Source organism: Marinobacter piscis (genome assembly GCF_007671655.1).
GTDB lineage: Bacteria > Pseudomonadota > Gammaproteobacteria > Pseudomonadales > Oleiphilaceae > Marinobacter > Marinobacter piscensis.
The window spans coordinates 459,041-574,383 of record NZ_VCGX01000002.1 but is presented as its reverse complement, the minus strand read 5'-3'; the positions used below and the strand labels follow the sequence as shown (position 1 = coordinate 574,383).

Genomic DNA, 115,343 nt, shown 5'->3' with positions numbered 1-115,343 from the left:
TCAAGTACCGAGCAGATTGCTGTGGAGTATCCGATTGGCCATCGCAGGCGCAGAGAGGAAAGCATCCCGCTGCTTGCAGACAAGTTCCGGGCCAATCTGGAATCACGCTTTCCGGAGCAACAGTGCGATCAGATAATATCTGTGTGTGACAGCCAGAAAAAACTGGAAAAAATGCCGGTTCATGATTTCGTGAGTATGTTTGTCATTTGATCCGGCAAACACAGACTTACTTGCCCCCGGGGGACAGTGGCTTAACATTGTCCCCCGCACCTACGCTTTTTCTTCGGGCTGACTGCCCAGCCGGAAAAATCGTCGCCAGCCGGTTATCAATGCGCTCAAGTGCTTCTGCCATGCGCAGCAGGGCACTGGTTGCAGCGCCGAAATCGTCCGGGTCGGGCGTGTTTTTTACCACGGGCACCTCGTCCCCATCCCCCAACAAATCCCTGCTGATATCCTTCAGATCATGGGGGTCAATGAACGGCCTGTCCTCGGCGTAGGCGCACATCATCATGCCATCGCACAGTTTGTTGATCAGCCGTGGAATACCCCGGCTGAGTTTGTGTATCTGGCGGACCGTATCAGCATCAAACAGCTTGTTACTGCCGTGACCGGAAACCAGAAGCCGATGCTCAATATACTCGGTGGTTTCTTCAAGTGTGAGGCCTTCGAGATGGAAAAAAAGTTTCACTCTCTGGGCTAGCTGAGGAATACTCAGAACAGCCTGCTTCAACTCTGGTTGCCCAAGCAGAATGACCCTCATGGATGGACCACTCATACTTTCCATCCCGGCCAGCATCCGGATGTCCTCCAGGTTTTCCCGGGTAAGGTTCTGTGCTTCATCAATTGTCAGGACAACCGGTGTACCGGCGGCCGCCATTTTCTCCAGGTAATCTGTCACCTGGAACAGCATAGAAACCTTGCTTTCTGTAGTCGCTTTTATACCCGCCTTGTGCAGAATCAGACCAAACAAGTCTCTGGATTCGAGGTTGGTGTAGGCGATATTGATTAACTTCAGGTTGCCATCGAGATTGCGAAGGGTTTTCTTCAACAGGGTTGTCTTGCCGGACCCTATTTCGCCACTGACAACCACAAAACCTTCCGAGCTCCAGATTGCGGACGACATGTACACATACGCACGTGAGTGCTGCTTGCTCATGTAGATGAAGTCGTCTTCCGGAGTGATGCGGAACGGATGTCTGTGAAGACCAAAAAACTCGAGATACATAGTCAGTTCCTGTTTCCTGGATCAGGCAAGGCGAACCATCTGATCGCTGCGCAGCAGAGTTTTGTCCGGATCATAAGTATTGTAGCTGTCGCTGACAGTTCCGAACCTGAAATCTCCCAGCAAGCGCTCAAGGCGCCCATAACATCGATCCAGGTTAGTGTAGTGGCGAAAACGGGAAAACCAGCTTGCGTTAGTGTAACGGGGCTGCCCCGGGTCAATCTCCCAGGGGTGCAGATAGAACATCTGCGGCCGGGCGCCAGACCCTGAAGCATTATAAAACAAGTAGCGAAACAGCGGGTAGGGAAACTGGCGAAAATAACCGCCCCCGGCCGCAGGTATTGAAAGCCCCATAATATGAGCGGTGGTCAGTGGAAACTCACGAATAACGGCACCGCTGGCGGTTTCAATTGAATAGGGTGCAGACGGCGAGTCCGGTATGCCATAGCGGTCGTGGCGTATAGGGAAAATGCTTGAATCCCAGGTAAAACCCGCTTCGCTGAGAATATCCAGAGCCCAGAGAGAGCGTCGGGTTATAGAATAACTTGCTGCACGGTAACCCTCCACGGCCGTGCCAGTGATGTCTTCAAGCAGGGCTTTGGAGCGAAGTGTCTCCTGCCGGAATTCTTCAGGGGGCTGGTTGTAAATCAACTGGTGACTGTATCCATGAGACGCGATTTCATGACCATGATCGGATAATTTTCGCACAAGCGCGGGAAATCGCTCGGCTACCCACCCCAACACAAAAAAGGTCGCCTTAACCTGGTGCTTATCAAACAGCATGAGCAGGCGTTCGGTATTCTGCTCTACCCGGGAAGGGAGGCTGTCCCACTGGTGTGGCCGGATCACATTGGAAAGTGCAGCAACGTGGAAATAATCCTCCACGTCTATACTCATCGCGTGCAGGGGGGATTGTCCTGTATTTCTTGGTCGTGCGTCCGAGCCTGGCATGGGTACTCCTTCCCAGTCATTCCATTTGGTTAAGTTTTGCTCACACAGCGCATAAATACAATTATTGTGGTCTGTGATTCGCACTCACTGTCAATCTAGTGTAAGTTTATGTTACAGCAAGATACAATATGTTGAGTTTAAGTTTTTATCGGTACAGAATAGGCCATAAATAAAAAAAAGAACCGGTGGTTAGGGGTCGTTCAGCAGAAGTCTGAACGTGGGCTGCCGGAACATTTGCAGTTGGTCTGGCGCAGGTATCTGTGCGGACGACAAGGAAGTTCGACGTGTCGTATATACGGTTCAGAACGCATTACCTTCATACTCCCTATCTGGTGCTGGCGGCGCTGGAGTTTCTCGTATTATTTGCCATTTTTTCCTTTCTTGCGCTGCTGCTCACGCTGGCAGGCGTGGGTTATCCCTCCGTTGATACCAATTTTCTGTCCGCCATTCTGTTTGCGCTCATTCTGAGTTGTGGAACCCTTGCCATGGGCGGCTATCTGGTCATGGTTTATGAAAGCACTTCAGCACTTTTCTTCCGCACCCTGGTTGCCTACTGCTTTGTTGGCGGAATAGGGCTCAAGCTGCTTTATCTGGTTTTTCCCTCTGCCAATCCCGGCAGCACAAATCTGTTCTGGGCGGTTATTGCCGCCTCCATCATCGTGATTGTGATGCGGCTTCTGTTTCTTCGGGTCGTCGACTCGGAACAGCTGGTCCGGCGTGTGGTAATTTTTGGTGCCGGTGACTTTGCCGCCAATCTGCTGGATGAGTACGAGCAAAACATGCGGGCTCTGGGGGTTCGCATTATAGGCTGTATTGCAGAGAAACCGGAGGGAGCGGTTGCTGCGGACAACTTGCTGCCTACACCCAGTAATTTGTACAGGTTTTGCCGCCAGAACCGGATTTCCGAAATTGTGATTGCGCAGCAGGAGCGCCGTCGCAAAGAAGGTGGGTGGCTGCCGGTTCCGGATCTGATGGAGTGCAAGTTGCGAGGAATTGCAGTAACCAGCGGCGTAGATTTCTATGAGCGGGAACTGAAAAAAGCCAAACTGGATATGGTCCATCCCTCATGGATTGTTTTTTCTGACGGGTTTAAAGCTTCAAAGACCCGGGCTTTGGCCAAACGTGCCCTTGATCTGTTAATCAGCCTTACGCTTTTGCTGATCACGTTCCCGTTCATCATTCTCACCGCACTTGCGGTATATCTGGAAACCGGGCGGCCCATACTTTACAGCCAGACCCGGGTTGGTGTGCTTGGCAAAGAGTTTCGCATCTATAAATTCCGCAGCATGCGGCAGGATGCTGAAAAAGATGGCAAAGCCCGCTGGGCCTCTGCGAATGACATCCGGGTGACCCGGGTCGGCGCTTTCATACGCAACACCCGGTTAGACGAGTTACCACAGCTTTATAACGTAATTAAAGGCGAAATGAGCATTGTAGGACCGCGCCCGGAACGGCCCGAGTTTGTTGCGGAGCTGAAAGAAAAGATTCCTTTTTATGATACCCGACATTATGTGAAACCTGGCTTAATGGGCTGGGCGCAGCTTAAATACCCTTATGGGGCATCTGTTGAAGACGCCCGGGGGAAGCTGGAATACGATCTTTATTACTCTAAAAATCACAGCCTGTTGATGGATTTCCTGATAATGATTCAGACAGTGGAAGTCATTCTTCTGGGCAAAGGCGTTCGGTAACCGAAAACAAAGAACAAAAAGGCGGAGAGTGTTTATGAGTATCACCAAGCTTATTCAGGCTGTAGTAGTCGCTTGCATTACATTGCTAATGGTTGCCTGCTCCGGGTTGCCATCGTCTGCCCAGATGCCTCCGGTATCCGAGCTGGAGAGTGAGCCTTATGAAATCGGAGTGGGGGATACCATTGCTATCCATGTATGGCGTAACCCTGAACTGGGACAGTCTATCGTGGTACGGCCGGACGGTTTTATTTCCATGCCTTTAATGGGTGATGTCAAAGCTGAAGGTAAAGAGCCGGAGCAGCTGGCATCGGAAATCAGCGACACGCTGGGCGAGTTTATCCGCACCCCGGAGGTAACGGTGATGGTCACCAGCCCCCTGAGCAAGGAGTTCAGAAACCGTATCCGTATTACCGGGCAGGTTGCATCACCCCAGTCTGTGGCCTTTCAGCCGGGAATGACTGTTCTGGACATTGTGCTCATGGCCGGAGGTGTTACAGATTTTGCCGCTGATAACCGCGCTGTACTTCACCGCCAACTGGATGGTGAGTACCAGAGTTTTGGTCTGGATCTGGACGCCATTCTCAGTGATGGCGACATGATGACCAATCATGCTCTGCAGCCGGGTGACGTGATCAGCGTTCCACGTAAGCAACTGTTCCGGGGCGAACTCTGATGGATATACAGTTCATTCTTGATACCCTCCGGGCGGTAAAGCTAGAGCTTTACCGGTACAGGTTGGCAGCGGTCATCATATTTATGGTGGTGACGGCCGGGGTGTTGACGCTGGGCTATGTAACACCAAAAAGCTACACCTCCCAGGCTGTTTTATACGCCGACCAGTCGAATATTCTTGAGCCACTGCTCCGGGGTAAAGCAGAGCTGACACAGCTTGACCGCATAAACGAAGCTCGAGAGATGATGCAGAGCCGGTCCTTTCTGGAGCAGATATCGCTGGATACAGGGCTGCTCAAAGGCGGCGAGACAGACGCCGCCCGCAATGAAAAAATCAGCAGTCTGCGTAAACAGATCGGGATTCGGGTATCAAACCGGAACTTTCTCGAGCTGAGTTATACCAGTGACAACCCTGACACATCCTTTCAGGTACTCAGTGCCGTACTCAACCGGTTTGTTGAGCGCACAGTACGTAAAAAGCGCTCCGAGAGCCAGGGCGCGTTTGCGTTCATCGACTCACAGGTAAAAACCTATCAACGCCAGCTTGAAGAAGCGGAGCAACGCCTGAAAGAGTTTAAGTCCGGTAACCAGGACGGTACGGAAGGCAATGTCCTGTCCAGAATCGAGAACCTGCGGCGCAATATTGAAAACCTGAAGCTGGAAATTCAGCAGACCGAGTCGGAAGTTGAGCTTACGCAGAAACAGCTCGCTCAGGAGCAGCCGGTACGCCGCATTACTGTAGACCCAGGGAAGTCTTCCGCTGAACGGCGACTGTTTGCGATGCGTCAGGAGCTGGACTCTTTATTGCTGCGTTACCACGAGCGGCATCCGGACATTATAAGCATCAAGGGTCAGATTGCCGATCTTGAAGAGCGTGTCCGGACCCGGCCTGATGACGCAAGAGAAGGCGGTGTGACCGAGGTGATGGAAAACCCGGTTTACGAAAACCTGAAAATCCAGTTATCTGAAAAGACAACCCAGCTTGCAGTGCAAAAAAATCGCCTGGCCTCGCTGGAGCGATTGCTTGATGAAGCGTTTGAGCGTTCTCAGCGTGTTGCGGAAAACCAGGCAGAACTATCAGAGCTTACACGGGATTATGATGTTACCCGTGGGGTATACGAGGACATGCTGCAGCGCCGGGAGAAAGCACGGTTATCCATGACGCTGGATGTGCAGGGTGAGGGGGTAAGCTACAAAATCCAGGAGCCAGCCTCATACCCGACTCAATGGGACGGCCTCCAGCTTTATCAGGTTGGACTTGCAGGACCGTTCCTGGGCAGTGCCATGGTGCTGGGCTTGCTCGTTTTGCTGGTCATGTTTGATCAGCGTGTCCGCTCACCACGCACACTGCAGCTGGCATTGCCTGCTGGCATTTCTGTATTAACCACGATTCCCCATTACCGAAGTACCTGGAAAGACCGGCTGTTGCGCAAGGATGTCTGGTTGATTCTGGTTGTACTTACCGTCTTCATGACCGCTTACCTTGCTATTCTGGTGTTCAGTGTCCTGGGCATTACCCCGGAGCAGCTGGTTAATAAAGCCGGTGAAATAACCGGGCTTGGGGGTAATTGATGGACGATAACAAACTATACAACGCGCTTCTCAAAAGCCAGGGCGAGCGCAGTCGTTCCGGGAGTGAACGGGGTGAAGCCAGCGTTGAGGACAACTTTCGCAAGGAGCGTCCTTATGCCGATTCGGAGCAGGGCCGGCCGAACTGGATCCGGGTGGACAGCAACGATAATGAGCATCCCCCTACGCTATACGATTCGTCTGTCTCCCTGTCACTGATTGCCAACCCCAGACCATGGAGTCGGGAGCAACTGCGTGAACGGAAGATCATTTATTCCGGCATGCCGGACAAGAAGGTGATGGATGCGTATCGGGAGTTACGCATTCAGTTGCGAAACCTGGCTCACGGCGACCGCTTTACGGTGATGTTCAGTAGTCTGGGCAGTAACGGTTCGGAAGGCGTGTTGACAGCGTTTAATCTGGCCACGGCACTTGCACTGGACTCTCACACCTCCGCTTTGCTGGTGGATTGCGACCCATATAACGATGAGCTCGACAGCCTGGTTTCCAGCCCGATGGACAAAGGCGTTACGGATTTTGTGTCCGATCACACCCTGAGCATCCGCTCGATCCTCTATCCAAGCGGTATTGAGCGGCTGTCAGTGGTTCCTGCGGGCACCCAGGCATCGTCGGCGGTTGAACTGTTTGCGTCGGTTCGCATGCGTGAGCTGATCACTGAGTTGCAGACCCGTTATCCGGATCGTTGCATTGTGCTGAACGTGCCGCCTTTCCGGGAAAATACGGAAGCCAGGATTATTGAACGATTTGCCGATCAGGTCGTCTTCGGTGTCCCGTTCGGGGAAGTGACCGGAGAAACCATAGCAGAGTCAGTGGATGCACTGGATTCTGATAAATTCTCCGGCCTGATTTTTCAGGAGTAACCAATGGACTGCACAGCAGGGAATGCCAAAAAGTACAGCCTGATTACCTTATGTCTTGGTGTAACGTGTGCAGCCTGGTCGCTGGCGGCCAGCGCTCAGGGGCTGAGTGACGATGTAAAAACACTTTCCGGATCAGCCTCGGTATTCACCGGCATCACCCACACCCGGACCGACCGGGGTACTGGCACTGATACCAATACAGAGCCCAGTATCGGCGTTTCTGGTCGCATTGGCGGATCGCTGGAGCGAGGCGCTAACGCCCTTGCTCTGCAGTATGGAGGCACGCTGGAAACCAGTCGCGATACAGCAGACGGAGGCCAAACAGATAACAGCTCTATTACTGGTGCGTCCCGCTATGACTATTTCGATCCTGGTAGTCGCTTTGATTTTAATCTGGGGCATACGGTCCGTTCGGTGCGTGACGATACCGGTTTTGTGGTGAACCCGTCCAGTTACGAGACCCGAAACACACTGAGTGCGGGCGCTGGGGTAAGGTTTTATCCAGGGGAGCTTTCAACACTGAGATTTTTCGGGCAAGCGGGCCGTAGCTTCGGTGAAGGCGACCTGAATGACCAGGAATCCTACACGGTAGGTAGCGAGTTCTCACGAAGGCTGAGTACACGCTCTACAGCTGGGTTGAACGTAAGTCGAAGCTGGTCTGATGAACGTGACACCGACATTACCATTGATTCTGCGCAACTGGTGTACAACCTGCTGCTGGAAAACGGAAGCTTCAGCATAGGCGCCGGAGGCAGCTGGGCTGAAACCGACTATGGCGGCGGCAGCACAAGCGATTATGACGCAGTTACCGGGTTTGTGGAGCGCAGCTGGGAGACGACTGACTGGAGTACCGCTGTGAAATACAACCGGAGCATGTCTGACAGCGCCACCGATTTGTCGCTGAATATGCCGCCGGCTTTTTCCTTTATGCCAGACAGCATCCGGTTACGGGAACTTGTGGTCAAAGACTCTGTAAGGATCAGCCACCAGAACCGGCGGCTTTGTAATGGCTGCAGTCTGGGGTTGTATGCAGAGGGTTCGCTTCTGGAATCTCAGAGGACAGGCAATACCCGCCATGAGTATCGTGGCGGCGTCAACCTGGGCTATCAGTTGACCAACCTTCAGAGATTGAACTTTGGTTATAGCTGGCAAGGTGATGCCGATGACGATGCCGACGTAATTGTTGAACAGATCCATCGGATTAGTACCGGCTGGATGCGGCAGCTTGATGAGAATACGAGCTTTGGAGTGCAACTGATTCAGTCTTACCTGCGTTCGGATTCAACCAGAGACGATCAGGACCAGTTCGAGTTGCGCTTTATTCTGAGTCGTGGCTTCTCCATGAGCGGACAGCGTTGAGAACCGGACAGAAAGGACTGCGTAGTAATAATAAAACCAGGAATGGAAGCATGTTTGAGCAAAGGAAGGAAATAAGGCTGCCACCGGAAACCCCGCCACAGCTGATCGTGGTTATCGATACCGAAGAGGAGTTCGACTGGAACGCTGAACCGGATGCGAAAGCCAACCGGGTTTCTGCGATGGCCCATATTGACCGGGTCCAGACGATTTTTAACGAGTATGGCATCCGCCCCTGCTATGTGATTGATTATCCCGTGGCAAGCCAGCCACGGGGTTATGGATTACTGAAGCAGTTTGCAGAGAAGGGGCAGTGTGAAATCGGCGCCCACCTGCATCCCTGGGTAAACCCGCCTCAGGAGGAGGTACTGTCGCGTTCCAATATGTACCCGGGCAACCTTCCCAAAAGCCTCGAGCACGAAAAACTGCGTGTATTAAGCAACACGATTCAACAGAACTTCGGCCAGGCGCCGATTGCCTACAAGGCAGGGCGCTATGGCTTCGGTCCCAATACCACCGACATCCTCCAGGATCTGGGGTTCAGTATAGATTTGTCTGTGTGCCCGCCACTGGATGCCCGGAGTGATGGCGGACCGGACTACCGCCGGTTTGATGCACACCCATTCTGGTTTGGCGGCACTGATGCCCCTATTCTGGAGATCCCTTGCACAGGCGGTTTCATTGGCTGGGGGCAGCCTGTCGCGATCCCACTGTTTGAAGCTGCACAGAAACTGCGCCGGCTCAGGGCACCGGGCATTCTGGCCCGGGCCGGGGCTGTTGACCGGCTTATGTTATCGCCGGAGGGGTTCACGCCTGCAGAACACATAAAACTGACTAACGCGCTTTATAAACAGGGTGTACGCACGTTTACCTGGAGCTTCCACAGCCCCAGCGTGGTGCCTGGAAACACCTCGTATGTGCAGAACGAGGCGCAGCTAAAGGCGTTTCTGGACAGCTTCCGGCAATTCTTTGATTTTTTCTTCAATAAATTAGGTGGGCAAGCGTCATCGCCTGCGTCTATTCGCACGTATATGGAGAGTATGGCATGAAGGTGCTCGGGATATCCCCTCTGGACAAGGATTCAACCGTCTCGATTGCGGAAGATGGACACATACTGTTTGCAGCAGGTGAGGAACGCTTTACCAGAACCAAACAGCAAACAGGCTTTCCAAGACACGCCCTGGAAAAAGCACTGTCATACACAGGGCTTTCCATGAGCGATTTTGACCAGGTCTGCTATCCGTTTCTTACCTGGGAAAACGAACACAAACTGTTCACAAAAAATCTGGAAGACGAAAAGACTTTTATAAAAGAATTTCAGCCTGCAGACCTTGGCCCACAGATCAGGGAAGCGCTGAGTCGGGTGCCTGACCGGAACCAGCCAATCCATGGCCTTGAGCATCCGAATGCGATTATGGAAAAGGGCTTTTTGCACAATTCCTACTACAACATGGCAGGGGTCCAGAAACTGTCGTCCAATAATGCCGCACTGAAATCCTCCAGGCATTGGGGCGAAAGTGCCACAGAGTCTTTCCGCCAGTGGGAGAATGAACTGGTTCAGGGGTTGAGTGAAAGGGGCTGGACCGGGCCTGTTAAACGCATGGAGCATCATTTGTCCCATGCCGCCAACAGCTTTCTGTGCAGTGGGTATGAGCGCGCCTTATGTGTAACTCTGGATGGTTATGGCTCGGGGCTGGCCGGCTCGGTCAGTGAAGCCCGTGATGGCAAAATTCACCGCCTGCATGGGCTCCCATACCCGAACTCCCTTGGCACTCTGTATGAGCATGTAACCTCCAGCCTCGGGTTCAAACCCAGCAGGCATGAAGGCAAAATTGTGGGTCTGGCCTCTTACGGCGATCCGCAGATTCTTGGCGACGTACTGCTCTCCCGCATACAGCAGACACCGGGAGATTTCAGAATCTATGAAGCGAACAATGTGTTTTTCTCCCGCTATCTGGCTTCAAAGTTTCCCAAAATCGACGTTGCTGCAGCTTACCAGTATGTGCTGGAGGAAGTGGCAACCAACTACATACGCTACTGGGTACAAAAGACTGGCATTGATACGATTGTGCTCTCTGGCGGTGTTACTGCGAACGTAAAGCTGAACCAGCGCATATTTGAGATAGAGGGTGTGAATCACATCTTTGTGTACCCGAATATGGGCGATGGTGGCTGCGGCACGGGTGCTGCGCTTTATCACAGCTGGCCGGGGGGTGTGAAACCGTCCATTACCAACGCTTATATGGGGCCAGACTATTCTGAAACAGAGCTTGAAGCAGCACTGAAAGCTCAGAACCTCCAATATCGCCGGCCTGAACATCTGGCAGCAGAAGTGGCTGCACTGATTCATGGGGGCGAAGTGGTCGCCCGATTCGACGGACGCATGGAGTATGGCCCCAGAGCTCTGGGTAATCGCTCCATTCTTTATCATGCCCGCGAACCTGAAGTGAACCAGTGGCTTAATAACCGCCTGGGTCGTACGGAGTTTATGCCATTTGCTCCGGTAACTCTCTACGAGGCCCGGGAAAAGTGCTATCACAATATTAAAGGCGCAGAGCACGCCGCTGAATTCATGACGATTACCTTTGATTGTACTGAGTTTATGCGGGAGAACTGCCCGGCCGCGGTACATGTGGATGGCACGGCACGACCACAGCTGATACGCCGGGAAGCGAATCCGGGCTATTACGACATACTGGTTGAATACGAAAAACTTAGCGGTATACCCAGCCTGATCAACACCAGCTTCAACATGCATGAAGAACCCATTGTGAATTCACCGGACGATGCGGTGAGGGCCTTTATGCAGGGAGCTCTGGATTATCTGGCGATAGGCCCGTTTCTGGTAAAACACCCCAATCCAGTCCACTGATCTGGCAAGGATGTAACGCCATGACAGCAGGAATGCTGGCAGTGACAACAGAACCCGCCGCCGCGTGCGCAGTACTGCGTGACGAATGGCTGGATCTTGAGCAGCGTGCAGAGCCCACGGTGTTTCTTTCCTGGCAATGGCTCGGGCACTGGCTGCGAGTTTACCGCCCGGATGCGTTGGTGCTTCGGGTCAGGGAAGAAGGCCGGCTGGTCGGGCTGGGCCTGATAGTGGAAACCGAGGAGCGTCGCCACGGCGTTCTGAAGTCCCGTTGTCTTCGCCTGCACCAGACGGGCCACAAGATGCTTGATCAGATCTGGATTGAGTACAACGGCTTCCTGGCTGAGCGAGGCAAGGAAGATGTTGTCGCCAAAGCCTGTCTGAATCACCTGTGCCGGAACATGCCGGGCTGGGATGAGTTTATCCTTGGCGCCATTGATGCCGACGAAGCGGATCAGTATGCCCGGATTACCGGGCTGTACAAACACCTGCGCTGGGAAGCGCCTTGCTTTGGTGTGGACCTTGAGGGCCTGCGTCGTAATGGGGAAGGGTATCTTGAGACACTTTCCCGCAATACCCGATACCAGATTAACCGCGCTCACCGGCGGTATTGCAAGCGTGGCACAGTCAGGCTTGTACGGCCTGATTCAGTGGAAGAAGCTGTAGCAACGTTTGATCAGATCGGCCCGAGGCACCTTGAACGCTGGGGCAGCGGTCCTGACCAAAGCGGGTTTGCCAACCCGGATTTTGTGCGCTTCCACCGGGAGTTGATTCGCTCTGAGTGGAAGCAGGGTGGCGTTGATCTGGTTCGTGTGATGGTGGGAGATGAACAGATCGCCTGCTTTTACAACCTGCTACATAATCAGGTTGTGTATTTTTACCTGGGCGGCATGGCTGTGGAAGCTGATAATCGCCTGAAACCCGGTTTGCTGGGGCACAGCCTGTGTATTGAGGACTACCGGGAACGCGGTTTCAAGTATTACGACTTTATGGGCGGAGACGAGCGTTATAAATCCAACCTTGGTCAGTTCCACCGCAATCTGGTGCAGGTTGCCTTACAGCGCCCGCGGTTCAAGCTCAAGCTTGAGGACGTTGCCCGCCGGGCAAGAAACCGTTGGCTTGGGGAGGTAAGTGTCAGTAATGAACGCTGAACTGCAAGCCCGGTCTTCCAGGTTTAACCTGTTTCCGGCGTCGGAATACGATAACTATGTGGCCGGCCACCCTGAAGCAACGCCATACCACAGCAGTGCCTGGCTGCAGGCTGCCGAATCCTCGTATGGCCACCCGGGCTGGCTGGTTACCGTAAACCGTAACGGACATCTTTGCGGTGTGCTGCCCCTGCTTGAAGTAAAGCGCCCATTCGGCGCGAAAAGCCTCGTGTCCCTGCCGTTCTGTGATCTGGGTGGTGTGCTGGCAGATAACGAAGAAATCAAGGAATGGCTGATTGCCGAGGCCTGGGTGCTGGCTGACGAAAAGCGTATTAACACTCTGGAAATTCGTGAAGGTGGCTCTGTCGTCGAGGGTCCGCAGCAGTCACTGCCTGTCGGTACAAAAGTGCGGATGCTGTGCGACTTGCCCGATACCAGTGAAGCATTATTTAAAAGCTACAAACCCAAGCTACGCAGCCAGATACGGAAGGCAGAAAAGAATGGGCTTCGGGCGGAATTGCGTACAGACGCAGACGCCGTCAACCTGTTTTATCAGGTGTTCACCCGGAACATGCGCAGACTTGGCTCTCCGGTTCACAGTGCACAGTGGTTTCAAGAGCTGAAAGCGGCCTATGGAGACAGCCTGCTGGTAGGTCTTGTCTTTCACAACGGGCAACCTGTAGCCGCCGGTATTGTGCTGCTGGCTGGCAAGGAAGCCTGTATTCCCTGGGCCTCCACATTAGAAGCATTTAACCGGCTTGCGCCTAATATGCTGCTGTACTGGACTCTGTTGAGCCATGTTTGTGATGCAGGCTGCTCCCGGTTCGACTTTGGTCGCTCCACTATCGGAGAGGGCACTTACCGCTTTAAAAAGCAATGGGGCGCTGAACCCCATGGATTGAACTGGGCGGAATACCGCGGTGGTATAACAACCCCCGCTGTTGTATCAGATGGCGGTAATAACGCAGCGATAGCTTCGCGGCTCAGGCCATTCATTGAAGGAGCCTGGCGACAGTTACCACTGCCAATTGCCAACTGGCTTGGCCCTAAACTCCGACGGTATATAACCTTATGACACTTTTATTGCTGCTAACACTGTCGTGTCTTGCCATGCCTGTATATGTGTACCTGGGGTACCCGGCCATATTGTGGTTACTCACTAGAGGACTGCCGGAGATTACTCACCGGCGGGGTGAGATGAAACCGGATGTTGCGATGATTATTTCCTGCTATAACGAAGCAGAGGTGATCTCAAAAAAACTAGAAAACACCCTGGAGCTGGATTATCCGCAGGAGCGGTTTCAGATCATCGTGGTGTCAGACGGCTCGGATGATGGTACCGATGAAGCGGTAAAAGCGTTTAAAGATGAAAGGATTCAGTTGATCCGGCAAGAGGGCCGGCTGGGTAAGACTATGGGGATCAATCTGGCCATGGAACAGGTCAGGGCCGACATCACAGTATTCAGTGATGCCAACGCGATGTACGCCCCGGATGCCATTAGCAAACTGGTACGGAACTTTGCGGATCTGGATGTGGGTTACGTAGTGGGAGCCGCTCTTTATACCGACGCTGATCTGGGTGCCAGCGCCCGCAATGAAAACCTCTACTGGCGTTATGAGCTGGCCATTAAAGCCATGGAATCCCGTCTGCATTCCGTGGTGGGCGGAGACGGCGCTATTTACGCCATTCGCACCAGACTTTGGGAGCCGTTGCAGCAGCAGGATATCAATGATTTTGTAAACCCACTGCAAATCATCGCCAAAGGCTACCGGGGTGTGTTCGATGCAGATGCAAAGTGCTTTGAAGAAACCGCCGGCGACTTTGGCCGGGAAGCCGCACGCAAGGAGCGCATCGTTAACAGAAGCATTCGCGGTCTCATGCGGGTAGGGCGAGTAGTAAACCCGGCCGCAACTGGCGTGTTCGCGTTTGAAGTTATTTCCCACAAACTACTGCGCTGGCTGATCCCGCTGTTCCTGCTTCTGGGAGCGGCGGGCAGCTTCATTCTGGCGTTTGCGGGCGTCACGCTGTTCAAACTTATAGCGGCAGGCATGTTGCTGGTTTTGCTGCTAACACTTGTAGGACACCTGTCCTCAGACCGAAACCAGCTGCCCGCCTGGGTAGCCACACCTTATTACTTTGTGATGGTGAACGGCTACGCAGTGCGGGGCATAGTGAAAGCGCTTCAGGGACGGACTCAGGTAACCTGGAACAGCGCCAGAAACACCCAGAAAAGGAATTCGGGAGTATCCAGTCGATGAGCACATTACGCGTACTTCAGTTCATAACCCCTGCCGGCTTTTACGGTGCAGAGCGCTGGGTACTGGCTCTGGCAAATAACATGAACCGGGATAGTGTTATCTGCGACCTGGCCGTAACCCGAGAATCGCCGGAGCAGGACCTGTCAGTAGCTGAATACTACCCCCGCAGTGAGGACCAACAGATTCACTACCTCGACATGCGTGGACGTTTTGATATCCGGGTGGTAAAGCGGTTGTGTGACGTTATTCGTAATAACGGCATTGATGTAATTCATACCCACGGCTATAAGTCGGACATCCTTGGGCTTCTGGCGGCGAAGCGAACGGGTATTGTCTGCGTGAGCACACCGCACGGTTTTTCCGGCAACGTCAGTTTCAAGCTTGCGACCTTTATCCGCATGGGTACCCATATGCTGCGCTACTTTGATCGGGTTGTTCCTCTTTCTGAGGAGCTGATGGAAGACATGAAGCGATTTAAAGTGCCGGCACACAAAACAGTGTTTATCCGCAACGGTGTCGACCTCACTGAAATTGACGCCGTTATGAAAAAGCTTCCGCCAGACCAGAAGGCCGATTCAGATTCACGAGTTATCGGCTTTATCGGTCAGATGATACCGAGAAAGAACATAGCTGACCTTATAGATGCATTTGATCGCCTTTATAAACAAAACCCGGATCTTCGCTTACAGCTTCTTGGGGATGGCAGTCAACGATCGGAGCTGGAAAGTCAGGCTGCGGAGTCGGGCTGCGCAAATGCAGTGGAATTTCTCGGGTTTCGCAGCGACCGTCTGGAACTGCTATCCAGGTTCAGCCTGTTTGTTATGACCTCCTCCTTAGAAGGCATTCCCCGTTGTATGATGGAGGCCATGGCGGTGGGTGTGCCCGTCGTTGCCTACGATATTCCAGGGGTTGATCAGTTGGTGGAGCATGGCAAGACCGGAATGCTTGCGCCGTTTGGAGATAAAGCCGCACTGGCAGAGTGCTGTAACCAGGTTCTTGGTGATCCGGCACTGGCAGACCGCCTGAGCCATAATGCCCGGGAGTTGGTCAATGCGCGTTTCTCCGCTGCCCGGATGGCCGATGAGTATGAATCGCTTTTCCGAAAGCTGGTGGGTGAGCCGACAGCGGCGTCCCTGAAGAAAAAGGAGGCCAGCTGATGTGTGGTCTGGCGGGCTTCCTGCGTACTGCAACAACGCCTGACCGGGGCAGTCATCAGCGTTGGCTTGAGGCTATGGGGCAGGCCATTGTTCATCGGGGGCCGGACGCGGGTTCAACCTGGATTGACGAGAACGCAGGTCTTGCGCATCGCAGGCTGAGTGTTCTTGACCTCAGTGATGCTGGCAGCCAGCCAATGGTATCGAACTCCGGACGTTACGTTATTGCCTATAACGGTGAAATTTATAATTTCAAAAAGTTGCGTGGTGAGCTTATGAGCCAGGGGCAGAGCTTTAGAACGCGCACCGATACCGAAGTCTTGCTGGCACTGTACGAAGTGCATGGACCCGCTTGTCTGAAGATGCTCAACGGCATGTTTGCTCTGGCCATCTGGGATCGTACGGCCCGAAAGCTGTTTCTGGCGAGAGACCGCCTTGGGAAAAAACCACTGTATTACTATGCAGCCAATGGTCAGTTCGCATTCGCGTCGGAACTGAAAGCCTTAACTCCGGCACCGTTCGTTAAAACCGAATTGCGCCATGATGCCATCAAAGACTTTTTTGCCTACCAGTATGTACCGGATCCCAAAACCATCTATAAAAATATCCATAAGCTGGCGCCAGGTCACTGGTTAGTTACAGATGGCAAGCATACCCATCAGGAACAGTACTGGGATGTGTCTTTCGGATCACCATCGACCGCCAGTGCTGAGGAACTGGCAGACGGTCTTTATAATTTGATTGATGATGCCGTTCAACTGCGTATGGTCAGTGATGTCCCTCTTGGAGCCTTTCTCAGTGGCGGCATTGACTCCAGTGCCGTGGTTGGCCTCATGACTGATCACGCCAGCAAACCCGTGACAACCTGTGCTATCGGGTTTGATTCCGAACGCTTTGACGAGGTGCACTGGGCTAAAAAAGTTGCAGATCAGTTCTTAACAGATCACCACGAGTTCACCGTTAAAGACAATGTTGCGGATCAGCTCGGCAATATCGCCCGCTTCTTTGATGAGCCTTTTGCCGACCCTTCCTTTGTACCCACCTATTTTGTATCACAGCTGGCGCGGCAGAAAGTCACTGTGGCTCTTGCAGGCGACGGTGGCGATGAAAATTTTGCCGGCTATAACAAATACGAGACAGATCAGCTGGAGAACCGTTTGCGGGGTCAGTTTCCTGCTGTGTTGCGCCGCATGTTTTTCCCGGGCCTGGCCAATCTTGCAGGACTGATGAACACCCGGCCAACGAGGAGGGCCAGATCACTGCTGGCAACTCTGGCTATGGACCCGGATGAAGCATTTTATGTCACCAACAGCTTTTTCCGCATCGATGTGTGGAACAGCCTGGTTACGGGTGAACTGAAGCGCGAAACCCGCGGTTACAACCCTGCAGACATTACCCGCGCCCATTACCAGAACGCCGATACCGACGACCATCTCTCCCGCATACTTTACACCGACCTTAAAACCTACCTGCCGGGCGACATTCTGGTGAAGGTCGACCGGATGAGTATGGCTAATTCGCTGGAGACCCGCGCTCCACTTCTTGATTACCGGGTGGTGGAATACGCAGCACAGATACCGGGCGCACTGAAGCTGAACGGTAAAGAAAAAAAGTACATCCTGAAAAAAGCCTTTGAAAGAATGTTGCCCCAGGATGTTTTGTACAGAAAGAAAATGGGTTTTTCTGTGCCGTTGGCTCACTGGCTGCGCAATGAGTTAAAGCCTGTTGTTGAGCAGACAGTGCTCTCAGAAGACAGCGGGCTGGCTAACTTCTTTGAGCCAGCAAAGGTAAGAAAACTCTGGGAAAAGCACCTTGCAGGTGACGATCAGTTTACCCAGGAACTCTGGTCTTTACTGGCGTTTGAACTCTGGTGGCAACAATATCAGGTGAGCGTATGACAGCCGGGCACGCTAAATCAACAACATTGCCACGCCAGAAGCCACTGAAGGTACTTCATATTACCTTCAATATGGGCATTGGCGGAACAGAACAGGTTATCCGGCAGCTGGTCCAGGGAATGGCCCGGAACGGTGTCGAATCGGAAATTCTGTGTATTGATGGCCATACAGGACCTGTCGGCGAAGCCCTAAGGGAGCAGGGAGTAGCCGTTCATACGGTGGCACGTAAACAAGGATTTGACCGCTCACTGATTACCGCCATTCGGGAGCGACTGAAAGCAGGGCGTTTTGATGTGCTGCACTGTCATCAATACACCCCCTGGCTCTATGGGCGGCTGGCATCCCCGGGAACAGGAGCCAGAGTTGTCTTCACTGAGCACGGCCGCTTCTATCCGGACAGATACCGTTATAAAGCCATGCTCGTCAATCCGGTTATGGCAATGATGACCCCCGCTATTGTTGCGATTTCCGGGGCGACCAGAGATGCCCTTGTACAATACGAGTTCCTGCCAAGGCGCAAAATTCAGGTTGTTTATAATGGGATTGCACCTATAGAGCGGGATGACTCCGAAGCTCAAAAAGTGCGTCGCAGCCTGGGAATTCCCCAGGATGCGTTCGTAGTCGGAACCGTATCGCGTCTGGATCCGGTAAAAAATCAGGAGATGATGCTCAGGGCTTTTAAAGAATTCACCGATCGTAACCCGAATACTTTTTTGCTGATGGTGGGCGATGGGCCTGACAAGAACAAGCTGGTTTCACTGGCAACTGAGTGCGGGATTAGAAAAGAGACGATCTTTGCCGGTTTTATTAATAATCCCGTACACTATCTCTCAGCTATGGATGTGTTTCTGTTGTCCTCACATACAGAAGGCACATCAATGACTTTGTTAGAAGCCATGAGCCTCGAAGTACCCGCAGTGGCCACTCGGGTAGGGGGAACCCCGGAGATTGTTGAAGATGGGGTGACCGGCCTGCTAACCGATCCCGGAAAGGCGTCATCTTTCTCAGCCGCCATCGCCACCCTGTATAAAAGTGACACCCTCCGGAAACGTATGGGTAAGGCTGCGCGGGGGCGCTTTGATGCACGCTTCAGTGCAGGCGCCATGCTTGCCGGCTACAATCAAATTTACGCGGCGCAAAAAACGGCTCCACACCCCTCATTCTCTGCACGGATTGATTAGAGTATGGGTAAGTTTGCGCTTCTCTTCCTGTTTTTATTTACCGCTGGAATCTTTGCGGCACTGATGATTACGCCTGTCTCGTCCGTGCTGGTTTATCAGCTTGTGTACTTTGTAAATCCGGATACCCGCTGGTGGGCGGCCAGCATCCCCGGTCTCCCATACTCCTTTATCGCAGCTCTGGTCATGCTGTTTACGCTGACCGTACGCTATAAACAGCTGTCCCCTCTGGCCCCATGGAAGCAGCAGCCGGTCTTCAAATGGATGCTGGCTTTGCTGGCAATGTACGGGTTGATGATTGTTTTCGCGGTTGTTCCTGCTGCCCACAAATCCTTTACCTATGACTTCGCTAAGCTCGTAATTATTATCCTGGCGGCGTATAAATTAGTCTCCACAGAAAAAGCCCTGGATGCCTGCCTGTGGGCCTATACTGCCGGCGCTACCTATATTGGTTATATCGCCTATTCCGTCGGCAGAGATGGTCAGGGGCGGGTAGAAGGTATTGGAATGGTAGATACTGGCGGTGACGGAAACATGACGGCCGCAGCCATGGTGCCTGCCTTAATCCTTCTCCTCTACAAAGCCTGGATGGGTAACAAAAAGATTCGGGTTCTGGCCATCTTTTGCGGCGCATTTATCGCTAACGGTGTGGTGCTTATTAACAGCCGGGGCGCGTTTCTGGGAGCGGCATGTGGCGCCGTATTTTTTCTGTTTTACATGATTTTCTCCCGATACCAGAGAAAAGGACAAAAGGGCACAGCCGTCCTGATTATTCTGATAGGGCTTGCCGGTACTGCCTATGTTGCTGACGAAGCCTTTTGGTCGCGGATGGAAACAATAAAAGAGGTTGAGGATGGCGGGAAAAGCGGTTCCCATCGTATCGATTTCTGGATGGCCACATTTGATGTGCTTGAGGATTATCCTATGGGGGTTGGCATCCAGGGGTTTATTGAGTTGAGCCCAGGCTATTTGCCCGAGCGTTACTTTGAAAGGCGTAAAACAGGCAAGGCAACTCACTCTACCTGGTTTCAGGTTTTATCAGAAATTGGGTGGGTCGGCTTTTTCTTTCTTGTAGCGCTTCTTGTTTCAACCTTCAAATTGTCCAGAAAAACAAAAAGCTATTTGCTCGCGACCGAAAATTACGATGCCTATTTCAAAATGCTTGCGCTGGAAGGAGCTCTGTTGAGCTTCCTGGTTGCTGCCAGCTTTATTGATCGGGCGCGAGCAGAGATGCTCTATTGGCTTGTTTTGTTTATTGCTATTGCGTCTAACCTTTACTACCTGCGCTATGTTGACCAGGCAAATACAAACACTCCTTATAAAAGGGGTATACGCAAACAATGAAACCATTAGTGTCCGTTATTGTTCCTGTATATAACCGTGCTCACCTCGTCTCGGAAACGATTGAGAGTATTCTTGCGCAAACCTGGGAACCCCTCGAAATCATCCTGATCAACGATGGTTCTACCGATGAGTCCCTGGCGATACTTCGGGATTACGAGCAGCGCTTTCCAGAAAAGGTCCGGGTTTGTGATCAGCCAAACCAGGGTCAGATTGTCGCCAGGAACAATGGCATCAACGCAGCTACAGGCGACTACGTCGCATTTTTAGACAGTGATGATCTGTGGGTTGAAGACAAACTGGAACGTCAGATGCCTTTGTTTAAAGACGGGGTGGGGCTGGTGTATTCAGGTACGGAGGTCATGGACGAAGAAGGCAGAACAATTCGGGTGGAGCCAGCCGACAAAACCATATCGGGTGACATATACGCACTGCTACTCGTAAAAAACCGAATGACTGGCGGTACCGTTGTGGTAAGCGCACAAGCCTTGAACCGCGTAGGTGTTTTCTCCACCGACTTCAAGGCAGCGGAGAACTGGGATCTTTGGCTGCGAATATGCACAGAGTACAGCGCACGAGTTGTGCCTGAGCCATTGACCAGATACAGGCTGCATGACAGCAACATGTCAGGAAACGCACAGTTGATGTTGGATGCGAAGTTGCAGATTATAGAAAAACACTGTGATCTCCAGTCGGATGATGCCGCTATAGCGCGGTGTTCACGCCTGGCCTGGGCTGATTATCACTACCGTCTGGGGATACATTATTTTTCAGCCGGTGATTACAAGTCGGCCCGAGAGTCTTTCCTCTCTGTATACCGGTTTGCCTATCGATATGAGGATGTCTGGGTTCGTCTGCTGCGAAGCTTTCTTGGCCGCAGCGGTAACGATTTTCTCCGCGCACTTAAGAGGAGTTAGCCACCACCTGGTGAACACACAGTCAATAACAAAGCAGACAACCTAACCCAATAAACCGAAGAACCGTTTATGTCTGAAGTAAGAGCCGCATTAATTTATTCGTCGCTGGGTCGTTATATTCTTATGGGGCTGGGACTTGCCAGCACCGTCATCGTTGCGCGCTTATTAACCCCCGAAGAAGTTGGTACATTCGCTATCGCCAGCTCCATTGTTATGGTGATGGCTGAGTTTCGTATTCTTGGAGCCAACACCTACCTTGTTCGCGAGGCAGAGCTAACCGAGGATAAAATCCGGTCAGCTTATGGTTTAACCATATTGATATCATGGAGTCTGGGGTTAGCTGTAATGGTAGCCGCAGTACCTTTGTCAATATTTTTTGATATTGACAGCCTGAAGTATATATTTTCCATACTGGCTATAAGCTTTATTTTTGCGCCTTATATAAGTATTCCCCATGCATTTTTGAGTCGTAATTATGATTTTAAGAAAATAACTATTGTACGGATAGCCTCTGGGCTAGCTGGTATTTTCGCAACGGTAGTTTTTATAAATCTGAGATTTAGTTATTATTCGCTTGCAATTGCTAATGTTTTATCGGTTGTCGTTCAGTTCGCTCTATATCTTTATTTTACTAATGATATAAGAGTCTATCGACCTCAATTCAGAAACCTAAAACCTATAGCGAAGCTTGGTATCTTTACTTCTGTAAGCCATGTCTTGCGTAAAATGCAGTACACAGCCCCTGATATGGTGATTGGTAAAATGGGCACCGCAGGCCAGGTGGGGATATTTTCTCGGGGTTTGGGGTTAATGGTATTTGCATCGGAAGCGCTTCTCTCAGGAATATCTCCGGTTGCTTTACCTTATCTAGCTGACGTCCGGAAAAAAAAGGGCAATATTGCCAGTGCATACAATCGGGCCGCACAGCTGATTACGGGGTTCGCCTGGCCTGTCTTGGCTGTTATAAGTATAGCCAGCTTGCCTGCTATCCGTTTTATGTTTGGTGACCAATGGGATCAGGCTGCGCCAGTTGCTACGATAGTAGCTTACTGGGCGATGTTGCGTGCAGCCAATATATTAGCGCCACATGCTCTTATTGCGGTTGGTAAAGAATCTTCTATGCTGATTAAAGAAATAATTGTGTTTTTGTTTTTTGTTTGTTCAATTGTGATTGGATATTTTGGATGGGGGTTGAGTGGTGCTGGGTACGCATTTGTTTTTTCGGGGTTAGTTGACTTTATCGCATCTGTTTATTTTCTTAAATACAAAGTAGGGGTAATGGTTATGCCTTACTGTTTTTCCCTTTTACCCTCAGCAATTATAGCCGTTATATGCTGGATAACAACTTGGTTGGTTTCTGTAGTCTCGCCATTTTCTACTACAAACCCAGGTTTTACCATCTTACAGATTACACTTGTTTTACCTGTAGTCTGGCTAGTTAGTGTATTTATAGTAAAAAATCCAATAAGAGTAGAAATTATAAGAGCTTATAATGACAGCTTTGGAAGAAAAAGTATGGTTACTAAGAAGTGATGGGGGAGATAATTGAAAAATTTAATAAAAACAAATCTAGTTAAATACCCAAGACTTTATGAAGTATGTAGGAGGTCTTATCACTTTGCAAACTTTCGCTCTATTGCAAAAAATAAAATTAAGATTGCGGAAAGAAATTTGCGACTGTACAAGTATTTTGAATATGTTTACAGTAATGAACTAGATTACTTGAGGCAGCACTGCAAAGACTTGGAAAAAAGTTTTGAAGAGTCAAAATCTATCACACATAAGTGTCTATACTTTCCAAAAGTCGACTTTGAAAAGTCAACTCCTTACAGCGAGTTCTGTTCAGGATCGGAGAACAGCTACATCAAGCATTATCTCACAAAGAATCGCTGGGCTGGCTTATCTTCAGATCAAGCATTCTACCTGGAAGCGACTAGTTTAAAGAGGCTATGGGACATAAGGGAAATCAGTCGGCTACCACATTTCCCTTTTCCCGTCCTACATGGAGTTTCTGAGCAAGAATTTATAGTAAAGATGAGCTATTGTGGATGGTCACTTGATCAGTTACCAATTCCTCGTAAACCGATAAAGGTTAATAACCATATCCAGCAAATTGAAAATATAGTAAATATGCTGATCAAAGCAAAGATTATGCATCTGGACCTGCGTTCTGATGGTAAAAACTTATGCATCGAACCATCTGGTAAATTATCACTTATAGATTTTGACATTGTAGTAATAAATAATGAGTGCCCTTTGAGTTGGCAGATCGCACGGCGGAAGGCGATTGTGAAGCGGTTTCCTGAAGGATATTACAATTGGGCGTTTAACAAGATTAATCGGGCATTGTTAAAACACAAAGATAAGCTCGAGTTGTTGTAGTCAGGTTTAAGGAAATGGGTCATTAGTGTAGTTTTTTAGTTGTTGATCAATAAATTCATCCAATACTTTATTGAGCCACGCACGATAGCGTGTACGCTTACCCCCAGCACTCCAAGGGCCAAGACGAAGTAGTAGATGATGGAAAAAATGCCAGCGTATAGTTGCCTCCGCTACTCCATAGTGCTTAACAATACTAATAATTTTCGGGTGAGTAAATGCCTGAGCTGCATTGCTTACTGAGTTATCGAATGAGGGTAGTGTAAGGGTGAGGGTAAATGCATCGTACAATGGCATTCGTGTTATTTCGAAATCTTCAAAGTCTATCACTGTAATGTGGCATTTATCGATGATGAGGTTATTCAGGCAGAAATCGCCGTGTTGTGGTATAGATAAGCACGTTGGCGTGTAAAGCAGCTCTTTAAAAGCTCTGTCTGCAATGCTTCGAAGCTTCTGTGGTGACCTTTCTCCAGCACTCTCGTACGCGGCTATCGACTTTTGCAACTCAATATGGGGTACGACCCTCACCTCGCTATTGGCCTGTGCTCTGCGCACAGCTGCGTGAAAATCATATAATGACTGCCACATTCTATTTTCAATGCTTACGCGCGCCTTATGAGTCCGTACCTTGGATTTCAACTGAAACCATGGATAACCGCCGACGCCACGCTGAATATCATAGGTTTCGCCATTGAGCTTATAAACACCCAATGGAGTAGGTACTAGGTCGCCAGCTATTTGATGCATATACCTATCTACCTGACTGGCCTTCACCTCGTCGGCGCCATTGACTTTTCGAATAATAAGCAGCGGCTGGTGTTGGTTGTGTCCAAACACAAGGTAAATAGGCCTAGTGGTATTGATACAGGCAACTGACGGCTTGGTCAAAAGTTCATTTTCTAGCCCAGAAGAGTCAAGTAAATGTTTGACAAACAACATGTTAATCCTTATAGATGCTGAGTGCGACACTGCCGACGGCTGGATGAACGCCAACAAACTTGCCGATTATCATCTTGACTATTCTTTTGAACCAGCCTGGATCAACTGGAAGAACATTAGTAGTTACGTAGGAGTCCGCGTTAGTACCAATCTCATATACACATATGGGTTCATTTATTGATGGATAAATTGCAATAATAGCTACGGTTAAATTAGGATTGTCCTCGTAAATAAAATGTTTTAATACTTCGAGAGTCTTTAATCTGCGCCTTAACGAAATCAATTTTGAAACTTTATTTCCGTATGAATTTCTTGAATAAATAATAGTGCAGCATCCAAATTTTTCGAGCATAGCCTTCGCTGCCGACCGTGCCGACAATGGAGCTGAAAGGTCTAACTCTATTAACGGTGTCTTTAAAATGTGTGCTAACTGCACAAGACTCGTTCGAATCGGAATAAAGTCATCCATTATTGATACCTATGAAGGGCCTGTAATGGCTCGCCGGTCCCTGTACCCTCTTACAGGACTTAGGTCGGACGTGCTACGGATATTGCATTGTTTAGAGGCTGATCCGTACGTCTGCTAGTCTAGTGCCCCGCGTTTTTCAACTCAATGATCAATTGCTAAGCTAGTTTAGCTCATAGATCCAAAATGAGGAAGTTAGATACAACTTTCCATTAATAAGAGCAAGAAGTGATCGATAATTCGTGTTTTTCGTTAGATAAGGTGGTGTATGTATTTGCGTCAAGCCATAAGCCTTCACCGTGCCTGTGTAGTGGTCGCTTTTAAAATCTTACAGCTGCCATTATTTATTTATCGTTAGCCCGCGTACAAACGTTAATAATTACCGCAGATAATTCGTCAGAAGGTGACGTGACTAATGACATACTTTTAGCACGAGGTTCTAAGCCCAATGGCTGCATACTGACATGTTATTAAAGGTAGTGCATTAGATAACTTTTAGTTATACTTCAACTTGCCTGCCCCATCAACTGCATAGTTTGATGCAACAACGTAAATCGATTTTGAAGTGCTATAAAGCGTGCTAAATCCTCACGGGATCTTGTGGATGAAAGTAACCGAATCAATTCTGGCCATAGATCGGTTACAGGTATTTTTTCAGAGTGCAATCTCAGTGCCTTCAATACCGTAAATATATTGTTAAGATGTTCTTTCATACTGGGTAGGTTGGTGATTTTATTGCCGGCATATGGCAAATGGGAGTAATGAGGATAACGATCCGAAATTGTTTTTGTGTGAAGGTTTCGTGCTTCATGGATTTCAGCAGGAAAAGATACAAGGAGTCGATGTAGATCTGCAGCTATAAATGGTGTAACTACATGGTTTTTGTGACCAAAAAGATTCCAGCAGCTTGGTGCAATGCATCTTCTTGTGCGGTTTCTTAGATAGAATTCGATAATTGGATTGTTGAAGTCTTGATACTCTTTGAGCTTATTGGAAACTTTTTTAAGTGCGATGTCGTAGGTTAGTCGATGCCTGAGATTGGGCGTAAGAGTTTTTTGCAAATAATCACTGCTCCCCAGCATAAGTCTGGCCAGATCGGTGAACCGTCCCTGTCTGTATAATTTATAGAAATCCTTATCTAACTTTGATTCAGAAAGCCGGTCTCCACCCAGGCCATCCAATATAATATTGCCACCTTGTGCCGACAAATATTCCACCGTTGGGATGATCCACCCGTGGGATTGGCTCTCGTAGTTCAGAAGAGTATTTTTATTTTTCTCATCGCCTAAAATGTCAGATGATTTGTTTAGTATTTCATGGTTGAAACCTAGGGATTTACACAGGGTTTTGGCACAGATATAGTCGTCGTCGGGAGTAGGCGGTAAATGTCTTTGGGTGATGCAAAGTTTTGGTTGGATATTTAACCGATCCAACGCCAAAAGAATATGACGTGAATCTCGGCCGCCAGAAGCAGGAACGATAAGATGGTCAGGATTATTGTAGAACAGGTTTTCCATTAACTCATCAAACTGCTCGCCGTATAATTTTATTGCTTCCTCGACCCTGATGTTGAGCATTGGATTTGGAGCTTCTGTTCGGAATGTTGTTTCCAGCCCGTTTCCAGTGAATTTAAGGATAGCATTGGCTGGAAGCCGCTTGATGTCTGTAAACGCAGTATCATCCCCAAGAAAGTGACCCAAGCGAAGTTGTACCGATAAAGCAGCGTAATCAAGCTGGAAGTTATGACTTGGCAAGCTGTCCAAAACTTCGTGAATGTTGTCGCTGATGACTATTCGGTTTGGTTTATAAAAAATAAAATAGGGAAGCATCCCCAGACGATCTGTTGAAATAGTTACGGAGTCGCCGTCTGCCAGCCACTCAACAAATACTCCGTCCCCTGGCACGCCGGATTCAATTTTGTAACCGTGAAAATGTTTCTTCGGCCCCTTAAACGCAAGGTTTCCATTACTGAATGTGGCGCTAAAAAAACCTCCCTGGTGGCTACCGAGATTCAACATTAAAAGCCTCCTTGGCATTGAGCTTCACTCTTCCGATAAAGATTGCACTGATTCTCGAGAATGTCACAATTTTTGGTTGAAACGCTCTTATTATCCGTGGTCGGGACAAACTGGAAGCTGTAGCTAGGCATGTTTCAGCGTGTGAAGTTATGCACATTTTTTAATTGCTTATGCTTTTCTGCTAACCGAGCCAAAATATTGGCCAGTGTCTGGCTGATTTTCTCAATAAGGAACCGTTTGCGGTTAGGGTACTCTTCGGTAATAAGTTCTCCACGGGCTAACTCAGTGGCTTTCGAAGAGAGGTAGTTCTCAAGCTCTTCCGTGGATTCGAATTCGATGCAGGTACCCAGTTGGTACCTCTCCACTAACCGCCCCAATGCACCTGTTTTCGGGGTGAGGTGTAAAATAGGTCGGTTGATTGCCAGGTAATCGTATAGTTTTGATGGAATCTGGGTTTTTGTGCCCGATTGGATATTGATGACTATATCGGCAGCAGCAAGTAATTGAAGGCAGGCCTGGTAGGGCTTGGCTGGCTCAAGTACTAAAAGCCCTTTTTCGATCAAGTCGGAGTAAGTGTGCCGGATGTCATAGTCTAGGGATACATCACCAATCTGAGTAAAGGTGATTCTCTGGCCTTTTCCTTCAAGAGCCTTGTTTATTTTGCGCAAGGCATCCAGTAAGGGCGCGGGATCTCTTACGCCGTAAAGAAATCCTGCATGGCACAGGGAAAGGGTGTTTTTATCCCGTTCTTGGTGGGTTTGTTGCCTGACGTGTTCAAAATCACGTTGATCAATACCATTAGGCATCACGAAAAACTTATCGCTCTCCAACTCTGGGTAACGCTGAACGAATTCCTCCATTAATGGCTCGGTATTCAGCGAAACAGCTGCTGCATGATTTACTACCTTTTTCTCAAGGGCCGCCCCCCAGCGATCCAGAAGTTTGCCCTTCGATTGATGAAAGGGATTGTTCACCCATGGGTCTCTGAAGTCCACAACCAGGGGTTTGCCGGTGGTTTTACTGATCAGGTAGCCTGTGATCAAGCCAGACCAGGGAGAACCGGTGGCAAAGATCACATCCAGGTTGTGCTGGCGAACAAGTTTTCGGCCTTTCAAGAAAGCCGGAACAATCCAGGGGCCGGCCTGGTCAGGGAAGTAAGACAAGTCGTAGACAAAATCCTTTAACTTCTGGCTCCGGCTGATTTCAGCGGAATCAGCACTGCTTTTAAATGTGGATTTGGCCGGGGTATCTCTACCCTGAGTCTTTCCAGACTGCTTCCCTTTGCCAATCAGGCGGCGCAAGCCGCTGCGAATAGAAAGTAGCAACCGAAAAATGTCCCAAGCGGCGACTCTGTGCACCTTCTCACCGTTTACAGGTAAAGACATGTGGGCCAGTGCATCTGCCTCCTGCGTCACTCTTTCCGGGGTTGTCAGCACATGGCGTTCGCCGTTCTCAAGGTTGCGAATAAACTTAACGGTGCGCATGCTTCCAGGAACACCCGTACTTTCTGTGGGTGGGTAGAAATAGGCAATGAACAAGACCTTTGTTCCTTGAAGGTCTGCGGGGGTGGTTGCCATGTGCTTGTATTCTCCTTGAGTCAGAATAACTGTGCTGGACAAGTCAGCCTGTGAGTCCGACGGTATCGATCAGATGACTGGCTCCCATGAAGCGTTCTCTATGCTTATTAAACGGACTATGTCGCACGAGCACACAAACCACATCGGCATTCTTAAGTGCTTCATTGATGGATACATGTCGGATGTTGTCAGCAGTCAGGCTCTCGGGAAGTTCCTTGGCATTAGGTTCAACCACCAGCACTTGGCAGCCCAGATCTGCAATACTGCGTGTGATTTTCAGAGCAGGGCTTTCGCGAAGGTCATCAATATTGGGTTTGAAGGCAACACCAAAGCAGGCCACACGGATGTCGCGCCTGGTTCTACCTGGGAGCTCTGCATGTAGGGTATCTACTGCCTGACGGACTTTATTCAATACCCACTCGGGCTTAAAATCGTTGACTTCTCGAGCAAGCTTAATGAGTTTTGCTTGCTCTGGTGCACTATCGACGATAAACCAGGGGTCAACCGCAATGCAGTGGCCGCCTACACCCGGGCCGGGAGTAAGGATATTGACTCGTGGGTGGCGGTTAGCCAGTTCGATCATTTCCCAGGCATTAATACCAAGATGGTCACAGACCAATGACAACTCATTAGCAAATGCAATATTCACATCACGGAAACTGTTTTCTGTCAGCTTTGCCATCTCTGCTGTGCGAGCTGTTGTAGTGATACAGTCGCCTTGTACCACTCGTTTATAGAGCTGTCTCGCTGACTCTGAGCATTGAGGCGTCATTCCGCCGATTATTCGGTCATTCTCTACCAGTTCACGAATAACTTGCCCGGGCAATACTCGTTCAGGGCAGTGGGCTATACGAATATCTGAATTCTCTCCAGCCGTATGGGGGAAGGTGAGGTCGGGCCGCTCTTCTGCAAGACAGCCAGATACGAATTCGGTGGTGCCGACAGGCGAGGTGGATTCAAGTACTACAAGGTTGCCGGGTTTTAGCACTACAGCAATGGCACGTGCCGCCGCCTCAACACATGCAAGATCTGGTACTTTGCCATCCTTGAATGGTGTTGGTACAGCGATCAGGAAAGCATCGGCGGGTTCAGGGCGGGTGGCGGCCCTCAGATAACCCTCGGTAACCGCTGCCCGGACCACAATGTCCAGGGAGGGCTCGACAATATGAATGTTGCCTTGATTAATAATATCCACTGCTCGTTGGTTGACATCAACGCCAAGCACGTGAATTCGTCTGGACGCAAAGACAGCGGCCGTAGGAAGGCCTACATAGCCGAGGCCCATGACAACAATCGCCGGTTCGTTCATGCTGAAATTCCTTTTTCTCGGGTTTTCATGCTGAGGTGTTCTGTGGTGAGCTTAATAGAGTCTCAATGATTCGCTCACATGCTTTTCCGTCTCCATAAGGGTTATGTGCAAGGCTCATCGCCTTATAAGCCGAATCGCTGGACAGGAGCTCACTGACCGCATTAGTAATCGCGTCTATATTGGTACCCACCAGGCGAACAGTGCCGGCGCTTACAGCCTCAGGTCGCTCGGTTGTATCTCGCATGACGAGCACTGGTTTGCCCAGTGAAGGCGCCTCCTCTTGAATACCTCCCGAATCTGTCAGTATTAAGCAAGCTCGCTGCATAAGATAGACAAATGGTAAGTAGTCCTGTGGCTCTATCAGATGAATATTGCTTTTATTGCTCAAAAGGCGCTTTACTGGTTCTTGCACCTTTGGGTTAAGGTGCACAGGATAAAGGATTTCACAGTCCGGGTAGTTCAGAGAAATGCGGGCCAATGCCTCACAGATACGTTCAAATCCGCCACCGAAGCTTTCCCGTCGATGCCCTGTAACGAGTATGAGTCGCTTTTGGTCATCCAGAAAACGGAAACGTTCCGCCTGCTCAAGGCGCAGGCCTTCGTTCTTATCAAGTTGTTGGGCGACGGCAAGAAGTGCATCTACAACCGTGTTTCCAGTGACGGTGATTGATTCACCGGGTATACCTTCGTCCAAAAGGTTTTGACGAGAAGATTTGGTTGGAGCGAAGTGCAGGGCGGTCACTGCGGTTGTTAGTTTGCGGTTGCCTTCTTCCGGCCAGGGGGAGTAAAGGTTACCTGTTCGCAACCCTGCCTCGACATGGCCCACTGGTACTTGCTGATAATAGGATGCAAGGCTGGCAGCTAGTGTTGTGGATGTATCGCCATGAACCAGAACGATATCTGGACGAAAATCCTGAATCACGGATTCGATTCCGGTCAGAATTCGGCTGGTGATTTCTGAGAGAGTTTGACCGGGTGTCATGATGTCAAGGTCGTAATCAGGGCAGAGTTGAAACAGACTGAGCACCTGATCCAGCATTTCCCGATGTTGAGCGGTTACGCACACCCGAGACTCAAATCGCGAATCATTCGCTAAAAGTACGGCAAGCGGGGCCATTTTGATAGCCTCGGGACGGGTGCCGAAAATTGTGAGCACTTTCATTATTATTTTTCTCCCTTCCATGGATAGCGAAAGCTTAGCATATTTTTAACAAAACAAATGACTATAGAAATCAATTTATCTGTGTAGAGCATCACTGGGTGTAAAGCATGGTTCAATAATTTTTCTATCAGATTGGTTCAAACAGACTGCCCTGAGAAGGTGGGCCTCCTTTGGTTGTGGTGAAATACACACCGTCGGGCATATGGCGCCATGAGATTTCCCTGCTACCATTACAGTAGCTAACCTGAGCCTCTTTGCATGACTGAAGGCAGAAATGCCTATTGCTTTGGCTGGAGGAACTCTGCGATTCATATCAAGTGAAGGACTACGCCATGTGTTTGAGAAAAAAAATAATTATAAATAGCATCTTAGCCACTTTTTTATGTTTAGGAACAGCGTTATCGCATGCAGAATTGATCTTCTCCGAGAACTTTGACGAACAGCCTGACTGGGACAAAACAATGGACTCCAGCCCGAGTTCCAAAAGTGCCCGGGTGGGTGCTAAGGGAGACTTGATCCCAGAGGGGTGGGACCTTGTTCGTTCTGAGGCCACATGGGCCCCATCACGAGGCCATATGGATCGTCATGAATCCTTTGAGATCAAGGCTGCCGATTCTGATAAGGCCCGTGGCGGTAAAGGCAAGGCGATGGTGAATTGGCGTGATAGTCATGATCCAGGATGGAAGCGCTGGAACTCTGACAGCATATTGTTAAAAAAAATCGGTAACCAGAAACAGGTTTACGTTGAGTTTTATATCGCCTTCTCCCCGGAAATGTATCAAACTTTCGTAAATGGCGGATTAGGTACCTCCAAGATATTCCGCATATACGGTTTCACAGGTGACTGGAGCGATCCGTTTAATTACTTTGCCGGCGCTACGCACCCAAGTCTTATATGGTCAGTCAGCGGTGCAATGAGGTACGGAATTCGCAACAAACTGTCCTTGTATGGAATGAATAACGATCCCGAAAATTACCCGGATATGCCCGGCGGCTCCCACCAGGGCGACCACTCTCTTAGCTATGTATCAAACCTTAAGGGTATGGGGCCTGGCGGAAAGGATGCCAAGCTACCGGATAAACAAAACGGGGGCTATATTATTCCCGGAAGTGGCGCTGCAACGATGGAGCGTGTGTTTGGCTCTCCCGGCAGTTATACAAAAATGGCTTTTTTTGTAAAGCTCAATTCAGAGAAGGGAGTGCATGATGGTGTGATTACACAATGGGTTGATGATGTGCAAATTTTACATGCAGACACGCTGAACTGGGTACCCGTTAACAAGGACGCGACTGGCTGGAACGTGGTTGGGTTCGGCGGTAACGACTACTTCCAAGGATACCCAAATTCAGAGCGTCATGAAGAGTGGTATGCAATTGATGACATCAAGATACTGACTGAAGTACCGGACTATCTTAAGGCCGATGCAGAAGCAAAAGATGCACCGAAACCGCCTGCGGATTTGTCTGTAGAATAGCTACGCCGCTCTGTTATCAGTAGCGGGAATACCACAGAGAGCTACTTAGGCTTCAGCTCAACTCTTATACATTCCAGGGAAGGAGAAATAAATGGTCCGTCGTACCCAACAGGTGGTTTGGAACTATTTTCGTCCCCACTTACGCTCCTGTGTCCATTTCTTTCGATTTTGGTTGGCATTTACCTTAACTCCGAGAAGGAAGAGCGTGTGTTTTGTTGGTATAACCGGAAGCGCGGGCAAAACCACAACGAAGGATCTCTCTGCGAGTATTTTGAGCACAGCAGGTAGAAGTTTCAGCACCCCTGAGACTCAAAACTATTCCCATAGCGTAGCCCGGCATGTGCTCAGGATTGGAGTCCGGCACCGGTTCGCCGTTCTCGAGTTATCAGGGGGAGAGCCCGGCGAGTTGGACACCCCTCTAAAGTTATTTGTCCCCAATATCGCCGTTTTGACATTGGTGGCGAGGGATCACTTCAAAGCATTCGGAAGCCTGGATGCGATTGCAAAGGAAAAAGCGAAGCTCATTTCCGCCCTTCCTGCTGACGGTGTGGCGATCCTGAACATTGACGATCCGCTTGTGAAAGCTATAGGAGAAACATGCAGCAGGAAGGTGATTTGGGTAGGAGAAAGAGAAGGGGCGACTTTAAAGCTTCTTGCTGCTCGATCCAGGTGGCCAGAACCTTTAAAACTTGACGTTCAATATGAAGGCGAAGTTTATCAGGTGAAGACTGGTTTTCATGGCAAACACCTGGCCCTACCTGTTCTTTCCGCTTTGGGGGTTGGTTTAGCCGCAGGGGTACCGTTAACTATCGCAATCTCTGCTGTCACTGACGTGAAACCGGCACAGGGAAGAATGCAAGTCGAATCCAATCGACATGGTATTACGTTTGTTCGTGATGACTGGAAAGCGCCGCACTGGTCCCTATACGCCCCACTCGAATTTATGGCCGAAGCAAAGGCACGCAGAAAGATCATTATAATCGGAACGCTTTCCGATTATTCTTTGTCCGCATCCAAGCTTTATCCCAAGGTAGCCAGGCAGGCAATGGAAGTGAGTGATATTGTCATTTTTGTTGGTCCTAACGCACCGAGGGCAGCGAAAGTAAAATGTGATGATAGCAGCGCTAAAAACCTTTATACATTTAAAAATATTCAGGCAGCATCGGAGGTATTGAATTCTCTACTAGAACCAGGTGATCTCGTTCTTCTGAAGGGGTCAAATAAAGCGGACCACCTCGTCAGACTAATGTATAACACAGAAAAGCCTGTGCGTTGTTGGGTTGGTCGGTGCGGCGTTAACAATTTTTGTGGTGGTTGCCCAATGTTATACGAGGCTTAGCGCTGAAAGTGCTATTTGAGTTCCGTTAGTAACTTAAGAACCAGTGGGCCGGACACAGGCATAATGCTCTATTTTCGCTACTGATGATTAGGAGAGGATAATAGAGAACCAAGCACTGCTCGCGACAGGCTTTTCGCCAAACCCGCGGTTCGCCCGACCAGATATACTAAATCCAGAAAGTATATCGCGGGCAGGTAAGTAATATTTTCTAAGGCGTTTTCAGATCTTAATAGCCTTTTTGCAGTGAGGGCAGTAGGTATGATGAGTGTGATTGTCAAAAAAATAAGAGCTAATGCTGACGAACGAGAAAGAACGCAGGCTATAAATGAAGTGGTGCTTAGAATAAACATCAACAAAAGATAAAAAGTTGGGTCCTTTATTGTGTCAGGCCAGTTTTGAAAATAATTTTCAGAATGCCATACTTGCCGGTAAAAAAAATGTTTTAATGTAACTGGGTTTCCCAAATGAATAATGTTGAGATCTGATATAATTTTAACGTCGTAATTGTTTTCCCTTAATGTTTGGGAAAGTTTTGTATCCTCTCCTGAAGTAATCGTTTCATCAAAGCCAGATATGTCAAAAAATACCGTTTTCTTTATAAAAATGCAGCCGCCTAAAAGCTCCTTTGGTAGAACTCTGGGTTCTAATAGCCACGCTTTTTCGATCCAATACGGAGAGTTCCTGATAGAATAACCTCCACCGTAAGTAGCATTTTCCGTTTCCATTGCATTAACGGCTAACGACAACCAGTTAGGCTGAACAATGCAGTCTGCATCGATAAAAGCCAGATACTGACCTCTCGCCGATTTAGCACCAGCATTTCTTACGGCACCTACGGTACCAATAGGTTGATTTATGACATTCACATTAAATTGTTTGGCAATTTCAGTGCTTTTGTCAGTTGAATTGTTATCAACTGCAATAACTTCAAACAGCTCTCTGGGATAGTCTTGGGCTTCGAGTGCCGATAGGCACTGTCCAATAAATTGCTCTTCATTATAAAAAGGTATAATAACGCTTACTTTTATAGTATCCATAGCACGTCCACGATATCCATATGCGACCCTTTCCCTGAAAGGGGATTAGTTAAATCTTATCACAGAGCGAAACTTTCCATTGCTGCTTCTGGGAATATAACTTGTGTATTGTATTTCAATACCGAATTCTTCACCAGCCCTGTTTCGAAGATTATTTATAAGCTGTTCTTCATTTATCGCTTCAAACCCATTCGCGACAATTTTAATTGTAGCTTTTCCAGGAGAGTGTTGTTGGATTTGTGCTTCTTGAACCCCACTCACACCTTTAAAAATGTGATCAACGCGCCCGATCAGCCGGCCATCGCTTGTCTCGATATAGTCGTCAACTCTACCGTTGATAGATTTTAATCCGGGCGTGCCGGTTGTTGGTAAGGCACAGTCTGCTAATGTTGCTGTGTCGCCGAGATTGTATCTGAGCAATGGCATTTGTTTATTTGTTAATGTTGTGGCGATTAGTTTGCCTGCATCAACTGAGTCTGCACTTGTCTCAACTTCTGTTATACCAATTATCGGATTGGGATTGTAGATCCCTGTTGAGTCTTGGCCGGCAAAGAGCACATATTCAGCAGTACCGTAATAGTCATAAACCTGGCAACCAAATACTGATTCAATCTTTTCTCGTTGCCACTGAAGGAGTGTCTCGGAATTCGTAATAATAGTTTTTGGCTGAAATCCAGGCCTTGTATTAGATTTCTGGTACTGAGTGGCAAGATCATAGATTGCTGATGGATAGCCGATAAGCTCTAGAGGCTGGAATTGATTTAGTTCTTTCTGGTAGTAAGGAAACGTTTTTTCGCTGAGGTGGTAACTTGAAAAAAGCCTCTGGTTTTCAGCTCGGTTGAAACGGGAAAAGGGTGGTTTCATGTCGTTAGCAGATTTGAGCATTCTTCCTGCGAAGGTAGCTCGTTTCGCTCCAAAGGGAACACCATGATGTTCTTCGTGATCAACCAATAACGCCATAGCCAACTTGTAAGTGCACTCATCAACTTCAAGTGCTAGAGGGGTGCCGGTGCTGCCGCTTGTATGCTGAACCATAAAAGGTTTTGGTGCATTTTTTGGTCGAAAATTATGGCCCTGCTCCAGCAGTGCCTGTTTATTCAGGACAGGCAGTTTTTTGAGGTCTTGAATCTGGGTGATGTCTTTTGGGCGTAGGCCAAGCTCGGCAAAGAGTTTTTGGTAGTAGGGGATCTGGCTTGCACAGTAGGCCACCATATGGTGCAGGTGTTCATCCTGGTATTCTTTTATTTTTCGATCACTGAACCCTTTTATATCTTCAATTTCTTTTCGTATTTCATGATATAAACCTGTGTATCGCTTTTGATAAAGCTTATAACCATACGCAGATATCAGAAAAGTCTGCAGCATTGGGGGGCTACGAAAGTACAGCTCTTCAGCGAGATTCATTGTTAGTGGTATCCCTTTCCCTTATCGCATTTTAACGGGTGGCCGTAATCGACGGTTTTTATCTAACTCACCCCTCTTTCAGACTGACTGGCCCCCGACTCGATGCTAAACTCTCAAGGAAGCGAAGCCATGCCAAGAGACCTCCATGACCCGTTCATCAGAACCAGGGCCACAGAGGCAAGGGTGTCTCGCAAAACTATCACGTTGTACTCTAATTATACTGGGTAGCGCAGCGGCAGAACAATGGAAGGTTGACTTGGTTTAGCGAGCCTACAGACCTGCATGAATTAGCTGTGGAGATTTGGGATGCGATTGTCTTAAAAAATTAGTTATAACGCACTTTCACTAATGAACAAACAAAATATTTGAACGGTGGCTTTATGATAAACTACCAATGCTAAACCTAAGTTAAGGACAAGTATGGCTAATTTTAAAGTAAGTTCTGGTCTTGGTTTTATAGCGGGTACGTTGATGGCGACAACTGGCGCATGGGCTGACGTAATCTTTGAAGAAAATTTTGATAGTCAGCCAGATTGGACAAGCGCTATGCACTCTACAGACACTGTGCAGCGTGCGGCTACGCATATTATTCCAAAGGGTTGGTACTCTATAAGGCAAGCACCGCAATGGGCACCCTCAAAAGGGTACGCCAAGAAGCACGAAGCCATTGAGATACTGGCTTCAAACGCAGACAAAAGTCGCAATGGGTCAGGCAAAAGTTTTGTTAGTTATCGAGACTCTTACGATGCTGGATGGAACTATTGGGCCTCTGAATCCATATTGCTCAAATATCTGCCGGAAGGTTATGATCAACTTTATGTTGAGTTCTGGATACGTTTTGGCCCAAATTGGACGCGCACTAAAGTAGAAGGTTTAGCCAGTGCTACATCCAAGATTTTCAGAGTATCCAGCTGGAGTGGTGATGGCTCTGAATATGGTGCGTTCTCAGATGGTAATATCGGACCTATCGCGCTATGGGATCACAAGCTCAATAATTACGGCATGCGAGTCGGCCTTGCTCTCAGAGGCGGCCCCCACAGTGACAACTACAAGTTCACTAAAGAAGATATATCTGATCTAGGGCGTTTCATTACGGCAGGCAGCCTCGGCGATTTGAATATGAGCTATAAGAGCAGTTTGGCAGGGCTAGGGAAGGATGGTAGTGATCCCAAAATCGTTGATCGTGTAAATGGAGGTTATATTACAAAGAACTCAGAAAAAATTGAGCACGATAATATTTTTGGTCCAGATGATTCTTGGACAAAGTTAGGTTTTTTCGTGAAAATGAACTCAGCTCCTAATGTAAAAGATGGTGAGTTTCGGATGTTTTTGAGCGATCAGCAGATCGTTGTCAGTACTAAAGTGCCCTGGATTCGCTCATCAATGAGCCGCGACGAAGATGCTAAATGGAACCTTGTAGCTATAGGTGGTAACGACTTCTTCCAAACGTATCCGAACGAGAGTCGTCACGAGGAATGGTACTCTATCGATGACATAGTTATTCGTACTGATATTCCAGATTATGTGAATTCAGACGTCAGTGCAGGTGACGTAAAACCTGCATCGCCTAACTCCCCTATTAAACTGCAGGTTAGGTGACATTAAATCTCTTTAATTGTATAGGGTTTTGTTACTAAATATTGATGCTAGTGCCGAAAGAAATATGTGTCTTTTAAATATTTAATTAATATTTCTTTGGAGCGTTTAAACTATTTATTGATCAAGCTTTTAACCGCCTTAAATTTACCGTTTTTGCTTTTTTTTATATAGTCCAGGTAGCTCAACTTAAAGTAAATTTCGGCTCCAAACTTGCTTTTGAGCTTCTCTATAATCTGCCTTTCAGGAAAGTTTGAATATTTTTTATCCTGCACGATAAGTACTTCGCAATAGTCAGCTCTATGTTGAATTATTTGTGCTTCTTTAATATTTTCAAAAAAACCAAAAACTTCTCCGGTTCTTCCGATTCTTCGGCCATCTGGTGTATGTATTTGGTCATCTATTCGTCCAGTAAAATTTTTTATAGAAAAGTCGCTAAGCGCCTCAGCGGTATCGCCAATTTCATAGCGAAGCAGCGGCATAACAGTGTTTGTCAACGATGATCCTATCAACCGGCCTGAGGTTGAAGCTAGACCTTGGTCATCTATAATCTCATGGACACCAAGAATTGGGTTAACGGAGTAGGACCGGTTTTTCTCTTGCCCGGCAAACAGTATGTACTCTGCCGTTCCGTAATAATCGTAAATAGTACAGCCAAATACACGCTCTATAGCGTTTCTTTGCCAACTAAATAATGTTTCAGAGTTTGTAACGATAATTTTTGGTTTGAAGGATGGGCTTCTTTTAGATTCAAGATACAGCGTTGCTAAGTTATAAATAGCAGAGGGGTAGCCAATTAACTCCTCGGGGTCAAAGACCGCGAGCTCACTATCGTAATGCCTGAGTGTGCTATGACTTAAATGATACGTAGAAAAAATAGCTTGATTTTCTGATTTATTAAATCGATAAAAAGGAGGCTTGTTGTCAGAATACTTTTTTATCAGCCGCCCGGCGAAGGTGGCTCTTCTTGATCCGAAGCAGACTCCATGCTTATTTTCATGAGCGACAAGCAGAGCCATTGCTAACTGGTAGGTACCTTTATCCATGTGGATGGTAAATGGCGTGCCTGTTGTTCCGCTGGTTTTCTGTGTAATGTATTTTTTTGACGCAGGGTTCATTAAACTATCAATATTTTTTATCACGGTTCTTTTTGTAAGCAGGGGTAGTTTTCTTAGGTCTCTCTTAGAGGAAATTTGTTTGTAATTGATGCCGTAATTGGCAAAAAGCTTCTGATAGAATGGGATATAGTCACCACAGAAGCGGATCATTTTCTCGATGTTTTCATTTTGAGAGTCTGTTTTTTTTCTTTCGCTAAGAGCATTAATTTGGTCAATTTCTATAATTTGTGAATGAAGGTTTTGATAGCGCTTTGAATACTGTATTTTTCCAGCGAGGCTAACGAGAAAATTTTGAATAGTGGCTGGAGACGAGTAGTATATACGCTCTTTTAAGTTCACTGTATTGCCTCTTTGACCTTTGCCATATTTCTACTGTTTCTTGATAAGTAGTAATCTATAGTTTTTATTTTAGTGATCATGTCCATAGTAGAACCGGCATCTATATTATTATTTTGATTGGAGGCAATGGTTCTTAACATCCGATCCTTAGACCAGATGTCAGATTTTAAGGAGTGAATGATTGTTTTGAAGAAATCTCCAGTATAAAGGTGTTCATAATTAAACCATCCAAGGCTAGGGCGGTTATGTTTCAGTCGATAAAAGGATTTTTCATATATTATACGGGCAACTCTTGAAAGCTCCTGGATGACGATCGGGTGCTTTGCTTTAATAAGCGTTGCTGCCATCGGAAAATGCAGTAAGGTATTGTTTAAGTTTTTAATAACTTCTTTTGTTAAACGATTTTGTAACCTCTGCTTAAAGGGGGTGGCGTAGACTATTTTTAAAAGATCAGGATGACTTAAAGGTGAGTAATATCCGTGGAATGGTTTCGCCATGCTGGGCTGTTTCATCATATATTGTCGGCTCGTATGCTCGTAATTAAACATTTCGATGCCGAAAGAGAAATCTTCCGCCTGGACAATAAAATTGTCTAACTGTTCATGAAGACATATCTCCAAATTAGTTCCTGAGTTTTGAAAAATAGCGGCACCTTTGTTGCTGGTAAACCAAAATTGTTGAGGGGGGCTTAAGGTTCTTTTGAAGTCCTTAACGATCTTACGCTCTGAAATAAGTCTTGGGCTGAAGAAATGTAACGAATTGATGGATTTATTAAAGCGGCTTCCGGTGCTTGAAAACCCGTTATGCCCCCCTAGTCGAGCACCAATAACCCCTCCTGATATGGGTAAATAAAACTGCTCAGAGATCAATTTGCTGGATAAGTGCCAGATTGGGAAAAGGCAGTGCCCATGCTTCTCAAGCATAATATCAAGAAGTTCGTTGTTGATAAGTAGCGACTTAACGTCTTTAAAGTAGTGATCGGTTCGGACAGCGCCCGAAAGCCGCTTTGCAATTGTGCATTCGCGACTGGAGGTGTCTCCGTGGGTGTAAGTCAGACAGACGGGGGAATCAGCTGGAGCCAGCAGGGTTCTTGAATCCCAGCCTGCGGACATCATTAAAGCCATTGGCTCGTACTGTTGCATGATATTGGTTAGCTGGTGGGCGAACTGCTTGCCTTTGTTTTCAGGGCTGTTCGTGGCTTGGTTATGTTCCGAGATATCGCTAATGTGCTTCGTGACACTCAGTGTTCGAGTATCAATTTTGATGGTCTGATTTGATAGGGTTTGGAAAACGTCTTTAAAAAATGTGCTTTCTCCTGGTGTGTAGCCGAAGGTAAGGTAGCAATGTATCCCACTCCAGTCGGGCTCGTCGCTGGTACCAATCAGGTTTTCCAAGCGGTTTGAGAACAGCATGCCGCTGTTAGTAGAGCGGTAGAAAAGGGGCTCAGCCCCTGCCATGTCTGAAGTAACAGTCAGTGCGTGGTCTGCTGTTGTGTAGATCACGGAGGTTCCGTTGACAGGCGTCAAAAAATCGAAAGTTTTTGCATCTTTCCTTTCTCCAAAAAATAGCTCGAAGCGCCCGTCATCATAGGTTTTGTGTCGTATATAGTAAGGGTTAGCTTGTTGTATTTTCAGAGTTGTATCTGCACCGGCGTTCATTTGACCGTTTGAGTAATTATCCGGCACACTTATCGTTACAAGAAATGAGTTAGGCTTTAACATGCGCTAGTTTTCCTTCATCCGTGAATTAATTCTAGTGACAGGGTTTCCTGCCCAGATAGCCCCTGAGGTCTCAATGGGCCGTGTGACCACTGAAGCAGCTGCAACGATGGATCTGTTGTTGACATCTGCCATAACAACCGCATTGTTTCCGATCCAGCAATCCTCTCCAACGCGTATCTTTGTGAAGGTTCCGCCTTGATCCTGTATGGGTTTGGACAGATCGTTGAAGTTATGTTGTTGCTTCCCGCTCAGAATGTGTACGCCGCTGCCCAGGAGTGTATTTTTTTCAATCAGACATTTTCCGATATTACTTTGTGGCCCGATATAAACCCCTTGGTGAATAGTTGTATCACGGTGAGAAAGTACGGTTAAAAAGCCGATCAAAATATCATCTGAAGTGTTAGGGCAGGCAAGGCGGTAAAAGGCAGCCCGGGTATAAGCTCCCGTTCGTCCGGGAATAAGGCTTAGCCCCTGGGAAAATGACTGAAATGTACCGTCTGGAGAACTCAAAAAGCTCAAGAACCTGTACAGTACGTAGATAGGCATGACGAGTAAAAGGAAGATTTTTTTGATGATTTTTTTTATTAACTTACGCATATCATGACCTATCCAGCCGGGTACGCAGCCATCGCAGTTCCCGCATCGGGCGGAAACTCAGCAGACCTTTTAACATCCGGGTGCCTATGCGCACAGTAAGCAAGCGCCATGTCATAACAGGTAGTGCCTTGTGATTAGAGAGTACGGCCGGGCAGCTATCCGCCAAAGGTTCTGAAAGAATAGACTGAGGTCCGTAATTCTGCATTAAAATTACGAGAATCCGGGTGAAGTGGGCCTCCTGGCTAGCCAGTAGTGCTGTGGTTACGTTATCAAGCCACTGCTGGCCGGCTTGCAAATATTCATTTGAGTTTTCAGAGTCAAGTTCAGAGGCTTGGAATAGGATCATGGCTTTGCGTACGTCCTGAGCAACCCAGGTATCGTTTGCGAATTCAAGCCCGGCTTTGCTCACTAAAAAAGGGCGTTCGTTTAGGTGTATCCACTGTGTATAGTGAAGTACAGATGCTCTGGCATATTGGTACGCTTCATCTTGAGTATCCATCTGTCGCTTGAGCCAGAGATATCGTAAAAGGCTACTGAGCAGAATTAGATAAGACCAGCCAGTTTCAATATTTAGCAGGTTCCGGTATTGGATTTGGTCTTCAGGATGAATAGTGTCCTTGATGACCGCTTCTGCTTGCTCAAGCCATGCTCTGTCACCATCGACCAGCCAGGCATCCAGAAGCGTATTAAGGTAATTACCAGTCCCGCGAGTAAACGGGTATCGGTGGGTTGTTGTGTGTTCGCCTTTGATCATTTTCCTGAGTAATGGAATTTCTCGTTTCTTCAGCTTCAGCATTTGTGAAAGCAGACCACTCTGGCCTTCATACAGTCCGGTAATCCACCGAGCTAAGCCAAGAACCGCCTCCCGAGAGTTTTGATTGCCTGTGAGATAGTAGTGGTAAAGAAGGCCGGTCGAATAACAATGCTCTTCAGCCGGTCCACCGCCGGTTTGTCCCGGCGTAGAGCTTGTATCGTTGTGTTTTGAGAAGGTTCTGTGTGTTGCTGTGTGGGCATCCAGATAATGGTCTGTGTGCCAAAATAAGCCGTTGTTGTATTCGGCCCGGTCCTCATCGGTATGGTAAATGTCGATGTCTACAACATGTCGGGCCAAGTCGTCCATTAACTGAAACCAACGTCTATCCCCAGTCAGGGCAAACTGCCTTGCAAAGCCGTATATGGGATCGTATTGGTTATTGTAGTGGGAAATGTAGGGCGGTTCTTCCGGGCTCTGGTAAAGGGTTTCGTGATCCGCGAAAATATCACCAAAATTGCGCCAGCCAAATTCATCAATTATTTCTCTTTTGGCGAAGAAGTTTGAGTTCCCGTGCAAACCTTCCGCGATGAGTTCGTCGAGAGCGCCGGTCTGACTATCAGCTTTGAACCACGGAAAAGAATCTGCGCGCTCATAACACTCTGGGGCAATTACTGGTATCAGGGGTGTATAAGCCGTTGCATGGATACTGTTGTTCCTCTGATAGGCCATCAAGCATTTTAAAGTCTTGCTTTCGCCACCCTGTAGCTCATAGGGGAACTTGGCATCTTGAGGGAACAAGCCGATTATTACCTGATTTTTTTCCTTACGCAGGCAGGTTGGGAAGTTCTGCCAAAAGTCGGGTACTGCCAAGTTGAGCTGTCCGCACTCATGTTTAATATTAACAAGTGGGTTAGCGCGTTTACCGTCTTGCTGCGGTTCGGTCAAGCTGGTTAGCTTATAACCGCAAAACTGGGTCGTTATTTGGCCAGTAGCACCGATGTGGTTCCGGCTTTGCCAGTTCTCGCCGCCGCTGGAATCTTGGTAAAGGTTGAAGTCGGTAACATGAAAAATGCTCGGGTTTTCATCTGTAGCTTGTGGCGTAACCTGGGCATTGCTCGAGTCTGGCAGGGTTGTTACTACAGAGAGTTCGCGGAAGTAAACCGAGCCAGGGTCTCCTAAATCCCACAAACCACCAGGATGACGGGCTCGTTTGGGGTTGTGGGTTGTCAGCTCTACTTGAACGAGTCCGGTTTCTGGAAAAATACGCAAGCCACACTCAAATCGGGCCAGAAGTACGTTGTTTTGATTAATCCAACGACCTTTTAAAACCGCTGTAATAAACACTGGCCCCTTGTGTGTGATAACCCAATCTGAATCTGCCTTATCTAAACCGCGGGACTTGTTACTATCACTGAGCGTTATAACAGAAGTCAGTTTGTCATTGGTTGAGTGACACATCTGCCAGGCAAGCTTGTTTGATTGTAGAGTAATGTGGCCTGTAGATATGTTAATCATCTGCCCGGCATTGGTTCGATTGATGACCCATTCATCATGTATGGGTGAAGGCGCTTCCTGGTACGTTAATATCAGGTCTTTGGTGCTGTTTGGCTCGATGGTAACCAGGGCAGTCGCATGAACCCACCGAAGGCTTCCATCTGGCCACTGGGCCAAGGGTTCCAGTTGCATAGCCAGTGGTTTGTTGCCATCCATCAGTGCTAACTGCTGGGCTTTATGTACAGCCCCCCTTGGTAATGGAATGCCCAAATCAACAGGTTCACTGGTACGCTCAAAACCTTCATGCTCTTGAACCCTGATGGCCACTGTATACATATATTTCCCTACTGGCTGTTTTTCTGAAGATGCCTGAAATAACTCACCGGCGTTTTACCATGCCGCAGTTCTCAAGTACTTTATGCAACACAAGCCTGCTCACTCCACTGTTAGGTTTCCTGGCTGCAGTGGAGGATTATGAGCGCGCTCAAGTGGACCTATGGAAGAAGAGCCCAGTCTGAGATTCCCATAAACATCCCTTGATTGTCTTTTGATCGTGGTGCTTGGCACCTCACTCATGGCCTCGCTGACTGTAGTAAAAGCAGGGGAGCCTATAGTCAGAGAAATTCTGGCGTTGTGAATGCTAATACCGGGGTCGCTGGTAATTGCACTATTGTCCCAGGCTGGAGCCATAGCAGAGACTGGGTTGTTACCGGAGTAATACCAGATGTTGTGCTGACCAATAACATTATCCAGCTTATTTTTTGCCTGGTAGCCATGACCAACAAAGGCAAAGTCTTTGTGTGTGAAGCAGATATTCTTATCCCATATCACGCTTATGCTATCGCCACTACCCTGGAAATTCAGGCACCCACGGGTACTGGAGTTTCGGTCTTCGGAATACCGGTAGATGAGATTGTTACGAATGAAGTAACTACCGGTCAGGCCTTGTGAACCATTGTCTCTCAGCGAAATTCCACCACCTTCCGGGCCGTTAGAAGTTGCTGGATTTATACCATCCCAGTCGGCTGCAAGGCCTACGTTTATCAATACATTATTTTCTATCACAACATCCATTGACCAGTTGCAGGATGCCCCAACGCTAATGCCTGCACCACCCTGATCGGTAATGACATTATTATGTATTTTCAAAACCCCCTTAAGATCTCCGCAATCGGCACCTTCATCGTAATTATGAATACCAAATTTGGCTTTATTGCCATGCAGATAGTTGTATCCCCATTCCCAGGCATCGACAATAAGGTTGGTTTTGCTACGAACGCTTAGATAGGTCGTGTGATGCAGTTTTGAAGCACCATTGCAGCCATAATCATAGATTTCATTGCCAAAGATTTTAACGCCATGGGCTCGTTCCTGCGCGCCACTTATTGCCCCTGCCCATTTGCTTGCACAGCCTCCGGGCAGGTCGCCAATGCGGTTAGCAATAACACGTCCGTGTTTGCTGGTCTGTACACCAAATGTGTCTCCCGGCGAGGTTTCAATAACCGGGCCCTGCGGTTGCCCGTAGGTATCCACTTTTTGGTAGTTGGATGCATAGATATCTAACTTGGAGACTACCATGCCGGTTACCCGGTAATTTTCAATGGCTTTCTGCGCAATAGCTTTGGGCTGGTGTCCGGGGTAGGCCACAAGGGCAAACTGTGACTGCAGGTCGCCAGAGGCTTCGGAGTTATTCCAGTAGATAGCGCGGGGTTTGGGGTTTGAAAAACGACCGGTGTCTACATCGTGAATAAATAAGGTACTCCCCTTAGGTGCACGCTTCAGTGCATGCGGTACGGATGGCCAGGGTGCACTCCAGGATCCGGCATTATTGACGCTACCGTTTGATTTTACGTGGTAAATTGAGCCTTTTCGCACGTTAAATGGGAGAGAATTTGAACGCTCACCGTTTACAGAAATATAAAAATAACCTGGTCCTTTAGGGGCTTTAGGAATTGAAAACGCGATTTCTCTCATTTTGTGCGAGGCGTAAAGGTTAGCCGGGCCTGAGGGTAGGTCACCGTCGGCTAATTTCCAGTAATACACGGTAGGCTCATGGGCTTTGCCTTTTGAATCTACAAAAGTCAGTTTTCTTCTATCTGAATCACTTCCAGTATTTTGAGCCCAAGCAGTAACAATCACACCGCTACCTTTGCCATCACCAAGACCTGTAGAGGGTCCGGAAATTAAATCAGAAAATGCTAGAAAGGGCTGAGCCTGAGCTGACATTGACAGCAAGGTGAATAGGGTGCCTATTAAAAGATTTCTCATTATTATATACATCCCTTTAATATACAAAACAATTATCAAGTTTCGGGTGTTGCAGTTTTATTGTCTGGTAAACATTGGGGGTGCCAGAGCGCCAGGGTACGGCTAAATAGGTAAACCTGAATAACCACAAGCTGTGCTGGTAAGTGTATTAGGTGATAAGGGCCATCCAGTTTCATAAAAATAAAGCAGAGAGAGAGTGTGAAAATGGCCAGCACGGCTATGTAAGCGATGCTAGAACCGAATAAGAGAGCGACCACTAATAAAACAAAAAATAATGAGTTAACAATAGCGGCATTAGCCGTTCTGGATGTGATAAAATGTCTAAAGGACTGAAAATCTTCACTTCCGTGCCATATTTCCCGTTTTGCAAATTGAGTGAGCGTTTTGGGATAATTATGATGAAATGCTTGAATTGAGGGGTCATTAAAAACTTTAATGTCTTGCTTTATCGCACGCTGACAAAAATCATGATCTTCGCCACTGTGCAGCGTTTCACTGAATCCGAAAACCTTCTTAAAAGCACATTTGGTGGTTATGCAGTGTGCGCTGTTTATATAGGTGTTTTTAGTTCTTTTTAGGTTCGAGAACCAGACAGTTTCAAGGTAACTTGCATCTGGCGGGCTTTCAACTTTACTGCCGGTAATTATCAAACTGGTCTTGGGCCAGTTGTTTGAAGCGCTGCGAAGTTGGTCAAGCCAGTCTGGTGATAGCGTTACGTCGGCGTCTAAAAACACTAACAGGTCGCCTTCAGCATGTTGAACTCCCAGGTTTCTGAGTGCTCCGATGGTGGCGTGGGGCGCTATATAGGCTTTAGCCCCGGCACTTCGAGCGAGGCTCAGGCTGCTGTCAGTTGAACCGTTATCAACAATAATGATCTCGTGAGGCTCATCACCCATGGCAGAATGGATGGAGGCAATCAGGTTTTCAATATTCTTTTCTTCATTAAAACAGGGAGTAATAAACGAAATTTTAGTAAAATCAAAACTCACGGTGAATGCCTCCATGCCTGGTACACACTAATCCAATCGTTTTTCAAGCGCCTGACAGGCTAGAAAACGTGGCTTGACCGAAATTCAAAGATTAAGTGTTAATAAGACGCATAGTCAGTGCTCCCATATTTTAATCGCTTTAAAAATCTATGGAGTTCAGGGTGAGAAATAATTAATTTTTTTATCTCATACCTCGCTATGGCTAATCTGGAAAAACGATACTTTAAGCCTTCCTCCAAAGTAGAAATGCAGGGGTTACATGATCCGCAAGGCTCATCGAATAGCGGTTGGTGACAAAACCACGTCATATTCAGGATTTCTGCAACCCCCATATTTTCGGATTCTTTTAACATATCCAGTTTAGTTAAGTGGAGGACAGGAAAAGAAAACTGGTTAAACAAACATAAAAGATCTTCGTCTGAACCCTCCGCGATCACTCGACGGTTTTCACTATCTATTTCAGTTTTTCTCAGACAAGGCATAACGTTTCGCTGAGAGTCACTTATCTTCTCTATAGAAAGCTCCAAACTGTGTAGGTTTTTCTGTTTGCAGTAGGATGCTATGTATATATATTGAGATCCAACCCACTCCTTTGACAACAATCTTTTATGTGATTGAGTGAATTCTGGGAAGACGATAATTTCAGACTGGTTGATCAACTCAACTTCATGAACGAACGATCCAGGAAATTTTTCATTTACTTTTTGCCTGATTTTGTTCATTGCTTGCATTTCTTTTTGCAAAGAGTCTCTGGTTTTTTCTTGTATATAATGAGGTTGTATTTCAGTACCTTCGTAAGCAAGCTGAAGTAACCTGAAGGTCGAGTCCCAGCCCCCAGTCCAAAGCAAGTGAATCATTGCCATCCTACCTGTTTTTATTCATCGTGAGAGTCCTTTCCAGCACAGCATAGCAAAGATCCTAAACTGCCATAGCATTCTTTGGAAGCTTCATTTTCAGGTGTCAGCATACTTTACGCACACTATGGTCAGCACCTCGTGAACGGATACGTTTAGTCCAAAAGCAGCTATAAACTGAGTTCTTTAAGAAAATTCGTTCTATCTAGTGCCGTTAAATAAATCGTGCAAAAGCACATGCCGTTTCAGACGATGCATTTGCGTTGTTTCAGTGTCGAAGATACTTACATTCCAACGGTAGTCTCATTAGAGGAAAGCTCTAACGATATTTTATGTTGATGAAATAAAAGCAGAATTTTGACGTGGCATGAAAGGTGCAGCCTATGTTTTTGCGGGCATGCTGATTTGAATTCCAGTTGCCAGCGCCTATATTCAAGGAGAGAGAACAATGAATAAATCCTTTAAGAAAACGCTGTTAGCATCAGCTCTCGTACCATTGGCATTCGGTGCACAGATTGCCAGTGCAGACCCGATTGCTGAGTGGGGGTACAAGGTTGATAGTACGTTCACAAATGCATTATCTGAATCGAATGGACCTATTTCGGGAAATAATACTGACACCTTGATCTGGGGTAAAGGTCCGGAGTCCTCCGTCACAATCGGCCAGGTCGACGAGGCGAGTGGTCTCGAAACCGGCGGCGGCTTTGTTAATGGAGGAGTATTCACCCATATCAATAATGCAATACCGGCCTCAGATGACTCTCTGAGTAGCTTTGATCTGGTCTCCACGTTAACACTGACCCCATTCGACCCGAATGGTCCTTCGTTGTCTCCATCAGCAACTACTTTCGAGAGTTTCTTTATAGAAACGGGCAACAGTGCCCCCTGTGTCGAGACGGCTGGCGATCCCTGCGCGGATATATTCACCATTGGTGATGTCTCTGGTGCAGAGCTGAATGAGTTTGGTAACTACCAGTTCAACACATCCTTCGACCACACGGACGGCTACACATATACTGTGTTTCTTGAGCTTGATGGCCTGACTGGTTTGGCCGATGCCAGTTGTTCGGAAGCTGGTGCGCCCAACGGCTGTATAGGTCTGGTCACTAAAGAGAACAGCACAAACGATTTCCAGACACGTTTCCGCATAACGGCTGCAGAAACAGTACCTGAACCAGGCACCCTGGCACTGCTGGGCCTGGGCCTCGCGGGTCTTGGTCTGTCACGCAGAAAAAAAGCCGCAAAGGCGTAATATCTGAATAATCAGATTGTTAAGTAACTGAAGCTGTAAAACAAAGCCCCCGCTCTCAGAAGCGGGGGCTTTGTTTTGGGGAGGAGTCAGGCAACTTCCTGTTCGCCAGTCTTAAGTACTGTACTGGTTCTTTCTGGTAAGTAGCGTCCATTTTCTGTAATTAACGACCAGACATCCGGTCGGCACTGTTTTATTCGATCAATCAACGATGCGGCTTCAGTGAATGCCGGGCGTCGGCGGCCGTGGTAGTTCATCAGGGGGCCCACATGGTCAAACTCCACGCCGAAGCGCTTCAGCAGGCGCAGTTGGGCGGGCTCCATAACCGCCATCCAGTGAGTGATTCGGTGTTTAACCGACATTTGCAGAATGGCGGCAAAAAGCCCGAGGCTGATGTAGGGCATGGCTCTTTTGCCATTTTCCGAATCACTGTAATACGCGGGCTCGCTGATGCCTGAGACTGCTTTTTCTTCATTCAGGCGCCGCCGAAACTCCCGGCTGACGGCCATTCTCGATATCTCGGCGACCCGGGTTCGAAGCGGGCCTGCGACGGCATCCTGAATCTCTCTTCCCAGCCGACGAAGACAGGGGCCTTCCATGGGAAATGCACATTGTGTGGCGTCGTCGCCTGCCATTACGAGGCGGACCGCGGCCACGCTGTCTTTGGTAAGGCGGTGCTGAATTAAAGCGTGTGCAGAGTGCGGGTCGAACTCATCGTGCTCACGTTTGTCGGCAAAGCAGTTAGGGTCTTCAAACGGGCGGTCGATGCAGTAAACCTGGTATCTGACTGCAAACACTTCGTCGGTCAGTTCGGGCGTGGTTGCCAGCTTAACAGTGAAGACCGAGTTGAATATATTGCTGACATTTATGTGCTGTTGCTGGAGTGGGTACATTTCAGGTCCTCTTAAGCGTCGGAACGTGCGTTTTGGGAGGGCACGTAACGGCCCGGCGACAGAATAAAGTTGGGGTCTATTGCAGCCTTGAGGTGGCTGGAAAGCCGGGAATAGGTGGTCCCACTGGTGTTGAGGATGTCCATCGCGTTGACGTTGAGGCGATAAGGCAAAAAGCCTTCTTCCTGGCCCGCCTGGTAAAGCGTGCGATAGCATTCGTTAGCCTTTGCAGTGGCATCCGGATCATTTCGATCAAAGAGTAGGGGAACGGTTGAGTCGAAGCACCGGTCATTGATGGTCGTCAGGGTAATGAGCGGGTTAACGCCATATTGGGGACAAATACGTTCAATCATCTCAGTGTAGCGACGTGCGTCTGTGCCACGGATCGGAACCAGCGGAGCAAACCATATAAGGCCGCAACCATCCTTTGCCGGATTCTTGGCCTGCCCGGGTACGGGTAAGGCTCCTGAACGCCAATACGCCAAAGCAAGGGCAACATCGTTGGGCGCACCATTCATGATTTGCAGTGCGCCCGATAGTGTGTCTGCCATGCCCTGGATACGCGTGGCCAGGCTGCCGGGCAGTACGCGGGCAACAGACCGAGCCATTTCAACTTTGCGCTGATTGATAAAGATGAGACGGTCGGTTACCGGGCCAAGAAGCCGTCGCAGGGTGCGGCGAGCCGCGCGGGCAACTTCCTTTGATGCGTAAATGGCGCCCACACCGCTCCATGCGGGAACGCCATGTCGATGAGCGATGTGCTCAGCTTCGGCAGCCGGGAGAAAGCCATCTACAGCCTTGTCTTCAGGAAAAGGGATCATCATTGAGAGCATGCGCTGGCTGTTAAGCAGGTTAATGGCAACAACCGTACCGCCAAGGGATCTCAGTACTTCTCTGACCGTTGGCACCAGTGCTTCCAGTTTGGCGTCGTCTTTTGTAGAGAAAAAGAACGCCGTCACGGTTTCTGGCGCGGGAGCCAGGGCAATGGTCATGTTTACCACCACGCCAAAATTGCCCTGACTGAACAGTCCGTCCATGTAAGGGCCCAGGCCCCACTTGAAGAGCCCGTCTATCTCTTTACCCCCAAGCTCGCTGAGCGGTGTCCGATAGAGGGAGCCATCGGGCAGGATCGCTTCAATTTTTGTAACGGCCGCGAAGTGATCGGTGATGGGCGTGATGCCGTAGCCTCTTTCAAGGGCATTACCCAACAGACTGCAATTAGGGCCGGCGCCGGTTACCGGAACCAGGTAGTCACCCTCCTGTTGGTCAAGGAACTCTCTTAATTCGCCCTGGGTTACCCCGGGCTGGACGGTGACAACGCCCATTTCAGGGTCAAAATCTGATATCTGGTTAAGCTGGCTGAGATCAAGAACAACACAGTCATCCTCAACCGGGTTGGCACTGCCATAACCCCAGTTGTTGCCCGTAGACACGGGATAAACAGGAACCTTCCAACGTTGCGCAGTTTCCAGGATTTTGGCGACCTGCTCTTGACTCCAGGGGTGAAGGGCGGCAGGAATAGAGCGCTTGACACCAATGGTGGAGGCGCCCAGCTCCCCACTTTCGGCCAGAGTTACCCCGGAATCCCCCAAAAGGGCAGTCCACTCGGCGATTGCCGAGTTAATAGAATCAAAATTCACAGGTGTTTCCACAATTGATTTATGAGTGGTGCTGACCAGCAGCTGGTATCAGCTGCCGGGACCTTTTCAGGAACTGTAAAAATTATAGGCCAGTTGAGATTGTCAAAATATGTCGTTTCGTTAGGGATTCCGGCAGGGTAAAAATTAATATTAATGAATAAAAACAGAGTTCTGCGAGGATTTTTTGAGAGGTAAGGTGAGTGTCGATTTGTTAAATAATGTTAAATCGGTCAGTTTTTGTACAGATTGATCTTGTTTGCAATATGATGCGCAGGCATCAGATTTGCTTTTCGATATCGGTAACCGTGCTGAGCATCCGGGGGATTACTTGCGTGCAATCCCGGGAGTTACAGGGTGTCTGTATTGTAATCAGGGCAAACTGTGTTTCGCCGGTAAGTACGGCTGGCACCTGTAACAGTTTGGCGTTTCGGTAGTTCCAGCTTTTTCGCGACCCGACCTGGAACCATTGCGCGACCAGCACCTTATTTCTTGTCAGTATGTTCCGGTAAACCTTAAGGCCCGCTTTTGGCTGTGCCTCAACATGCCAGACGGAGGTGTTAAACAGAGGTGGCAGGTAGGGGACAAGCTTTTGCTGGGCGTTTTTTTTCTGGCTCTGTGCTAATGAGATCCAGCTGGAATCCGAACGCCAGACCTGTTCCCGAAGGCTTGTGGGAAGAGAGAGAGGCAGGGGCAGTTGGCCAGTGTGCGTCTGCCGGAATTCCGGAAGGTTAATCACCCATTCCGTTTGTTCGTTAGCCGTGTGGTGTGCAGCTAACAGAGCAACAGGGCCCAGGATAAGCGCTGCGCTGATCGCAATGAAACCTTTTCTGTAAATGGCGTTGGCCCGCGTATGCAAGGCGTCTTTCCGGGCACGTCTGCGAACCGGCGAAAAATACAGCGCCGGAATAATGAATGCACCGAACACCATCCAGCCCATCGTTTCGTGATCGGATAGCAGGTCACTTTGCATATCCGTCTCATAGGCCACCACGACCAGAATGGTAATTCGCACCCAGTTGGCCAGAAGGCCGAGTGCTGCGGCGGCCAATAGAGTGATAAGCCAGCCCCGCCAACGGTAGTCGTTGAGTATTGCGGTCATCATTGCCAGTAAAATGGAAATCGCAAAATAACGGATACCAGAGCAGCCATCTGCGATAAGCAGTCGCCCGTAGGGCAGAGTGATGCTGTTGCCTTCAATGAGAGCGGTCATCCCGAACCAGCCTACCCAGGTTCCGACAACGATGCTTGCCAGCTCCACCAACGCTGGAACCAGGTCAGCCCAGATGGGCAATGAAAGCGCTAACAGGATAACGTAGGGGGCGAATGAGAGTGTTCGCGAAAGCCCCAGCAGTGCCCAGGCTGTTGTGATGATTCCGGCAGGAAGCAACAGGTACGCCAGAGTGTCAATACGCACCAGCTCCAGCAGGGTCCAGGCCAGGGTGGTGGTGATCAGCAGGACAGCACCGGCCAGCTGGTGTTGTTTGCGCTCAGGTCCAGGCGCCACCTTGGCAGGCGGATGAATCAACAACAGCCCAATGAAAATAACCGCAGTGGCCAGGCCGTGTGCCAGAACCTGCGAAAACTCTAGCCAGGCCCCCGCCAGCCGGGCCCAGGTCGGGTAGTAAATGACAACGGCAATGCCGGTAGCCACCAGATAAGGCTGGGCATCGGGCAGGTTTTTAAATGTCTTCCTTAACATTTCAGTCCCGCCTTACCGGTCACAGTCTTTTTTTCACGGTTTCAAGGTGCGCTTCTATGTCGCTATTCTCAGGTGACAAGGCCAGAGCTTTTTCGATCATCGCCTTGGCTTCCGCGTGATTTCCATGCAGGTGCAGAATCCACCCATAGGTATCCAGCACGGCAGAGTTGTCAGGTGCAATTTGGTTTGCTTGTCTGGCCAGTTGCAGTGCACGCTCCGGATTATCTTTGCGAAGTGCCCAGGCCAGGTTGTTCAGGGCGGCAATGTTTCGGGGTTGTTGTGTGAGAATCTGCTCATAGAGGGGAACAGCCGCCACTTCCTGATTATTGCTCATCAGCCACCCGGCTCTTGCCATGTGAGCCGCCGGGCTCTGCGGGGCAGCGTCCAGCCAGTTTTGTGTAAGGTGATCCTGAGCTTCCGGGTCTTCTTTTGCTGCCAGCCTGGTCAGTGTGGGCATGAGCTCGGGATTTTTGGTGGCATCCCACCGGGCAGAGAGATATTCATACGCAGGCACCGCCCCCTTTTGATGGTTGAGCAGTTTCGCCCGGGTCAGCATGGTAACCGCCACCTCTCCATACGTTTCTTCCACTGCATCCAGTGCAGAAAGCGCTGCTTCAGGCTTGCCTTCCATTTGAGCAATCTCAACCGGCAAGAGTGCAAGCCGGAGGCTTTCCGGCTCAAGGGCAATGGCTTCAGCAGCTTTCGCACGCGCCTCCGCCCATTGCTTGTTGTTTATCGCAGCCTGGGTTTCAGCCAGTAATAGTTGGCCATAAGCACGTATTGCAGTAGGTGATTCAGAATTGGCACCCTGAGAAAGAAGGGGTCTGGCTTCTGCCAGATCTCCCTGGTTAATAGCAATAACCGCTCTAAGCGTATCCGTATCCGTTTTCAGTTCAGGATGGCGCTCGGCAAGATCATCGAGCCAGAGCTTTGCCTCGTCTACACTATGATCTTGCACGTAGATTCTGCCAGCCTGTTGTAGTGGGCGTATCGAGCCGGGGGCGAGGGTGGCTGCATCAACCAGCAGGTCTATCGCTTTTTCCCGTTCTCCGGACTGGGCATAAAGGCTGGCGAGGGCAACCTTTGGGGCCTGCCACTGAGGGGTTTCTTCAACAAGGGTTTCAAGTCGCTTTGTTGCTTCATTCTGGTTGCCAAGCCGGACATCAGTCAGGCTTGCTAGCAGAACTGCGCGTGGCTGATCGCCATAACCGTTCAGTAGTGAGTCGCGGATCTCAACGGCTTCCTGCTTTTCATCCTGCTGAAACAGCACACTCAGATAGGCACTGGTTGTCTCCCAGTCTGCCGGGTTAGAGGTAAAGGCCATTCGAAGCTGGCCGAGTGCCTGCTCAGGCTTGTCGGTACGTATGTAATGTCTTGCCAGGGCCAGCCGGAATCGCACGCGGTCGGGTTCGTTGCTGATCGCTTTACTAAGACTGGCAACGCCGCTGGCCTGATGCTCGGGAAGGCTTAATGCAAGAATGCCGTGCATTGCCAGTAGCTCGTTATCGTTCGGCCGGGCTTTTACAGCACGTTCCAGAGTTTCAAGGGCCGCTTCCCGCTCACCGGCGTCTATCTGCGCCATGGTGGCGGCTCTGATGAACTGGGTCGAGGTTGTTTCCGGGTCCAGGTTTTCGGTGAGCAGCTGGGTTCCTTCTTCCAGTTGCCCCGTACCTGCAGAAATGGCGCCCAACAGCATGGCCGCCTGTTCGTTTTCAGGGTCGGTCTTCAGCGTGTCTCGTAATATAGACTTGGCCTCGTCGAAGTTGCCATCTTTCAGTGCGGCAATCGCCGCTTCAGCCTGTTCCCTTGCGTTTGTGTCTGTGTTTTCGGCCAGAACCCGGTTATAAATCTGGGCTTCGGTGATTTTACCTTGCTCAGTCAGTACCCGGGACAGGGCAGACAGCACACTGCGGCGTATTGGCAGGAAAATATCCGATGTTGGCAACACGCCAACAGCATCTGTAAGGGTGTCTGAAGACGCCTCAAGCTGGTTCTGGCGATACTGTGCCACGCCTTTCCAGTACAGGACTTCTGCCGCCTGCTCGTTTGCCGCTAACCATTGGTCTGCAGTCTCTATCACTTGTTCGGGCTTTCCCATGCTTATCTGGGTTTGCAGAAGGCCGGTAATTGCCTCAGTACTGGAGGAATTGCTGGTCACCAAGTTGTTGTATAATGCCAGTGCTTCAGCCAGCTCTCCGGATGTACGCAGAATTTCCGCACGGATCAAGGAAGCTTCAAGCTGTTCTTCGGGCGACGCTGGCGTATGCAGGGCAAGAGTTTCTGTAGCGGAGAGGTGTTTTCTCTGCTCTACATAGGCGCGGGCCAGCAGGAGAGCGACCGCATCGGGCTGTTCGCTTAACCAGGGCTCCAGCAGTTCGGTTGCCTGTTTCGCAGCACCGACCTGTAAGTAGAGATTGGCCAGACGAACCGTATTTTCCACCTGGTCCGGGTCTTTCTGAATGGCATTTTTAACTTCCAGCACAGCAGAGCGGTACTGCCCCTGATCTTTGTACGTCTCCGCGCGGGTAAGGTGAGACATGGCTTCAGATGAATTGGTGTTATTATTGCACCCCCCCAGTAGGGGCAGAGTAGCCAGCAGACTGTAAGTCAGTACTAATCCCGGAAGTGACTTGTGTGTTGTTTTTCTTGTAGTCATCTGCATCTACTCCTTGTGTCAGCCTGTGCCATTCATTGCCTGGGAGGGTTCAGGCTTCCGTGGCATTTGCTGAGGTATCAATTTTATATTTGTCGGTAAGGTTATAAAGGGTGGGGCGGGTGATCCCCAACAATCGTGAAGCCTGAGCCATATTGAACCCACTGGTTCGAAGCGCCTGCAAAATTGCTTTGCTTTCAGCGTATTCGCGAACCTGTCGCAGGTTCAGATGATTCACTTCCGGCCGGTCACTGCCAGGCAGTTCCAGGTCTTCACTGGTAATACGCTTGCCATCAGCCATGATGGTGGCGCGCTTTACCTTGTTGATCATCTCCCGCACGTTCCCCGGCCATGAGTAATTATTAATGGCATTGATGGCGTCTTCTGAAAAGAACAGGTTGGGCCTGTCCATCTGTTTGCCCAGGGATTTCAGCAGCGACTGAGCCACAACAAGGGCGTCTCCATCGCGCTCACGAAGCGCGGGTACATCAAGGGTTATCTCGCTGATGCGATAATAAAGATCTTCACGGAAGTCGCCGTTTGCAATCAACTGGCCGATCGTTCTGTGGGTGGCGCACACAACGCGTACATCTACCGGGATGGGTTTTACCGAGCCGACTCTGTCGACAACCCGCTCTTGCAGAAAGCGCAAAAGCTTTGCCTGAAGCGCCATGGGCATGTCGCCAATTTCGTCCAGAAAAAGGGTGCCACCGTCAGCACTTTCAATTTTGCCTTTCTTTGCCTGGGTAGCGCCGGTAAATGAACCTTTCTCAAAGCCGAACAGTTCGCTTTCAAGGAGGTTCTCGGGGATAGCAGCACAGTTGATGGCGGCAAAGGCGTTCTTTGCCCTGGGGCTCAGGTCGTGCACAGCGCGGGCCAGGAGTTCTTTCCCGGTGCCGGTTTCGCCGGTAATCAGTGTGGTTATGTCTGTAGGTGCAACCTTTTCCAGCGTTCGGCAAACCGCTGTCATCTGCGGGCTTGCGGCCACAATGCCTTTAATGTTCGTGCCGTTTCCCTGATGCACCAGACACTGGTTTTCTTGTTCAAGCTCCGCCAGACGAAAGGCACGGTTGACCACAAACCTGAGGATATCGGCATCCAATGGCTTCTGGTAGAAATCGGAGGCGCCCATACCTATCGCCTTTACCGCATGCTCTTTATCTTCCCGCCCGGTTACGACAATGACTTTGGTTGCAGGTGCAAGCTTCAGGATCTCTGAAAGCAAAGCAAAGCCCTCTGTTGAGCCGCCCGGATCGGGTGGAAGGCCAAGGTCCAGTGTTATCACGGTGGGTTCGTCGCGCCGCAGTGTGGCAAGGGCAGTATCCCTGTCCGACGCAACCGTTACTTCCAGGTTTTCGCTGAAGCACCAGCGCATCTGACTTTGCAGGCCTGGATCATCCTCTACGATTAACAGTCGTCTAGTCACAACAGCCACAATTCCTTTGTTTTTGTATTCCGGTAACCCTGATTCTTAACTGAATGTTGCCAATTTGCAACAAAACGTTACATTTCGATGGGTGCCGGTCTGTCAGTTGATGGCCTTTGGTCGTGCTCCTGCTTCTCCGCAACCGGAATGCGGATAGAAAAGCAGGAGCCGGTTCCTGGCTCACTTGTGGCATCAATGGTGCCGCCCAGCTGCTGGATATATTCCCGCGCCTGATACGCGCCAATTCCCATGCCGGTGAGGCCTTTTGTGCTTTCAAAGGGTTTAAAGAGCCGGTTGTTGAGGAAGTCGTCCGTCATGCCGGATCCTGAATCCTGGATGAACAGCACAGCATGATCTTTAGCTTTTTTCAGGGACAGGGATACCTCGCCGTCCGGCGGCGTTGCATCCAGCGCGTTCTGAATGAGATGGCCAAGTACGCTTTTCAGTTGCTCCTCATCTGCGTTCACGGTTATAGGGGGTGCCTCACCTTCCTGGCGCGGTACCGGGCGCTGGTTTTCGTATTGTTCCAGAAGGTTGGCGACGAGGTTGTTCAGATTCAGGGGGGTTGTGCCTGCCTTCTTGGGTGGCTTGCGGATATGCTCCAGCAAGTTGGTCATTTTGCGAACCGCATGCTCAGTGGTGTTGATCATGTCATCAACAAACGCAGGGTTGTGTTTGTGTGTTTGTGCGTTGTTGACGAGAAGAGACAGTTGCGCGATGACCGTTTTCAGATCGTGAGCCATAAAAGCGGAGGCTTTACTGACTGCCTCAAACTGCATCGCACGGGATAGTCTGTTTTGCGCATCGGCTTGCGCCAGCAGGTTACAGGTCTGGCGTGCCACAACCTTGATCAGGTCAAAGTTCTCCCAGTTCAGCTCAATGCGGGCGAGGGGGCGGCCTGTGATCGCGATGCCGTAAAGCTCATTATCTAGGAATAGGGGAATAATCAGCCAGGTATCGGGCGTTTTGGCGATGGCCTCCGGAATTTCGAGCAAATCATAAGCCAGTGGGTCAGCCTGGTATTCATCCAGGTTAATGATCCATTCCTTGCTTTTGAAAAAGGTGACCAGTTCGGCGTCCTCATCGATCACCGTGTATTTAGGGACAGCAAGATTGGAAGTGTCTTTCAGCGTGTAGGTGCCGGTGTCGCTCCGCAGCCAGATGGCGCCAGCGTTGCTTTCAACCAGGTTAGCCAGAATACGGATGACACGTTGGGCAAGGGGCGGATCCTGGCTCAGATCCGACAGCTCTTTGGTCATCTTGAGCCATTCGTCCCGATAATCGTATTTATAATCAAAGAAGTTCTGGCTGATGCGAACCATTAACCGCGCCCGGACGCGCCTTGAGGCGATCAGTGTGGTGAGAAAAACAAGTGCCACAGCCGACAGTATGACCTGTAACGATTGTCCCCATTCTCCGCCGAGTGTGCGCACGTAGTAACCCGTGATTGAGAGGATCACCAGATAAATGCCAGCCAGAATAAACGTGCCGGCGTGAAACGCAGCAGAGCGGGACAGATGGAAGCTGACAGGCTGCCGGCGTGCATTGATGACGTTGACGGCAAACAGAGGCACAAGTGCCGCATTGACCAGCCCGCGGGCATTCCAGAAAGCGTTGGAGATCTCGCCGAACAGCAGGGCATCGGCATACATCAGGAAATCAAATACGAAGACTGTGGCGATGCCAATGCACAGGTACTTCATGCTTGCGCGGCCAAAAGCCGGGGCATTACGCCAGATCTGTTCTACCAGGGAAAGCCCCAGAAGAGACAGCGCCAGCTGGCCGATGACTTTGGTTTTTCCGCCCAGAAGCGCAACCCCGAAAACAAATTCCAGGCTGCCGAGGGTGATCAGCGTAACCAACAGGCCAACGGCCCCAACACCCATAAACTTTTTGATTTGCCCGCTCAGGTGCCCCTGGCGGAGGGTGTTGCGCAGCATGGCGAACAGCAGGAAAATCCAGGCGGTGTAGCGAAGGAGCTCCAGCAGGTATCGGACAAAAAATCCGGGAGTGCCCCACACACTCTGGGTAACCAGGGTTGATGCCCAGACCAGGGTGACCAGCGACGCGAGCAGTAAGGCACGGTCAACGTTACGCCGTATATGGTGGGTGCCTAAAAGCACGGCAAGTATGGCGTATACAGCGGCCGCGGCACCGTAGCTGATCACACTCAGATCTGAAAGCATGCAATATCCCCATTCCCTGGACAGATCTTAGTGTGGGTCGGGTTCTCAGCTTGTGCAACGTCAGACAGGTGTTTTGTTGTCCTTATAGAAGCGAAAAATCTCTTTTAAAGGCCGCCTGGGCGTGAAATTAAATTCCCTGGCAAACGTTCGGCCATCAATAACAACGGGGTATTTAAAAAAGGCGATGAGGTAGGCCGGAAAACGTTTCAGGCGCAGTGTGCGCAGTATTACCCGTGGCAGGACCGGAGGGATAGAGGGCACTGGAACGCGTGCACAACCGGAGAGCGCCAAGGCGTGCTGATAGGATACCCAGTCCTCCGGCGCCACATTGAACACTCCGCAAACCGGCTTTTTGTACGCCAGCACCACGGCATCCGCCATGTCATCAACGTGGATGAACTGCATCATGGGAGAGAAACCGGCCAGCACCGGAGAACGGTGACTGGCAAGAAGCGTACTCATGGTATTGCGGACCCCCGGGCCTACGATGTTGCAGGGGCGCAAAATACAGATGTTCAGCTCCGGGTAGCGCCACTGGTAAATATTTGCCAGGTTTTCAAGTTCGACTGAGTCCACCAGGTCTGAGCTTAACCCGGCACTTTTCATTGCCGTAGACTCGTTGATCAGGGCGGGGTTGTATGCCATTGCCCCATACACGTGGTAGGTGGACAGCACGACTACCCGGCGGATGCCGTATTTATGGCTCAGGTCGAGCAGTTTTTGTGTTCCGAGAACGTTCGCGTTGTATCGCCGCAGGCGTGTGAGCTGGCTGGAGCGGATACGGCCAAGGTGAATTACGCCGTCAAAATGGTAACGGCGGAACAGGTCTTCAAAACTGCGCTGATTGAAATCGATGCAGTAGCTGGGGATTGTATCCCCAAGGTCTGCCGGCTCGCGGCTATCGACAGCCACCAGGTTGCAGGAATCCTGGAGCCGCTGGATAACCTGTCGGGCAAGCGTTCCGGCTGCACCGGTTACCAGAATGCAGGGTTTGTGTTGTTTTGTTTGTTGTTCAGTCATCAGAACACACTCTCGCGTTCTTGCAGGCCTTTGGCAATAAGGCGGTTTATTTCGGCTTTTACTTCTTCAGTCTGTTCTTCTATCCGGGTTTCTGATGTGTCCGTTCCAGTGAAATACATGGGCGAGCCAAAGTTAAGGTGCACCTTGCTGGGAAGTACAACCGGAAGCGCAACAGGCACGTAGGGAAGACCCAATAGTTTCGCCAGAGGTTTAATATTGGCAATAGCCGGAATGGATTCCTCACAGCCAACAACGCCAACCGGCACGATCGCTGCGTTGTACTTCATTGCCAGGTGCATGAACCCGGTACCGAACCGCTGGAGTTTATAGCGATCCCGGTACAGTTTGCCGGAGCCACGCACGCCCTCGGGGAAAACAATGATAGCTTCGTTATTGGCAAGCATGCGGGCGCAATTGACCGGGTCGCCCAGCGTACCGCCTACTTCATTCAGAAGGTTGCCAAGCCAGGGAACCGTCGGGAAAAACCGTTCAATCATGGCTCGGGGAAAACGTGGGCTTTTCTCTCGGGAGGCCAGGGCATAACCAACCAGCAAGCCGTCAATCGGGAGCTGACCGCTGTGGTTTCCCACTATAAGTACCGGCCCTTCAGCGGGAATATTGTCGACCCCCGAGGCTTCCACACGAAAGTATTTTTCATAAATGGGCTTTGCCAGCGAGAGGCCGTACCTGGCGGTTTCATTATTATAGCCCCAGGGGTCGTACCCCAGTGTCCCTATAAGCTTTTGCATGTGGTGGATATGTTTTTCCTGCTCCGTGGAAACCAGCCGGGATTTCAAAAAGGATACCAGGCCCATGTGCACTCCCTCTCTAGCGTATTTGCGGCTACGCCCGATAGTACCCTGTGGGGCGTTCGTCCGTATTAAAGACTGAGTAATGCCCGGTTGCATTGGCACAGCCGACACATTGCGTTGTCTGTAAGGCAGCACGCAATGCCTGTTGTTCTCAGTGTAGTCAGAGTTTGGCGTTGTACTCTGTAAATCCTTTTGTTAGTATTCGCGCCGCTTCCGGAGATATTGTCCCGGAACGCCGTTATGGTGGCCCTGTTGGTGCCTCCGCAACATGAAGCCGCAAACCCGGTCAGGCCCGGAAGGGAGCAGCCGTAGTGGTGGAATTGTGTGCCGGAGTGTCGCTGATGGGGCCACCCCCAGTATTCTCCCTTCCCCTCTGAAAAGCCCCCTGAATCTGTTGCGGCCCTTATGGCTTCTTACAAACCCCTGTCCGTGCTAAAGTTACAGCCGTTTTTCTCAGCATTTGGCGGATCATGAGCTATCAGGTACTTGCCCGTAAATGGCGCCCTCGCACCTTTGAAGATATGGTGGGCCAGGAGCACGTTCTCCAGGCACTGATTCACGCACTGGAAAACCAGCGCCTGCACCATGCCTATTTGTTTACCGGCACCCGGGGTGTAGGTAAAACCAGCATCGGCCGGTTGCTGGCCCGTTGCCTGAACTGCGAAACCGGTGTTACACCGCGCCCTTGCGGAACCTGTTCCAGTTGCGTGGAAATCCAGGAAGGCCGGTTTGTTGACCTGATCGAAATTGACGCTGCCTCCCGCACCGGTGTGGACGATATGCGGGAGCTGACGGATAACGTTCAGTATGCGCCCAGCCGCGGCCGCTACAAGGTGTACCTTATTGACGAGGTACACATGCTCACAACCCAGTCCTTTAACGCGTTTCTCAAAACCCTCGAGGAGCCGCCGGATCATGTCAAGTTTCTGCTGGCGACGACGGACCCTCAAAAGCTGCCGGTCACTGTGCTGTCGCGCTGTCTGCAGTTTAATCTGAAGCGCATGACGCCGGAGCACATAGCAGGGCACTTGCAAAACGTGCTGACGGCTGAAGAAATTCCCTTTGAAGAGCCGGCTCTCTGGCTGTTGGCCCGCGCTGCTGATGGCAGTATGCGTGATGCCCTGAGCCTTACAGATCAGGCAATTGCCTTCGGTGACCAGAAGCTGTCGGCCAGCGACGTCAGCAGTATGCTGGGGACGATTGATCAGGGGGATGTCGAGCGCATTGTGAACGCCCTGGTAGACCGCGATGGCCCGGGGTTGCTGGCGGAGACAAGCCGGATAGCCGACTTTGCACCGGACTACAGCATCATACTTGCGGACTTGTTGTCGCTGTTCCATCGGGTAACGATGGAGCAGGTGGTGCCAGGCAGTGCCGACAACGCTCTGGGTGATGCCACTCAGGTGCAAACACTGGCTCGCAAGCTTAGCGCCGAAGACGCGCAGCTGTTCTATCAGGCCGCGCTCATGGGCCGTAAAGATCTTGCAATAACGCCCGATGCCCGGATGGGCTTCGAGATGACACTGCTTCGCATGCTGGCCTTTCGCCCGGGGGCCGGCCGTTCTGCTCCGCCTGCAGTCAATACGCCCGCAAGCAGCACTGGCAGTGGTGAAGAAGAGGGGCGGGATGAACCCGGGCCAGCCGCCGCCCCGGAATCGACAGAACCGGAGCTTGCAGCGCCAGAGGCAGCAGAGCCAGAGCCTTCCCGGATGCCACACCCGCAGGAAGAGGTCAGCCAGCCTGAAGTCAGCTCGCCGCCTGTCGATGACTCCTGGCTAGCAAGCCTGGATGCTCAGGCCGAATCTGTGCCTGACACTATTCCAGAACCAGAACCAGAACCAGAACCAGAACCAGAACCAGAACCAGAACCAGAACCAGAGCCAGAGCCAGAGCCAGAGCCAGAGCCAGAGCCAGAAGCGCCTGCTGAACCTGACACGGAAGCTGCGCTGCCAGAGGGCGAATTTGTGTGGGAGCGGGATTTCCGCACGCTGGGCATTGTTGGCATGGCAGGGAACCTTGCCAGTCACGGCGCCATGTCCCGATCCGGCGACACCATTACGTTGCTGATCGACGAAGGTCACGCCCGGTTACTGAACGCCCGTCACGAAGAAAAAATTCTGGCGGCCTTGAGAAATTACTTTGGCGACGCCATTCAGTTAACTATAACGCAGGGTAATCCAGGCTCCGGAACACCGGCCGCGTTTGAAGAACGTCGGCGCCGGGAGCGCCAGAGTGCTGCAGTTGATTCTATACGCAATGACCCGTTGGTGCGGTCTATTGTTGAACGATTTGAGGCAAGGGTAGTCGAAGACAGTATCCGGCCCACAGAGACGCGCAGGAGAGAATAGTATGCTGAACGATATGGGCGGCCTGATGAAAAAGGCCCAGAAAATGCAGGAAGAAATGCAGAAAGCGCAGGAAGAGGCAGCCAAGGCTGAAGTGACCGGTGAAGCCGGTGCCGGCCTTGTGAAGGTCACCATGAATGGCCGTCACGATGTCCGCAAGGTAGACATTGACCCTAGCCTGCTAAGTGAAGAGAAAGAAGTGCTGGAAGACTTGCTGGCTGCGGCTGTGAATGATGCCGTGCGGCGTGTCGAGGCCGAACAGAAAGAAAAGATGTCGGGAATGATGTCCGGCATGGGGATGCCCCCCGGCTTCAAGATGCCGTTTTAATCGCTTTTTAAATGTTCAGCCTGAGGAAGTTTCATGGCCTTCAGCCCTCTAGTTGATGAGCTTGTCGAATCTCTCCGGTGCTTGCCGGGAGTGGGCCAGAAAACAGCGCAGCGCATGGCGTTCCACCTGCTTGAGCGGGCCCGTTCCGGCGGGGTCCGGCTGGCAGATGCGTTGAGTAACGCCATGGACGGCGTTCGTCGTTGTGAAAGCTGCCAGAACTTTTCCGACACCGAAGTGTGCGGGATCTGTGAAAACCCGGAGCGCAGTAACGGCACTCTGTGTGTGGTTGAAAGCCCTTCCGACCTGCTGGCTATTGAGCAGACAAGTGATTACAAAGGAAGCTACTTCGTTCTTATGGGGCATCTATCACCCATAGACGGTGTCGGGCCCGATGATATTGGAATTGAGCGGCTTCTGCGTCGGGTGCGGTCGGAAGGTGTTACCGAACTGATTCTGGCCACCAACCCCACGGTGGAAGGCGAGGCTACGGCTCATTATATTTCTGACCGGCTCGATGGCTCCGGCATTCTCATTACCCGACTGGCCCATGGTATACCGGTTGGTGGCGAGCTGGGTTACGTTGACGGCTTTACTCTCACCCACGCGTTCCGCGGCAGAAAACCACTGCTGGACTGACTGCGCCCAGGCGCCGGCAGGCGCCTCAACTGATTTTTTGTGCTTCTATGACTGCTTCTGTAACTGAGATTCATATACCGCCTGCACCTGAGCGTATTGACTGGATGTCTACGCCCGATGAGCTGGACGAGTGGCTGAACAACACGCCGGGCGAACCACTGGCACTGGATACCGAGTTTGAACGAACAACCACCTTTTACCCTGTTCCCGGGCTGGTTCAGCTTGGTCTGGGTGAGCGCTTCTGCCTTGTCGATCCGGATATTGCAGAGCAGTCCTCCCGCTTTCGTGAGATTCTTGCAGATCCATCCGTGACCAAGCTGCTCTACGCCATGAGTGAGGATCTTGAGCTGTTTCGTGACTGGCTGGGAATCAGCCCGAAGGGGGTGATTGATTTGCAGGTGGGCGTCGCGCTTGCGGGCGCCGGCTTCTCCGTTGGCTATGCCCGGCAGGTTGAAGCCCTGTTTGGTGAAGAGCTGGACAAGTCCGTTACCCGGTCTGACTGGATCTCGCGGCCCTTAAGTGACGCGCAGCAGCGGTACGCGATTGATGATATCCGGTTTCTGGCTCCGATGTACCAGTGGGTAACAGTGCGTCTGCGAGAGCGGAAACTGGAGGCGGCCCTTGCAGAGGAGTCCCAGCGGTTTGCAGATGAGCTCGCAGGGCAGGACGATCCGGACCAGTATTATCTGCGAATACGGGGTGGCTGGGCGCTAACCATGCAGCAGCAGGTTGTACTCAAAAAGCTGGTTGCCTGGCGGGAGCAGACCAGTCGACAGCTTGACCGCCCCCGGGGCCGGGTGCTGGCCGACCCGCTCCTGATTTCGATCGCAGAGCGTCTGCCGAAAAATCTCAACGAGCTGGCGGATATTCAGGGCGTGCCAAGTGGCGCAGTGCGCCGGTACGGAGAGGAGCTGCTGGCGCTTATCAAAGAGGGTGTCAGTGCCGATACAGCAGGGCATCAACCCATTATGCCACCGCTGACCCGTGATCAGCAGGCGGCCTTTAAAGACTTGAAAAAGCTGTTTAGAAGAGCAGCGGAACTGGCTGATATACCGGTAGAATTGCTGGCTCCCCGGAAGCGGGTTGAAAAGGTTATGCAGGACCAGACGCTTGCTGACAGTGCCTTTTTTCAAGGTTGGCGTGCCGAGGTTCTGGCGCCGGTAATAAATGATATTGAGGGCTACCTGAAATCATGAATGAGCGGGAGTTTGTGTCTGTTTTCCGAAGCAGCAAAAAGAGCGATACTTATATTTTCGTCCGGCGTGGCCAGGATTGGGATGAGCTGCCCGAGAGCCTGAAGCAGGTTTTCGGTCGTCCGGTGCACTCCATGGACCTGATTATGACCCCGGAACGCAAACTGGCCCGAACCACGGGTGAGGAAGTGCTGAGCGCCATTGCTGACAAAGACTTTTATCTGCAGATGCCCGAAGAGCAGGATGCCTACGTTATCAACTTTCGCACAAAGCCAGGACTGAGACACTCGTGATTGCTCAGATTCCTTTCTGGCAACGCAAGCGCCTGAGTGAAATGACACCACAGGAGTGGGAGTCTCTCTGCGACGGCTGTGGCAAGTGCTGCCTGAACAAGCTTGAGGATATTGACACCGGCGAGGTGTACCATACCGATCTGGTCTGTCGCTATATGGATGAAAACACCTGTCAGTGCACGGTTTACCCTGAGCGGCTGGAAAAAGTACCGGGATGCACCGTACTGACACCGGACACTGTGTCCGACTATGGCTGGCTGCCGCACACCTGTGCCTACCGAACACTGGCAGAAGGCAGGCCGCTTCCCGACTGGCATCCGTTACGCAGCGGGTCTCCCGACACGGTACACGAGGCAGGCGTTTCCATACGCCACAAAGTGATCCGGGAAGACGCAGTGGCAGAAGAAGACTGGGAAGAACACATCATTCACTGGGTTTTGTAATGATCGATACTGACGCACATCTTGCTTACGGCATTTTCTGGGCCGCCTACGCCATCGCTTTCGTCGTGTTTTTTTATATGATGAAGGCGCTGTTCCGGTTTTTGCCGCTTTACGGTTTACGCACCCTGCTGCTGGCCGCACTGGTTGCCTTGCTGTTGACACCTGTAGAGTCTCCCGAACTGGCCGGGTGGTGGATTCCCGCCTGGCTGTTCGGCGGATACGAACTGATCCTGGGTGATGCAACCGATGCGGGCAGGGCAATGTTCAATCTTGCGCTTGGCGGAGCTGTTATGCTGCTGGTCTGGATTCTTGATATGGTCCGCTATCGGCTTTCAAGGCGCTGACGTTTACTGACAGACCCGGAATTGCGGGTTCAAAGACAAAGTAACCAACAGGAATTATGCACATGAAGTTTACCGGTACCGAGAAGTACGTAGCCACCGATGACCTGCAAATGGCCGTAAATGCGGCTATTACGCTGCAACGTCCACTGTTGATCAAGGGTGAACCCGGCACCGGCAAAACCCTGCTGGCCGAAGAGATGGCAAGCTCCCTTGGTATGCGCCTGATCCCGTGGCATATCAAATCCACCACCAAAGCGCAGCAGGGGCTGTATGAGTACGACGCGGTGTCGCGTCTGCGAGACTCTCAGCTGGGTGATGAGAAGGTTCATGACATCAGCAATTACATTGTCAAAGGCAAGCTCTGGGAAGCGTTCGAGGCGGACGAGCAGGTTGTACTGCTGATTGATGAAATCGACAAAGCAGACATTGAGTTTCCAAACGACCTCCTGCAGGAGCTGGATCGTATGGAGTTCTTTGTCTATGAGACTCAAAAGTTTGTTAAAGCAAAGCATCGTCCGATTGTGGTGATTACCAGTAACAACGAAAAAGAGCTTCCGGACGCGTTTTTGCGTCGCTGCTTCTTTCACTACATCAACTTTCCTGATCATGACACCATGCAGGAAATTGTGGATGTTCACTTCCCCGGCATTCAGCAGCAGCTGGTCAGGGACGCACTGGACGTATTTTTTGATGTGCGGAAAGTGCCCGGCCTGAAGAAAAAGCCTTCTACCTCGGAACTGATTGACTGGCTTAAGCTACTGATGGCAGATGAGCTGACCGCCAAGATGCTGCATGAGAAAGACAACAGTTCTGCGCTGCCACCTTTGTACGGTGCCCTTGTAAAAAACGAGCAGGATGTACACTTGTTGCAGAAGCTGGCGTTCATGATGCGTCGTCGCGGCTGAAATTCAGCAAGGGTGCGATTTTATGTTGATTGATTTTTTTCTCGAAGTGCGGCGGGCCGGAGTGCCTGCCAGCCTGCGTGAATTTCTGGATCTGCTGGAGGCGTTGCAACAGCGGCTGGCGTTCGCCGACATGGAAGAGTTTTATTACCTGTCACGGTTGTGTCTGGTAAAAGACGAGCGTCATTTCGATAAATTTGACCGGGCATTCAAGGTTTATTTTGATGGAATCGAACACCTTGATGATCTTCTGGAAGCGCTGATTCCCGACGAATGGCTGCGCGCCGAGTTCGAGAAAAACCTGAGCGAAGAAGAGAAGGCCAAAATTGACTCGCTGGGTGGTCTGGAAGAGCTGATTGAAACCTTTAAAAAACGCATGGAAGAGCAGAAGGAGCGCCATGCGGGCGGGAACAAGTGGATCGGCACCGGCGGTACGTCCCCGTTTGGCGCTGATGGCTATAATCCCGAAGGCTTTCGTATTGGCCAGAAAAAAGGTCGCCACGGACGAGCCATCAAGGTCTGGGAGAAGCGCGAGTTCAAGGATCTGGATGACAGCGTGACTCTGGGCATCCGTAACATCAAGGTTGCCTTAAGACGCTTGCGCAAGTTTGCGCGACAGGGGGCTGCGGAAAAACTGGATATGGACGACACTATCCGGTCGACCGCCCGTAACGCAGGGTACCTGGATCTGAAAATGGTCCCCGAGCGCCACAACGCGGTAAAAGTGCTCATCTTTTTTGATGTGGGTGGCTCAATGGACCCGCACGTTCGCGTCTGTGAAGAGCTGTTTTCCGCCGCGCGCCTGGAATTCAAGCACATGGAGTATTTTTACTTCCATAACTTCATTTACGAAAGCGTCTGGAAAAACAACATCCGGCGCATGAACGAAACCACCAGTACCTGGGATATTCTTCATAAGTACTCGCCGGACTATAAGGTCATCTTTGTAGGCGATGCCACAATGGCACCGTATGAAATTTCTCATCCCGGCGGTTCCATTGAACACTGGAACGAGGAGGCCGGTGCCACCTGGTTCCAGCGGATCACCGATCATTTCGATCGGGTTGCCTGGATAAACCCGCTTCCGGAAGCCTATTGGGGAACCGGAGGCTCTCTCGGTATGACCCGCCAACTGGTTGAAGATCACATGTACCCGCTGACCGTAGAAGGCCTGGAGTCGGCGATGAAGTTCCTGAGTAAATAAAAAAAGGCTGGTGCGAGAAGCGCCGGCCTCTTGTCTTTAGGGCGACGGCGCTACCTCATCGTTGCTAAAACTGCTATTCTCTCCCCTCTTTTGAGACTGAGACTTATGTCGGGTTGATTTTTTGCCCGCCCGGCGTTTGTGCATCATTACAAATAGAAGCGCCAGACAGGAGATGGTGATGGATTTTGAGACGTTCTATCAAGACAAATACCCTGCCAGTGTTCCCCGCGACGTTGACCTGGATAAGTACAGCAGCATGGTGGAGGTATTTGAACAGGCGGTTAAGAAGTACTCAGACCGCCCCGCCTTCAGTGCGGTTGGTGTAACCCTCACCTATCGTGAACTGGATACTCAGACCCGGAACTTTGCGGCTTGGCTGCAGAATAAAACGGACCTTCAGCCCGGCGACCGCATTGCGGTACAGATGCCGAACCTGACTCAGTATCCCGTGGTTGTGTTTGGCGCTATGCGTGCTGGCCTGATTGTGGTCAACACCAACCCCTTGTACACCATCCGTGAAATGGAGCACCAGTTTAACGATTCCGGTGCGAAAGCCCTGGTTGTGCTCGCCAATATGGCTGAAAATGCTGAAAAAGTGTTGCCCCACACCAGCATTGAGCATGTCATTGTGACCGAAATTGCAGACATGCACTCGCCAATCAAGCGGACGCTGATGAATGCCGCGGTTAAGCACATCAAAAAGATGGTGCCGCCTTTCAATATACCTCAGGCCCATAAACTACCTGCCGTACTGAGTGCAGGTGCCCGCGAGAAGTTTACGCCGGGTGAGTACAAAAAGGATGACATTGCTGTTCTTCAGTACACCGGGGGCACAACCGGTGTTGCCAAAGGGGCGATGCTGACCCACGGTAACCTGGTTGCAAACCTGCTTCAGGTGCGCCCCATGCTGGAAAACACCGTTGTAGAAGGGCATGAGGTTGTGATTGCGCCCCTGCCGCTGTATCACATTTATTCGTTCACCCTGAACTGCGGGATTATGCTGGAGGGCGGTGCCCACAACATTCTGATACCTAACCCGCGGGATATTCCAGGTTTTGTCAAAGAGATCAAAAAGTTCAAGTTCACAGCATTTCTGGGTCTGAACACGCTTTTTGTGGCGCTGTGCAATAATGAAGAGTTCAAGAATCTGGACTTCAGCCACCTCAAGCTTACGTCGTCTGGCGGCATGGCCCTGACCAGCGATGCCGCCAAGCTGTGGGAGCGGATAACAGGTTGTCCGATTTCTGAAGGTTACGGTATGACCGAAACCTCGCCGGTGGTTACGTTCAACCCACGCAGTGCCATTCAGCTTGGCACCATTGGCTTGCCGGTACTGGAGACCAAGGTCAAAACGCTGGATGAAGATGGTAATGAAACCCCTCTGGGTGAGCCTGGCGAACTGTGTGTGAAGGGCCCTCAGGTAATGCGTGGTTACTGGCAGCGTCCGGAAGATACCCAGAAGTCGTTTACCGAAGACGGGTACATTCGCACCGGTGATATTGCCGTTATTCAGGAAGACGGGTACATCCGCATTGTTGACCGCAAGAAGGATATGATTATCGTGTCCGGGTTTAACGTGTTCCCGAATGAAATTGAGGACGTTGTCAGCGCCCACCCCAAAGTGGTGGAGTGTGCTGCGGTTGGTGTTCCCGATGCCAAGAGCGGGGAGGCCGTAAAGGTTTATCTCGTAGCGTCATCTGAGGGTGTTACCGAGAACGAACTCAAAGAGTTTTGTCGCGAGCGCCTGACAGCTTATAAAGTACCGCGCCACTTCGAGTTCCGTGATGAACTGCCGAAGACCAACGTGGGTAAAATTCTGCGCCGTGAGTTGCGCGACGAACCGGAAAACAAACAGAAAGGGTGACCTTGCAACCTGATGCCCAGGCCGCAGTGAAGGCGATAAAGGAGCAGCTGGATACCTGCAACCAGCAGGAAGCTGCCCGTATCGTCAAGCTGCTGGCGAGAACCAGGGGTAAGCCTGGCCAGAAAGACCTGCAGAAAATGGCACACTGGCTTGAGCGTGGCCTTTTGAAGGTGCAACAGCGCCAGGCCAGGCACAAACCGGCAGATTTTCCTGCAGGATTACCGGTTTCTGACCGTGTCGACGATATCCGCAAAGCAATAGAAAACCATCAGGTTGTCATTGTGGCGGGGGAAACCGGTTCCGGTAAAACCACTCAGATCCCCAAAATCTGCATGAATATGGGCCGCGGTATCCGTGGCCTGATCGGGCACACTCAGCCCCGGCGGCTTGCGGCCCGTACTGTCGCGGCCCGGGTGGCTGATGAAATAGGCGAACAGACCGGCCAGCAGATTGGCTACCAGGTGCGCTTTACCGATAACACGTCTGAACAATCCCGGGTCAAAGTCATGACAGACGGGATTTTGCTGGCGGAAATCCAGCATGACCGTTTCCTTGACCGGTACGATACGCTGATTATCGATGAAGCCCATGAGCGCAGTCTGAATATCGACTTCCTTCTGGGTTATCTCAAGCAACTCCTGCCAAAACGCCCCGACCTCAAAGTCATCATTACGTCTGCCACCATTGAAGTTGACCGGTTCAGCGAGTTCTTTCACCAGGCGCCTGTGCTGGAAGTCAGTGGGCGAACCTTTCCGGTTGATATTCGTTATCGCCCGCTCACAGGTGACGAAGACGATCGTGACCAGGGTTGGAGTGATGGTGTGTTGTCTGCGCTTGAGGAGATTGAGCAACATGAGCGCAGTGAGAAAAAGCCTCCCGGGGATGTGCTGGTTTTTCTCCCCGGAGAGCGGGAAATCCGCAACCTGAGCAAAGTGTTGCGCCATGCTGAACTCCGGCATACAGAAGTTCTTCCTTTGTACTCGCGCCTCAGCAACCAGGAGCAGAACCGGGTATTCCAGAGCCACCGGGGACGCAGGGTTGTGCTTTCTACCAACGTGGCGGAAACCTCACTGACAGTGCCGGGCATTCGCTACGTAATTGATACCGGCGTTGCGCGCATCAGCCGCTACAGCGTGCGCTCGAAGATTCAGCGCCTGCCCATTGAGGCTGTTTCCCAGGCCAGCGCTAACCAGCGGGCGGGGCGCTGCGGGCGTGTGGCTCCGGGCATCTGTTTCCGCCTGTACGACGAAGCCGATTTTCTGGGCCGGCCGGAATACACAGATCCGGAAATACTGCGTACCAATCTGGCCTCCGTCATTCTGCAGATGGCGACCTCCGGCCTTGGCGAAATCCGCAACTTTCCGTTCCTTGAAGCGCCGGACAAGCGGCTGGTGAACGATGGCTACAAATTACTGGAAGAGCTGGGCGCGGTTGATAGCAAACGCCGGGTATCCAGGCTGGGGCGTACCATGTCCCGGCTGCCGCTTGATCCCCGGCTGGCCCGTATGCTGGTCACTGCGTCGGAGCAGGGCAGTCTGGCAGAAACCCTGGTGGTGATTGCCGGGTTGAGTGTGCAGGACCCCCGCGAACGGCCCCAGGAAAAACAGCAAGCGGCGGATCAGGCTCATGCGCCGTTCAATGACAAGGAATCCGACTTCCTGACGCTGCTGAACATCTGGAACTTCTACGAAGAACAGCGTCAGGAACTGTCCCAGAATCAGCTCAAAAAGGTCTGCCAGAAAAGCTTTCTCAGCTGGATGCGTATGCGCGAATGGCGGGATATACACCGTCAGCTCACTCTGATCTGCCGGGAGCAGAAGTTGCAGCTTAACAAGCAGGCTGCGTCGTACCAGAACCTGCACAAAGCGATCCTGGCAGGACTATTGGGGCAGGTAGCGACCAAAATTGAGAAGAAAGAGTATCTGGCTACCCGTAATCGTAAAGTGATGATCTTTCCCGGCTCAAAGGTGTCGAAAACCGGGCCTAAATGGATTGTGGCCACAGAAATTGTAGAAACCAGCCGGGTTTTTGCCCGCATGGTGGCCGCCATACAGCCTGAATGGATAGAACCATTGGGCGGGCATGTGGTTAAGCGCCATTATTTCGAACCACACTGGGAGCAGAAGCGGGCCCAGGTGATGGGGTATGAAAAAATCACCCTCTACGGGCTCGAAGTCGTCCCCAAGCGGCGTATTGCATTCAGCAAGATAGACCCTGTTGAATGCCGTAACCTGTTTATCCGGCACGCCCTGGTAGAGGGTGATTATCGTTCCCGGGCACCGTTTGTGCAGCGAAACCGGGAAATGCTGGAAAGTGTGGAAAATCTCGAGAGTAAAACCCGGCGCCGGGACCTGCTGGTTGATGATGAGGTACTGGTTGGTTTTTACGATGAGCGCTTGCCCGCAGACATTGTCAGCGGTCGTCATTTTGAGAGTTGGTGGAAAACACTGTCAGCCGAAGAGCTACGCAATCTGGAGCTTACCGAGGCGGATGTCCTGCAGCGGCCCATTGATGCCGCCTCAGCCGACCTTTACCCGGATTATCTGGAATGGGAAGGGGTAGAGTATCCGCTGACGTATGAGTTTGAGCCCACCAGTGAGCGTGATGGTGTAACGCTCCAGGTGCCGCTTATGGCACTTCGCCAGATTCCATCCCGGCGCCTGGAGTGGCTGGTTCCCGGTTTACTGAGAGAAAAATGCATTGCCTTGGTGAAAGGACTGCCAAAAGCCCTGCGCCGTAACTTTGTGCCGGTGCCGGATTTTGTTGATGCGGCCGTTGCCAACCTGCAACCTTCCAATGAGCCGCTGGCCCTGCAGCTGGGCGAACAGTTACGCCGAATGACAGGCGTCCGCATTGACCCGGAGGCGTGGCCACAGGATGAACTCCCGCGGCATTTGCGCATGAACCTCCGGGTGCTGGGTGATGATGGTAAGGTTATTGCGGAGAGTCGGGAAACCGGCGAGCTTCAGAGTCAGCTTGAAGAGCGGGCAGAGGCCGCACTGGCGTCTGCTTCCAGTAATCAGCGGCAACAGGTACCGGAAAGTGCCTACACGGACTGGCAGTTTGGCCCTCTGAAACAAGAGGTTCAGACAGAAAAAGGCGGGATGCAGATAACTGTGTATCCGGCACTTGAGGATATGGGAAAGCAGGTGCGGGAAATTCGCTGCCTGGACCGCCTCACCGCTGAAGATACAACCCGCAAAGGCATTGCCCGCCTTATACTCAACCGCTTTGGCAACACCCTGGATGACCTGGAGCGCAAACTTCCGCGCTTCCAGAAGTCGGCGCTGATGTTTGCCCCCGTCGGGCAGGCCAGGGTGCTTCTGGATGATTTGCTGCTGGCAACGGCTATAGAGCACTTTTTAAACGATGAGATGCCGGATAGCCGGGAGACTTTTGATGCGCTGTTTGAAGCCAGGCGGGCAGATTTTATACCGGCTCTGGAACAGGCGGATGAACGCCTTTATCAGGCAATGACCGGATACCAGAAGGTAGCGAGAAAGCTCAAAGGTAAAATTAATCTGGCGCTGGCGAACAGTATGTCAGATCTTAAGTTTCAGATGCAGAACCTTGTTTACCCGGGGTTTCTCGTAGAAACACCTTCCAGATGGCTGGCAGAGTTCGGGCGTTATTTTGAAGCAGCGCTGGTACGGCTGGAAAAAATGCCGAGAGAGATGGGGCGTGAGCGGGAATTCCTGCATACCATGGAACCCCTTTGGACACGGTATGCCAAAAAGCGGGATGAGCAGAAAAAACAGGGCGTAAGGGACCCCGAACTCGAGCTTTATCGCTGGATGCTGGAAGAGTTCCGGGTCTCGTTCTTTGCGCAGCAGTTGGGAACAGTGATGACGGTTTCCACCAAGCGTCTTGAAAAACAGTGGCAGCTTACACGGGTCTGATCGTTTGCGCCCCGCCTTTTGTCGGGGGACAGGGGGCGCGAAAATTCCGGAGACTGTGTTAGTATTTCCGCAAGTGCGATATTTATCTCCTTCTGTTTTCACACCATGACGTGGGGTTAGCGTGATTAAAGCCGTCATTAGCGGAACTGGCCTGTATACACCGCCGGCGACCGTAGACAACGATGAACTGGTAGAAGCTTTTAACCAGTATGTAGAAACCTATAATTCAGAGCATGCGGATGCCATTGAGCGGGGTGAGGTTGAAGCTCTGCAGCCATCGTCTTCGGAGTTTATCGAGAAGGCATCCGGCATCAAGCGCCGGCATGTTATCGATAAAACCGGCATTGTGGATCCGGAGCGCCTGGCGCCCTATATCCCTGAACGGGGCAACGACGAGCCATCGGTTCAGTGCGAAATGGCCGTTACAGCCTGTAATCAGGCGTTGGAGCAGGCCGGCAAGAAAGCCAGTGATGTTGATTTTGTTATCGTTGCCTGTTCCAACATGCAACGCGCCTATCCGGCCATTTCGATTGAAGTTCAGGCCGCGCTCGGCATTGAGGGCTTTGCCTATGACATGAACGTAGCGTGCAGTTCGGCTACGTTCGGGTTACAGGCAGCACTGAACTCTGTGGAGAATGGTTCGGCCCGGGCCGTTTTGGTGGTCAGCCCGGAAATATGCTCCGGTCACCTGAACTTCCGTGATCGCGACAGCCATTTCATATTCGGGGATGCCTGCACCGCTATTATGGTTGAGCGTGAGGAAGATACCCGGCCCGGGCAGGGGTTTGAGATTCTTGGAACCCGCCTGAAGACCAGCTTTTCCAACAACATCCGGAATAATTTTGGTTTCCTGAACCGGGCGGATGAGTCCGGGGTAGGTAAGCCGGATAAACTGTTTATTCAGCAGGGCCGTAAGGTGTTCCGGGAAGTTTCACCCTTGGTGGCGGAAACGATTCAGGGCCATCTGGAGAGCCTTTCGCTTAAGCCTGAAGATTTGCGTAGAATGTGGCTGCATCAGGCTAACCTGAACATGAACCAACTGATTGCCCGCAGAGTGCTTGGCCGGGACGCGTCCGAAGATGAGGCGCCGGTCATCCTTGATGAATACGCCAATACCAGCTCGGCAGGGTCCATCATTGCGTTCCATAAACATAAAGATGACCTGAGTTCCGGCGACACCGGGGTCATCTGCTCCTTCGGCGCTGGTTATTCTATTGGCAGTGTTGTAGTGCGCCGCCGCTGATTGCGTTTGCAGCAGTGCGTCAGTGCTGCTGTAAAACCAACATCACCCATTCAAGAGTTGAGCATGACAAACTACTCACCCAGGGGCAGTCTCGCAGCACTGCCCCTTGTTGTTCTGTTAGCCGTTGTAATGTTTTCTGTACCCGCAATGGCACAGAGTACTGCGGAGCCTGTGCCCGAGGGCGCTCCGGAAGTGAACCCTCAGGATCCGTATGAAAACTGGAACCGGAAGGTTTACAGCTTTAATGAAAGTGTTGACCGCTGGGCGTTGAAGCCCGTCGCCAAAACCTACCGTACAGTAATGCCGGACTTCGCCGACCGGGGTGTTACAAATTTTTTCAACAATCTGTCCGAGATACGGAACTTCATTAACAGCATTTTGCAGCTGAAGGGTGAATCTGCGGTTGTTGCCGCTGGCCGTTTTACCTACAACACAGTATTTGGTCTGGGTGGGCTGATAGACGTTGCCACAGCCTTTGACCTGCCGGAAAGGCCGGAAGACTTCGGGCAGACACTGGGCTATTGGGGCGCAGGGTCCGGCCCTTATCTGATGCTGCCTTTGCTCGGCCCATCCAGCCCTCGTCGCCTCAGTGGAATGGGGATAGATGGTTTTGCATTCCCATCGTTGTGGCAGGAGGCGGACAGGTCTTATCGCTATGCCGGGCGAGCACTTCAGGTTGTAGACAAACGGGCTGATCTGATTCCCGCGGAAGGGTTTGTCTCCGGCGACACCTACATATTTGTGCGCAATGCGTTCATGCAACGTCGTGAGTTTCTGATTAATGATGGTAAGGTGACAAGTGATCCATTTGCCAGTGATGACGACGATGATCTGATGCTGGACGATTTCTGATTCCGGCTGTTGGTTGAGGGAGGGCACAGAGTGCTCAAAGACCCAAAGATTAACAAGTTCCGCAAGATGTTGTCCGAGGCGCCGGACTACGAGTCGTGGAAGGCTGCGGGTCTGGAACTGGATTTTCTGGAAGGCAATGCTGAGTGGAAAGAGGATTTCGCCTCTGACCTCTACAACTACGAATTGCTGTACGATCGCCTTACCAGCATCAAACAATACCGCCAGCAAAACGATTTCGACCGCCTGAAGCGCGCTCTTCGGGAAGGCCTGCATCACGACCTGGGTAACATGGGCAACCCCGCGCTTTACACCCGTTCCCGGATTGGCACCAAACACCTGATAGAAGAGTATATTACTCAGGCTTGTGAGGCCCTGGATTTTCTGTGCGACCACCCGGTACCTGGTTTTCCGGTTGCTGAAAAACTTCAGTTTTTCCGTGATACCCTCACCAGTTACGGCCGGCCTACGCTCCTGTTGAGTGGCGGCGCCAGCCTCGGCATTTTTCACTTCGGGGTCATCAAGGCGCTCTGGGAAAAGGGGCTGCTGCCCCAGGTGATTACCGGCTCCAGCATCGGCGCCATTATTGCCGGCATGCTGGGCGTTCACACAGACGCCGCGATCCCTGAAATGCTCGTACCGGAAAACCACAACCTGAAAGCCTGGAAGTGGCGTGGCTTATTGAGCGCCATGCGGGGCGAAGGCCTGATGGATCAGGCGCAACTACGGGCCTGTCTGAGAAGTAACATTGGTGACTACACCTTTGAAGAGGCCTATCAGCGCACCGGACGCTCCATTAACATGAGCGTGTCCCCGGTACAGGCGCATCAGAAGGCCCGGCTGCTATCCGGCTATACTTCACCCTATTTAATGGTCTGGAGTGGAGCCCTTGCCAGCGCCGCCGTGCCGGGTATTTTTCCACCTGTTACGCTGATGAAAAAGGACATGTATGGGCAGTCGCTGCCTTACATACCCAAGCTCAGGTTTGTCGATGGGTCGGTTGTCAGTGACCTGCCCATAGACCGGCTGATGCACCTATACGACGTAAATTTCACCATTGTCAGCCAGACCAACCCCCACGTCGTGCCTTTTCTTAACGAACGCGGCGAGGACGAAAAGCTTTCTCTGGCCAGTCTGCCCTGGCACCTGATGAAATCCGAGGTGCAGTTTCATGGCCAGGGTGTGTTCGATTATCTTCGTAAACGGGCCCGCCCGGAGCTGTTTCGGCAAATCTCCGGTCAGATGTACACCATCATGGCCCAGCGGTATTCCGGCGACGTAACCATTGCACCCACCTACAGGTTCAGACATTACCGGCGAATGCTGGCTGATCCCAGGCCTGAATTTGTGCGGGAAATGATTCTGGCGGGGGAGCGGGCAACCTGGCCAAAAATATCGATGATTCAGTCCCATGCGCGGATTTCCAAAACCCTGGAACGTTGCGTGCGTCGCCTGAAACAGGAAAACTACCGCAAATGAGTATTTGACTGGACGCCCATGTATTCTGATTTCTTCGGCTTCAGAGAACCGCCGTTCTCGATTGCGCCCGATCCCCGTTACCTGTACCTGAGTGAGCGCCATAAAGAAGCGCTTGCTCATCTGATGTATGGCGTCAGGGGCCAGGGTGGTTTTATTGTGATCACCGGCGAAGTGGGCACGGGAAAAACCACCGTAAGCCGCTGTTTTATTGAGAATGCTCCCGCCCATGTCGATATTGCTCTGATTCTCAATCCCCGGCTGTCTGCCAGGGAGTTGCTCTCCGCCATTTGTGACGAGCTGGGAATCGCGCACCCTGGCGGCGCATCCATCAAACAGATGGTCGATCTGATTAATCAGGACCTGCTCAAGGCTCATGCGGCCGGGCGCCACAAAGTGTTGTTGATTGATGAAGCCCAGAACCTGTCGGCTGATGTACTTGAGCAGTTACGGTTGCTGACCAACCTGGAAACCGCAGAGAAGAAGCTGCTGCAAATTGTGTTGCTGGGGCAACCAGAACTGCAGCAGAAACTCGCACTTCCGCAACTTCGTCAGCTGAACCAGCGGGTAACCGCCCGTTACCACCTGGATGCCATCAGCCGGAGTGAATTACCGGCGTACCTGAGCTACCGGCTGGGTGTTGCCGGAATGCGGGGGGATGTGTTTTCCGCATCTGCAGTGCGTAAGCTATACCGTTTAAGCCATGGTATACCCCGCCTGATCAACCTGATCAGTGATCGCGCGCTCCTGGGTGCTTACGCAGAGGGCGAACATGAAGTCACTGCCGCTCACATTCGACAGGCTGCCAGAGAAGTTGGCGGTGGTACCCGTATCGAAGCAGGTGCTTCGGGTTCCGGCAGAAAAGGCAAGTTGTCTGATTATCTTGTGGTATTTGCCTCCTTGTTGCTGGCCGTGATCAGTAGTGTCTGGGTTTACCAGCAGTGGACAGGCACGCCCATCATAAACGGTGCCGAAGCGAGAGAGGACAACCAGGAAGGCCTCGTTGAACGCGCTGCTATGCCTGAACCAGAGCCGCCCGGGTTCCGCTTTGCGGAGCACAGTGGGAGTGAGCATGAGGCCTTTGCCAGACTTTTCGATATCTGGGATGTCCGTTATCCCCCAGAAGGCGAAGCCGCGGTCTGCGACTTTGCCCGGGCTTCGGGCCTCGGGTGTCTTGAGCGCCAGGGCAGCCGCCGCAGTCTGGCATTTCTGGACAGGCCCGCTATCCTGCGACTGCTGGATGACACAGGCACCGAACGATTTGTCGTGTTAAGGCGGCTTGACGGGCAGATGGCTGATATTGTGCTGCCAGACGGCGTTGTGCAGGTGCCATTCGACAGCCTGGAGCCCTACTGGTTTGGTGAATATCAGGTGCTGTGGCAACTTCCTGACTATCTTGCCAGTCCGCCGGGTGAGGGCGAGCATGGTGGTGAAGAATTGTGGTTGGGCGTACGAATGATGGAGCTCGCCGATATTCACAGCAACTCACCCGCCCGGAGTGCCGAAATCAAACGCATGGCGCTGAACGAGCAGATTCGCTGGTATCAGTCCGTGCGAGGGCTGACAGTCGACGGGATTGCGGGTGCAATGACAGTCATACAGATAAATAATGATCTGGATGCCGGAGTACCGAGACTCGCCAGCCCAGGCAACAGGGGCGGGGAGTAGGTATGTCCTATATTCTTGATGCACTCAGAAAGTCTGAAACCGAGCGCCGTCAGGGCAAGGTGCCCGACCTGGGGCAACAGGTACATCTGATCCACCGGCCGAAGAAACGCCGGGTGTCCCCGGTACTCTGGGTGGCACTGGCGCTGCTGGTGAACGCCGGCGTATTGGCGGTTGTCTTCTGGCCGGAAATGGCAACGGATAAACCAGCGCCCACGGAGCCGGAAATAAAGCCGGCGGAAATTGACCCCCGGCCGGTCGCAGACCCGTCGCCGGTGCAGCCGGAGCCGGTAAGCGAGCCCACAGCAGAGCCGGTTCGTGAACGACCCGCGATTATCAGGCCTTCAGTGCGCCAGGAACGCCCAGCGCCGCCGGTGAGCGACAGCCGCGCCGAAGGCCGGGTGCCGCACCTGGTTGAGCTACCGCTTTCATTTCAGAAGAGTGTTCCGGATCTGATGTTTAACAGTCATATCTTTTCAACGGACCCCAGTGCCAGCCGGGTTATGATTAATGGTCATTACCTGCGCCCGGGCGAGTCGTTTTCGGGGATTACCGTAGAAGAAGTAACCGAGGATGGAGTTGTATTGAGCAAACAAGGTGAACGCTTCCGTGTGGGTACGGTTCGTGACTGGGTGAGCCCGCGCTGATGGCACTGACTGACGCTATAAAACAGGAAATCCAGCAAAGCTACCGGGAAGTGCTGGCAGGTAAGGGCGTACGTGCCCGTTATGGGCAGCGTTTGATGATCGCTGAAATCGCAAAATACATGGGCGAAATCACCGAGAACGATGGTCAGCGCACCTCGCCACCGGCAACCTGCGTGGTGGAGGCAGGCACAGGTACGGGTAAGACTCTGGCGTACCTGATTGCAGCGATTCCTGTCGCCCGGGCGTTAGGCAAAACGCTGGTGATCTCAACCGCCACCGTTGCGCTGCAGGATCAGATTGTTCTTAAAGATCTGCCGGATCTGAAAAAACACAGCAAAATGAATTTCAGCTGGACTCTGGCCAAAGGCCGGGGTCGGTATCTGTGTTTGTCCCGCCTGGAATCCCGGTTACACGATGAAGGCAGTGGCGACAGCGACACCATGCCCCTTTTTCTGCTGGATAATCCAGGGGCCGAAGAGCCGGGCACCCGGGCATTTTTCGAGGAAATGTTGGCAAGCTATGGTTCCCGGAAGTGGGACGGTGACCGGGACCACTGGCCCGAGCAGATACCCGATGATATCTGGCGTCAGGTCACCACCGATCATCGCCAGTGCACAAACCGGCACTGCAGTTATTTTGACAGCTGCGCGTTTTTTGATGCCCGTAAAGATCTGGACGAAGTGGATATCGTGGTCGCCAACCACGATCTGGTGCTGGCTGATCTCGCTCTGGGTGGAGGTGCAATTCTGCCTGAGCCTGAGAATGCCTTGTTCATTTTCGACGAAGCTCATCACCTACCGGATAAAGCCCTGAACCACTTCGCTGCGTCTGTACCACTGAACTCAACCCGGCAGTGGCTGAAACAGCTTTCTCAGGCACTGGTTAAGATGCAGCCGTACCTTGCCCCCGGAACCCAGGGCGCAAAAACCCTTGACCGGATCAGCTCCGCCGCTCGAGATGTGGATCTGGTACTGGCACGGGTCTACGAAGAAACCGAGCAGAATACCGGCTGGGACTTCAATGAGGAGCGGCGCTCCGCCCAGTGGCGTTACCCGGAAGGCGAATTGCCCGAGGCACTGGCCGAGCTGGCGTCTGAAAGCCGTATTGCCACGGCCGGCTTGGTACGCCACTTGGGCGCACTCGCAGAAGAGCTTCAGGGTGCGTTTGACGAACGCAAACAGCATGAAATTGATCGTGATACAGCCGAAGCCTGGTATCCGGTGATCGGAGCCTTCCACAGCCGCTCTGAAGACCAGTTGCGGCTCTGGACCGCCTGGACCGAACAGGTGGGGGGCAATTCGGAAGATTCGGAGTCTCAGGGACGCACAAACAAAAGCCCGCCGCCGGCGCGCTGGAGTGTCCGGCAGAGGTGGGACCATGCTGAAGACATTACCCTGTTCAGTTCCCCCGTACTTGCCAACAGCCTTCTGTATACACGCCTGTGGTCCCGTGCCTATGGAGCGGTGCTGACCAGTGCCACACTCACGGCGCTTGGCCGTTTTGACCGGCTCCAGGCACGGGCCGGGTTGCCGGAGGCCAGCCGCATGCTGGTAGTGCCCAGCTCGTTTCGCTATACCGAGATGGCAACGGTGGAAGTGCCGGCCATGCGCTGTATGCCTACAGATGATGGTTTTGCGGATGAGCTGATCAAGCGTCTGCCGGGTGTGTGGGCCGGCGGCAAAGCAACACTCGTTTTGTTTACCTCGCGACGCCAGATGCACCAGGTTCGTGATGCACTGAGTCCGGAGTATCCCGGTCTCATTATCACCCAGGATGATATGTCCCGGGGCGAAGTGCTGCGTCAGCATCGGGACCGGGTTGATGAGGGCCGGGCGAGCGTGTTGTTTGGTGTAGCCAGTTTTGCTGAAGGCATCGACCTGCCCGGGAAGTATCTGCACCATGTGGTGATCACGCGGCTGCCTTTTTCAGTACCCGATGACCCCATTGAGGCTGGGCTGGCCGAGTGGATTAACCAGCGCGGTGGCAATCCGTTTATGGAAATTACGGTGCCCGATGCTTCTATCAAGCTGGTGCAGGCCGTCGGACGGCTGCTGCGCACAGAGGAGGATACCGGCAGAGTCAGTATTCTTGATCGCAGAATTGTGGCCCGGCGCTATGGGCAGCTGCTGCTGGACTCACTACCGCCGTTCCGGCGGATTATTGAGCCATAAAAAAAGAGCCAGTCCGGAGACTGGCTCTTGCAAAAGGGCTCTTTAAGAACCCAAGCGTAGATACAACGCAAATCAAGAAGTCTGAAAGGCCTGAGTTTTCAGATTTCAGGGTGAGGGCTTGCCTCACCGTGGATACAATCATAGAGGCTCAGAGGGCGTAGACGAATCGTCCAAAGGGCGTAGCGCCGTAAAAAAACATCTCCCGAATGTGATGCCGGTCACAAATCGCCCGGGTTAGACGGTGAGAATCCCCAGCTCCCGCGCCCGGGCAAGCGCTTCTGTCCTGCGCCCCACACCAAGTTTTCCATAAAGGTTGCGTATATGCGCCTTTACAGTGGCAGGTGCTACCCCCATATGCACGGCGATGTCCTTGTTGGCGTGGCCCGCATTAATCAGCTCCAGTACTTCCCGCTCCCGCTGACTTAAAGGCTCTGCAAGTGCCATGGCTTCGGCACCCGGCGCCGAGCCTGTGGGTGTAGACTCTGTACTGTCATTCTGGTCCTGATCGGCAAGCATTTCGGCCACACTCTGTTGCCAGTAACCGCCACTGTTCAGGAATGCGTTCGCACGCACTAACCGTTGCAGGCGGGGGCTTTCCTCGGTCAGCAGCCGCATAAAGCCGGAGTCGGCTGCAAGCGACAGGGCACGGGCAATCCGCTCCTGGCTCTGTTCTGTTCGGTTTTGCAGGGCAAGGGCGTCACCACACACCAGTAAAGCCTCTACTTTATGGCGAATGTGCTCGTTATCTTCGGTATCGGGGATAAGAGCGGTGACCAGCGCCAATGCCGGTTCCGGGCTGCCTTCCGCAACCAGCAGCCGGGCATAACTGATGCTGTTCTGCTCCCGATTCAGAGGGTTCGTAACGGCCCGGGTATCTTCAGCCTCCAGAATCTGTCGCGCCCGGGCCGTCTCACCAATGGCCAGATAACAGCGGGCAAGGAGCGCCGAACTGGCGGGTGGCTCGAACACAATGTGTTCCCGGCGTTTACGAGCAACTGTGTCAGCGTCTTCAAGAAACTCTATGGCCTGCTGATAGCGCCCCTCACTGAATGCGAGGTGCCCGCGCACGTGCTGAATGATGACGTGTTGCCCGGGTTCTGCGCCTTTGTTGACATGCTCCAGCAAGGGCCCAAGGTGCGCTGCAGCGTCCTGAAGCTGGTTACACTCGCGGTGAATTTCTGTCAGTGCGGCGCTCAGCCAGCAGGAAATAAGACGGGGCTGCGTCGGATCGGCGTAGTGCCGGTCGACCCACTGACGTACTTCGGTACAGGTTTGCAGGGCAAGGTCCATATCGCCGCGATTGTACTGGATCCAGGCCAGAAGGCCGCCACTGGAGAGGACTGTGCTCGGCTTGCGTTCAATCTGTCCATAATGCACGGCTGCCTTCAGTGATTTTTCCGCACCGGTCAGGTTGCCACTGCCGTAATCATCCAGGCCTAGACCGTAATAGGTGACCGACTTCAGGGGAATGCGGGTGTGGTCAATCTCTGCAAGTACCTGACGGGTCAGGTCACTGGCATTTTTATCGGTGCTGCGGGAGCGTGCCAGGTAGGATCGTATCAGTGAGATTTCACTTTTCAGGCCAGGAGCACTTTCTGTGTCCTGATTCAGGGTTTCGCTGCCGGGTTGCAGCAGGCTCTCCACATGGCTCAGTAGAGGTTCAAGCTGAACCAGCCGGTTGGCAAAGAAAAGGCCCCAGACACGCAGCATCTGCAGTTGCGCATTATCCGTGATCTGGCGCTCCGGTAAGGCGTTCAGCCAGTCCAGGACCGGAAGATGAAACCCGCCGTGAATAAGTTTATTGCCGTGGGTCGCCAGGACCTCAGCCAGCCAGGGCCAGTCTTCCTTTTGCACTATCTGGGCAATGGCTTCCTGAATCTGGCCGTGGTGAAGAAGCCAGGTTATTGCCCGCTCCCGGAGTTGCTGAGCGCGGAGCGCGTCTGTGGCTGCAAGCTTCTGTAAGAGAGCGTCGCGGAACAGATCATGGTAACGAAACCATTCATTGTGATTATCCAGGGGGACCAGGAACAGGTTCTTTGCGAGCAGGTGTTCCAGTTTTTCCTGGCTGTCATCGGCATGACGAATGCTGTCGCACAGGGAGGCGCACAGGCGCGTGCAGCAGGCAGTATCCAGAAGAAAGCTGACGGTTTCCGGCGGTTGCTTATCGAGCACCTCGGTGAGCACGTAATCGCTGATGTGCTGTTGGTTCAGGCTGAGTGTCGGTTGCTGGCTGGTTGGGGCTGGTTGATCCCTGGGCGAGCCGGTCTTATGCCCCGAAAGAGCAGTCAGCTGCATGGCCGCCACCCAGCCTTCTGTACGCTGGAAAATGGCCTGTACCTGCGCTTCGGAAATCGCAAGCCCCATCGTATTGTGGAAAAACTCGCGACTTTCGTTTTCTGAAAAGGCCAGCAGTGCCGGATGTACCTCTTGCAGCCACCCGCGTACCCGCCACCGTGCCAGAGGCAAGGCCGGCTCTGTGCGGGAGACCAGGGTGATCGTGACACCTGCGGGCAGGTAGTCAATAAAGTAGGCGAATTGTCTCTGTATTTCGTTGGCGAAGATAAACTGAAAATCATCCAGTACGAGAACCCAGGGGGTGTCGTCAGTCGCCAGTGCATTAATCAATGCAGTAATGGCATTTTCCAGGCTGTTGTCCGTGCTGTTAGCCAGATTTTGATGGCAGGCATCCAGGCCGGTCAGCCCTGCATTCTCAAACGCACTGGCAACATACTGCCAGAACCGCCGGGGTTCATTGTCGTGCTCATCCAGAGACAGCCAGGCAATGGAGCCGGTGGTACGTGCGCACCACTGGCTGGCCAGCGTTGTCTTACCAAACCCTGCGGGCGCAATGACCAGGTTAAGGCGTTTGGGCTGACCGGGAGTCAGTAACGCACTCAGCCGCTCTCGCTGTACTGCGCGCGAGTCAGAAGCTGGTCGTAGAAACTTGGTGGTGAGTAGCATCGGCGTCCCGGAAGCAGGGTAAATGTTGATATGAAATTGTGTGCTTTGTCTCAGTCAAGTCAAGGGCTGGAGAGCCTGTGGGATACGTCATAGGCTACTATGCTGAAAATCTGAACTAAACTGAACCTGACAGCGCTTATATATTAAAAAAGAATGAATCTCGTGTTTGTTATGCGTATAATCTGGGTCGTTTTACTTGCCGACATTCAATGGCAGCCCGTCACAGGCGGGAAACTCACGGAGCAGCAAAGCCAATGAAATTACAACAGTTGCGGTATATCTGGGAAGTTGCACATCACGACCTTAACGTGTCGGCAACCGCACAGAGCCTGTTTACCTCTCAGCCAGGCATCTCCAAGCAAATCCGGTTGCTTGAGGACGAGCTGGGCCTGGAAATCTTTGCCCGCAGTGGCAAGCATCTTACCCGTATTACACCCCCGGGCGAAATCATCGTTCGCGAGGCCGGAGAAATACTCAGGCGTGCGGAAGGCATCAAGAAAATTGCCCAGGAGTTCAGCGATCAGCAAAAAGGTGATCTGAGTATTGCGACCACCCACACTCAGGCGCGATACGCCTTGCCGCCAGTCATCAGTGGTTTTATTGAGTTTTATCCGGACGTTTCTCTGCATATGCATCAGGGAACGCCAATGCAGATTTCGGAAATGGCAGCCAATGGGTCAGTGGATTTTGCCATTGCCACAGAAGCTATGGAGCTGTTTAACGATCTTATTATGATGCCGTGCTACCGCTGGAACCGCACGGTGATAGTGCCCAGAGACCATCCGCTGACCCAGCTGCCGAAGCTGACTCTGGAGGCGCTGACTGAGCATCCGCTGGTCACTTATGTATTTGGCTTTACCGGCCGGTCAAAACTTGATGAAGCGTTTAAATCCAAGGATCTCACGCCCAAAGTTGTGTTCACCGCAGCCGATGCGGATGTCATTAAAACCTATGTACGCCTGGGTCTCGGGGTAGGCATTATCGCCAGTATGGCGTTCAACCCGGAAACCGACACCGACTTGGTTGCACTGGATGCAAGGGATCTGTTCGGTGCCAGTGTCACCCGCATCGGTTTCCGTAAGGGCACCTTCCTGCGCGGGTATATGTACGAGTTCATTCAGCGCTTTGCCCCGCACCTGACAAAAGAGGTGGTGGATGAGGCGGTTGCGCGCCAGAGCAATCGCGGTGAAATAGAGGCCCTGTTCAAAGACGTGGAACTGCCCACCTTTTAACAGGGCCTCCCGCGCCGGGTTGCCTGGCCGCCTGGCGCGGATTACTGCCGGGCGATCAGATTGTCGGCATGCAGGCCGCACTCTTTCTGTGTGGCTTCTTCCCACCACCACCGGCCTTCGCGCTCATGCTGCCCGGGTAATACCGGGCGAGTGCAGGGCTGGCAGCCAATACTCACAAATCCCTTCTCGTGGAGTGGGTTGTAAGGGGCTTCTGACATACGGATGTAGTCCCAGACCTCTTTGGAGCTCCAGTTTGCCAGCGGGTTGAACTTCACCAGGGTTTTCTCCGGAGTGGAAAAGGCATCGTCTGCCTGCACCACCGGAACATGGTTGCGGGTGCCCGGGCTTTGATCCCGGCGCTGGCCGGTGATCCACGCATCCACCGTGGCCAGCTTCCTGCGCAGTGGGTTTACCTTGCGGATGCCGCAGCATTCCGCATGCCCATCTTGATAAAAGCTGAACAATCCTTTGTTATTCACCAGCTCCTGAACCTCTGCAGAGTCCGGAAACAGCACGTCAATCTGGATGCCATAATGCTGGCGAACATTTTCAATAAACCTGTAGGTTTCCGGGTGCAACCTGCCAGTATCCAGGGTAAACACCTGCAGGTTGTCGGTCAGCTTATGGGCCATCTCGATCAATACCACGTCCTCGGCACCGCTGAAGGAAATGGCGATGTTGTCGTACCTGGCCAGAGCGGCTTTCAGAATAGCTCGTGGGCTCTGGTCTTCAAGCCCGGCACGAAGGGATTCGATATCAGTCATGTTGCTCCAGCATTCCTTTGAGTGATGCGCTAAGGCTAGCATCAAAGGGCTAATAACCTGAAGGAATTACAGTCTATATAGTTATGCCTTCATTGCAGGCCCTGAGTGTTCAATTTCCCATGCAATCCGGCGCCGTTTTACATATCATAGCCGCACGAAACAGGAGCACCCGGAGTGCTCCCTGACATTTATTCTATTCAGGAGACCGTTGTGGAACTCGCATGTCTTGACCTTGAGGGCGTACTGATCCCGGAAATCTGGATCGCATTTGCAGAAAAAACCGGCATTGAAGAACTCAAGGCGACCACCCGGGATATTCCTGATTACGACGTACTGATGAAGCAGCGGCTGCGGATTCTGGACGAGCACGGATACGGCCTGCCAGCCATTCAGGAAGTGATCAGTGAGCTGGACCCACTGCCGGGCGCCCGCGAATTTCTGGACTGGCTGCGCGAGCGCTTTCAGGTGGTGATCCTTTCTGACACCTTCTATGAATTCGCCATGCCGTTGATGAAAAAGCTGGGCTACCCGGCGCTGCTTTGCCATAAGCTGGAAGTGGCGGAGAACGGTCAGATCACCAACTACCTGCTGCGCCAGCGTGACCCCAAACGTCAGTCCGTTCGCGCTTTCCAGCTGCTGAACTACCGTGTAATTGCCGCTGGTGATTCCTACAACGACACCACCATGCTGGGTCAGGCCGAAGCCGGTATTCTCTTCCATGCTCCGCAGAACGTCATCGATGAGTTTCCACAGTACCCGGCGGTGCAGGAGTTTGACGATCTCAAACAGGCGTTTCTGAAAGCCAGCGCCGTGCACAGCGCCTGACTTTCGCGAAGACCAGTCCAGCCGGTGCCGCTGCGGCAGAGCGCGGCGGCATGGGTTACAGCTTCAGATTTTCCAGAAAATCCATCAGCGGCTTTACCTTGGTCAGGGTTTCCTGATACTCCGCTTCTGGTTCCGAATCCGCCACAATACCGCCACCACCCCAGCAGCGAATGGTCCCGTGCTCCACGCCTGACGCGTCTGTGTTGTCACGTTCACAGAGTAGGGTGCGTATCGCAATGTTACTGTCCAGCCGGCCATCCAGCCCGTAATAGAACACCGACCCGCAATAAGGCCCGCGCCAGTGAGGTTCCAGCTCATGAATAATCTCCATGGCGCGGATTTTGGGTGCACCGGTAATGGAGCCGCCGGGGAAGGCGTCGAACAAAGCCTGAAGCGGGGAAACACCCTCGGCTAACTCTGCCCGTATATGACTGACCAGGTGGTGTACGTTCTCGTAGCTTTCCAGGGCGAACAGCTCATCCACTTTTACCGAGCCGGGGCGGGCGTTAACGCTCAGGTCATTGCGCAGCAGGTCCACAATCATCAGGTTCTCGGCTCGGTCTTTTTCTGAGGCTTCCAGTTCAGCTGCGTAAGCCACATCTTCAGTAGGTGTCTTGCCTCTCGGGCGAGTGCCTTTAATGGGGCTGGTATTAACCGTGCCGCCACGAATTTCCAGAAAACGTTCGGGGGAAATGGATAGTACAGCACCGGTGCCGGTTTTAAGGAAAGCGCTGTAGGGGGTGGGGTTGGCGTCAGCCAGTGCTTTAAACGCCTTCCAGGGGTTTCCCTTATAGCTGCCCTGGAATTCTTGGGAAAGGTTCGCCTGGTAGCAATCACCGGCATTGATGTAGCGCTGAACAGCATCGACACCAGCCATGAATTCTACAGGGCGCTGTCGCGACTTAAACGGAGAAGTCATCTGCCAGTTGGTTGTTTTGCCGATGGGCGCGCTGGAGCGCCAAGACTGAATAGTGGCTCGGATGTGTTCCGGGCATTTGGGGTGGACCCATAAGTGAAAAGCACCGGTGGCCTGGTTGTGACTAGCAGTCCACAGATAAAAACCGGCAAAGAGCAAGGGAGTTGCAGGTACAGGGCAGAGTCCAGAAAGGCGCTTTTCTTTCATGTACCCGAATTCGTAACTCAAAAAACCAATCCAGCCGCCCGTTAAAAAGCTTTGTGTTTTCTGCTCTGGAACTTTGTAGTGCGCAATCAAGTTCTCTATTTGAGCGGAAAGCTTACTGGTATTCAGAAGCCCTTTATCCGCTGCACTCAAACTCTTCGTTGCGATAGCGCATGCTGTAAAACCACTGAGTAAGCCGCGTCCGTCGCCCGTACCGATACTGCCAAGATGGGCAAAGTCGGTCTCATCAGAAGCGTGGGCAAGCAGTGTTTCGTATTCTTGGCGACTAAGCAGAGCTGAAAAAGACACTGACAAATTAACTCCGGTTAATTAGAAGAATGATACTTGGGCCACAAAATCGACATTGTTTGAATGATATCAACCCTGAGCTGGCCCCATTATTAATCTCTCTGCCAGCGTGATGCCAACCGCAGTGGCAGCCAAGCTTTATGAATTTAGGAAAATCAACAGGGGTGATTTATGGCTCAGCGATTCTTGGTTGGAAAGGTAGTTATTGTATTGTTTCTTTTCATAGTTACCAGCGCAGTTGCTCAGCAGCCGCGGAACTATGATGACCATATCCTTTCGGATGGGAAGCTCGAGCCAGAAGAACTTGCTGCCGTAGTGAAGATTGCGAGAACTGACCTTAAGCATTTGACGGAAAAAGCTTTGGGATCAGTTGAGAATGACTTAAATGCATCCGGCATTTTCTCGCCTGAAGCATGGATGCTTCTTAAGGGGGGCACGATTAAACAGCTAAAACTTGATCAAGATGCGGAAGCGAACGCCCCGCCAAAAATTAAGGTGGTTATGTACAGAACAGCGCTAAGATCTGTTGCACGCCACGGGCAAATCCACGCTGCCGTTATTGCTTACCCGGGGGCGCTGGAAAAAGAAGGTGAAAAAAAACGGGTTGTCGTGATCGAGCATGAGCATCGGTTAGGTGTCTCGGGTTTGAAACTTGTTCCTATAAAAATGGAAAACGGTGTTTCTCATTTTGCAGCACACATCTCCCAGAAAAAACCATTTGAGTTCTTCTACGACGGTGAATAAACGAAGGCTCCGATTAAAAAGATCAAACAGTCTTTGCGGTGTTTAATGTAACTAATCATTACAAAGTGTGAGTCTGTTCACTGAATCGGAGTGTAAAACAATCTTAAATGAAGGCGTGGGGCATCGAACCTCACATCCAAATTAAAACTCAGACAAAAACAAAATGAGTTTATTAAGGAGATAATAATGAAAGGCCTGAAAAAGATTGCTTTAGCAACAGCGGTAGCCGCCGCACCCTTTGCAGCCCACGCGGAACTGCAAGCTATGGACGATACGGCCATGGGCGCGGTCACCGGTCAGTCTGGTGTAACTATTGAGCTTGAGACTCGTGTGTCAATCGGCGAGTTCACGTATAAGGACGAAGGTACATTTGCGGTGAGCGACATTGTGATTGGCGGTGCTGCCACTAGTGATTCTGCTAGTGCTGATGGTTACATTCAGAGTGGCGCTACAGGTAACGATGGTAGATTGCTCGATGACCTGAAGATCGATATTGATATTGCCGACGACGGCGACGCGATTATTCATGTGGGCTCTTTGCAAGAAGATGGCAACGGCGACGCCGTACCCATTGACTGGGGTATGACTGCAGGCGCTATGGAGCTGCGTGGTAACGGCGGTCAAAACACCGTTCTTGTATCTAACCTTGATGCGTGGGGCCTGCTTGGTGCTCTCGATATTCGAGTAGATACTGACGATGTTGGCGGTCAGGCTGGAACTGGCACCTTGAACCTTGATGCGGCATTTACTGTGCAGGAGATGAGCTTTGATGCTGACTTCCTAGCGCTTGGCATTAAAGAAATGAGTATCAAAAGTTCTGAGGCTGGTGGTGAAGTCCTTGGGCAAGATGGGCTGGTAGCGATTTTGGCTGAAGACCCTAGCGCTCCAACAGCGGAAGAGCTACGAAAGGTTGGGCTGGCTCAAAAAGGCTTTGCGATCGCTGGTATCAGCGTATACAAGGGTAACGGGCTAGCTGACAGTACTTCGTCGCTTGCTAAAACCGATGTCCTGCGTGTAGATGTTGATGATGTTCTGATGGATGTCAATATTGGGCAAACCATTATTGGTGGTGCTAACATCGGTACTATTGGTATCGATAACCTGCACATCAGTGAAACTAGTTTAGCTGTATACGGTCACTAATCTGACCTAGCAACTAGTAGTGTTGAGACGCCCCGCTCCGCGGGGCGTTTTTTGTTACTGCAGGAAAAGACGGGCAATAAAACCGGCCGCTCAGGGATAAAAGCGGCCGGTTTTTGAAATTGTCTAAGGGAAATGATTACCTACTGATCCGGCACCTGAATAGAAAGATCAAATCCACCCCCCGGCCTCGGCGTCAGCTGAACGGGCCCCTCATTGATACCGTGCGGCAGATTAACCCGGTCTATCCCCGGCGGGTTGCCGATGGAGAAATTCAGGTTCTGCCCATCGAAGCCAATACCCAGCTGATCGTTAAGAAACGATTGTGTGAACGGCTGATCCGGAATCTGCATCTGTTGTCCGAAAATCAGCGGCGGAATATTTGGTGTGAAGTCCACTCGTGGCTGGGCTCTGGCCAGTTCTTCCTGGGGCAGGAGCAGTGCCCGGCGCAGAAACTCCGCCTCGGCATTGGCCAGGGCGTCGGATTTGCCTTCCTCTGTAAAACGCTGCAGCGCCTGGCGATAGGCTTCTTCTTCGGCTTCAGTAATAACCGGCTCCCCGGGAGAGATGGTGAGGGCGCGGATTATACGTTTGCGGTCGGCTTCTGGTTTGCGGTTCTCCCTGGGAACGACAATAACCGCGGAGTCTTTAACGTAGGTTTCAACCATCTCATCTGAAGTCATTGACTGAACGTCCCCGAAAGCCGGCGCGGCAAGAACGGCTGTCATAGCAGCGGCAAGGACTTTCGGGGTTGTTTTTGGCAGGTTGTAACTGGTCATAATGTAGCCCTTTGCCGCGGCATTATCAGGTGTGAGGCGTATGTGAGGTTACAGCAATCAATACGCATCTCTTCAGGGTTAAGTATTCGGGTTGTCAGACAGTATTTCAACTATCCGGATCTGAGTTTGTGAACAGGGTGACTGTGGTGTCAGGTATGATGGGCAAAACGTTAATAAACTTTTTCGCTTCTTTGCCATAGGGTCTTAATGAACAGGTTTATTCCCCGTCGCTGGCAGCGCTGGATCAATCGTCGAATACCCAGGTCGGATGTGCAGCTGCTTACCCAGAAAAACCTTTTTATATTGCCCACATCTGCCGGTGTGGTTTTCGCAATGCTGTTACTGCTTATGCTGATTACCGGCATTAACTATCAGAACAGTCTCATTTATCTGGTCACGTTTTTATTGGGTGCCGTGTTTATAGGCGCTATGTACCAGACGCATCGTACGCTGGCGGGTTTGGAACTCACCCTGGTGGAAGCAGGTGAAGGGTTCGCGGGCGATGACGTGTTGTTTCATTTACGTGCCACCGCCGGAAAGCAGGATGCCGTAGCCGTCATGTTGTCGGTAGATGATACGGGCGTTGGTATTGGCCATGTACCTGCCGGACAATCCAGAGAGGTGCGGCTTCCGGTTACGAGTCTGTCCCGGGGATACCTGCGGCCGGATCGGATCCGTATTGAAACCCGGTTCCCCTTTGGTTTGCTTAAGGCCTGGTCGTGGATGCGGCCGGTGACCGCTGGCATTGTGTTTCCCCGGCCTGTCGCAGCGCCTGAGACGCCGGGCGTGGCAAAGGAGGGCGATCAGACAACCGCCGCAACCCGTTCTTCAGACGGTAATGACCATGCCCAGCTCAGGCCCTGGCGGGAAGGTGATCTCAGCCAACGGGTTCTTTGGAAGCGTTATGCACGCAGCGGCCAGATGGTGGTGGCAGACTGGGAGGCTGATAAAGGCAGCCCTCACTGGCTGGATTTTGACAGGTTTGCGGGAGCGGAGTATGAGTTGCGGCTAAGCCACCTCTGCTGGCTCGTGGTTGAGCGTGGCAAGAGCGGTGCCAGATTTGGCCTGTCTCTGCCGGGACAGGCAATAGAACCGGATGCAGGCCCGGCCCACACAGTTCGCTGCCTGCGGGCGCTGGCAACCTGGGGTCAGCAAAAGCCGCGGGATGCGGTTGGCCTGCGCCATGGCACACGCCAGGATCCGGATGCCAAAGCAAGCGCCAGTATCGCAACAGGAGGCGGGTTGTGATTTCAGGGTATTTCGCGCGCAAATCGCAACTGAAAGCAGATAGGTTGCCTTCGGGGGCCTTGCTTTGGCTGGTTGCAAGTTTCGCACTGTTGCTGACACCACAGGTTGGCCGGCTTCCGCTCTGGCTACTTTCGGTATGCGGGCTTCTGGCAGGCTGGCGCTGGCTTGCACAGAAGGGCCGTGTCCGGCTGCCCGGGCGTTGGCTGCGCACAGGCATTATGTTGGCGTTGGTGGCGGTTTATCTGGTGCGTGTTCAGGGAAGCTTTACTGTCGATACAGCCGCCTCGTTCTTTGTGCTGGCAGTGGGCCTGAAGTGGCTTGAAACCCGCACGGCCCGCGACTTCTATGTGCTGTTTTATATTCTGGTTTATCTGGTAGCCGTAAACTTTCTGTTTCATCAGGAAATTCACTGGACACTGGTGAATCTGGGAGCGATTTTTTTATTGTTGACGGCCCTTCAGATGCTGAATGCGCCGGACCTGCCCGGAGGCGCCATGGCCAGTTGGCGTCGACTTGGGGGTATGTTGCTGAAAGTGCTGCCTGTTGTCGTGCTGCTATTCCTCTTTTTTCCCCGTGTAGCGCCTTTGTGGAGTGTGCCGCTGGTATCCGGTCAGGCGCGCAGCGGTATCAGCGATACTATGCGCCCGGGGGATATATCCAGCCTCGCGCAAAGCAGCGAGCGGGCATTTCGGGTCACGTTTGCCGGTGAATTTCCACAGAATCGTGATCGTTACTGGCGTGGACTGATTCTGGATACGCTTAAAGACGGCACCTGGCATCAGGGTGATACTGAATCCTTCCGTCCTCCCGGCCGGGTTAACCTGGATGGTGGCGTTGGTGAACTCCAGGTCCGGGAATATGACGTTCTGATGGAGCCAACGGATCAGCGCTGGGCCTTCGCCCTCAACGATTCTGCGGCGGTTTCTGACAATATTGCAGAGAAAGGCGACGGCCTGTTCCGGTTTCGCCGGCCTGCGGACAGCTCTGTACGCTACCGACTGGCTCTTGAGTCTTCGAATAACCCCGTGCCGCAAGACAGTGCGCTGAAACCCGGTGAAGCCAGTCGATACCTGCAGCTTCCGGCATCCGGAAACCCCAGGGCCCGGGCGCTGGCGGAGGATCTCCGGCAGTCAGCCAGCGATCTGGAAGTAATACGCAGGTTGATGAACCGGTTCCGGGAGCAGCCCTATTTTTATACGCTGAGGCCACCCAAAATGCCGGTTGATGGTGTCGACAGTCTTTTGTTTGCAGAGAAACGCGGTTTCTGTTCGCATTATGCTGGCGCAACAACCTTTGTGCTGCGCTCGGCTGGCATTCCGGCCAGGGTTGTTGTCGGGTACCAGGGCGGTGAAGCAGGCGCCGGAAATGAATATCTGGTCGTACGTCAATATGATGCCCACGCCTGGGTGGAGGCGTGGGTAGAAGGGCAGGGCTGGATTCGCGTTGACCCGACAGCGGCCATCGCACCGGACAGGATTGAGTCAGGGTTGCGGGAGGCTGTGGCCGGGGAAGGTTCATTTCTGGAGAATAACTGGGCGTCTGCCCAGAAGTATGGGAATGTGCCCCTGATTCAGTGGGCGAGTCAGCAACTCGATCGGATTAACTATAAGTGGCAGCGCTGGGTTGTCGGTTATCAGGGGCAGAGCCAGCTCAATCTTATGTCGCGTCTGCCCGGTGGCATCACCATGAAAGAACTGGGGTATATCACGGCGGGTATTGTCGGGCTGGGCTTGTTGGTGGCCGGCGCGGTTTCTGCGTTCCAGATGCGCCGGGGGCGCCGGCGGGATGGCTATGGGCGTGTCCTGAGTGCCTGGTACCGGTTATGCGAGCAGGCAGGCGTGCCAATAAGATACGGGGAGACACCGGCGGCCCAGGCGCTCAGGCTGGCTGAAGCCGAGCCGGCGGTGGCGGATTCAGCCCGGCTTTTTGCCCGGATGATCAACAGTCATTATTATAGGCCCCGATCTGGCCGGCGCTCGGTACAGGAGAGTAAATCCGAACTCAAACGTTTACGCAGGCTGCTGGTTTCAATGAGACGGCAGTTGCGCAGAGCAGGTAAAACACAGTGACTGATATTGCCGTTGATATGCCCTGGCTCAAGACCTCCTGGCAGACTGTCCAGGAGCGCCTGGCCGATGGCCGGTTCCCCCATGCTCTGCTGGTAACGGGGGAGAGTGGGGTTGGCAAGCGCGCCTGGGCCGATGCCGTGTCTGAACTATTGCTATGCACTTCACCTCTGAACAGCGAGGCAGGCGCGCCTGTTGCCTGTGGCCGGTGCCGGCAGTGTGAGTTAGTGGCTGCATCCAGCCACCCGGATGTGCGTGCTTTCTCACCGGAAAAATCCCGCATGATCCGTGTGGATCAGGTGCGTTCGCTTTCAGAGTTTGCGGTGTCATCGCCCCAGGTTGCAGAGCGGAAAGTTGCCATTATTGATCGTGCTGACCAGTTGAATATCAATGCCGCGAACGCTCTGCTGAAAACCCTGGAAGAGCCGGCTCCGGACTTTGTATTGCTGCTTTTGCAGGAAAGTGGCCGGCCCGTGCTACCAACCATCCGCTCCCGGTGTCAGGTTGTGCCTCTGCCTGTACCGTCTGCCGGGCAGGCTAATGAATGGCTCACCCGCAAGGTCGCCGGCCTCGACAGCGAAAACAGACCGTCGGCCGAGCAGTTGGCAAAAGCGCTGATGCTGGCGGGCAATGCGCCGCGGCTGGCTCTTGAGTATGCGACCGGTGAATTCCCCGGTCTGCGGGACGAGGCGTTCAACAAGTTTCGCGAATTCATGAGGGGGCAGGTTGCCGTAGCGGATGCCGCGAAGGCATTCAAGGCGCTTGGGCTGGAGGATATGCTCTGGCTGTTCGAAGGCTGGGCGGCGGATCTGGCACGTTTGTGTGCCGGCGGGCAGCCGGCGGACCCTGAGGCCGTGGAAATGCTGGGTTTTCTGGCCCGCAACAATCCTGCCTGGTGCGCCCATGAGTTGCTGGACCAGGTACGGGATGCCCGGGCCGCTGGGGTTTATAATGTGAACCCGGAGCTTGAAGCGAGTCGCTTGTTGATTGCCTGGCGCAACCTGATGCCCCGGAAACGCCGGGGATGATGTTTGCGCTTTTGCCGGGAACACCTGCTATGATTCGGAGTTATCATGGGTTTTGCTCCCACAGATTTGGATAATTACTAAAACGTTCATTTTGGAAAGGTGTCAGATATGGGGCCCGGAATTGGTGCACGCAGCGGCATACTCACCCTGACAATCAAGGATAAGGCCGTTTTGTACGCGGCTTATATGCCCTACATCCGTAATGGTGGATTGTTTATACCCACACAGAAACCCTACCAGCTTGGTGATGAGGTGTTTCTGCTGCTGAACCTGATTGATGAGCCCGAGAAGCTGCCTGTTGCAGGCAAGGTGGTGTGGATTACGCCAAAAGGGGCCCAGGGCAATCGGGCGGCCGGTATCGGTCTGCAGTTCAACGGTGAAGATGAAACCGCAAAAACGAGAATAGAATCCTACCTGGCAGGCTCTCTGAGTTCTGACCGTCCGACCCACACAATGTGAGGCAAGTGCACCAATGACTAATCTGGCTTTATCCTCCGATGCTCTGGCCGGCAAAGCAGAGGCCCGGGAAGTGCAGTGGCCGCTGCAGCACATTACCCTGGCCGGGCTGAACTGGGGGCCGGACGAGAGCAAAGCAGCGTCCGGCAAATTGCCCGTTATCATGCTTCATGGCTGGCTGGATAACAGTCAGACGTTTTGCCGCATTGCCCCGGAGCTGGCGGGAACGTTTTCATTACATGCCGTTGATTTCGCCGGTCATGGACATTCCGGCCATCGACCACCAGGGCAGGGTTACCAGTTAACGGACTATGTTGCTGATCTTGCTGAACTGGTTGAGCTGCATTTTGGTGGGGAGGATCAGGCCGGGCAGGTCGATATTGTGGGCCATTCCCTGGGCGGCATTGTGGGGACTCTTTATGCAGCAGCATTTCCCGAGCGGGTGCGCAAGTTAGTCATGATTGACAGCATCGGCGCTATGAGTCGCCCCGCCAGTGACACCGTGCCGCAGTTGCGCAAGGCGATAAAGAAACGCATGACCGGCTCCGGCCGGCCCGCGGTGTATCCTGATGTGGCCAGCGCAGCAAAAGTGCGCGAAGGTGGGCTCAGCCCCCTCAGTCATGAGGCAGCGCTGGCGTTGATGCCGCGTAACCTCAGGCCTGAGGGTGAAGGATACAGCTGGCGCACAGACGCCCGGTTGAGGCACCCGTCGCCGTTAATGATGACCGAAGAACAGGTATTGGCGTCCCTGAAAGCAGTAGAGGCCCGGACGCTGTTTTTACGGGCCCGGGAAGGACTGCTGGCCAGACGTGAAGGAATAGGCGCGCGGCTGGCAGCCATACCTCAGCTTCAGGTACTGGACATGCCGGGTGGGCACCACTGCCATCTGGATGGAGATACCCGTCCGGTCGCCAATGCTGTCAGAAACTTTCTGGAAAGTGAGTAACATCTTGCCCGTTTTGCTGATATTCAAACTGCTTGCTTCTGTAGTGCTGTTTACCGGATCTGCTTTTGCCAGTGCTGCATTGCCTGAAACCTTGCCGCAGCCTTTTCCCCAATCCAAACTGGAAACCTCGGTTGAGATTGAATCCTCAGGCCATCTGGTATTGTTCAGCCCGGTGCGGGAGGTCAACAACCAGATCCGTTCTGAAACCATGGCGCGTTTGCCAGTGACCGGGGAAGGGCGTTTGTATCAGATATCCCGGGATGCCAGTCGTCAGCAAGCTCGCGAGCACTACAGGCGTATATTACGGGAGCGGGGAGCGCAGATATTGTTTGAGTGCTCCGGAATCCGTTGTGGGCGGAGTAATGTCTGGGCTAACCAGATTTTTAATCAGTCCGTTCTCTATGGCCGCGATGCAACTCAGGATTACCTGGTTGCCGCGGTCACAACTGCTGATGGCAGCCGCTGGCTCACGTCTGTGTATACGGTTACCCGGGGAAACCTGAGAGAGTATGTATGGATGGAACACCTGCAAGTAGCGCCAGGCGCTCTTATTCCTGGTCTCGGGTCTTTGAGTGACCGGGTTTCCGGGCCGGTGGTTGTTCCCTGGCAGGGAGGAGTCACGTATCAGTTTGACTGGCAGGCCACAGACCGGCGAAGGATCAGTGAGCAGGCCCGGGCAAAGGGCGCTGTTGTTGTACTGGTAGGATATTCCGAACTCGGGGCCAGTGAGTCCTACGATGAATCAATGCAGCGCGCACGGGAGGCAGCCGAGTCACTATCCGAAGTGCTGAATAAGACCGGTGTCTCCAAACAACAGCAAGAGTTGGTGATTGTAGGGCCGTCGGTTGTCGTGACTGACCCGGGGCGCCAGGGTGATCGGGTGGAAGTAATGGTTATAACGAGGTAAGCCCATGTCGGAAAATGACGTCTCAAAGGTTGTCGAGAGTTCTGACCTGTCGGCCACAGAATCTGGCTCCGGCACTGACACCACACCTTCCGAACCCCGCCGTCAAACCGTTGCTCTGGCTCTGGGCAGTGGCGGTGCCCGGGGCTATGCCCATATAGGGGCAATTGAGATCCTGGTGGAGCGTGGTTACAACATTGTGGCCATTTCCGGCTGTTCCATGGGTGCGCTTATCGGTGGCATGTTTGCAGCCGGTAAAATGCAGGACTATAAAGACTGGGTCACCGGGCTGGGTCAGTTTGATGTACTCAAATTACTGGACCTCACGTTTAACCCGGTTGGCGCCATCCGCGGTGAAAAGATCTTCTCGGTTATGCGGGAAATGCTGGGCGATACCCGCATTGAAAACCTGCCGCTGCACTACACAGCTGTGGCTACGGATCTTCTTGCCCATAAAGAAATCTGGTTTCAGGAAGGGCCGCTGGACCGGGCCATCCGCGCATCTGTGGCCATTCCCAGTGTGGTTACGCCCCTGGTGCTTGGCAACCGGGTGCTAGTAGACGGTGCTTTACTTAATCCGCTGCCTATTATTCCTACAATTTCGGCCCACGCGGATCTGGTCGTGGCGGTCAACCTCAGTGGCGAAGATGACCGCAGTCAGCGAATACCGGATGCAGCTTTTTCTGGCCCCAAAGTCGATGGCGAGATGGACGAGTGGATGGGTGCGCTTCGGGAAACAGCATCCAGGTGGTTCGATTGGGATACCATAAAGTCCATGGGCGCGAAAAAAATGGCCGGAGCGGATAAGGACAGCGCGGAAGAAAAGATTTCCAGAGAAATGCAAAAGAAAGAAGAGCATAAGCGCAGCGATAAGGCGCTTGAGGAAGAGCGCGAGACCATTGACTGGGATAAACTGGGTATCGGCAAGTTTGATGTAATGAACCTCACCATTGAAACCATGCAGAATGCGCTGATTCAGTACAAGATTGCCGGTTATCCGCCGGACTTGCTGGTTAACATTCCGAAAAACTCTTGCCGGACTTATGATTATCATAAGGCGCCGGAGCTTATTCAGTTGGGTCGGGCACGCATGGCTGCGGCTCTGGACCGCTTCGAGGAAAATCAGAGCAGCTCAGGCCCCCTGGCCTTGTAAACCAAATCCGACATTACAGGAACCCGTGTTTGTGACCAGCCCAATAGACGATCTTCATACCGTTCGGGATTATCTCCGCTACGCTTCATCACAGTTTGCCGCTTCTCCGGTTTTTTTCGGCCATGGCACAGACAATGTGTGGGATGAGGCTGTGTATCTGGTGATTCGCAGTCTTCACCTTCCGGTAGACAACAACGCCGTGTTTCTGGATGCGCGCCTCACGCGTGCTGAGCGCCAGCTTGTGTATGAGCGTATCCGGCGTCGCATTGATGAGCGGATGCCGCTGGCGTATTTATTGGGCGAGGCCTGGTTTATGGGCATGCCATTTCATGTGGATGAGCGTGTGCTGGTGCCGCGTTCGCCTATTGCGGAACTGATTGAGAACGGGTTTCAGCCCTGGCTGGGGGATAAGCCGGTTGAGAGGATTCTTGATCTTTGCACCGGCAGTGGCTGTATAGGCATCGGCGCAGCATCCGTATTCGAGGATGCCAGTGTGGACTTGTCAGATGTATCGCCGGAGGCGCTGGCGGTTGCAGAGTCCAATATTGATCTTCATGAACTGCGGGGCCGGGTACGTACCGTACAGTCGGACGTATTCAGTCACATCAGAGGGCGCTACGATATTATTGTCAGTAATCCACCGTATGTTGATGCTGAAGATCTGGGCGACATGCCTGAAGAGTTTCATCATGAGCCTGCATTAGGCCTTGCGGCCGGGAATGACGGCCTGGATATTGCCCACCGGATTATTGCCAAAGCTGCTGACCACCTGACACCCGGTGGGCTGTTAGTGGTTGAAATGGGGAACAGCTGGGTTGCGCTGGATGAAGCTTATCCGGAGTTGCCGTTTATCTGGCTGGAGTTCGCAAACGGTGGCGACGGTGTGTTTGCACTGACGGAGCAGGACCTTCGAGAGTACCAGAAAAACTCTTGATCCTTTTTGTTAATATACGCTAATAAGATATTGAATTATGTCTGGAAACTCGTTCGGAAAACTGTTTACTGTTACCAGCTTCGGTGAAAGCCACGGCGCGGCTCTGGGCTGCATTATTGATGGCTGTCCTCCCGGAATTGAATTGTCTGAAGCCGATATGCAGGCTGATCTGGACCGTCGCAAGCCGGGCACGTCGCGGTATACGACGCAACGCCGTGAGGCAGATGAAGTTCGTATTTTGTCGGGGGTGTTTGAAGGGAAAACCACGGGCACACCCATCGGCCTGGTGATTGAGAATACAGATCAGCGCTCGAAGGACTACTCAAAAATCAAGGAGCAGTTCCGTCCGGCCCATGCCGACTATACGTATATGCATAAATACGGTGTTCGGGATTATCGGGGCGGGGGCCGTTCGTCGGCCCGGGAGACAGCCATGCGTGTCGCGGCCGGTGCCGTGGCCCGGAAGTTTCTGCAGCAGCGTCTGGGAATAAGGATTCGCGGTTATTTGTCTGAGCTTGGTCCCATACGTGCTGAAAAGCTGGACTGGGATCAGATACACCAGAATCCGTTTTTCTGTCCCGATGTGGATAAGGTGCCGGAAATGGAAGCGTACATGGATGCGCTGCGCAAGGAAGGCGACTCGATTGGTGCGCGGATTAATGTGGTTGCGGACAATGTGCCTCCTGGTCTGGGGGAACCGGTGTTTGATCGTCTGGATGCGGATCTGGCGCATGCGTTGATGAGTATTAACGCTGTTAAAGGCGTGGAGATTGGTGCCGGTTTTGGTGCGATTACGCAAAAAGGCACAGAGCACCGTGATGAGATGACGCCGGAGGGCTTTTTGTCTAATCAGGCTGGGGGTGTGCTGGGTGGTATTTCATCGGGGCAGCCTTTGCTAGCGAGTATTGCTCTGAAGCCGACGTCCAGCTTACGGTTGCCGGGGCGTGGTATTGATGTGCATGGTAATTCGGTGGAGGTGATCACCACGGGACGGCATGATCCGTGTGTGGGTATTCGAGCTACGCCGATTGCGGAGGCGATGATGGCTATTGTGCTGATGGATCATTATTTGCGCCATCGGGCTCAGAATGGGGATGTTGTGGTTTCTACTCCGGTTATTGGGCAGCTCTGAACCCGAATGCCTGGTGAAACGATTCAGTCAGGTGAAGCTGTTCAAAAAACGCCCGTAGATACATCCCTGTAGGGCTTCGTCGCGCCATCCCTGGCGCTCCAGATTTTTGAACAGCTTCACCTGACCAAATCGCTCTAGTTCGCGGTTTGCCCGACCAAGGCGGGCGGGCTGCGGGTACCGGTTACTTCTTACTCTTACCTTCCTCTTCCTCTTCCTCTTGAACAATGGCTAACAGCGCCTTTGCGGCGTTGCCCGGCTGTCGGCCGGTCAGGCCTATGCCCCCGAGAACCCGGGTAACAGAAGTTACCCCCTCAAGTACCTTCAGGCTTTCATCGATTATGCGCAGTGGGAGTACGCTCCAGCCGAGGCCAACGCTGGTCATCATTTTCAGGGTTTCCAGGTAGTTGGTGGGCATTTGTGGGTGCAGGGGCAGGTTTGCTTCCAGGAACAGGCGGCTGACTACCCGGTAGGTTGAGGTGGCGGTGTCCGGAAGCAGGGCCGGGTGTGGCGCCAGGTCTGCGAGTTTTGGTTTTTTCAGCGACGCCAAGGGGTGGTCGGTTCCTGCCACAAAGGCCATGGGGTCAGGCCATTGGGCAAATACCTGGAAGCTGGGAGGCATGCTGTCGCTCAGGGTGACGAACGCCAGTTCGGCGTTGCGTTTGCGCATTTGTTCGTAGGCGGCATCGGATTCCATGAATTGCAGGTTGATGGCGACCTGAGGGTGTTCGCGTTTGAAGCGTCGCAGCCATTTGGGCAGGTGGTGCAGGCCTATGTGGTGGCTGGCTATGATGTGCAGTTCGCCTTCTATCTGCGTCGACTCGGGAGACAGGGCTATGCGGGCGTTGTGGATTTCATCCAGGATTTTCCGGGCGTGGGGGAGCAGTCGGTTTCCTGAGTCGGTTGGGCGGATGTGGCGGTGGCTGCGTTCAATCAGGGTTGTGCCAAGCTGGTTTTCCAGGGCAGCCAGGCGTTTGCTGATGGCTGGTTGGGTGAGGTGTAATTGCTCTGCCGCTTCCGAGAATGAGCCTCGGTCGACGATGGTGAGAAAGGCTTTGAGCGCATTTGAGTCCACGGCTGTGCTCCTTCGGTGCGGAATAGCCCGAGGTTATCGCATAACTGAATGGAATGCGATGAATGAAATTAATGAATTGCGGTTATCCGGGGGCGGGCGGTATGATAGGTGTATTATTAATCAACAGTGTGCAGTACGCTCAAGGGTGCTGAACTCTGTGCATAAAGCAAGTGAGAGAGTGTAATGGCGGGTAAGACTTTATACGACAAGTTATGGGATGACCATCTGGTTAAGCAACGGGAGGATGGTTCGGCCCTTATTTATATTGATCGTCACCTGTTACATGAAGTGACGTCTCCTCAGGCGTTTGAGGGTTTGCGTCTGGCCGGGCGTAAGCCGTGGCGCATCGATGCCAATCTGGCGACACCGGATCACAACGTGCCCACAACTGACCGGGAGAAGGGGATTGAGGGCATTGTTGACCCTGTGTCCCGGATCCAGGTGGAAACCCTGGGCAAGAACTGCGATGAGTTCGGGATTCTTGAGTTCAAGATCAAAGACAAGCGTCAGGGGATTGTGCATGTGATCGGGCCGGAGCAGGGCGCAACCCTGCCTGGTATGACCATTGTGTGTGGTGATTCCCACACCTCCACCCATGGTGCGTTCGGTTGTCTTGCCCACGGGATAGGGACGTCCGAGGTTGAGCATGTTCTGGCTACGCAGTGCCTGGTTCAGCAGAAAATGAAAAACATGCTGGTGAAGGTAAACGGCCAGCTTGGTAAGGGTGTGACCGGCAAGGACGTTGTACTAGCGATTATCGGTAAAATCGGTACCGCCGGCGGCACCGGCCATGCCATTGAGTTTGGTGGCGAAGCCATTCAGAACCTGAGCATGGAAGGTCGGATGACTATCTGTAATATGGCGATTGAAGCCGGTGCCCGGGTGGGCATGGTGGCGGTTGACGGCACTACCATAGACTATGTGAAAGACCGGCCGTTCTCGCCCAGGGGTGAAACCTGGGATGCTGCGGTTAAATACTGGCGGACGCTGCACAGTGATCTGGATGCGGAGTTTGACAAGGTCGTTGAGCTGGAAGGCTCGGAGATTCTGCCGCAGGTGAGCTGGGGCACGTCTCCGGAGATGGTCGCAGACGTTACCGGCAATGTGCCGGACCCGGCCAAAGAAGATGACCCTATCAAGCGCGAAGGTATTGAGCGCGCGTTGAAATACATGGGGCTGCGGCCAAATCAGGCGATTACCGACATCCAGCTCGATCGGGTATTTATTGGCTCCTGTACCAACAGCCGTATTGAGGACTTGCGTGAGGCAGCCGTTGTTGTCAAAGGCCGTAAGGTTGCAGACAGCCTCAAGCAGGCAATGGTGGTGCCTGGTTCCGGTCTGGTTAAGGCCCAGGCTGAAGCGGAAGGTCTGGATAAGATATTCCTCGAGGCGGGTCTTGAATGGCGCGATCCGGGTTGCTCCATGTGTCTGGCCATGAATGCCGACAAGCTGGGGCAGGGGGAGCACTGTGCTTCTACCTCTAACCGTAACTTTGAAGGCAGGCAGGGTTTTGGTGGTCGTACGCATCTGGTAAGCCCCACCATGGCAGCGGCTGCTGCCATCCACGGTCATTTTGTTGATGTTAGCGAACTGCTGAACTGAGCCACAGGAGAGAACTGAACCATGCGCGCATTTACGCAACACCAGGGCCTTGTGGCCCCCATGGACCGTTCCAACGTGGATACGGACATGATTATTCCCAAGCAGTTTCTGAAGTCCATCAAACGCACCGGTTTTGGTCCGAACCTGTTTGATGAACTGCGATACCTTGATGAGGGAAAGCCCGATCAGGACAGTTCCCAGCGTCCGCTGAACCCGGACTTTGTGCTTAACCAGCCGCGCTATGAGGGCGCCAGTGTTCTGCTGGCCCGGAGTAACTTCGGTTGCGGCTCCAGCCGGGAACATGCCCCCTGGGCGCTCGATGACTATGGCTTTCGGGTAATTATTGCCCCCAGTTTTGCGGATATCTTCTACAACAACTGCTTTAAGAATGGACTGCTACCGATTGTTCTTGAAGAGAAAGTGGTTGATCAACTGTTTCAGGAGACAGAGGAAACTGAAGGTTATCAGCTGGCCATCGACCTGGAGGCACAAACCGTAACCACACCTTCCGGTGAGTCATTCAGCTTTGACGTTGACAGTTTCCGGCGTCACTGTCTCCTGAATGGGCTGGATGATATTGGCGTGACTCTGGAGGATGCAGAGCTGATCAAATCCTATGAGGAGCAGCGGCGCCAGACGGCCCCCTGGTTGTTTAACGCCGGACAGTAGGCTGTGTTTATCGCCCGGAAGCGTGATGCGTTACCGGGCAATGTTTAATTTGCCGGGGCAGTACAACCTGGCACAGAGATTTGGAAACCATCATGTCCCGAACAGTACTTCTTTTGCCCGGAGACGGCATTGGCCCGGAAATAGTTGCGCAAGCGGAGAGAATTCTGCGTGCGGTGAATGAGAAATTTGATCTTAATCTCACGTTTGAGTCAGCCCTGGTTGGTGGCGCGGCACTGGACGAGATGAATACGCCTCTGCCGGATGCAACTCTCGACAGAGCCACGAAAGCAGATGCTATTCTGCTGGGCGCAGTAGGCGGCCCCAAGTGGGATGGCCTGCCCATGGCGGAGCGTCCCGAGAAAGGGCTTCTGGGCCTGCGCTCAAAGCTTGAGCTGTTCGCCAACCTGCGCCCTGCAGTTCTGTACCCGCAACTGGCGTCGGCGTCTTCCCTTAAGCCGGAAGTGGTTTCGGGGCTGGATATCATGATTGTGCGCGAACTTACCGGCGGTATTTATTTTGGCCAGCCACGGGGAGTCCGGCAGCTGGAAAGCGGTGAGCGCCAGGGGTTTAACACCTATACCTATACAGAATCAGAAGTCCGCAGGATTGGCCGGGTGGCATTTGAAGCAGCGCAGCAACGCAATAAAAAGTTGTGCTCGGTAGATAAGGCCAACGTTCTGGAAGTAACCGTGATGTGGCGTGAAATCATGAACGACCTGCAGCGTGAATATCCCGACGTTGAGCTGTCCCATATGTATGTGGATAACGCAGCCATGCAACTGGTCCGCGCACCGAAACAGTTCGATGTGATTGTGACTGGCAACATGTTTGGTGATATTCTGTCAGATGAAGCAGCTATGCTTACCGGTTCGATTGGTATGCTGCCGTCGGCGTCGCTGAACTCCGAAAAACAGGGCATGTATGAGCCTTGCCATGGTTCAGCACCGGATATCGCCGGCCAGGGTATGGCCAATCCGCTGGCAACCATTATCAGTGCTGCAATGATGTTGCGGTACAGCCTCAATGAAGAAGAGGCTGCGGCTGCCATAGAAGCAGCTGTAAACACAGTATTGGATCAGGGGCTGCGCACAGCCGACATCATGTCGGAAGACGGCACCCGGGTATCCACCAGCGAAATGGGTGATGCGGTACTGGCTGCTCTGTAATTAATGCTTATCTCCGACAGCAACGGGATGCGGTTGCTGCGGTGTCATTCATCCCGTCCCTGCCGGCGATAGAGGCTGAGGGCGGGCATAAAACGAGATTCAAAGGTCGCACATGAAGCGAGTTGGACTTGTAGGTTGGCGCGGTATGGTGGGCTCAGTCCTCATGCAGCGCATGCGTGAAGAAAACGATTTCTCTGATATCGATCCGGTGTTTTTCTCGACGTCCCAGACTGGTCAGCCAGCACCGGACGTAGGAAGAGAAGGGGTGCCTCCGCTACAGGATGCTTTCGATATCGAAACCCTCAAAACCCTGGATGTTGTACTTACGTGCCAGGGCGGTGATTACACCAATGCAGTTTATAATAAACTGCGCGATGCAGGCTGGAACGGCTACTGGATTGATGCCTCTTCCGCACTGCGTATGGCGGATCATTCCGTTATTGTTCTGGATCCGGTCAACCGCAATGTAATCGACAGCGCCCTTGAGAGTGGCGTGAAAGACTATGTTGGCGGTAACTGCACCGTTAGTCTGATGATGCTTGCGCTGGGTGGCTTGCTGGAGCAGGACCTGGTTGAGTGGGTATCCCCGATGACCTATCAGGCAGCGTCCGGATCCGGTGCCAAGCACATGCGTGAACTTCTTAACCAGATGGGTGAGCTGAATCAGTGTGCCAGCGATGAACTGGCAAGTCCGTCGTCAGCCATTCTGGACATTGACCGCAAGGTTATCGACACCATGCGTTCAGAGAATTTTCCAACAGAGCACTTCCAGGTGCCTCTGGCAGGCAGTCTGATTCCGTTCATCGACAGCCAGCTTGAGAATGGCATGAGCAAGGAAGAGTGGAAAGCCGGAGTAGAGACAAACAAGGTTCTTGGTCGCTCTGACAACCCGATACCTATCGATGGTATCTGTGTTCGTATCGGTGCCATGCGCTCCCACAGTCAGGCGCTTACGATCAAGCTGAAGAAAGACCTGCCAGTGGCTGAAATCGAGTCAATTCTGGCGAACGCTAACGACTGGGTGAAGGTTATTCCCAACGATCGTGATGCCAGCATTGAAGAGCTTACACCGGCTAAAGTGACCGGAACTCTGAGTGTGCCGGTCGGGCGTATTCGCAAACTGGCTATGGGTCCTGAATATATTTCCGCATTTACGGTTGGCGATCAGCTACTGTGGGGTGCTGCAGAACCCTTGCGTCGTATGTTACGGATTCTTCAGGAAGGTTAAGAATTGTTACACACAGGCAATTAATGCCAACTGCGTCCGGTTTCAGGAAGCCGGTTAAGGGGCGGAGGCTGATTTCAGGCTCCGCCCCTGTTATTTTCCGGGGTGCTAACAGGTTCCGCTTAGATGATGATGTGCTGAAAGGATTACGGCTGAATAATTGATAAATGAGGCTTTATCACTAATACTTGCCGGGTTTTACATTAATAATGCGAAAGGTCGAACATCCCCCCTCGTCCGACTCTGTTTTACAAAAAAACAGTCACGCATAACCGAGACTGGAAAGGAATAAGCATGAAGGTACGCAAGCTTGCGGTTGCACTGGCCCTTGCGGGAGGGTTGGGGTCTGGCATCGCTCAGGCTCTTGGGCTGGGTGAGATAGAGCTAAGATCCTATCTGAATGAGCCCATGAACGCTGACATTGTTCTGCCCCAGAGCCGTGGTGTTGATTCCGCAGATGTGTTTGTGAATGTAGCTCCCGAAAAAGCCTATCGACGACTGGGTCTGGATCGTAACCAGTTTGTGGGCAAGCTTCAGTTCGATGTGGAAACCCAGCCCGATGGCAGTCTGGTCGTAAACGTTTCTTCCCGTGAGCCTTTGCGGGAGCCGTACCTCAATTTCCTGCTTGAGTTGACCTGGCCCAATGGCCGGTTGATGCGTGAGTATGCGGTTCTGGTGGACCCGCCGGTTTATGCTGAAGAGTCCGGGGTGAAGGAGCAGGTTCGTGCTCCCTCGAGCAGGCAGGCAGATAACACAGCTGCTCCTTCGGCGCGGAATTCCGGAACCGCAAACCGGCAGCCGCAAAATCAGTCTTCACAGAGCACCAGATATCAGCGGGAAACCTTCGGTCCCACGGGCGAGGCTGACACGCTCTGGAGCATTGCCTCTGCTTTACGCCCGGACAACAGTGTTACCACACAGCAGGTTATGCTGGCATTGCAGGATCTGAACCCTGACGCATTTATTGATAATAACATCAATAAACTCAAGCGCGGGCAAGTGCTGCGCGTTCCCAGCGCCGACCAGATTCGCAGTCGGAGTCACGCCCAGGCATCGCGCATGGTGGCTCAACAGAATCAACAGCTTGAAGATACGCGCAGAACCGTCGATGCCACGCCCACCCGGCAAACAGACAATGACACGGAAAAGGCGCAAGCCGGAACCGATGAGCTGAAACTGATTGTAGCCGACGATGAGGGTCGCCGCAGTGAAAGTGAAGGCGGCTCTGCGGGTGGTGATGGAGCACTCGCAGGAGGTGCTGATGCGGGGTCAGCCGTTGCCATGGAGGAGCTTGACCGGGCTCGCCGCGAAAATGCGGAGTTGAGTGAGCGTCTGGACGATCTGCAGGAGCAGGTTGAGACCCTGCAGCGCCTGCTTGAGCTCAAGAACAGTCAGCTTGCAGGAATGCAGGAAGGCGTTGCCAACAGTGACCCGGATTCCGGGCGCAGTGACGCTGCAACGGAGCAACCATCGCCGCAGAGTGAGGGCAGTGCTGATACTGCAGACCCCGCGGGCGAGGCCGAAGCCAATGACCCAGACGCGTCTGTGCAAGCAGAGGACATCGCTGATCAGCAATCAGAGCCGAAAACTGATGAAACGGACACTCCCGCAAATACCTCAGACGTTGCTGCCAGTGAAGGTGGTGACGACAGTGAAAGTGCTACTGGTGATATAGCTGAAGAGGAAAGTAGTGACGCCGGGGCGGTGACCGCAGCGCCTGAAACTCTGGCCTCGGCGCCGGAGCAAAATACACAGCCAGAGTCCAGGCCTGCCATTGATAAAGGCTTTCCGGCTAACATGATTGATGCGGTTATCAATAACCGCACCTACCAGTTTGCCTTGGGAGGTGGACTCCTTGTTTTGCTCCTGATTCTGCTGCTTCTTGCTCGTCGCAGTGCCAGCAAGGAAAAGGAGTTTTACGAACAATTCAACCGGGAGTCTGATGACTTTGATGACACGCTCGACCTGGGACTGACTCAGGCCGGAGCAAAGGAAACTGCTGAGCCAGAGCCTGCTGAAGAACCGCAAAACGAAGAGTCCTCAGCATTCTTTGACAACAAACTGTTAGCGGATCAATACGATGCCGGGCAGGAAGACGAGGTTGAAGAAGAGTTCAGCGATTTTGAGGCGGAACTGAGCAAAATAGACTCTGGAACCATTGAAAACGCAGAAATATCTGCAGAAACATCCGCTGACTCGAATCAGGGTGAGGAAGACGTTTTCGACCTGGATCTGGACGAGTCGTTCCTGGATGAGCTGGATGCTGAACTCGATAAGGTTGCAGGTGAAGATAGCGAGCCCGAGCCGGAACTGGAGCCCGAGCCCGAGCCCGAGCCTGAGCCTGAGCTCGGCGGTTCTGAAATGGAAGAATCCACCCTCGATGATTTTGAAATGGATCTATCCCATGACGATCTCGCTCTTATGGATGAGTTTACAGATTCGGCAGACCCCGCCAGTGAAGTGTCGGCTGAAGACGACCTTTCACTGGATGAGGAGCTGAACTTGGAAGATGCGCTCGAGTCAGAAAGTGAACCAGAGAGTGAGCCTGAGGCAGAAAGTGCAGAGCCGGGTCTGGACGACGATGACGAATTCGACTTTCTCGCCGGAACAGATGAAAACGCAACAAAACTCGATCTGGCCCGAGCCTATGTGGAAATGGGGGATCAGGATGGTGCCCGGGATATCCTTGAGGAAGTTGCCGTGGAAGGGGATGAGTCACAGAAGGGCGAGGCGCAGGAATTGCTTAAAAACCTGAACTGATTCGTTATAATGAGGTAATCAGGCAACAAGCGCCGGCTTGTCGGAGGCTACTCCGGCACTCAGCCGGCGTTTTGTTTTATCGTAATATATATTTCTGGACTCACTCTTGTTTCTTTACCCTCAGCAACTGACAACGGATAACGCCATCGGTGATGGGCGGGTTGTGCTGTGTTTTGAGTACGATGGCCGCAAGTTTCATGGCTGGCAGCAGCAAAAATCCGGTGTCAGGTCAGTGGAGGCGGAGCTTACCAAAGCTGTTGCTAAAGTAGCGGATCATCCGGTAGAACTCGTAAGCGCAGGCCGTACGGATACCGGCGTGCACGCCAGCTACCAGGTGGCACACTTTGAGACAACCTCGATCCGCAACCTTCGCTCATGGGTTATGGGCATTAACACGGCTTTGCCATTTGATATAGCCGTTCACTGGGCGGGGAATAGCACAGAAGACTTTCACGCCCGTTTTTCTGCCACCTACAGGCGTTATCGGTATATTATTTACAATAATCAGGTGCGTCCCGGAATACAGCGAGGCCAGGTGAGCTGGACTTTTCGGGAACTGAACGCGGCACGCATGCATGAGGCTGCCCAGGCTCTTGTGGGCGAGCATGACTTTTCAGCCTTCCGGGCCGCGGGTTGCCAGTCGCGGACGCCCGTTCGTTTTCTGGAGCAGATCAAGGTAACCCGAACCGGGGATTTCGTGGTGATTGATGTGCAGGCGAATGCGTTTGTACACCACATGGTCCGTAATATTGCCGGTGCCCTGATCGCTGTTGGAACGGGGAAGCAGTCAGCGTCCTGGATTCGTGCGATACTGGAAGGCAGGGATCGTACTCAGGCTGGAGTGACTGCCCCATCCGACGGTCTGTATCTGGTTGATGTCGGCTACCCCGGGAACTTCGGCATCCCCGCAGCGGAATGTGGGCCAGGCTTTGTCAGACCCTGGTTCAGCCGGGCCGAAAACACCCCGGTGGATCCGACGCACATTCATCAGAAGCGAAAACCGATGCAGGTGTCATGAGTACACGCGTTAAAATTTGCGGTCTGACCCGGGCTGAGGATGTCCACGCATGTGTTTCCCAGGGGGCAGACGCGCTTGGTTTTGTATTTTACGGGCCCAGCCCCCGCGCCGTAACCCCGGAGCAGGCGGAGCGCCTGGCTCGCGACATCCCTGCATTTGTTTCTGTTGTAGGGTTGTTTGTTAACCCTACGGAGGCAGAGGTCAGGGAGGTTCTTGGCCGCCTGCCGCTGGACTTGTTGCAGTTTCATGGCGATGAATCTGCGGAATTCTGTAACCAGTTTGGCCGCAGATGGATAAAGGCCGTGAGAGTGCGGCACGCCGGCCAGATTGAGCAGGCCTTTAAAGATTATTCCCGGGCCTCAGGGCTTTTGGTAGATGCCTGGGATCCGGACCGTTATGGAGGCACCGGGCAACAGTTTAACTGGGACCTGATCCCGGCAGAACGTGCTTTGCCCCTTATATTGGCCGGTGGATTGTCATCTGATAATGTAGCTGGCGCTATAGGAAAGGTGAGGCCCTGGGCTGTTGATGTCAGTGGTGGTGTTGAAAAGAACAAGGGTATCAAGGACATCGAAAAAATTTGCGACTTTATAAAAGAGGTTCACCGTGTCTGAAAAACTGACTGAAGAAATGCTGACGGCACTGCCTGATTCCCGGGGGCATTTTGGCGCCTTCGGTGGACGTTTCGTTTCTGAAACGCTGATGGACTCCCTGATGACCCTTGAACGGGAATACCTTCGGTTGAAGAAGGATCCTGAATTCCAGGCCACTTTCGATCAGGACCTTGCTGATTACGTGGGTCGGCCGAGCCCGCTGTATTTTGCGGAACGTCTGACCCGGGAGACAGGGGGGGCGCAGATCTGGCTGAAGCGCGAAGACCTGAACCACACCGGAGCTCACAAGGTAAACAACACCATCGGTCAGGCGCTGCTGGCCAGCTTTCTGGGCAAAAAACGCATCATTGCCGAGACTGGCGCCGGTCAGCATGGTGTGGCTACGGCCACAGTCTGCGCCCGTCTGGGTCTTGAATGTCATGTGTTTATGGGAGCCGAAGACGTCCAGCGCCAGTCGCTGAATGTGTACCGCATGAAGCTCCTCGGGGCTGAGGTCCATTCCGTTGAAAGCGGAAGTCGTACCCTCAAGGACGCGATGAATGAAGCCATGCGTGACTGGGTCACGAATGTAGACGATACCTTTTATATTATCGGAACCGTAGCGGGTCCCCACCCTTATCCCTTGCTGGTACGCGACTTCCAGGCGGTCATCGGTCGGGAGACCCGGCGCCAGTCGCTGGAAAAAACCGGAAAACTCCCGGATGCTCTGGTGGCCTGTGTCGGTGGTGGATCCAATGCCATCGGAATGTTTTATCCGTTCCTGACTGATGAGTCTGTTCAGCTCTATGGGGTTGAAGCCGGAGGTCACGGGATTGGTACCGGTGAGCACGCAGCACCTTTATGTGCCGGTCGCCCCGGGGTACTCCACGGCAACCGTACTTATCTGATGGAAGATGAGCATGGACAGATTGCAGGTACTCACTCAGTCAGTGCGGGGCTGGACTATCCGGGCGTAGGACCAGAGCACAGCTGGCTCAAGGATATCGGACGCGCCAACTATGTGTCGGTAACCGACGATGAGGCGCTCGAAGCCTTCCGCATGCTGACCCTGGTTGAGGGCATTATGCCCGCGCTGGAATCCGCGCACGCGGTTGCATATGCTGTCAAGCTTGCAGCGACGATGGATAAAGACCAGATGATAGTGATCAACTTGTCCGGTCGCGGTGACAAAGATATTCATACCATTGCCCAGTTGGACGGTATCGAACTCTGAATAATCGACAGGAGCAGGCATGAGCCGAATTGAAGGGGTTCTCCAGACCCTCAGAAGTCAGGGCCGTAAGGCACTGATTCCGTTTATTACCGCGGGTGACCCTCACCCGGACGAGACTGTGGGCCTGATGCATACGATGGTCGATGCAGGGGTGGATATCATAGAACTGGGAGTGCCTTTCTCAGACCCGATGGCGGACGGTCCGGTCATTCAGCTTGCCAGTGAGCGGGCACTGAAGCAGGGTACAACCCTGCGCCGGGTGCTGGCGATGGTGAGCGAGTTCAGGCAAAGCAATGACACGACACCCGTTGTGCTGATGGGCTACCTGAACCCGATTGAAGCCATGGGTTACGAAGCCTTTGCCGACGCAGCGATTGAAGCCGGTGTAGACGGCGTACTGACGGTGGATCTGCCGCCGGAAGAAGCGGACAAGGTGGCGCCTCTGTTTGCTCAGAGGGGGCTGGACCCCATCTTTTTGCTGGCACCGACAACCACCGATGAGAGAATTCGGGCAATTTCCGGGCACTCTTCGGGATATGTGTACTATGTTTCATTTAATGGTGTTACCGGCGCTGCCAGAATCAACGTAGAGGAAGTTGCTGCCCGAGTGGCCCATATTCATGAGCTGACCGCTTTGCCGGTAGGTGTGGGTTTCGGTATTCGCGACGCAGAAACGGCGGCGGCCGTCGGGCAGGTATCCGATGGTGTAATTGTTGGCAGTGTCCTGGTCGATACAATAGCCAGAAATCAGGCAGATATCGAAGCCCTTAAACTGGCACTGACGGATCTGCTCAACCCGATGCGTGAAGCACTGGACAGCCTGGCTTCCTGACCCGGAAGGTGAGGGCAGACCGGAACCAAAAGACAGGATAAAACATGAGTAACTGGCTGGATAAAATAATGCCGGGCAAGATCCGCTCGGAATCCAAACGCAGAACAGGCGTTCCTGAAGGGCTGTGGAAAAAATGCCCCAAATGCGGGGCCTTTCTTTACAAGCCGGAACTGGAAAAGAACCTGGACGTTTGCCCGAAATGTAACCATCACCACAGAGTTCCCGCGCGCCGTCGTCTCGATATTTTTCTGGATAAGGATGACCGGGAGGAAATCGGCGCCGACCTGGAGCCCTGGGACCGACTGAAGTTCAAGGACACCAAACGCTATAAAGACCGCCTCGTCCAGGCCCAGAAAGCAACCGGCGAGAAAGACGCACTTGTCGCCTTTAAAGGCAAAACTCTGGGTGTGCCA

92 protein-coding genes and 1 other RNA gene (2 of these 93 running past the window's edge) are annotated in these 115,343 nt (G+C 52.1%); 63 read left to right on the top strand and 30 right to left on the bottom strand.

Going from position 1 to position 115,343, the window contains the following annotated elements:
- Window positions 1-210 carry the 3' portion of a 2-methylcitrate dehydratase gene (prpD, locus tag FFI95_RS08325; protein WP_144821961.1) on the top strand. Its footprint begins 1,275 nt before the window's first position, so the window shows 210 of its 1,485 coding nt (coding positions 1,276-1,485); its start codon lies beyond the left edge, outside the window; it ends in the stop codon at window positions 208-210.
- A 16-nt stretch (window positions 211-226) separates the two neighbouring features.
- On the opposite strand, the gene FFI95_RS08320 is transcribed toward prpD, so the two are convergent.
- Both FFI95_RS08320 and FFI95_RS08315 read right to left on the bottom strand, forming a co-directional pair.
- Complete coding sequence (locus FFI95_RS08320) at window positions 227-1,225, bottom strand: ExeA family protein (RefSeq protein ID WP_144821960.1); 999 nt, start codon at window positions 1,223-1,225, stop codon at window positions 227-229.
- A gap of 21 nt (window positions 1,226-1,246) precedes the next feature.
- Window positions 1,247-2,173: an XrtA system polysaccharide deacetylase gene (locus FFI95_RS08315; protein WP_144821959.1), complete on the bottom strand. Its 927-nt coding sequence runs from the start codon at window positions 2,171-2,173 to the stop codon at window positions 1,247-1,249.
- A 284-nt stretch (window positions 2,174-2,457) separates the two neighbouring features.
- Here FFI95_RS08315 and FFI95_RS08310 point away from each other — a divergent pair, with 284 nt between their 5' ends.
- The 17 genes from FFI95_RS08310 (at window position 2,458) to FFI95_RS08230 (ending at window position 23,488) form a co-directional block, all read left to right on the top strand.
- Window positions 2,458-3,864, top strand: coding sequence for a TIGR03013 family XrtA/PEP-CTERM system glycosyltransferase (locus FFI95_RS08310; protein WP_144821958.1), 1,407 nt, complete (start codon window positions 2,458-2,460; stop codon window positions 3,862-3,864).
- Window positions 3,865-3,898: 34 nt separating this feature from the next.
- The gene (locus FFI95_RS08305) at window positions 3,899-4,537 is read left to right on the top strand and encodes an XrtA/PEP-CTERM system exopolysaccharide export protein (RefSeq protein ID WP_144821957.1); all 639 of its coding nucleotides are present in this window, start codon (window positions 3,899-3,901) and stop codon (window positions 4,535-4,537) included.
- Entirely contained in the window at window positions 4,537-6,108 is a 1,572-nt protein-coding gene (locus tag FFI95_RS08300) for an XrtA system polysaccharide chain length determinant (protein ID WP_144821956.1), read from the top strand. The genes FFI95_RS08305 and FFI95_RS08300 overlap by 1 nt, the downstream gene beginning before the upstream one ends.
- Window positions 6,108-6,986: a P-loop NTPase family protein gene (locus FFI95_RS08295; RefSeq protein ID WP_144821955.1), complete on the top strand. Its 879-nt coding sequence runs from the start codon at window positions 6,108-6,110 to the stop codon at window positions 6,984-6,986. The genes FFI95_RS08300 and FFI95_RS08295 overlap by 1 nt, the downstream gene beginning before the upstream one ends.
- Before the next feature lie 3 nt (window positions 6,987-6,989).
- Window positions 6,990-8,345: a hypothetical protein gene (locus tag FFI95_RS08290; protein WP_144821954.1), complete on the top strand. Its 1,356-nt coding sequence runs from the start codon at window positions 6,990-6,992 to the stop codon at window positions 8,343-8,345.
- A gap of 50 nt (window positions 8,346-8,395) precedes the next feature.
- Window positions 8,396-9,391 (top strand): polysaccharide deacetylase family protein, encoded by a 996-nt coding sequence (locus FFI95_RS08285; RefSeq protein WP_144821953.1) that lies wholly within the window; start codon window positions 8,396-8,398, stop codon window positions 9,389-9,391.
- Window positions 9,388-11,214: a carbamoyltransferase family protein gene (locus FFI95_RS08280; protein ID WP_144821952.1), complete on the top strand. Its 1,827-nt coding sequence runs from the start codon at window positions 9,388-9,390 to the stop codon at window positions 11,212-11,214. Before FFI95_RS08285 ends, FFI95_RS08280 begins: the two co-directional genes overlap by 4 nt.
- A gap of 20 nt (window positions 11,215-11,234) precedes the next feature.
- Window positions 11,235-12,362 (top strand): GNAT family N-acetyltransferase, encoded by a 1,128-nt coding sequence (locus FFI95_RS08275; protein WP_186311982.1) that lies wholly within the window; start codon window positions 11,235-11,237, stop codon window positions 12,360-12,362.
- Window positions 12,352-13,434 (top strand): FemAB family XrtA/PEP-CTERM system-associated protein, encoded by a 1,083-nt coding sequence (locus tag FFI95_RS08270; RefSeq protein ID WP_144821951.1) that lies wholly within the window; start codon window positions 12,352-12,354, stop codon window positions 13,432-13,434. Before FFI95_RS08275 ends, FFI95_RS08270 begins: the two co-directional genes overlap by 11 nt.
- 122 nt (window positions 13,435-13,556) lie before the next feature.
- A complete protein-coding gene (locus FFI95_RS08265) occupies window positions 13,557-14,618 on the top strand; it encodes a glycosyltransferase family 2 protein (RefSeq protein ID WP_246069454.1) in 1,062 nt (353 codons plus the stop codon).
- Window positions 14,615-15,775, top strand: a complete 1,161-nt coding sequence (locus FFI95_RS08260) for a glycosyltransferase family 4 protein (protein ID WP_144821949.1) — start codon at window positions 14,615-14,617, stop codon at window positions 15,773-15,775. The genes FFI95_RS08265 and FFI95_RS08260 overlap by 4 nt, the downstream gene beginning before the upstream one ends.
- Window positions 15,775-17,670, top strand: coding sequence for an asparagine synthase (glutamine-hydrolyzing) (asnB, locus tag FFI95_RS08255; RefSeq protein WP_144821948.1), 1,896 nt, complete (start codon window positions 15,775-15,777; stop codon window positions 17,668-17,670). Before FFI95_RS08260 ends, asnB begins: the two co-directional genes overlap by 1 nt.
- Window positions 17,667-18,851 (top strand): glycosyltransferase family 4 protein, encoded by a 1,185-nt coding sequence (locus FFI95_RS08250; protein ID WP_144821947.1) that lies wholly within the window; start codon window positions 17,667-17,669, stop codon window positions 18,849-18,851. The genes asnB and FFI95_RS08250 overlap by 4 nt, the downstream gene beginning before the upstream one ends.
- Before the next feature lie 183 nt (window positions 18,852-19,034).
- On the top strand, window positions 19,035-20,192 hold the full coding sequence (locus tag FFI95_RS08245; protein WP_186311981.1) for an O-antigen ligase family protein: 1,158 nt from the start codon (window positions 19,035-19,037) through the stop codon (window positions 20,190-20,192).
- Entirely contained in the window at window positions 20,189-21,106 is a 918-nt protein-coding gene (locus FFI95_RS08240; RefSeq protein WP_144821945.1) for a glycosyltransferase family 2 protein, read from the top strand. The genes FFI95_RS08245 and FFI95_RS08240 overlap by 4 nt, the downstream gene beginning before the upstream one ends.
- A 69-nt stretch (window positions 21,107-21,175) precedes the next feature.
- Window positions 21,176-22,639 (top strand): oligosaccharide flippase family protein, encoded by a 1,464-nt coding sequence (locus tag FFI95_RS08235; protein WP_144821944.1) that lies wholly within the window; start codon window positions 21,176-21,178, stop codon window positions 22,637-22,639.
- Between the two features lie 12 nt (window positions 22,640-22,651).
- On the top strand, window positions 22,652-23,488 hold the full coding sequence (locus FFI95_RS08230) for a hypothetical protein (RefSeq protein WP_144821943.1): 837 nt from the start codon (window positions 22,652-22,654) through the stop codon (window positions 23,486-23,488).
- A gap of 6 nt (window positions 23,489-23,494) precedes the next feature.
- On the opposite strand, the gene FFI95_RS08225 is transcribed toward FFI95_RS08230, so the two are convergent.
- The 6 genes from FFI95_RS08225 to wecB all read right to left on the bottom strand — a co-directional run bounded on the left by FFI95_RS08225 (window position 23,495) and on the right by wecB (window position 30,956).
- Entirely contained in the window at window positions 23,495-24,424 is a 930-nt protein-coding gene (locus tag FFI95_RS08225) for a phosphotransferase (protein ID WP_144821942.1), read from the bottom strand.
- A 1-nt stretch (window position 24,425) separates the two neighbouring features.
- A complete protein-coding gene (locus FFI95_RS08220) occupies window positions 24,426-24,893 on the bottom strand; it encodes a hypothetical protein (RefSeq protein ID WP_144821941.1) in 468 nt (155 codons plus the stop codon).
- Between the two features lie 503 nt (window positions 24,894-25,396).
- The gene (locus FFI95_RS08215; RefSeq protein WP_144821940.1) at window positions 25,397-26,908 is read right to left on the bottom strand and encodes an asparagine synthetase B family protein; all 1,512 of its coding nucleotides are present in this window, start codon (window positions 26,906-26,908) and stop codon (window positions 25,397-25,399) included.
- Window positions 26,909-27,042: 134 nt separating this feature from the next.
- Window positions 27,043-28,485 carry a glycosyltransferase gene (locus FFI95_RS08210; protein ID WP_144821939.1) on the bottom strand — a complete coding sequence of 481 codons (1,443 nt, stop codon included), beginning with the start codon at window positions 28,483-28,485 and terminating at the stop codon, window positions 27,043-27,045.
- A gap of 43 nt (window positions 28,486-28,528) precedes the next feature.
- A complete protein-coding gene (wecC, locus tag FFI95_RS08205) occupies window positions 28,529-29,794 on the bottom strand; it encodes a UDP-N-acetyl-D-mannosamine dehydrogenase (protein WP_144821938.1) in 1,266 nt (421 codons plus the stop codon).
- A 25-nt stretch (window positions 29,795-29,819) separates the two neighbouring features.
- Entirely contained in the window at window positions 29,820-30,956 is a 1,137-nt protein-coding gene (wecB, locus tag FFI95_RS08200; RefSeq protein ID WP_144821937.1) for a non-hydrolyzing UDP-N-acetylglucosamine 2-epimerase, read from the bottom strand.
- A 575-nt stretch (window positions 30,957-31,531) separates the two neighbouring features.
- On the opposite strand from wecB, the gene FFI95_RS08195 reads away from it, so the two are divergent.
- Together FFI95_RS08195 and FFI95_RS08190 are read left to right on the top strand one after the other, a co-directional pair.
- Window positions 31,532-32,431, top strand: coding sequence for a hypothetical protein (locus FFI95_RS08195; RefSeq protein ID WP_144821936.1), 900 nt, complete (start codon window positions 31,532-31,534; stop codon window positions 32,429-32,431).
- 91 nt (window positions 32,432-32,522) lie between these two features.
- Window positions 32,523-33,770 (top strand): Mur ligase family protein, encoded by a 1,248-nt coding sequence (locus tag FFI95_RS08190; protein ID WP_144821935.1) that lies wholly within the window; start codon window positions 32,523-32,525, stop codon window positions 33,768-33,770.
- 77 nt (window positions 33,771-33,847) lie between these two features.
- Here the strand turns inward: FFI95_RS08190 and FFI95_RS08185 are convergent, their stop codons facing one another.
- Together FFI95_RS08185 and FFI95_RS08180 are read right to left on the bottom strand one after the other, a co-directional pair.
- Entirely contained in the window at window positions 33,848-34,807 is a 960-nt protein-coding gene (locus FFI95_RS08185; RefSeq protein ID WP_144821934.1) for a glycosyltransferase family 2 protein, read from the bottom strand.
- A 45-nt stretch (window positions 34,808-34,852) separates the two neighbouring features.
- Window positions 34,853-36,211: a phenylacetate--CoA ligase family protein gene (locus FFI95_RS08180; RefSeq protein WP_144821933.1), complete on the bottom strand. Its 1,359-nt coding sequence runs from the start codon at window positions 36,209-36,211 to the stop codon at window positions 34,853-34,855.
- Between the two features lie 420 nt (window positions 36,212-36,631).
- Here FFI95_RS08180 and FFI95_RS08175 point away from each other — a divergent pair, with 420 nt between their 5' ends.
- Window positions 36,632-37,810, top strand: coding sequence for a hypothetical protein (locus FFI95_RS08175; RefSeq protein WP_144821932.1), 1,179 nt, complete (start codon window positions 36,632-36,634; stop codon window positions 37,808-37,810).
- Between the two features lie 110 nt (window positions 37,811-37,920).
- Here the strand turns inward: FFI95_RS08175 and FFI95_RS08170 are convergent, their stop codons facing one another.
- The 7 genes from FFI95_RS08170 to FFI95_RS08140 form a co-directional block, all read right to left on the bottom strand.
- The gene (locus FFI95_RS08170) at window positions 37,921-39,264 is read right to left on the bottom strand and encodes a phenylacetate--CoA ligase family protein (protein ID WP_144821931.1); all 1,344 of its coding nucleotides are present in this window, start codon (window positions 39,262-39,264) and stop codon (window positions 37,921-37,923) included.
- Window positions 39,261-40,985: an asparagine synthetase B family protein gene (locus FFI95_RS08165; RefSeq protein ID WP_144821930.1), complete on the bottom strand. Its 1,725-nt coding sequence runs from the start codon at window positions 40,983-40,985 to the stop codon at window positions 39,261-39,263. The genes FFI95_RS08170 and FFI95_RS08165 overlap by 4 nt, the downstream gene beginning before the upstream one ends.
- A gap of 3 nt (window positions 40,986-40,988) precedes the next feature.
- Window positions 40,989-41,582 carry an acyltransferase gene (locus FFI95_RS08160; protein WP_144821929.1) on the bottom strand — a complete coding sequence of 198 codons (594 nt, stop codon included), beginning with the start codon at window positions 41,580-41,582 and terminating at the stop codon, window positions 40,989-40,991.
- Between the two features lies 1 nt (window position 41,583).
- Window positions 41,584-44,166: an RIFT barrel domain-containing protein gene (locus FFI95_RS08155; RefSeq protein WP_144821928.1), complete on the bottom strand. Its 2,583-nt coding sequence runs from the start codon at window positions 44,164-44,166 to the stop codon at window positions 41,584-41,586.
- Between the two features lie 99 nt (window positions 44,167-44,265).
- Complete coding sequence (locus tag FFI95_RS08150) at window positions 44,266-46,098, bottom strand: hypothetical protein (protein ID WP_144821927.1); 1,833 nt, start codon at window positions 46,096-46,098, stop codon at window positions 44,266-44,268.
- Between the two features lie 35 nt (window positions 46,099-46,133).
- The gene (locus FFI95_RS08145) at window positions 46,134-47,087 is read right to left on the bottom strand and encodes a glycosyltransferase family 2 protein (protein ID WP_186311980.1); all 954 of its coding nucleotides are present in this window, start codon (window positions 47,085-47,087) and stop codon (window positions 46,134-46,136) included.
- A 98-nt stretch (window positions 47,088-47,185) separates the two neighbouring features.
- Complete coding sequence (locus FFI95_RS08140; RefSeq protein ID WP_186311979.1) at window positions 47,186-47,944, bottom strand: 7-cyano-7-deazaguanine synthase; 759 nt, start codon at window positions 47,942-47,944, stop codon at window positions 47,186-47,188.
- Between the two features lie 445 nt (window positions 47,945-48,389).
- On the opposite strand from FFI95_RS08140, the gene FFI95_RS08135 reads away from it, so the two are divergent.
- Window positions 48,390-49,193 (top strand): THxN family PEP-CTERM protein, encoded by an 804-nt coding sequence (locus FFI95_RS08135; protein ID WP_144821924.1) that lies wholly within the window; start codon window positions 48,390-48,392, stop codon window positions 49,191-49,193.
- 86 nt (window positions 49,194-49,279) lie between these two features.
- On the opposite strand, the gene FFI95_RS08130 is transcribed toward FFI95_RS08135, so the two are convergent.
- The 8 genes from FFI95_RS08130 to FFI95_RS08095 all read right to left on the bottom strand — a co-directional run bounded on the left by FFI95_RS08130 (window position 49,280) and on the right by FFI95_RS08095 (window position 61,519).
- Entirely contained in the window at window positions 49,280-50,083 is an 804-nt protein-coding gene (locus FFI95_RS08130) for a PEP-CTERM/exosortase system-associated acyltransferase (RefSeq protein WP_144821923.1), read from the bottom strand.
- 11 nt (window positions 50,084-50,094) lie between these two features.
- Entirely contained in the window at window positions 50,095-51,720 is a 1,626-nt protein-coding gene (locus FFI95_RS08125) for an FAD-binding oxidoreductase (protein WP_144821922.1), read from the bottom strand.
- 277 nt (window positions 51,721-51,997) lie between these two features.
- On the bottom strand, window positions 51,998-53,419 hold the full coding sequence (locus FFI95_RS08120) for an exosortase/archaeosortase family protein (protein ID WP_144821921.1): 1,422 nt from the start codon (window positions 53,417-53,419) through the stop codon (window positions 51,998-52,000).
- Window positions 53,420-53,438: 19 nt separating this feature from the next.
- Entirely contained in the window at window positions 53,439-56,075 is a 2,637-nt protein-coding gene (locus FFI95_RS08115; RefSeq protein ID WP_144821920.1) for a tetratricopeptide repeat protein, read from the bottom strand.
- Window positions 56,076-56,124: 49 nt separating this feature from the next.
- Window positions 56,125-57,498 (bottom strand): PEP-CTERM-box response regulator transcription factor, encoded by a 1,374-nt coding sequence (gene prsR / locus FFI95_RS08110; RefSeq protein WP_144821919.1) that lies wholly within the window; start codon window positions 57,496-57,498, stop codon window positions 56,125-56,127.
- A gap of 77 nt (window positions 57,499-57,575) precedes the next feature.
- A complete protein-coding gene (gene prsK, locus FFI95_RS08105; protein WP_144821918.1) occupies window positions 57,576-59,684 on the bottom strand; it encodes an XrtA/PEP-CTERM system histidine kinase PrsK in 2,109 nt (702 codons plus the stop codon).
- 60 nt (window positions 59,685-59,744) lie between these two features.
- Window positions 59,745-60,704 (bottom strand): SDR family oxidoreductase, encoded by a 960-nt coding sequence (locus FFI95_RS08100; protein WP_144821917.1) that lies wholly within the window; start codon window positions 60,702-60,704, stop codon window positions 59,745-59,747.
- Window positions 60,704-61,519 (bottom strand): lysophospholipid acyltransferase family protein, encoded by an 816-nt coding sequence (locus FFI95_RS08095; protein WP_144821916.1) that lies wholly within the window; start codon window positions 61,517-61,519, stop codon window positions 60,704-60,706. Before FFI95_RS08095 ends, FFI95_RS08100 begins: the two co-directional genes overlap by 1 nt.
- 247 nt (window positions 61,520-61,766) lie before the next feature.
- Here FFI95_RS08095 and ffs point away from each other — a divergent pair.
- The 18 genes from ffs to dinG all read left to right on the top strand — a co-directional run bounded on the left by ffs (window position 61,767) and on the right by dinG (window position 83,018).
- An RNA gene (gene ffs / locus FFI95_RS08090) (signal recognition particle sRNA small type) lies at window positions 61,767-61,863 on the top strand.
- Between the two features lie 123 nt (window positions 61,864-61,986).
- A complete protein-coding gene (dnaX, locus tag FFI95_RS08085) occupies window positions 61,987-63,864 on the top strand; it encodes a DNA polymerase III subunit gamma/tau (RefSeq protein WP_144821915.1) in 1,878 nt (625 codons plus the stop codon).
- A 1-nt stretch (window position 63,865) separates the two neighbouring features.
- Complete coding sequence (locus tag FFI95_RS08080) at window positions 63,866-64,189, top strand: YbaB/EbfC family nucleoid-associated protein (protein ID WP_144821914.1); 324 nt, start codon at window positions 63,866-63,868, stop codon at window positions 64,187-64,189.
- A gap of 33 nt (window positions 64,190-64,222) precedes the next feature.
- Window positions 64,223-64,825 carry a recombination mediator RecR gene (recR, locus tag FFI95_RS08075; protein ID WP_144821913.1) on the top strand — a complete coding sequence of 201 codons (603 nt, stop codon included), beginning with the start codon at window positions 64,223-64,225 and terminating at the stop codon, window positions 64,823-64,825.
- A 47-nt stretch (window positions 64,826-64,872) separates the two neighbouring features.
- On the top strand, window positions 64,873-66,021 hold the full coding sequence (gene rnd, locus FFI95_RS08070; protein ID WP_144821912.1) for a ribonuclease D: 1,149 nt from the start codon (window positions 64,873-64,875) through the stop codon (window positions 66,019-66,021).
- Window positions 66,018-66,311 (top strand): YcgL domain-containing protein, encoded by a 294-nt coding sequence (locus FFI95_RS08065; protein WP_144821911.1) that lies wholly within the window; start codon window positions 66,018-66,020, stop codon window positions 66,309-66,311. Before rnd ends, FFI95_RS08065 begins: the two co-directional genes overlap by 4 nt.
- Entirely contained in the window at window positions 66,308-66,754 is a 447-nt protein-coding gene (locus tag FFI95_RS08060) for a YcgN family cysteine cluster protein (RefSeq protein ID WP_144821910.1), read from the top strand. Before FFI95_RS08065 ends, FFI95_RS08060 begins: the two co-directional genes overlap by 4 nt.
- Entirely contained in the window at window positions 66,754-67,098 is a 345-nt protein-coding gene (locus FFI95_RS08055) for a hypothetical protein (protein ID WP_144821909.1), read from the top strand. Before FFI95_RS08060 ends, FFI95_RS08055 begins: the two co-directional genes overlap by 1 nt.
- Before the next feature lie 62 nt (window positions 67,099-67,160).
- On the top strand, window positions 67,161-68,003 hold the full coding sequence (locus FFI95_RS08050) for an AAA family ATPase (RefSeq protein WP_144821908.1): 843 nt from the start codon (window positions 67,161-67,163) through the stop codon (window positions 68,001-68,003).
- 22 nt (window positions 68,004-68,025) lie between these two features.
- Window positions 68,026-69,204, top strand: coding sequence for a vWA domain-containing protein (locus tag FFI95_RS08045; RefSeq protein WP_144821907.1), 1,179 nt, complete (start codon window positions 68,026-68,028; stop codon window positions 69,202-69,204).
- Window positions 69,205-69,382: 178 nt separating this feature from the next.
- Window positions 69,383-71,068 (top strand): AMP-binding protein, encoded by a 1,686-nt coding sequence (locus tag FFI95_RS08040; protein ID WP_144821906.1) that lies wholly within the window; start codon window positions 69,383-69,385, stop codon window positions 71,066-71,068.
- Between the two features lie 35 nt (window positions 71,069-71,103).
- The gene (gene hrpA, locus FFI95_RS08035; protein ID WP_144822432.1) at window positions 71,104-74,967 is read left to right on the top strand and encodes an ATP-dependent RNA helicase HrpA; all 3,864 of its coding nucleotides are present in this window, start codon (window positions 71,104-71,106) and stop codon (window positions 74,965-74,967) included.
- A 121-nt stretch (window positions 74,968-75,088) separates the two neighbouring features.
- Window positions 75,089-76,210: a beta-ketoacyl-ACP synthase III gene (locus tag FFI95_RS08030; protein WP_144821905.1), complete on the top strand. Its 1,122-nt coding sequence runs from the start codon at window positions 75,089-75,091 to the stop codon at window positions 76,208-76,210.
- A 63-nt stretch (window positions 76,211-76,273) separates the two neighbouring features.
- Window positions 76,274-77,062, top strand: coding sequence for an MlaA family lipoprotein (locus FFI95_RS08025; protein ID WP_144821904.1), 789 nt, complete (start codon window positions 76,274-76,276; stop codon window positions 77,060-77,062).
- Window positions 77,063-77,092: 30 nt separating this feature from the next.
- A complete protein-coding gene (locus tag FFI95_RS08020) occupies window positions 77,093-78,538 on the top strand; it encodes a DUF3336 domain-containing protein (protein WP_144821903.1) in 1,446 nt (481 codons plus the stop codon).
- Between the two features lie 18 nt (window positions 78,539-78,556).
- Window positions 78,557-80,203 (top strand): ExeA family protein, encoded by a 1,647-nt coding sequence (locus FFI95_RS08015; protein WP_144821902.1) that lies wholly within the window; start codon window positions 78,557-78,559, stop codon window positions 80,201-80,203.
- A 2-nt stretch (window positions 80,204-80,205) separates the two neighbouring features.
- Window positions 80,206-80,847, top strand: a complete 642-nt coding sequence (locus FFI95_RS08010) for a general secretion pathway protein GspB (protein ID WP_144821901.1) — start codon at window positions 80,206-80,208, stop codon at window positions 80,845-80,847.
- A complete protein-coding gene (dinG, locus tag FFI95_RS08005; RefSeq protein WP_144821900.1) occupies window positions 80,847-83,018 on the top strand; it encodes an ATP-dependent DNA helicase DinG in 2,172 nt (723 codons plus the stop codon). Before FFI95_RS08010 ends, dinG begins: the two co-directional genes overlap by 1 nt.
- Window positions 83,019-83,252: 234 nt before the next feature.
- Here the strand turns inward: dinG and FFI95_RS08000 are convergent, their stop codons facing one another.
- A complete protein-coding gene (locus FFI95_RS08000) occupies window positions 83,253-85,979 on the bottom strand; it encodes a winged helix-turn-helix domain-containing protein (RefSeq protein WP_144821899.1) in 2,727 nt (908 codons plus the stop codon).
- A gap of 254 nt (window positions 85,980-86,233) precedes the next feature.
- Between FFI95_RS08000 and cysB the strand changes: the two genes are divergently transcribed.
- Window positions 86,234-87,211, top strand: coding sequence for an HTH-type transcriptional regulator CysB (gene cysB, locus FFI95_RS07995; RefSeq protein ID WP_144821898.1), 978 nt, complete (start codon window positions 86,234-86,236; stop codon window positions 87,209-87,211).
- A gap of 41 nt (window positions 87,212-87,252) precedes the next feature.
- On the opposite strand, the gene FFI95_RS07990 is transcribed toward cysB, so the two are convergent.
- Complete coding sequence (locus FFI95_RS07990; RefSeq protein WP_144821897.1) at window positions 87,253-87,975, bottom strand: phosphoadenylyl-sulfate reductase; 723 nt, start codon at window positions 87,973-87,975, stop codon at window positions 87,253-87,255.
- Window positions 87,976-88,185: 210 nt separating this feature from the next.
- Between FFI95_RS07990 and thrH the strand changes: the two genes are divergently transcribed.
- Window positions 88,186-88,800, top strand: a complete 615-nt coding sequence (gene thrH / locus FFI95_RS07985) for a bifunctional phosphoserine phosphatase/homoserine phosphotransferase ThrH (protein ID WP_144821896.1) — start codon at window positions 88,186-88,188, stop codon at window positions 88,798-88,800.
- Between the two features lie 55 nt (window positions 88,801-88,855).
- On the opposite strand, the gene pabB is transcribed toward thrH, so the two are convergent.
- The gene (gene pabB, locus FFI95_RS07980; protein WP_144821895.1) at window positions 88,856-90,229 is read right to left on the bottom strand and encodes an aminodeoxychorismate synthase component I; all 1,374 of its coding nucleotides are present in this window, start codon (window positions 90,227-90,229) and stop codon (window positions 88,856-88,858) included.
- Between the two features lie 171 nt (window positions 90,230-90,400).
- Between pabB and FFI95_RS07975 the strand changes: the two genes are divergently transcribed.
- Together FFI95_RS07975 and FFI95_RS07970 are read left to right on the top strand one after the other, a co-directional pair.
- Window positions 90,401-90,973 (top strand): hypothetical protein, encoded by a 573-nt coding sequence (locus tag FFI95_RS07975; protein WP_144821894.1) that lies wholly within the window; start codon window positions 90,401-90,403, stop codon window positions 90,971-90,973.
- Window positions 90,974-91,159: 186 nt separating this feature from the next.
- Entirely contained in the window at window positions 91,160-92,116 is a 957-nt protein-coding gene (locus FFI95_RS07970; RefSeq protein ID WP_144821893.1) for a DUF6160 family protein, read from the top strand.
- Window positions 92,117-92,256: 140 nt separating this feature from the next.
- Here FFI95_RS07970 and FFI95_RS07965 read toward each other — a convergent pair whose 3' ends face one another.
- A complete protein-coding gene (locus FFI95_RS07965; RefSeq protein ID WP_186311978.1) occupies window positions 92,257-92,892 on the bottom strand; it encodes a hypothetical protein in 636 nt (211 codons plus the stop codon).
- A 207-nt stretch (window positions 92,893-93,099) separates the two neighbouring features.
- Between FFI95_RS07965 and FFI95_RS07960 the strand changes: the two genes are divergently transcribed.
- From FFI95_RS07960 to aroC, 9 genes are all read left to right on the top strand, one after another.
- The gene (locus FFI95_RS07960) at window positions 93,100-94,140 is read left to right on the top strand and encodes a DUF58 domain-containing protein (protein ID WP_144821892.1); all 1,041 of its coding nucleotides are present in this window, start codon (window positions 93,100-93,102) and stop codon (window positions 94,138-94,140) included.
- Window positions 94,137-96,209: a transglutaminase TgpA family protein gene (locus FFI95_RS07955; protein ID WP_246069452.1), complete on the top strand. Its 2,073-nt coding sequence runs from the start codon at window positions 94,137-94,139 to the stop codon at window positions 96,207-96,209. The genes FFI95_RS07960 and FFI95_RS07955 overlap by 4 nt, the downstream gene beginning before the upstream one ends.
- Window positions 96,206-97,234, top strand: coding sequence for a DNA polymerase III subunit delta' (gene holB / locus FFI95_RS07950; protein ID WP_144821891.1), 1,029 nt, complete (start codon window positions 96,206-96,208; stop codon window positions 97,232-97,234). The genes FFI95_RS07955 and holB overlap by 4 nt, the downstream gene beginning before the upstream one ends.
- 108 nt (window positions 97,235-97,342) lie before the next feature.
- A complete protein-coding gene (locus tag FFI95_RS07945; protein ID WP_144821890.1) occupies window positions 97,343-97,693 on the top strand; it encodes a PilZ domain-containing protein in 351 nt (116 codons plus the stop codon).
- 13 nt (window positions 97,694-97,706) lie between these two features.
- The gene (locus tag FFI95_RS07940; protein WP_144821889.1) at window positions 97,707-98,636 is read left to right on the top strand and encodes an alpha/beta fold hydrolase; all 930 of its coding nucleotides are present in this window, start codon (window positions 97,707-97,709) and stop codon (window positions 98,634-98,636) included.
- On the top strand, window positions 98,629-99,543 hold the full coding sequence (locus tag FFI95_RS07935) for a DUF4892 domain-containing protein (RefSeq protein WP_342778841.1): 915 nt from the start codon (window positions 98,629-98,631) through the stop codon (window positions 99,541-99,543). The genes FFI95_RS07940 and FFI95_RS07935 overlap by 8 nt, the downstream gene beginning before the upstream one ends.
- Before the next feature lie 4 nt (window positions 99,544-99,547).
- The gene (locus FFI95_RS07930) at window positions 99,548-100,693 is read left to right on the top strand and encodes a patatin-like phospholipase family protein (RefSeq protein ID WP_144821887.1); all 1,146 of its coding nucleotides are present in this window, start codon (window positions 99,548-99,550) and stop codon (window positions 100,691-100,693) included.
- A 31-nt stretch (window positions 100,694-100,724) separates the two neighbouring features.
- Window positions 100,725-101,627, top strand: a complete 903-nt coding sequence (gene prmB, locus FFI95_RS07925) for a 50S ribosomal protein L3 N(5)-glutamine methyltransferase (protein WP_144821886.1) — start codon at window positions 100,725-100,727, stop codon at window positions 101,625-101,627.
- A 37-nt stretch (window positions 101,628-101,664) separates the two neighbouring features.
- On the top strand, window positions 101,665-102,759 hold the full coding sequence (gene aroC / locus FFI95_RS07920) for a chorismate synthase (RefSeq protein WP_144821885.1): 1,095 nt from the start codon (window positions 101,665-101,667) through the stop codon (window positions 102,757-102,759).
- Window positions 102,760-102,940: 181 nt separating this feature from the next.
- Here aroC and FFI95_RS07915 read toward each other — a convergent pair whose 3' ends face one another.
- On the bottom strand, window positions 102,941-103,831 hold the full coding sequence (locus tag FFI95_RS07915) for a LysR family transcriptional regulator (RefSeq protein WP_144821884.1): 891 nt from the start codon (window positions 103,829-103,831) through the stop codon (window positions 102,941-102,943).
- 183 nt (window positions 103,832-104,014) lie between these two features.
- On the opposite strand from FFI95_RS07915, the gene leuC reads away from it, so the two are divergent.
- The 10 genes from leuC to accD form a co-directional block, all read left to right on the top strand.
- Window positions 104,015-105,433 carry a 3-isopropylmalate dehydratase large subunit gene (gene leuC, locus FFI95_RS07910; RefSeq protein WP_144821883.1) on the top strand — a complete coding sequence of 473 codons (1,419 nt, stop codon included), beginning with the start codon at window positions 104,015-104,017 and terminating at the stop codon, window positions 105,431-105,433.
- Between the two features lie 21 nt (window positions 105,434-105,454).
- Complete coding sequence (gene leuD, locus FFI95_RS07905) at window positions 105,455-106,102, top strand: 3-isopropylmalate dehydratase small subunit (RefSeq protein ID WP_144821882.1); 648 nt, start codon at window positions 105,455-105,457, stop codon at window positions 106,100-106,102.
- Between the two features lie 92 nt (window positions 106,103-106,194).
- On the top strand, window positions 106,195-107,268 hold the full coding sequence (leuB, locus tag FFI95_RS07900) for a 3-isopropylmalate dehydrogenase (RefSeq protein ID WP_144821881.1): 1,074 nt from the start codon (window positions 106,195-106,197) through the stop codon (window positions 107,266-107,268).
- A gap of 112 nt (window positions 107,269-107,380) precedes the next feature.
- The gene (asd, locus tag FFI95_RS07895) at window positions 107,381-108,496 is read left to right on the top strand and encodes an aspartate-semialdehyde dehydrogenase (RefSeq protein ID WP_144821880.1); all 1,116 of its coding nucleotides are present in this window, start codon (window positions 107,381-107,383) and stop codon (window positions 108,494-108,496) included.
- Between the two features lie 291 nt (window positions 108,497-108,787).
- Window positions 108,788-111,253: a motility hub landmark protein FimV gene (locus FFI95_RS07890; RefSeq protein WP_144821879.1), complete on the top strand. Its 2,466-nt coding sequence runs from the start codon at window positions 108,788-108,790 to the stop codon at window positions 111,251-111,253.
- A 106-nt stretch (window positions 111,254-111,359) separates the two neighbouring features.
- On the top strand, window positions 111,360-112,271 hold the full coding sequence (gene truA / locus FFI95_RS07885; protein WP_144821878.1) for a tRNA pseudouridine(38-40) synthase TruA: 912 nt from the start codon (window positions 111,360-111,362) through the stop codon (window positions 112,269-112,271).
- Window positions 112,268-112,885, top strand: a complete 618-nt coding sequence (locus tag FFI95_RS07880) for a phosphoribosylanthranilate isomerase (RefSeq protein WP_246069451.1) — start codon at window positions 112,268-112,270, stop codon at window positions 112,883-112,885. The genes truA and FFI95_RS07880 overlap by 4 nt, the downstream gene beginning before the upstream one ends.
- Before the next feature lie 4 nt (window positions 112,886-112,889).
- Window positions 112,890-114,098 (top strand): tryptophan synthase subunit beta, encoded by a 1,209-nt coding sequence (gene trpB / locus FFI95_RS07875; RefSeq protein ID WP_373880399.1) that lies wholly within the window; start codon window positions 112,890-112,892, stop codon window positions 114,096-114,098.
- Window positions 114,099-114,117: 19 nt separating this feature from the next.
- On the top strand, window positions 114,118-114,930 hold the full coding sequence (trpA, locus tag FFI95_RS07870; RefSeq protein WP_144821875.1) for a tryptophan synthase subunit alpha: 813 nt from the start codon (window positions 114,118-114,120) through the stop codon (window positions 114,928-114,930).
- Window positions 114,931-114,974: 44 nt separating this feature from the next.
- On the top strand, window positions 114,975-115,343 hold the beginning of the coding sequence (gene accD, locus FFI95_RS07865) for an acetyl-CoA carboxylase, carboxyltransferase subunit beta (protein ID WP_144821874.1). The gene runs 558 nt beyond the window's last position; only the first 369 of its 927 coding nucleotides appear in the window; the start codon lies at window positions 114,975-114,977; its stop codon lies beyond the right edge, outside the window.

Bases quoted from the DNA above. Each gene is read 5' to 3' on its own strand.
- FFI95_RS08285 (WP_144821953.1), top strand. From the start codon at position 8,396: ATGTTTGAGCAAAGGAAGGAAATAAGGCTGCCACCGGAAACCCCGCCA.
- leuC (WP_144821883.1), top strand. From the start codon at position 104,015: ATGGCGGGTAAGACTTTATACGACAAGTTATGGGATGACCATCTGGTT.
- FFI95_RS08320 (WP_144821960.1), bottom strand. From the start codon at position 1,225: ATGTATCTCGAGTTTTTTGGTCTTCACAGACATCCGTTCCGCATCACT.
- FFI95_RS07990 (WP_144821897.1), bottom strand. From the start codon at position 87,975: ATGACTGATATCGAATCCCTTCGTGCCGGGCTTGAAGACCAGAGCCCA.
- recR (WP_144821913.1), top strand. From the start codon at position 64,223: ATGGCCTTCAGCCCTCTAGTTGATGAGCTTGTCGAATCTCTCCGGTGC.
- FFI95_RS08010 (WP_144821901.1), top strand. From the start codon at position 80,206: ATGTCCTATATTCTTGATGCACTCAGAAAGTCTGAAACCGAGCGCCGT.
- FFI95_RS07930 (WP_144821887.1), top strand. From the start codon at position 99,548: ATGTCGGAAAATGACGTCTCAAAGGTTGTCGAGAGTTCTGACCTGTCG.
- FFI95_RS08140 (WP_186311979.1), bottom strand. From the start codon at position 47,944: ATGATTCACTTGCTTTGGACTGGGGGCTGGGACTCGACCTTCAGGTTA.
- FFI95_RS07975 (WP_144821894.1), top strand. From the start codon at position 90,401: ATGGCTCAGCGATTCTTGGTTGGAAAGGTAGTTATTGTATTGTTTCTT.
- FFI95_RS07890 (WP_144821879.1), top strand. From the start codon at position 108,788: ATGAAGGTACGCAAGCTTGCGGTTGCACTGGCCCTTGCGGGAGGGTTG.
- FFI95_RS08025 (WP_144821904.1), top strand. From the start codon at position 76,274: ATGACAAACTACTCACCCAGGGGCAGTCTCGCAGCACTGCCCCTTGTT.
- dnaX (WP_144821915.1), top strand. From the start codon at position 61,987: ATGAGCTATCAGGTACTTGCCCGTAAATGGCGCCCTCGCACCTTTGAA.
- FFI95_RS08015 (WP_144821902.1), top strand. From the start codon at position 78,557: ATGTATTCTGATTTCTTCGGCTTCAGAGAACCGCCGTTCTCGATTGCG.
- FFI95_RS08245 (WP_186311981.1), top strand. From the start codon at position 19,035: ATGCTGTTTACGCTGACCGTACGCTATAAACAGCTGTCCCCTCTGGCC.
- leuB (WP_144821881.1), top strand. From the start codon at position 106,195: ATGTCCCGAACAGTACTTCTTTTGCCCGGAGACGGCATTGGCCCGGAA.
- cysB (WP_144821898.1), top strand. From the start codon at position 86,234: ATGAAATTACAACAGTTGCGGTATATCTGGGAAGTTGCACATCACGAC.
- FFI95_RS08045 (WP_144821907.1), top strand. From the start codon at position 68,026: ATGTTGATTGATTTTTTTCTCGAAGTGCGGCGGGCCGGAGTGCCTGCC.
- FFI95_RS08055 (WP_144821909.1), top strand. From the start codon at position 66,754: ATGATCGATACTGACGCACATCTTGCTTACGGCATTTTCTGGGCCGCC.
- asd (WP_144821880.1), top strand. From the start codon at position 107,381: ATGAAGCGAGTTGGACTTGTAGGTTGGCGCGGTATGGTGGGCTCAGTC.
- FFI95_RS08195 (WP_144821936.1), top strand. From the start codon at position 31,532: ATGGATCGTCATGAATCCTTTGAGATCAAGGCTGCCGATTCTGATAAG.
- FFI95_RS08150 (WP_144821927.1), bottom strand. From the start codon at position 46,098: ATGAGAAATCTTTTAATAGGCACCCTATTCACCTTGCTGTCAATGTCA.
- wecC (WP_144821938.1), bottom strand. From the start codon at position 29,794: ATGAACGAACCGGCGATTGTTGTCATGGGCCTCGGCTATGTAGGCCTT.
- FFI95_RS08250 (WP_144821947.1), top strand. From the start codon at position 17,667: ATGACAGCCGGGCACGCTAAATCAACAACATTGCCACGCCAGAAGCCA.
- FFI95_RS08120 (WP_144821921.1), bottom strand. From the start codon at position 53,419: ATGTTAAGGAAGACATTTAAAAACCTGCCCGATGCCCAGCCTTATCTG.
- FFI95_RS08315 (WP_144821959.1), bottom strand. From the start codon at position 2,173: ATGCCAGGCTCGGACGCACGACCAAGAAATACAGGACAATCCCCCCTG.
- prsK (WP_144821918.1), bottom strand. From the start codon at position 59,684: ATGCTTTCAGATCTGAGTGTGATCAGCTACGGTGCCGCGGCCGCTGTA.
- FFI95_RS08220 (WP_144821941.1), bottom strand. From the start codon at position 24,893: ATGGATGACTTTATTCCGATTCGAACGAGTCTTGTGCAGTTAGCACAC.
- FFI95_RS08270 (WP_144821951.1), top strand. From the start codon at position 12,352: ATGAACGCTGAACTGCAAGCCCGGTCTTCCAGGTTTAACCTGTTTCCG.
- FFI95_RS08165 (WP_144821930.1), bottom strand. From the start codon at position 40,985: ATGTTAAAGCCTAACTCATTTCTTGTAACGATAAGTGTGCCGGATAAT.
- FFI95_RS08260 (WP_144821949.1), top strand. From the start codon at position 14,615: ATGAGCACATTACGCGTACTTCAGTTCATAACCCCTGCCGGCTTTTAC.
- wecB (WP_144821937.1), bottom strand. From the start codon at position 30,956: ATGAAAGTGCTCACAATTTTCGGCACCCGTCCCGAGGCTATCAAAATG.
- FFI95_RS08280 (WP_144821952.1), top strand. From the start codon at position 9,388: ATGAAGGTGCTCGGGATATCCCCTCTGGACAAGGATTCAACCGTCTCG.
- FFI95_RS08275 (WP_186311982.1), top strand. From the start codon at position 11,235: ATGACAGCAGGAATGCTGGCAGTGACAACAGAACCCGCCGCCGCGTGC.
- FFI95_RS08115 (WP_144821920.1), bottom strand. From the start codon at position 56,075: ATGACTACAAGAAAAACAACACACAAGTCACTTCCGGGATTAGTACTG.
- FFI95_RS08050 (WP_144821908.1), top strand. From the start codon at position 67,161: ATGAAGTTTACCGGTACCGAGAAGTACGTAGCCACCGATGACCTGCAA.
- FFI95_RS08065 (WP_144821911.1), top strand. From the start codon at position 66,018: ATGAATGAGCGGGAGTTTGTGTCTGTTTTCCGAAGCAGCAAAAAGAGC.
- FFI95_RS08180 (WP_144821933.1), bottom strand. From the start codon at position 36,211: ATGAATCTCGCTGAAGAGCTGTACTTTCGTAGCCCCCCAATGCTGCAG.
- FFI95_RS08130 (WP_144821923.1), bottom strand. From the start codon at position 50,083: ATGTACCCACTCCAGCAACAGCACATAAATGTCAGCAATATATTCAAC.
- asnB (WP_144821948.1), top strand. From the start codon at position 15,775: ATGTGTGGTCTGGCGGGCTTCCTGCGTACTGCAACAACGCCTGACCGG.
- FFI95_RS07965 (WP_186311978.1), bottom strand. From the start codon at position 92,892: ATGACCAGTTACAACCTGCCAAAAACAACCCCGAAAGTCCTTGCCGCT.
- FFI95_RS08190 (WP_144821935.1), top strand. From the start codon at position 32,523: ATGGTCCGTCGTACCCAACAGGTGGTTTGGAACTATTTTCGTCCCCAC.
- FFI95_RS08215 (WP_144821940.1), bottom strand. From the start codon at position 26,908: ATGTTGAATCTCGGTAGCCACCAGGGAGGTTTTTTTAGCGCCACATTC.
- dinG (WP_144821900.1), top strand. From the start codon at position 80,847: ATGGCACTGACTGACGCTATAAAACAGGAAATCCAGCAAAGCTACCGG.
- FFI95_RS08185 (WP_144821934.1), bottom strand. From the start codon at position 34,807: ATGGATACTATAAAAGTAAGCGTTATTATACCTTTTTATAATGAAGAG.
- FFI95_RS08295 (WP_144821955.1), top strand. From the start codon at position 6,108: ATGGACGATAACAAACTATACAACGCGCTTCTCAAAAGCCAGGGCGAG.
- FFI95_RS08290 (WP_144821954.1), top strand. From the start codon at position 6,990: ATGGACTGCACAGCAGGGAATGCCAAAAAGTACAGCCTGATTACCTTA.
- FFI95_RS08100 (WP_144821917.1), bottom strand. From the start codon at position 60,704: ATGACTGAACAACAAACAAAACAACACAAACCCTGCATTCTGGTAACC.
- FFI95_RS07880 (WP_246069451.1), top strand. From the start codon at position 112,268: ATGAGTACACGCGTTAAAATTTGCGGTCTGACCCGGGCTGAGGATGTC.
- aroC (WP_144821885.1), top strand. From the start codon at position 101,665: ATGTCTGGAAACTCGTTCGGAAAACTGTTTACTGTTACCAGCTTCGGT.
- FFI95_RS08300 (WP_144821956.1), top strand. From the start codon at position 4,537: ATGGATATACAGTTCATTCTTGATACCCTCCGGGCGGTAAAGCTAGAG.
- trpA (WP_144821875.1), top strand. From the start codon at position 114,118: ATGAGCCGAATTGAAGGGGTTCTCCAGACCCTCAGAAGTCAGGGCCGT.
- FFI95_RS08175 (WP_144821932.1), top strand. From the start codon at position 36,632: ATGGCTAATTTTAAAGTAAGTTCTGGTCTTGGTTTTATAGCGGGTACG.
- FFI95_RS07945 (WP_144821890.1), top strand. From the start codon at position 97,343: ATGGGGCCCGGAATTGGTGCACGCAGCGGCATACTCACCCTGACAATC.
- FFI95_RS08135 (WP_144821924.1), top strand. From the start codon at position 48,390: ATGAATAAATCCTTTAAGAAAACGCTGTTAGCATCAGCTCTCGTACCA.
- FFI95_RS08235 (WP_144821944.1), top strand. From the start codon at position 21,176: ATGTCTGAAGTAAGAGCCGCATTAATTTATTCGTCGCTGGGTCGTTAT.
- FFI95_RS08210 (WP_144821939.1), bottom strand. From the start codon at position 28,485: ATGGCAACCACCCCCGCAGACCTTCAAGGAACAAAGGTCTTGTTCATT.
- FFI95_RS08225 (WP_144821942.1), bottom strand. From the start codon at position 24,424: ATGTTGTTTGTCAAACATTTACTTGACTCTTCTGGGCTAGAAAATGAA.
- FFI95_RS07940 (WP_144821889.1), top strand. From the start codon at position 97,707: ATGACTAATCTGGCTTTATCCTCCGATGCTCTGGCCGGCAAAGCAGAG.
- FFI95_RS08305 (WP_144821957.1), top strand. From the start codon at position 3,899: ATGAGTATCACCAAGCTTATTCAGGCTGTAGTAGTCGCTTGCATTACA.
- FFI95_RS08095 (WP_144821916.1), bottom strand. From the start codon at position 61,519: ATGGGCCTGGTATCCTTTTTGAAATCCCGGCTGGTTTCCACGGAGCAG.
- FFI95_RS08240 (WP_144821945.1), top strand. From the start codon at position 20,189: ATGAAACCATTAGTGTCCGTTATTGTTCCTGTATATAACCGTGCTCAC.
- FFI95_RS08040 (WP_144821906.1), top strand. From the start codon at position 69,383: ATGGATTTTGAGACGTTCTATCAAGACAAATACCCTGCCAGTGTTCCC.
- leuD (WP_144821882.1), top strand. From the start codon at position 105,455: ATGCGCGCATTTACGCAACACCAGGGCCTTGTGGCCCCCATGGACCGT.
- FFI95_RS07970 (WP_144821893.1), top strand. From the start codon at position 91,160: ATGAAAGGCCTGAAAAAGATTGCTTTAGCAACAGCGGTAGCCGCCGCA.
- rnd (WP_144821912.1), top strand. From the start codon at position 64,873: ATGACTGCTTCTGTAACTGAGATTCATATACCGCCTGCACCTGAGCGT.
- FFI95_RS07960 (WP_144821892.1), top strand. From the start codon at position 93,100: ATGAACAGGTTTATTCCCCGTCGCTGGCAGCGCTGGATCAATCGTCGA.
- FFI95_RS08000 (WP_144821899.1), bottom strand. From the start codon at position 85,979: ATGCTACTCACCACCAAGTTTCTACGACCAGCTTCTGACTCGCGCGCA.
- FFI95_RS08160 (WP_144821929.1), bottom strand. From the start codon at position 41,582: ATGCGTAAGTTAATAAAAAAAATCATCAAAAAAATCTTCCTTTTACTC.
- FFI95_RS08265 (WP_246069454.1), top strand. From the start codon at position 13,557: ATGAAACCGGATGTTGCGATGATTATTTCCTGCTATAACGAAGCAGAG.
- FFI95_RS08155 (WP_144821928.1), bottom strand. From the start codon at position 44,166: ATGTATACAGTGGCCATCAGGGTTCAAGAGCATGAAGGTTTTGAGCGT.
- FFI95_RS08080 (WP_144821914.1), top strand. From the start codon at position 63,866: ATGCTGAACGATATGGGCGGCCTGATGAAAAAGGCCCAGAAAATGCAG.